The organism is Streptomyces sp. NPDC002602 (genome assembly GCF_042889445.1).
Lineage (GTDB): Bacteria > Actinomycetota > Actinomycetes > Streptomycetales > Streptomycetaceae > Streptomyces.
This window is the reverse complement of record NZ_JBIAQX010000003.1, coordinates 1-92,041: the sequence shown is the minus strand read 5'-3', so window position 1 is coordinate 92,041 and position 92,041 is coordinate 1. Positions and strand designations below refer to the sequence as shown.

The following is a 92,041-nucleotide window of genomic DNA, read 5'->3' as shown; positions in this document are numbered from 1 at the left end:
GCCCGTTTTGCCACTGGCGGTGTTCCAACTCCCCGGCCCCCCGGCCCCCCCCGGCCGCCGGCCCCCCCCGGGGGGCGGGCGGGGGGCCCCGGTCGGCCGGCGGACATGGGACCTGGGACGTCGGACGTCGGACGTCGGCCGGGTGAGGTCAGGCCGGCTTGACGCCGCCCAGTGGAGGGACGGTCGGCGGTTGCTTGCCCGCCGGCGGCCGCGGATTGGGGTGCTCGTACCCGGATTCCCGCTCCGCGCGGGCTTCCTCCTGGTGGCTGTTGCTCCGGGAGCCGAAGTTCCCGTACCCCTGCATCTCGTGGGGCCGCAGCCCGGCGGCCGGGAACTCCACGGGCTCACGCTCCTCGGAGACCTCCAGCACCGCACCGCCGTCGGGCAGGTGGGGCTGGCTCTCGGTGGTGGGTGGCGCGGGCTCGTGCGCGCGAACCCGTTTGCCCAGCATGAAGCCGCCGAGCAGGAAGCCCACGACGATCAGTCCGACGACCAGGAGCCACGCGATGTTCGTGAGGGTCCTGTCCACCGCGAGATAGATCAGGTTCGTGTCCATGTGTACTAGTTTCCCGCATTTGGTCCGAATGCACTCCCGTGGCCGAGGAAACCCACAGGTTCCGGGCGCTCCCAGCGCTCCCAGCGCTCCGGGCGCTCCGGGCGTTCCGCGCGTTCCGGCGTTCCGGGCGGGCCGCGCTCGGGGGCGCGCTCACCCCCGCAGCGGACCGTCGGAATCCCGCAACCCGCCGCGGTCCCTGCCGCCCAGCACCCCGAGGATCTCGGCGCAGATCGCCAACGCCGTCTCCGCCGGGGTCCGCGCCCCGAGATCCAGGCCGATCGGCCCGTGCACCCGCGCCAACTCCGCCTCGCCCACCCCGGCCGCGATCAGCCCCTCACGGCGTCGCGTGGTGGTCCGTCGGGAGCCGAGCGCCCCCACGTACGGGATTCCGAGCGCGAGCGCCGTCCGCAGCGTCGGCACGTCGAACTCCGGCTCGTGACTGAGCAGCACCAGACACGCGGCGTCGCGATGATCAGCCAGGACCTTCGCGGCATCGGCGGCCGACTCCACGACCGTGACCCCCCACTCCAGCAACGCGGCCTGCCGCCCGATGATCTCGGCCAGCTCCCCGGTACCCCCGATCACCACCCGCGGAGCGGACGGGTACGCCTCCACGAGCACCAGCCCCGACCCCCCGTACAGCGCGTCCCGCCCGGGCCGCCGGGTCGCCAACAGCTCCCCGGCCCGCCGCGCGGCGTCATCGGCCGGCAGGTCCGCGGCCCGCACCACCTCGCTCACCGCCCGATCGGCCGCCGCGTTCAACCGCGTCACCAACGCCACCCCGGCCCCCCGCCCCAGCAGCTCCCACCACTCGCCCGGGACCGACACCAGCGGCTGCAACAACACCTCGGCCTGTCCACCGCAGGTCAACCGCGCCTCGACGGCCTCCCCGGTTCCGACGGACAGCTCGCACACCCGCGCGCGCTCCCCGCCCCCCAAGCCGCCTGCCTCGACGACGAGTTCGGCATCGAAGACCCCCCGGTACAGGGCCCCCACACACTCCCCGCCGGCATCCACCAACACCGCCCCGGCAGGATCCCGCGGCCCGAACCCCTGCTCGGTCACGGGCCGCGCCAGATACGCCTCCCGCCCCTCGGCCACCCACCGCCGCGCCGTCTCCACCAACTCACGCATCGCGCTGCCCCATCCTCATCGTCAGAGCCCGCCACAAAGCACCTGGTCACCGGCGCGAGGTGGCCTCATCCCCAACCTACGCACGCCACCCCCTCCACCCCACCCCCCAAAACCCACAGACCCACCCCCCACCCCCTCGTACGGACCACCGGAACCCGCCTCCCAAAGCGCGAGCGATCGCCCACCCCTCCATCAACGGCACCAGGCCATCGAACGGCCAGCACGCGTCACCACCTCCGCCCGCACGGCGACGAGTGATCCCTCCACGCCACCGTGCCTGCCGACCACCAGCCGTACGCCCCCAGGCGCTCGGCGGCTCCACAGACTCGGGGATTCGGGGCGACCCACCCTGGGTCGTGCCTCCTGCCAAGTGCCCCGGCGGGATCCGAACCTGCGCACGCGGTTCCCGTGTTGTGTCAATTCCGCGTTCGGCGCCCAGCCCCTCCGGATGAACTGGTCGTTTCCTCGACATGGTTCGACGGAACCTCGGGAAGACCCTGTGGCCTTGTGCCACCGCGGACGAAGGGAGGGTGGAGTGGGGTGCCCTTTCCGCGGCTCGTCTCGATGTGGACCGCCGTCGGCGGGGTCGGGCCGGTTCGGAGGTAGTACTCATGGGTGTGTTGACGCCGGGATACGATCGACCGCATGACGAGCTCGGAGACCCCGGCGCCGCCGGCCATTCAGGAGGAGTACTTCCTCGACGTGCCTACGGGAATCGAGGTCGAGGCGGAGGACGAAGAGGTCCCCGAGATCGATAGGCCGTGGAATCCGGAGCAGATCAGGGTCAACAGTAAACAGTTCTCCCTCCGAAATGCCCTCGACATGATTGACGACGAGTCGCTGGAACTTGCTCCGGACTTCCAGCGTGGCCGCGTTTGGAAACACGTTCAGAAGTCCCGGCTGATCGAGTCCGTATTGCTGCAGATCCCGTTGCCCGCATTCTATTTCGCGGAGGATGTCGACGGATTCATGCGGGTTGTTGACGGACTTCAGCGTCTCTCGACGATTCACGACTTCGTGCGGGGCGAGGACGGTGCCGAGTTCGCCCTCAAAGGTCTCGAGTACCTGGGTGAGGCCGTAGAGGGAAAGCGTTTCGTCGATCTGCCGGCGCCGTGGAAGCGGCGCATCAATAATGCGCAGATCATGGCCCATGTGATCGATCCGACGACCCCGCCAGATGTCATGTATGACATCTTCAAGCGCATCAATACGGGGGGTACCCCCCTCAATGCGCAGGAGATTCGTCATTGCATGAGCAAGGACCGAAGTCGGGGGATCCTCAAAAAGATGACCTCTTCCGAGGAATTCAATGCGGCCACCAACGGGATGGGTGGGCACGTGCGTATGAACGACCGGGAGATGGCGCTGCGTTTCGCCGCCTTCTGGTTGCACGGGGCGCAGGGATACATCGAGTTCGGGGCGATGGATCCGTTTCTTCAGCGCACCACTGCCATTCTGGACAGTCAACAAGAAGCGGACGATGTCAAGATCGATAAGCTTATGAGTGACTTCCGGAAAGCGATGAAGAACGCGCATGTCGTGTTCGGGGACCAGGCGTTCCGGAAGTGGCCTGAAGGGCCGGATCACATGGGTAAGTATCCGATCAATCGAGCACTCTTCGAGGCGTGGGCGATCACCTTGGCCAATTATGGTACCGGGGATTTGGAGAGGCGAACGGAGTCCATCGTTGGCAGGGCTCGATCGCTGATGACGCGTGACTACCGCTATCTGGAGGCCATCACCTCCTCCACGGGCGATACCAAGCGTGTGATCCATCGCTTCCGTGCCACCGCCGAGGCTGCGGACGCCGGCCAGTGATCACTTCATTGGGCATCCGTCATTTCAAGCGTTTCGCCGATACGACCTTCACGCTCCGTCCCCTCACGGTTCTCACAGGTCTCAACGGCACCGGCAAGAGCACCGTCATCCAGACCCTGCTCCTCGCGCGTCAGCTCGCCGACACCCCTGGTACCCGCGTCGTAAGGCTCAACGGCCCGTACGGCTTGGCCCTTGGTGAGGCACACGAACTGCTGCATCCCGACGCGCCGGGATCGATCATCGGTGTCAGGCTCGAAGGCGACGGCGGGGAGCGCGTGAGTGACCTCGCCTTCGCCGTTCCCGATGAGCAGGCGCTCTATCTGGACGTCGTCCCCTCTGCTGCGCTCCCACCAGTCGAACTGGAGGGCCAGGGATGTGCCTTCACGTACCTGTGCGCCGAACGCCTCGGGCCCAGGGATCAGCTGGATGTCTCCGCGGAACAGCCTGACTTCCTCGGGGTCGGTGTGCGGGGTGAGTACACGGCCCAGGTGCTGGCTCTGCACGAGAGCAGGTCGGTACGGGAGGAGCTGCGGCACCCGGAGACCGAGGCCACCCACGGGGTCACCGTGCTGCGCACTCAGGCTGAGATGTGGGCGTCCGACATCATCCGGCCGATCGAGATCAGCGCGCAGTGGCCCCCGGGTATCACAGCGAGCACGATCCGCTTCAAGGAGCCGGGGCTGCTGAGCGAGGCGATCCGCCCCGCCAACATGGGCTTCGGGTTCTCGTACGCCTTGCCGGTGATCGTGGCGGGCCTGCTGACCCGCCCGGGTGACACTCTGATCGTGGAGAATCCCGAGGCGCACTTGCACCCGGGGGGGCAGTCGCAGTTGGGCCGCTTTCTGGCGCGGGTCGCGGGAGCGGGAGCCCAAGTCATCGTGGAGACCCACAGTGACCATGTGATCAACGGGGTGCGGCTTGCCGTGGCAGAGGACCGGGTCATCGACGCGGAGTCGGCACTGATCCATTTCTTCGGCACGGACGCGGCCGGCTCCGTACCTATCGAGCTCACCGGCAAGGGTGAGCTGACGGACTGGCCGGAGGGGTTCTTCGACCAGATCGAGCGGGATCTGGGGAGGCTGGCGCGTGCCAGGCGCAAAGGGAAGTGAACCGGCTCGGTTTGTGGTTGACGAGTCCTCGTTCAACTTTCGGGGGCTTACCGAGGAACAGCTGACCGACTTCATGGACGAGTTCAGCGACTCCCTTGACGAGCTGACGCAGGGGCATTCAGTTGTTGTCTCGCCTTGGTGGTTCGATGCGGAGTGCGCGGACGGACGCGATCTCCATCACGTGCTGTACGAGGGAGGAACTCCGAAGGCAGGGCGTGACGCGCGGCTGAGAATGGCCAGGTTGATGGACCGCTGCCCGACCTGGTCCCCGGATCTGCCCGGTCTGCCGGACGAGGTGGCCGTGGCGGAAGAGGTGCCGTCCCTCGCCCTGTCGATCGGGTACGCCTGGTGGCATGCGGGGAAGGGACACCACGCCGGGTGTCTCGTTTTCCCCGGATCCGCTCGGTACGGATGGCACCCGGTCTCGGCCATGCACGGGGTTCCGACGGGGTACGTCGAGCGCGACGTGTACTTCCTCGCCGGACCACAGGGGCTCATGGAGTTCTGGAGATCACTGTTCGCACGGGAGGATGTGGGAGAGCACGAGTTCTTCGACTGGGCGAAAATGGTGTTCCCCAGGTTGGTCTTCGCGGATTCGCTCACCTTCCGGAAGTTCGACGGCACTTACGCGCAGATGAGGGACTGGGTTGTCCATGCGCTGACCGTGGTGAACGACCACTTCGCAGACGCCCTGGAAGCGCACTCAGGGATGGCCGCGGACATCAAAGCGGAGCTTGGACGTCACCAGCTCAATCTGTCCCCTGAAAGTCCCAGCACGCGCTCCAAACCGGGCGTCATGAAGCAGCGGGACGTCGAGCACGGCGGGCAAACGTTCCGATGCGAGTGGCACGCCAAGAAGGAACCCCATCGCAACCGTGTGCACTTCAGCCTGCCCGACCCGCGTCTGAGCGATCGCATCCTGATAGGCATCTTCGTGGAACACCTGGATACCTGAGGGCTGTCCCGCAGTCCCTGGTGGATCGGCGGACGGTGTCGGCCCTTGTCTGCCCACGGCCTTCATGTTGGCCCGGAATGGCTACCCGCTGGGCTGCTCGCGCGCCGACGACCGGACCACCCGCAACCCGCTGCCGGGGCACGCCGCCCTCAAGGAGGATGCTGCAGCGGCGGCGCAGGACCTCGGCATGATGCCGAGGTTTCACCCCCGCTGTCGGGAACCGTATGGGAGCCGGTTGAGGTAGCCCGAGCCGTAGCGTCGCTCAGTCCACGGTGCCCTCTCCGTTCCTGAGGATGCATACCCGCGGCGAACGAGCTTTCCACGATGCTCCAACGCGCACCCAGCTCGGCGCGCAGCCCGGAGGCCTGTGGGGCCACCTCGTCGTCTTGCACACCGCTCGCGCTCTCGTGGCCTTCCAATCCCCGGCATTCCATCAGAGCGTGATGGGCCACTTCCGCCAGGAAAATGGCCCACAGAGCGGCGACCGCCCGATAGCGCACGAGGGGATCCTCACCGCGGACCCAGCTGCCAGGTGGGTGTCTTACGACCATGGTTCCGGCCGTCCTCACACACCCGTTCTGACATGATGGGCCGACGTGTGAACGCAGGCAGATTGAGGGGAACAGCGCGCGTGAAGAGCAAGGACTTGGCCGAGGTTCGGCGGGCGCTCTGGAATGCCGCTGACGAGTTGAGAGCCAACTCAAGCTTGTTGCCGAGCGAGGCGCGAGGGCCGATTCTGGGGCTGATCTTTCTCGCCTATGCCGAGCACCGCTTCGAGGCTGTCCGCCCTGAACTGGAGGCCAAGGCCACCGTACGCCGACCAGTCATCCCCGACGACTATCGTGCTCGCTCGGTCCTGTTCATCCCTGAGGAAGCCCGCCTCTCCCACCTGGTGCGACTCCCGGAGGAGGAGAACCTGGGTGAGGCTCTGGACACGGGGATGAGTCTGGTGGAGACCCACAACCCTGAGCTCCTGGGAGTTCTGCCGCGCGGCTACCAGCGGCTCCAGAAGTCCACTCTGACTGAGATGCTTCGTCTGTTCGCCCCGCTGCCGCGGACACTCACCGGGGACGCCTTCGGGCTGATCTATGAGGACTTCCTGTCCAACTTCGCGATGGCGGAGGGTCGGCTGGGGGGCGAGTTCTTCACCCCGTACTCGATCGTCCGCCTGATCGTGGAAGTGATCGAACCGTTCCACGGAAAGGTCTACGACCCAGCCTGCGGGTCGGGCGGCATGTTCGTGCAGTGCGCCAAGTTCGTGGAGCGTCACCAGGGCTCGGCCATCCGAGAACTGTCGGTCTACGGTCAGGAGCAGAAGGAGGTCACGGTCCCTCTGGCCAAGATGAACCTCGCTTTGCACGGGCTGTCGGGCGACATCCGTCTCGGCAATAGCTACTACGAAGACCTCCACCACGCAGTCGGCGCGTTCGACTTCGTCATGGCTAACCCGCCATTTAACGTCGACAAGATCGACAAGGCCAAGCTGGCGGGCGATCCACGGTTCTCGTTCGGCCTGCCCAACACCGACAACGGCAACTATTTGTGGATCCAGCAGTTCCACTCGGCGCTCAATGACCGAGGTCGGGCAGGCTTCGTCATGGCCAACTCCGCTTGCGATGCAGGGCATTCCGAGCGCGAGATCCGCCGCCGGCTCATCGAGTCGGGGTCGGTCGATGTGATGGTGGCCATCGGTACCAACTTCTTTTACACCGTGACCCTCCCGGTGACCCTCTGGTTCCTCGACAAGGCCAAGCGCGGTACGACCCGCCAGGACACCGTCCTTTTCATCGACGCCCGACATCTCTACCGCCAGGTCGGTCGGGCACACCGCGACTTCCTGCCCGAGCACATCGAGCTGCTGGCCAACATTGTCCGCCTCTACCGGGGCGAGGACGTCGAAATCGTCGACGGCAGCGTCGGCGTCCTCGAGGAGCACTTCCCCGACGGCGCCTACATCGACGTCCCCGGTCTCTGCAGGGTTGCCACCCGGGCGGAAATCGAAGCCCAGGGCTGGAGCCTAAACCCAGGCCGCTACACGGGCACTGCTGCAGTCGAGGACGATAGCGAGGACTTCACCGAGAAGCTCGAGGAGCTTTACGAGGAGTTCACCCGCCTCAGTGATGCGGCCGGCGAACTTCGAGTCAGGGTCGATGCTGCCATCACCGGGATCCTGAGCGTATGAACGAGTGGCAAGAAGCGAGCCTCATCGATCTTGGATCCGTTGAGCGTGGAAGATCACGCCACCGCCCTCGTAACGACTCTCGGCTTTTTGGTGAGGAAATGCCGTTCTTTCAGACAGGTGATGTGAAGGCGGCAACTCTCCACATGACATCTGCCGGCCAGTACTATTCCGACTTTGGAGTCGCTCAGAGCCGGGTCTGGGAGCCAGGCGTCACCTGCATCACTATCGCTGCCAACATTGCAGAGTCGGCTGTCCTGGGCCGACGCGGGTGCTTCCCTGACAGCGTCCTGGGCTTCACCCCCGCTCAGCAGCCTGACGATGCCTACTTCGTCAAGTACCTACTTGACGTCCACCGTGAACGGCTCACCAGCGCGGCCCGCGGGACCGCGCAAGACAACCTCTCTCTGGAAAAGCTTCTGGCGCACAAGTTCCCCATGCCTGGGCCGGTGACGCGCTGTCGAATCGCAGGCGTGCTGCGGTCCCTCGACGAGCTGATCGAGAACAACCGTCGGCGGTCGGAGGTGTTGGAGGAGATGGTACGGGCGATTTACCGAGAATGGTTTGTCCACTTCCGGTACCCCGGCCATGGGGATTCCACCCTCGTCCCCTCCCTCCACGGCCCCATCCCTGCAGGCTGGACGTGCGGAACCGTCCAAGACATGGTGGAACTGGTGAAGACGACGGTCGATCCCGGCTCTGTTGATCCAGCCACTCCCGCAGTAGGTCTCGAACACATTCCTCGCCGACACCTCACTCTTGATGCGTGGGATACCGCCGAGGGGCTGGGGAGTCGTAAGTCCGTATTCGCCGCCGGCGACATCCTCTTCGGTAAGATCCGGCCGTACTTCCACAAAGTGAGTGTGGCGCCAATCGATGGGATCTGCTCAACCGACGCCATTGTCCTGCGGCCGCTGGACGATCACTGGGGCCAAGCCGTTATGACAGTGTCAAGTGGCGACTTCGTGGCATATGCGACGCAGACCTCCAACGGCACAAAGATGCCGCGGGCTGACTGGAAGGTGATCAAGGAGTTTCCTGTCACTCTTCCGTCCGCGGAGGTCGCTCAACGATTCAACGCGGTGGCCCGTGATGCCCTCCAGACCGCCGAGCTCCTGATGTTCCAGAGTCGTGAGCTCGCCTCCACACGAGACCTGCTGCTTCCAAAATTGGTGTTGGGTCAAGTCGATGTGTCCTCATTGAATCTTGATGCAGTGGTGGAAGGGGAAGTGGCGTGAATCCTGGGGCGTACTCGGAGGACGGACTGGTCGAACAGCCGGCGTTGGAGACATTGGCTGAGCTCGGCTGGTCGGTGGTAAACGCATGGAGCGAGACGTTCGGTCCGGGGGGGAGTCTGGGCCGTGATTCGATGCACGAGGCCGTGCTTGTTCACCGGCTGCGTGGTGCCCTCAGAGTGCTGAACCCGGAGGTTCCTGACGCTGCGCGGGAGGAGGCGCACGCGGCGATGGTCAAGGATCGGTCGGCGATGGACCGGGTCCGGGCCAATAGGGAGGTGCACGACCTGCTCCGTGACGGCTACAGGGCTGAGTGGCTCGATGACCGGGGTGAACACAAGTTCGCCACGGTCCGTTTCATCGATTTCGCCGACCGGTCGAAGAACGACTGGTTGGCTGCTTCGCAGGTCTGGTTCGCCGGGGATCTGCACCGGCGAAGGAACGACGTGGTGCTGTTCGTCAACGGCATCCCGCTGGTGCTGGCTGAGTTCAAGGCGCCGAACCGGCCGGTCAAGGCCGCGTTCGACGAGAACATCACCGACTACCGTGACACCATCCCGGCGTTGTTTGTCCCCAACGGTTTTGTCATCTGCTCCAACGGGTCGGAAGCCAAGATTGGATCCACCCATGCGCCGTGGGACTTCTTCGGAGATTGGAAGGTCATCGACGCAGACGGCAACCGGGGGGTCGTCGCCTTGGAGACGGTCCTTCGGGGCACGTGTGCCCATGACCGGCTATTGGACCTGATTGAGAACTTCGTCGCCTACGTCGAACGCCCGGGCGGGCTGATGAAGGTGGTGGCCCGCAACCACCAGTTCCACGGCGTGAACGCGGCCATCGAGAACCTGCACCGGGTGCGCGCGGCCGGAGGGAAGCGGCTTGGGGTCTTCTGGCACACCCAGGGGTCCGGTAAGAGCCTTTCCATGTTGTGGTTCACCCAGAAGGTGCTCCGTCGCATCCCGGGTGCGTGGACCTTCGTGATGGTCACCGACCGCACCGAGCTCGACGTGCAGCTCCATGGTGAGTTCGCCGACGCCCGCGCCATCCCCGCCGAAGCCAAAGTCCATGCCTCGTCCGCGACCCACCTGCGGGAGCTACTAGCGGCTGACCATCGCTACATCTTCACGTTGATCCACAAGTTTCGGCTCGACCAGAAGGCCGGCGAGACCACCATGCCGGTTCTCTCGGACCGCTCCGACGTCATCGTGATCACTGACGAGGCCCACCGTAGCCAGTACGACACTCTGGCGTTGAACATGCGCCAGGCCCTCCCGAACGCGGCATTCATGGGATTCACCGGCACCCCGCTGCTCGATGGCGAGGAGCTGACACGCCGGCAGTTCGGCGACTACGTCTCCGTCTACAACTTTCGTGACGCCATTGAGGACGGTGCCACGGTCCCCCTGTACTACGAGAACCGCATTCCCGAACTGCAGCTGGTCAACGAGGACTTCGCTGACGAGCTGGCTGATTTGTTGGAGAAGGCAGAACTCGACGAGGAAGCCGAGGGCCAACTCGCCCGCCGGTTTGGCCGGCAATACACCCTGATAACCCGCCCCGAACGGCTTCGCACGGTCGCGAGGGATCTGGTCCGGCACTTTGTGGGCCGCGGCTTCACCGGCAAAGCCATGTACGTCGGGCTGGACAAGGCTGCCGCGGTCCGCATGTACGACTATGTGCAGGAAGCTTGGGCCGAGCACTTGGCTGAGCTACGGGCCGAGCATGAAGCGCTGCCGGAATTGGAGCGGCCGTGGCTTGCGAGTCGGATCGACCTGATGGAATCGACCGACATGGCCGTGGTGGTCTCCCCGTCCCAGAACGAGATTGCTCATCTGGAGCACCAGGGTCTCGACATAAAGCCTCACCGGTCCCGGATGAACACCGAGGACCTTGCCGAGAAATTCAAAGCTTCGGGCGATCCGCTGCGAATGGTGTTCGTGTGCGCCATGTGGATGACCGGGTTCGACGCCCCGAGCGTTTCGACCATCTACCTCGACCGTCCCATGCGCAACCACACGCTGATGCAGACCATTGCCCGAGCCAACCGGGTGTTCCCCGAGAAGGACAACGGGCTAATCGTCGACTACATCGGCGTTTTCCGGAACCTCGAGAACGCACTGGCGATCTACGGCGCTGCGAATGCGGAGGTCGGCGTTGATTCTCCGATCCAAGACGTCGACGCTCTCGTCGACGCTCTCCAAGAGGCCATCGGCGCTGTCACCGCCTTGTGTGCAGCCAACGGCGTCGACCTGATCGCCTTGCGGGACGCCTCGGGCTTCGCCCACATAGCGCTACGCGATGCCGCGGTCGAGGCGTTGCTGGTCGACGAGGACACTCGGACCGGCTTTCTCGCGGCGGCCCGTCAGGCCCGCAAGATCTTCAAGGCTCTCTTGCCCGCCCCGGCGGCAGCGGCCAACCAGCACACTGTGGCCGCTATTCGGGTGCTGGCCGAACGCATCTCCGATGTGTCCCGGCCGCACCAGGCCGACCTCGGCGACGTGGCCGATGCCGTCGAAGCACTGCTCGACCGCTCAGTGGGAGCTGCGGAGTACGTGATCCGGGCAGCTGCGGAGGGTAGCGAACCCGACGCGTTGATCGACCTGTCTCAGATCGACTTCGACGCCCTCGCAGCCAGCTTCGCAGGCCGCAAGCGAGCCGAGACCGACCGCCTCGCAGCTTTGCTCAATCAGCGGGCCGTCGGCATCGCGAGGAGGAACCCGACCCGCTACGACTTGGTCGAACGCATTGAGGATCTGATCGCTGACTACAACGCCGGCAGCCTCAACATCGACGAGTACCTCAAGCGGCTCATCGAGTTGTCCAAGTCGCTGAGCGAGGAGGAACAGCGGGCGGCCATCGAAGGTCTCACCGAAGAAGAACTCGCAATCTTCGACCTCCTCACCAAGCCTGAGCCGGTCCTCACCGACACCGAGAGGGAGGTCGTCAAGGCCAGCGTCAAGCGCCTCCTCTCGCACGTCCACGAGAAACTGGTTCTCGACTGGCGCCGCAAGTCGGCCACTACCGCCGACGTGCGCACCACGATCCTCGACGTACTCGACGCTGACCTGCCGGTGGACCCATATCCGCCTCAGGTGTTCGACGCCAAGGTACAGGCCGTATTCGACCACATCGCCACCGTCTACGGCGACGACGGCACCAGCCCCTACGATGGCGCCAAGGTCGAGCCCGCAACGACGAGAGTCGGGGTGGCGGCTCTGGCCGCCGGTCTCATCAGCGCCAAGGAGCTCACAGACGAAATTGTGGAGCAGCTTCGTCACGATGCCGAGTTCGTATCCTTGGTCGCAGAGAAACTCGGGCTGACTGGTAAGCCCGAACTACGCAGCGTTGAGGAACTGATCGAGAACGACGAGGACTACGCTGTCGAATTCAAGTCCACCGCACGCTGGGACCTGCGCGAGAACAAGCCGAACAAGGCCATGGAGGACGCCATAGTCAAGACCGTCGCGGGCTTCCTCAACTCCGACGGCGGCACACTCCTCATCGGTGTCGGGCCGGACCGCCAGGTCGTCGGCCTTGCCCACGACTACGCCAAAGTGCAGCCCAAGAACGGTGATGGCTTCGTCAACTGGCTGACCACCCACCTCATCAACGCCCTCGGCCACGCGCCGGTCACCCGCACCCGGGCCAGGATCACCATCCACGAAGCACAGGAAATCTGCCGCGTCGACGTTGCAGCCTCGCCCACGCCGGTGCGGGCAAAAACCAGCAAGACGGATCTTGCCTTCTATGTTCGGATGAACAACTCCACCCGATCGATCCCCGAAGATGAGATCACCGCTTACGTACAACTTCACTGGCCACAAGGACTGACGCATCCGGTGGACGTCTGACAGACGCACGACGCGTTCTTGGTGGGAGACGGCCGACATCTCCCTTTCTCAGGTCACTCCAGCAACGAGCCTCTCTTGTGGCTGCCGTGACGGCCCTGCCGCCAACGGTCGCCGCACAAATGCGGGCGAATACGACTGGAAGACGGTTGATCAAGGTCGCGTGGGGCCGATTTCGTGCATTTCGGAATTTCCGCCAAGACCTTGGGGGAATTCCTTGGTTGGTGCTGCAGCGGAGCTTCCGCAGGAGGCGCCAACCCTTCAGCACGGCCATGGCCTGCTCGCCGACGCAGCGGATCTTGGCGTGGCTGCTGTTGTGCCGTCGCTTCCATCGCTTGAGCCGGCGACCCCGGAAGGGGACTCGGATGTGCCGACCGGCGCCTTGGTGGGCCTTGTCCGCCCAGCACTTCAGGCCCACGGCGGCGAGCGCGTCGACGATGCCATGGCTCCGGGCCGCGGTGAGGTCGTGAGTGGCTCCGGGCAGGGCTGGTGACGCCCAGAGCAGTCGGCCGAACGGGTCGGTGAGGACCTGGACGTTCATGCCGTGCCGTTTGTGTCTTCCCGAGTAGCAGGGGGTGTCGACGGCGATCCGGTCGATCGGCAACAGCGTGCCGTCCAGGATCACGAACGCTTTCGTCCTGGCCGTCTCCATCGCCACGGCCAGGGTCGGCACGAGCGGCCAGGACGTCGATGGCCTCGTGTATGTACCGGTAGACGGTCGCGATGCCGATTCCGAACCCGACGGCAAGCCGGGCGCAGGTGTCGCCGCACCGCAGGTGGGCCAGGGCGAGCAGGGCCTGGCGACCGGCGGGCAGTCGTTCCACCGCGTACCGATCTCCCGTCGCCGAACAGCGAGCCGCTGTGTCAGGTGCCGCAGGCTGCGGCTGGACAGATCAATCGAGGACGGGTAGACAAGCGCGCGAAGCTCCTGGCGGACGCGGGTGATCTTGGTCGAGAACCCGTCTACCAGGAGCTTCGTCGTTCCGTGCAGCCCACACCGACCAACACCACAGCCCCACCGTCAGGTTGAAAAGGGCTCACTGACGAGTGTGACCGTGGAGCTCCTCGATGAGCGCGCGGGCCGGCCGTCTGATGAGGCGCTCCGCAGGGCACTGCGGAACTGGGCATTCGTACTGCCGATCCCGCCTCACCTCGTCGCCGTGCTCCGCGAACACCTGGTCACCTTCGGCACGGCGGACGACGGACGGCTCTTCTACAGCGAGAAAGGCTCGGTCGTCCCGTCCTCGACCTACTACCGGGTGTGGCAGGAGGCGCGACTCCTCGCGCTTCCGCCGGCCGTCGCGTCCTCGCCGCTCGCGAGTCGGTCGTACGACCTCCGTCACTCGGCGCTGTCGACGTGGCTCAACGCGGGGGTTGCCCGACCGAGGTGGCCGAACGCGCCGGCAACAGAGTGGAGGTCTTGCTGACCCGCTACGCGAACTGCCTCGACGGACGACAGGACGTTGCCAACCGGCGTATTGAGGACCTCCTTCGCGAATACGAGTGAGACACCCTGCATCCCATGGGGCCCCGGGCATCTTGTCCGGGGCCTCTCTCGTCTTGGGCCCTACCTGCCGCGATGCTTCGACCGAGAGCGGACGAGGGGGGCTCGTGGAGCTGAAGGTCACGCGCTGGAAGCGGTACGGACATGATCGTCTGTATGCGAATCCGCCGGCCGGAATCGCGGTCGGCTGGGCGGACTTGAGTACGGGGGACATCACCGTCTCAGTCGACGAGTATCGCGACGACGTGATCGCCGCGCCGGCACACCACTTACGGGACTACCCCGAGCCGGTCTTGCCGCAGGAGGCACCTGAAGCTGAAGCCCGCCCGATGCTGCCGCCTCTGACGCCGGCAGACAACCTGTCCACCAACCGTTCCGGAGAATCCCTCCGTGACCTGCTCGCCACATCCGGCCCAGGTCTGATCGAGCGAGTCGTCTCACGGCTTCTGCGGCGTCGCTCGGAGTGGCACTCGTGGCGTCAGGGCCTGGCAGGGGAGAAGCGAGTAGGGGCTGAGCTGGACCGCTTGGCGCGTCGCGGATGGCGGGTCCTGCATTCCATCCCCCTGGCCGACAACGTGGACGTCGATCACTTGTCGATCGGGCCTGGAGGCGTCTTCAGCATTAATGCGAAACACCACCACAACAAGGCCGTATGGGTCGGCGACGATGCCGTGAAGGTCAATCACGGAAAACCGGCGCCCTACGCACGCAAGAGCCGAGCGGAGGCCAAGCGCTTGGTTCGGGTGCTTGAGCACTACTGCGGCTTTCCCGTGGAGGTCGAGCCAGTACGTGTCTTCGTTGGTGTTACCGATCTCAAGGTGGTCGCCGCGCAACTCAGCGTCCGGGTGTACCAGGAGCGCCAAGTAGCGGCACTGGCGCCGCTCTCCGGGGTGCTGACGGCCGAGCAGGTTGAGCAGGTGTACGGCGTCGCTCGCCATCGCCAGGCCTGGAGCAGGGCTTGAGCCGGGCCATTCAGCGGGGCACCGATCATTCCCATGGGTACCGCGAGCAGCCTTCACGGCGCGGCCATCGTCCAGGAGAGGGCGTCTGGACTGAACGCGGACTTCCGTCCTTTCGTGGACCTCACCTGCGGTGATGCAGCAAGATCCGCCCACGCCTCGTCCACAGACCTCGACATACGCCCGCTCCGAGCGGCATACGGCTGCACATACGCGAAGACCCCGGCTTCAGCGTTGCCGCTGATGACGGGGTCTTTGGGCACTTCCTGCGAAGTGCCCCCGGCAGGATTCGAACCTGCGCACACGGCTCCGGAGGCCGTTGCTCTATCCCCTGAGCTACGGGGGCGCGTCGCTTGTGTTGCTGCGACGGGTTGAACACTACCAGCTCTCACCGGGTGATCAGGAACTCGTTTGCCGGGGAGTGGGGAGTGCGTCGCCCGCAGGGGGTGGAAGTGGCGAAAACCCGGACGCGGGGGCTGTGGCGGACCTACTCTCGAGTTGTGTCAGGCGCCTCGGGTCGGGTGCTTGTTGTCGACGACAACAAGGTCATCCGACAGTTGATCAAGGTCAATCTCGAGCTGGAGGGCTTCGAGGTCGTGACCGCGAACGATGGTGCCGAGTGCCTGGACGTCGTGCATCAGGTGTGTCCCGACGTGATCACCCTCGATGTGGTCATGCCCCGGCTTGACGGGTTCGGGGCGGCCGCGCAGTTGCGGGCCGATCCGCGGACGCGGCACCTGCCCGTCGCCATCGTCAGCGCGTGCACCCAGTACGAGGTCGAGGTCGGGATCGCCGCCGGCGTGGACGCGTTCCTCGCCAAGCCCTTCGAGCCCGCCGAGCTGGTGCGCGTCGTGCGCAGGCTGGCCGAGCGCCGGGACCGGCGCGAGCGGAAAGGGGCCCCGGCGGGGAGAGGGCGAGGGTGAGCCCTACGGGGCGGACGGCCCCCATGCCTGACGGCTCGCGGGGGCCCTGTCCTCCTTGTATGTGTTCAGGGGTGTGTTCACATGCCGAAACCCTTCGCATGACCCGGGGGCTTCTCCCCTAGGCTGGGTGACGTGACCCCCGCTGACCTCTCTCGTACCGTCGTGCGCGCCGTGCGCTGCGCCGTCGAGGACGGGGAGCTGCCGGCGGACGCGGTCGTTCCCGAGCGGGTCGTGGTCGAGCGGACCCGTCCCGGTGGGGTGGGGGAGTACGCCACGCCCGTCGCGTTCCAGGTGGCCAGGTCGGCCCGCCGCGCGCCCGGTGAGGTGGCGGCGGTGCTCGCGCGCCGGCTGGAGGTGTCGGACGGGATCGAGTGCGTCGAGGTCACCGGGGCGGGGTTCCTGAACTTCGTGCTGCGCAAGCGTTCCGTCGCCGATCTGGTGCGGGAGATCCACGCCCAAGGGGTCCGGTACGGATGTGCCCCGGTTCCGAACACGAGCCGTGCCCCGGTTCTGAACGTGAACCGTGCCCCGGACCAGGCCCCGGCCCGAGACCTGGCCGCCGGCCCCGCCCCCCGCACCGAACTCCGCGCGCGCGTCGTCCGCGACGCCCTGCTGAGGATCGCGGCCACGCAGGGTCCGACGCTCAGTGCCACCGAACCCGCTCCGAGCACCGCACCCGCACCCGACCCGAGCACCGCACCCGCGCGGAACATCGCCCCCGTCCCCGCCAAGGAAGGGGACGTCGTCGCGCGCCTCGGCGTCGACGCCGCCGCCTGGGCCATGCTCGCCGTCGCGCCCCACGAGAGCCCGGTGTTCACCGAGCGGCTGCTCGCGCAGGACGAGTCCAACGAGTTCTTCCGCGTCCGGTACGCCCACTCCCGCGCCCGCGCGCTGACCCGTAACGCCGCCCGGCTCGGGTTCGAGAGCCTGCCCGGAGAGATGCCCGGAGAGGCGGCCGGAGACGGGACAGAAGACCTGGCGGGAGACGTGGCGGGAGAAGGAGCGGGAGAAGTGGTCGGAGAGGACGCCCTCCCGCGCCTCCTCGCCGAGCACCCCCTCGTTCTGGAGGCCGCCGCGCACCACCGTGCGCCCGAGCGGCTCGTACGGCAGCTCGTCGAGCTGGCCGACGCCCTGCTCGACTTCCAGTACCGGGTGCTGCCCCAAGGTGACGAGAAACCCTCGGCCGCCCACCGCTCCCGGCTGGCACTCGCCGAAGCCGCCGGGACGGTGCTGGCCGGTGGCCTGACCCTGCTCGGCATGGACGCCCCTGAACGCCTGTGACCCGCGAAGAGAGATTTCGATGAGCCGTTCCGCGCACCCCGCCGGCCCCCGCCACGCCGACGTCCTGCCCGAGGGCCACTACGCCCCGCCGCCCGCCGACCTGAACGCGCTCGACGAGAAGGTCTGGGCCCGGACCGTCACGCGCGGCGACGACGGCGTGGTCAGCGTCGGCGGAGTCGAAGTCACCCGTCTCGCCGAGGAGTTCGGGACGCCCGCCTTCTTCCTCGACGAGGCGGACTTCCGCGAACGCTGCCGCGCCTGGGCGCACGCCTTCGGCCCGGACGCGGACGTGTTCTACGCCGGGAAGGCGTTCCTCTCCAAGGCCGTCGTGAAGTGGCTCAAGGAAGAGGGACTCAACCTCGACGTCTGCTCCGGTGGCGAGCTGGCCACGGCGCTCGCCGCCGAGATGCCCGCCGGGCGCATCGCCTTCCACGGCAACAACAAGTCCGTCGCCGAGATCACCCGCGCCATCGAGGCCGGCGTCGGTCGCATCGTCCTCGACTCCTACCAGGAGATCGCCCGCGTCGCGCACATCGCCCGCGAGCTGGGTGTACGGCAGCCGGTGCAGATCCGCGTCACCGTCGGCGTCGAGGCGCACACCCACGAGTTCATCGCCACCGCCCACGAGGACCAGAAGTTCGGCATCGCCGTCGCGGACGGCTCCGCCGCCGAGGCCGTGCGCCGCGCCCTCGGGCACGACAGCCTGGAGCTGCTCGGCGTCCACTCCCACATCGGCTCGCAGATCTTCGACATGGCGGGCTTCGAGGTGTCGGCCAAGCGCGTGGTCAGGCTCCTGGCCGACGTCCGAGACGAGCACGGCGTCGAACTCCCGGAGATCGACCTGGGTGGCGGCCTCGGCATCGCCTACACCTCCGCGGACGACCCGCGCGAGCCCCACGAGATCGCCAAGGCCCTGCACGAGATCGTCGCCCGCGAGTGCGAGTCGGCCGGTCTGCGCGCCCCGCGGATCTCCGTGGAACCCGGACGGGCGATCGTCGGCCCGACGGCCTTCACCCTCTACGAGGTCGGCACGATCAAGCCGCTGGAGGGGCTGCGGACGTACGTGTCCGTCGACGGCGGCATGTCCGACAACATCCGTACCGCCCTCTACGACGCCGAGTACACGGTCAACCTGGTCTCGCGCGTCTCCGACGCCGAACCGATGCTCGTGCGCGTCGTCGGCAAGCACTGCGAGAGCGGCGACATCGTGGTCAAGGACGCGTTCCTGCCGGCCGACCTGGCCCCGGGCGACCTGCTGGCCGTACCGGCCACCGGCGCGTACTGCCGCTCCATGGCCAGCAACTACAACCACTCGCTCCGTCCGCCCGTCGTCGCCGTGCGCGACGGACGGGCACGCGTGATCGTCCGTCGGGAGACGGAGGAGGATCTCCTGAGTCTCGACCTCGGATGATGAAATAGACGTCTCACTCAATGGACCGAGGATGGAAACTGCTGTCCATTGAGTGAGACTGGTTCACACCTGGTGTGCAAACCGCGCTCCGGGTAGCGATGGAAGATCGAAAGGCGTAGGTCGAATGATGCGTACGCGTCCGCTGAAGGTGGCGCTGCTGGGCTGTGGAGTGGTCGGCTCAGAGGTGGCGCGCATCATGACGACGCACGCCGAAGACCTCACGGCCAGGATCGGCGCGCCCGTCGAGCTCGCCGGCGTGGCCGTGCGCCGCCCCTCCAAGGTGCGCGAGGGCGTCGACCCGGCGCTCGTCACCACCGACGCGACCGCCCTCCTCAAACGCGGCGACATCGACGTCGCCATCGAGGTGATCGGCGGCATCGAGCCGGCCCGCGCCCTGATCCACACCGCCTTCGAGCACGGCATCTCCGTGGTCTCGGCGAACAAGGCGCTGCTCGCCCAGGACGGCGCCGCGCTGCACGCCGCCGCCGACACGGCCGGGCTGGACCTGTACTACGAGGCGGCCGTCGCCGGTGCCATCCCGCTGGTCCGCCCGATGCGCGAGTCGCTCGCCGGCGACAAGATCAACCGGGTCATGGGCATCGTCAACGGCACGACGAACTTCATCCTCGACAAGATGGACTCGACGGGCGCCGGCTACCAGGAGGCCCTCGACGAGGCCACCGCCCTCGGCTACGCCGAGGCCGACCCGACCGCCGACGTCGAGGGCTACGACGCCGCCGCCAAGGCCGCGATCCTCGCCGGCATCGCCTTCCACACCCGGGTCCGCCTCGACGACGTGTACCGCGAGGGCATGACCGAGGTCAGCGCGGCCGACTTCGCCTCCGCCAAGCGGATGGGCTGCACCATCAAGCTCCTCGCGATCCTGGAGCGCGCCGCCGACGGCCAGTCCGTCACCGCCCGCGTGCACCCCGCGATGATCCCGCTCAGCCACCCCCTGGCGTCCGTCCGCGAGGCGTACAACGCCGTCTTCGTCGAGGCGGAGGCCGCCGGTCGGCTCATGTTCTACGGGCCCGGCGCGGGCGGTGCCCCCACCGCGTCCGCGGTCCTCGGCGACCTCGTCGCCGTCTGCCGCAACAAGCTCGCCGAGGCAACGGGGCCCGGCGAGTCGGCGTACACCCAACTGCCGGTCAGCACCATGGGCGACGTCGTCACGCGCTACCACATCAGCCTCGATGTGGCGGACAAGCCGGGCGTCCTCGCCCAGGTGGCGACGACGTTCGCGGAGCACGGTGTCTCCATCGACACCGTTCGGCAACAGGGCAAGGACGGCGAGGCCTCCCTCGTCGTCGTCACTCACCGCGCGCACGACGCCGCCCTTTCCGGGACCGTCGAGGCGCTGCGTAAGCTGGACACCGTGCGCGGTGTCGCCAGCATCATGCGTGTTGAAGGGGAGTAAGGACCCATGAGCAGCAATCGCACCCACCAGTGGCGCGGCATCATCGAGGAGTACCGGGACCGCCTGCCGGTCACGGCCACGACTCCGGTGGTCACGCTCCGTGAGGGCGGTACTCCCCTCGTCCCGGCCCAGTTGCTCTCCGAGCGCACGGGCTGTGAGGTCCACCTGAAGGTCGAGGGTGCCAACCCCACCGGGTCCTTCAAGGATCGCGGCATGACGATGGCGATCACCCGGGCCAAGGAGGAGGGCGCCAAGGCCGTCATCTGCGCCTCCACCGGCAACACCTCGGCCTCGGCCGCGGCCTACGCGGTCCGCGCCGGCATGGTCTGCGCCGTCCTCGTGCCGCGCGGCAAGATCGCGCTCGGCAAGATGGGCCAGGCCCTCGTGCACGGCGCCAAGATCCTGCAGGTCGACGGCAACTTCGACGACTGTCTGGACCTGGCCCGCGCGCTGTCCGACAACTACCCGGTGGCGCTGGTCAATTCCGTCAACCCGGTGCGCATCGAGGGTCAGAAGACGGCCGCGTTCGAAATCGTCGACGCCCTCGGCGACGCCCCCGACATCCATGTGCTGCCCGTCGGCAACGCCGGCAACATCACCGCGTACTGGAAGGGCTTCAAGGAGTACAAGGCCGACGGCCTGTCCTCCCGTACGCCCCGCGTGTGGGGCTTCCAGGCCTCCGGTTCCGCGCCCATCGTGCGCGGCGAGGTCGTCAAGGAGCCGCACACCATCGCCACCGCGATCCGGATCGGCAACCCGGCCTCCTGGGACTACGCCCTGCAGGCCCGGGACGAGTCGGGTGGATTCATCGACGAGGTGACGGACCGCCAGATCCTCGCGGCCTACCGCCTGTTGGCCTCCCAGGAGGGTGTCTTCGTCGAGCCCGCCTCGGCCGCCTCGGTGGCCGGCCTGCTCAAGGCCGCCGACCTCGGTCTGGTCGACCCCGGCCAGAAGATCGTCTGTACCGTCACCGGCAACGGCCTGAAGGATCCCGACTGGGCCGTCGCCGGCGCCCCGCAGCCCGTCACCATTCCGGTGGACGCCGAGGCCGCGGCCTCCCGGCTCGGCCTGATCTGACCCCGGGGGCCGACCCCGGTCGGCCCCCTCGCCGAGTCGCCGGATTCCGGAAGCCCCCGGAATCCGGCAACTCGGTCCGTACGGCACAAAAGACAACGGAATTCAGCGGAAGAAGACGACACGCATCGTGCGCCTCCTGTGCGCCCTATGTCGCGAGAGAACCTTCCTTCGATACGCTGTACTTACATCCGCCACCGCGCATATGACTCGGTGCTGCCCCACGGGCCTTCGGGTGTCGTACGTTCTCCAGTACATTCGCAGCGAAGATCCCGCCCAGCACCAGATCTCGCACAGTCACAAGGAGTGTCATCGACCGATGGCAGGTCCAGCGTTCCGCGCCGCCGCAGTACGAGTGCGCGTCCCCGCCAGCAGCGCCAACCTCGGCCCGGGCTTCGACGCCCTGGGTCTGGCCCTGGGGCTCTACGACGACGTGGTCGTCCGGGTCGCCGACTCCGGCCTGAACATCGACATCGCCGGTGAGGGCGCCGACACCCTCCCGCGCGACGAGAGCCACCTCCTCGTGCGTTCCATGCGCACCGCCTTCGACCTGTTGGGCGGACAGCCGCGCGGTCTGGAGGTCGTCTGTGCCAACCGGATCCCGCACGGTCGGGGCCTGGGGTCCTCCTCCGCCGCGATCTGCGCCGGCATCGTCGCCGCCCGCGCGGTGACCATAGGCGGGGAGGCGAAGCTCGACGACGCCGCGCTGCTGGAACTCGCCACCGAGATCGAGGGTCACCCCGACAACGTCGCCGCCTGTCTCCTCGGTGGGTTCACCCTCGCCTGGATGGACGGCGGCAGCGCCAAGGCCATCCGTATGGAGCCCGCCGATTCCATCGTTCCGGTGGTCTTCGTGCCGTCCAAGCCGGTCCTGACCGAGACCGCGCGCGGCCTGCTGCCGCGCACCGTCCCGCACGTGGACGCGGCCGTGAACGCGGGTCGTGCGGGCCTGCTGGTGGAAGCCCTGACCAGGCGTCCCGAGCTGTTGCTGCCCGCCACCGAGGACCGGTTGCACCAGGAATACCGGTCCCCGGCGATGCCCGAGAGCGTGGCACTCGTGGGCCGACTGCGGGCGGACGGAATTCCCGCGGTCATCTCCGGCGCGGGCCCCACGGTCCTTGCGCTGGTCGACAACGGTGCGGCCGACAAGGTCGCGCGGCTCGCGGGCGAGGGGTGGGCCGCGAACCGGCTCGCCCTCGACGCCGCGGGCGCGAGCGTACTTCCGCTGGGCACGCAGGGCGGCTGAGCTTTCCCCGAATGGCCGCGGCCGAAAAGGCGCGGCCGAAAAAGGGAAGGCGGGCCAGTGGCCAGGGCGGGCGGCCGGGCAGGTCGCCCGCGCGGAAGGGCGTTACAGCCGGTGATTGAGAGGGGGAATGTTTGTTGGATCCGGTAGTGTTAGTCTCAAGTGCGCATCCGAAGCCGCCATGGCTCGGTGCTCAGTGTCCCCATTCGGGACCACCTTTCTTCCGGGAGCCTCCCCGACTGCTTTGATCGCCGCCAGCAGTTTCGAGCACGCTCCGGAATCGGCGTGACATTCCCATGCTTTCAGCTCGGGGGTTTCTCGCCGGAACCACCCACGCACGTTTCTCTCCGCCGTATCTCTATCGGCGGACCACCGCCCCGGCCGCGGTCCATGACCCATCAAGTCGTGGTCCGTTGTCGGACAGCACAACCGGTCGCCGAGCCAGACAGGCCGACGTCCGCTCCAGGGAAGGACCCTTCGTGAGCGACACCACCGATCTGATGGGCGCTGCCGACACCAACGTCGACACCAGTGCCCCCGCCGCGGGCGCCGCGCCCAAGCGTCGCCGCTCCGGCACCGGCCTCGACGGCATGGTCCTGGCCGAGCTTCAGCAGGTCGCGTCCGGCCTCGGTATCAGGGGCACCGCGCGCATGCGCAAGAGCCAGTTGATCGAGGTCATCAAGGAGGCGCAGGCGGGCGGCAGCGCCCCCAAGGCCGCCGCCGCGGACACCGCCGAGGCCAAGCCGAAGCGCCGCGCCACCAGCAAGGCCCGCACGGGCGACGTCGCAGCCGAGGCGCCCGTCGAGAAGGCCCCGCAGCAGGCCCAGATCGACATTCCGGGCCAGCCGGCGGGGGGCCCCTCCCGCGCGAGCGAGGCCGAGGACGCCCCGGCCGGTGAGCGTCGCCGCCGTCGCGCCACCGCCCCCTCCGGAAGCCCGGAGTCCGCGGCGCCCGTCGCCGTGCAGGTCGAGCAGAAGACCGAGACCGCCCCCGCCGCGCAGACCGACGTCAAGGCCGAGGCCGCGACCGCCGTCTCCGGTGGACAGGGTCAGGCCCAGGAGGCCGGCGAGGGTCGCGGACGCCGCGACCGTCGCGACCGCGGTGACCGTGCCGAGCGCGGTGACGGCCGGCGCGACCGCCGTGACCGCGGCGCCAAGGCCGACGACCAGGGCCAGGCCGGTCAGGGTCAGGCCGGTCAGACCCAGACGGGTCAGGGCCAGGCGGGTCAGGGCGCTCAGGGCGGAGGCCGCCAGGACCGGGCCGACCGCCAGGACCGCGGCGACCGTCAGCAGCAGGGCGGCCGCGGCCAGGGTCAGAACCAGGGCCAGCAGGGTCGTCAGGACCGTCAGGACAACGGCCCCCAGGACGACTTCGACGGTGAGGACGGCCGTCGCGGCCGTCGTGGCCGCTACCGCGACCGTCGTGGCCGTCGTGGCCGTGACGAGTTCGCGCCGAGCGAGCCGCAGGTCGCCGACGACGACGTCCTGATCCCCGTCGCGGGCATCCTCGACATCCTCGACAACTACGCGTTCATCCGGACCTCGGGCTACCTGCCCGGCCCGAACGACGTGTACGTCTCCCTCGCCCAGGTCCGCAAGGCCGGCCTGCGCAAGGGCGACCACACCACCGGTGCGGTCCGCCAGCCCAAGGACGGCGAGCGCCGCGAGAAGTTCAACGCCCTCGTGCGCCTGGACTCCGTCAACGGCATGGCGCCCGAATCCGGCCGAGGCCGGCCGGAGTTCCAGAAGCTGACGCCCCTGTACCCGCAGGACCGGCTCCGTCTGGAGACCGACCCGGGCGTGCTGACCACCCGCATCATCGACCTCGTGTCGCCGATCGGAAAGGGTCAGCGAGGCCTGATCGTGGCCCCGCCGAAGACCGGCAAGACCATGATCATGCAGGCGATCGCCAACGCGATCACCACGAACAACCCCGAGTGCCACCTGATGGTCGTCCTGGTCGACGAGCGTCCGGAAGAGGTCACCGACATGCAGCGGTCGGTCAAGGGCGAGGTCATCTCCTCGACCTTCGACCGTCCGGCCGAGGACCACACCACCGTCGCCGAGTTGGCCATCGAGCGCGCCAAGCGTCTCGTCGAGCTGGGTCACGACGTGGTCGTCCTGCTGGACTCCATCACCCGTCTGGGCCGCGCGTACAACCTCGCCGCCCCCGCCTCCGGCCGCATCCTGTCCGGTGGTGTCGACTCGACCGCGCTGTACCCGCCGAAGCGCTTCTTCGGTGCCGCGCGCAACATCGAGGACGGCGGCTCGCTGACCATCCTGGCCACCGCGCTGGTCGACACCGGCTCGCGCATGGACGAGGTGATCTTCGAGGAGTTCAAGGGCACCGGCAACATGGAGCTCAAGCTCGACCGCAAGCTCGCCGACAAGCGCATCTTCCCGGCCGTCGACGTCGACCCGTCGGGCACCCGCAAGGAGGAGATCCTCCTCAACGCGGAGGAGCTCGCCATCGTCTGGAAGCTGCGCCGGGTGCTGCACGCCCTCGACTCGCAGCAGGCGATCGAGCTGCTGCTCGACAAGATGAAGCAGACGAAGTCGAACGCCGAGTTCCTGATGCAGATCGCCAAGACGACGCCCGCGGGCAAGAACGACGACTGACCGTCGCCGTAGCCGCACGTCCGACCGAAACCGCCCCCGCCGCACCCCGCGGCGGGGGCGGTTTCGTCGTGTACGGGCACGGCGGGCGTACGCCGGCTCGTACACGCGGCGTACACACGGTCGGCACTCGGTGCGACGTTCGACACACTCCCGTCTCTTCGGCACCCCCCTGCGCGCCGCCCCCTCCCGTCGGGAAACCCCAGGCGAGCGCCCCGCGGCGCGGCGCCGATCCCCGGGCCGGCGGACCGCGAGGGGGCCGGACCACGCCGGCGGGCGTGGAACCCTGTGGGGCGTTAGTCCGTCTGTGTCAGGGGGCAACAGGGGGCAGCAGGGGGAGATCGGCCGACCGGGCCGGGCGCCGTACGCAGGACTGAGGAGACCATGAGCGAGGACAGCACGGGCCGCCGCGCCGCAGGCGGAGGGCATCGACGCAAGCCGCCGCCGCGGCGACGCAAGGCCCTCACCGTCGTCGCCTGGACGGCCGCCGGCGTGGTCGTGTTGGGCGGCGGGGGACTGGGCTACTTCTACTTCAAGTTCAACGGGAACCTGAAGAGCGTCGACATCGACCAGGCCCTCGGCAGCGACCGCCCGCAGAACGTCGACAACGGCTCCATGGACATCCTGGTCCTCGGCTCGGACTCGCGCGGCGGAGCCAACGGCGAGTACGGCCGCGACGACGGCGGCTCGGCCCGCTCCGACACCGCGATGATCGTCCACCTGTACGAGGGCCACAAGAAGGCGAGCGTGGTGTCCATACCGCGCGACACCATCGTGAAGCGCCCCTCCTGCGAGACCTCGGAAGGCAAGACGGACAAGGGCGGCAACCGCTCGCAGTTCAACGAGGCCTTCACGGTCGGCGGGGCCGTCTGCGCGGTCAAGACCGTCGAGAAGATGTCGGGGATCCGCATGGACCACTACATCGAGGTCGACTTCACGGGCTTCAAGAAGATCATCGACAACCTCGGCGGTGTCGAGGTCACCACCAACAAGCCGATCAAGGACGGCGCCAGCCACCTGAACCTTCCGGCCGGCGCCAACAAGCTCAACGGCGAACAGGCCCTCGGCCTCGTCCGGACCCGCAAGAGCGTCGGCGACGGCAGCGACCTGGGACGAATACAACTCCAGCAGGCCTTCATCAAGGCACTGATCAAGCAGGTCAAGAACGTCGGCGTCTTCGACAACCCCAAACGGCTGCTCGACCTCGCGGACTCCGCCACCAAGGCGATCACCACCGACCGGGCGCTCGGCGACGTGAAGTCCCTGATGGGCTTCGCGCAGGGACTCCAGGGCATCGACGGCGCGGACATGCAGATGATCACCCTCCCGGTGGCCGGCGACCCCGTCGACCCCAACCGGGTCGTCCCGCTCACCAAGGAGTCGAAGATGGTCTGGGACTCCCTCCTCGCCGACCGGCCGATTCCGGCCGAGGCCACGGCGGACTCGGCCGGGGACAAGGGCACGGCCGGGTCGATCGTGCAGAGCCCCTGACGCGCGTCACCGCAGGTCAGGGCGGTTCCTCCGGGGGGCGGAATAGATGCCCGCCGCACCCTGTTGAGGAGGGCGTCCTCAGAATTTTGACAGGCGGCCCGGTCCTGGCAGACTGGTCTGTCGGCCCCGGTTCACGCAGCGCGCAATTCGGCTCCTGCGACCCGGCGCCCTCCCGAATCTAGGAGACACCTTGAAGCGCGATGTTCACCCCGAGTACGTCGAGACCCAGGTCAGCTGCACCTGTGGCGCGTCGTTCACGACCCGTAGCACCCTGACCGAGGGCACCATCCGTGCCGAGGTCTGCTCCGAGTGCCACCCGTTCTACACGGGCAAGCAGAAGATCCTCGACACCGGTGGCCGTGTGGCCCGCTTCGAGGCCCGCTTCGGCAAGGCTGCCGGCTCGAAGTAGCGAGCCTCCGGCGCCGGATCCCGGCTGCGCACCGTTTCGCACGGGGGCAGCCGGGCCGGCGCCTTTCTCGTCCCGCAGCCCTTTCTCACTTATCTCCAGGAGCCCCCGATGTTCGAGGCGGTCGAGGAACTGATCGGCGAGCACGCCGATCTGGAAAAGAAGCTCGCCGACCCTTCGGTCCACTCCGATCAGGCCAACGCCCGCAAGCTGAACAAGCGCTACGCGGAGCTCACGCCGATCGTCGCCACCTTCCGCGCGTGGAAGCAGGCGGCCGAGGACATCGAGACGGCCAAGGAGTTCGCGGCGACCGACCCCGACTTCGCCGCCGAGGCCAAGGAACTGACCGCACAGCGCGAAGAGCTCACCGAGAAGCTCCGCCTGCTGCTCGTTCCGCGCGACCCCAGCGACGACAAGGACGTGCTCCTGGAGGTCAAGGCCGGCGCCGGCGGCGACGAGTCCGCCCTCTTCGCGGGCGACCTGCTGCGCATGTACCTGCGCTACGCCGAGCGCGTGGGCTGGAAGACCGAGATCATCGACGCCACCGAATCCGAGCTCGGCGGCTACAAGGACGTACAGGTCTCCGTCCGCACCAAGGGCGGCAACGGCGCCACCGAGCCCGGCCAGGGTGTCTGGGCCCGCCTGAAGTACGAGGGCGGCGTGCACCGCGTCCAGCGCGTGCCGGCCACCGAGTCCCAGGGCCGCATCCACACCTCCGCCGCCGGCGTGCTCGTCACACCGGAAGCCGAGGAGGTCGAGGTCGAGGTCAACATGAACGACCTCCGCATCGACGTGTACCGCTCCTCGGGCCCCGGCGGCCAGTCCGTCAACACCACCGACTCGGCCGTGCGCATCACGCACATCCCGACCGGTGTCGTCGCTTCCTGCCAGAACGAGAAGAGCCAGCTCCAGAACAAGGAGCAGGCCATGCGCATCCTGCGCTCGCGGCTGCTCGCCGCGGCCCAGGAAGCCGCCGAGCAGGAGGCCTCCGACGTGCGCCGCAGCCAGGTGCGCAGCGTGGACCGGTCCGAGAAGATCCGTACGTACAACTACCCGGAAAACCGGATCTCGGACCACCGGACCGGCTTCAAGGCGTACAACTTGGACCAGGTGCTCGACGGCGACCTCGACCCGGTCATCCAGGCCTGCGTCGACACCGACTCCGCGGCCAAGCTCGCGGCCGCTCACTGATCCACGTCCGACCCGCACCACCCCCCCCGTACGACAGCAGCCCGGAGGACCAGCGTGAACTTGCTGCTTGCCGAGGTGGCCCAGGCCACCCAGCGGCTGGCCGCCGCCGGCGTGCCCTCACCGCGCTTCGACGCCGAGGAACTCGCGGCCTTCGTGCACGGCGTCAAACGGGGGGAACTGCACCACGTCAAGGACACCGACTTCGACGCCCGGTACTGGGAGACCATCGCCCGGCGCGAGGCCCGCGAGCCGCTCCAGCACATCACCGGCCGCGCCTTCTTCCGGTACCTGGAGCTCCAGGTCGGCCCCGGGGTCTTCGTGCCCCGGCCCGAGACCGAGTCGGTCGTCGACTGGGCCATACAGGCCGTCCGGGCGATGGACGTCGTCGAACCGCTGATCGTGGACCTGTGCGCCGGATCCGGGGCCATCGCCCTGGCCATGGCCCAGGAGGTGCCGCGCTCGCGCGTGCACGCGGTCGAGCTGTCCGAGGACGCCCTCCAGTGGACCCGCAAGAACGCCGAGGGCTCCCGGGTCACCGTCCACCAGGGCGACGCGCTGAGCGCGCTGCCCGAGCTGGACGGCCAGGTCGACCTGGTGATCTCCAACCCGCCGTACATCCCGCTCACCGAGTGGGAGTACGTCGCCCCCGAGGCCCGCGACCACGACCCCGAGATGGCGCTGTTCTCCGGCGAGGACGGCCTCGACACCATCCGCGGCATCGAGCGCACCGCCCACCGGCTGCTGCGACCCGGCGGGATCGTCGTCATCGAGCACGCCGACACCCAGGGTGGCCAGGTCCCGTGGATCTTCGCCGAGGAGCGGGGTTGGGCCGACGCGGCCGACCACCCCGACCTCAACAACCGCCCGCGCTTCGCGACCGCCCGCAAGGCCCTGCCGTGAGCGCGCCCCTTCCCGCCACCACCCCGCTGCTTCAGGAGGCCCGCTGATGGCCCGGCGATACGACTGCAACGACGCGACGGACCGCAAGACGGGCCTGCGCGAAGCCGCATCCGCCGTGCGCCGCGGCGAGCTCGTCGTGCTGCCCACCGACACCCTGTACGGGATCGGTGCGGACGCCTTCAGCGCCGAGGCGGTCGGTGACCTCCTCGCCGCCAAGGGGCGCGGTCGCAACATGCCCACCCCGGTCCTCATCGGCTCGCCGAACACCCTGCACGGCCTGGTCACGGACTTCTCCGAGCAGGCCTGGGAACTCGTCGACGCCTTCTGGCCGGGCGCGCTGACGCTGGTCGCCAAGCACCAGCCGTCACTGGCCTGGGACCTGGGGGAGACCCGCGGGACCGTGGCCGTGCGGATGCCCCTGCACCCCGTCGCGATCGAGCTGCTGACCGAGGTCGGCCCGATGGCCGTGTCCTCGGCGAACCTGACCGGACACCCGGCCCCCGAGGACTGTGACGCCGCCCGCGAGATGCTGGGCGACTCCGTGTCCGTGTACCTGGACGGCGGGCCGACCCCCGGCATCCAGCCGTCGTCGATCGTCGATGTCACCGGGAAGGTTCCGGTCCTGCTGCGCGAGGGCGCGCTGACCGCGGACCAGCTGCGGGAGGTCGTGCCCGACCTCGAGGTGGCCCCGTGAGCCCTGAGGGGCGTGGCATAGCAGGACACCTCCCGGCCGTGGCCGGGGGCGGATCCTTCCGCATACTCCACGTCAGCACCGGCAACGTGTGCCGCTCGCCGATCACCGAGCGGCTGACGCGGCACGCCCTGTCGCACCGCCTCGGCGGCCCCGTGACCGGCGACCTCATCGTGGAGAGCGCCGGCACCTGGGGCCACGAGGGGGCGCCGATGGAGGCCAACGCCGCCGCGGTCCTCGCCGACTTCGGGGCCGACGCCTCCGGGTTCACCGGACGCGAGCTGCTGGACGAGCACGTCATACGCGCCGACCTGGTGCTCACCGCCACCCGGGACCACCGGGCACAGGTCATCTCCATGGGCCACTCCGCGGGGCTGCGGACCTTCACCCTGAAGGAGTTCACCCGGCTCGTGCGGGCGATAGATCCGGCCACCCTGCCGCCGCTGGACGACGGCATGGCGGAGCGCGCCCGCGCCCTGGTACGGGCCGCCGCCGCGCTGCGCGGCTGGCTGCTGGCCCCCTCGCCGGACGCCGACGAGGTGTACGACCCGTACGGGGCCCCCATCACCTTCTTCCGCTCCATCGGCGACGAGATCAACCAGGCGCTGGACCCCGTTGTCACGGCCCTGACGGGCGTCACCGCAGGGCGCTGAGGGACTCACCCGCGCGCCGGCGCCACAAGGCGCGACGGGCACCGCGGACCTACAGTGGGCGTACCCGGTACACGCCTCTGGAGTCGCGCCATGAGCGTCATCACCCAGCCCACGGACCTGCTGCGGCAGCAGGACCCGCAGATGGCCGACGTGCTCGCCGGAGAGGCGCGACGGCAGGCCGGAACCCTCCAGCTGATCGCCGCCGAGAACTTCACCTCGCCCGCCGTGCTCACCGCCCTCGGATCGGCGCTCGCCAACAAGTACGCCGAGGGATACCCGGGCGCCCGCCACCACGGCGGCTGCGAGTACGCCGACCTGGCCGAGCGGATCGCCGTCGAGCGGGCCCGCGCCCTCTTCGGCGTGGATCACGCCAATGTGCAGCCGCACTCCGGTTCCTCCGCCGTCCTCGCCGCGTACGCCGCGCTGCTGCGCCCCGGTGACACGGTCCTGGCGATGGGGCTCCCGTACGGCGGGCACCTCACACACGGCTCACCCGCGAACTTCTCCGGCCGCTGGTTCGAATTCGTCGGCTACGGGGTGGACGCCGAGACGGGCCTCATCGACTACGAGCAGGTCCACGAACTCGCCCGGCGGCACCGTCCCAAGGCCATCGTCTGTGGCTCGATCTGCTACCCCCGCCACCCCGAGTACGGGGTCTTCCGCCAGATCGCCGACGAGGTCGGGGCCTTCCTGATCGCGGACGCCTCGCACCCGATCGGCCTGGTCGCCGGCGGGGCGGCCCCCAGCCCCGTCCCGTACGCGGACGTGATCTGCGCGACCACGCACAAGGTGCTGCGCGGCCCGCGCGGAGGGATGATCCTGTGCGGCGCCGAGTTCGCGGAACGGGTGGACCGGGCGGTGTTCCCCTTCACCCAGGGCGGCGCCCAGATGCACACCATCGCCGCCAAGGCCGTGGCCTTCGGGGAGGCCGCCGGGCCCGCCTTCACCACGTACGCCCACCGGGTGGTCGCCAACGCCCGGGCGCTCGCGGAGGAGCTGGAGGCCGACGGCTTCCTCGTGACGACCGGCGGCACCGACACCCACCTGATCAGCGTCGACCCGGCCCCCCACGGACTGGACGGCCCGACCGCGCGCGGCCGGCTGGCCGCCGCCGGGATCGTGCTGGACACCTGTGCCCTCCCGTACGGGGAACAGCGCGGGCTCCGCCTCGGCACGGCGGCCGTGACCACGCAGGGCATGGGCGGGGCCGAGATGCGGCGGATCGGAGCGCTGTTCACGGTCGCGCTCCACGGGGAAGCCGCGAAAACCCGTACGGAGGTCGAAGAACTGACGCGCGAATTTCCGCCGTATGGGTACTGACAGGGACAAGTCGGGCGTACCGCAACCGCGGTAGGCCCCCCGCGCGTCCTCGGAGGGGGGTACATCGCAGCTAATGTGTGGGGCTGAGATGGCCGGCGATACATCTGGGGCAGCCCGTGCGTGAATATCTGCTGACGCTGTGCGTCACGGTCGCGGTGACCTACCTGCTGACCGGGCCCGTGCGGAAGTTCGCGATCGCGGCCGGGGCGATGCCGGAGGTGCGCGCGCGTGACGTGCACCGGGAACCGACACCGAGGCTCGGCGGCATCGCCATGTTCGGCGGTCTGTGCGCCGGCCTCCTGGTCGCCGACCACCTGCAGAACCTCAACGCGGTGTTCACCGCATCGAACGAGCCGCGGGCGCTGCTCTCCGGAGCGGCGCTGATCTGGCTGGTGGGCGTCCTCGACGACAAGTTCGAGATCGACGCCCTGATCAAGCTCGGCGCCCAGATGATCGCCGCGGGCGTGATGGTCATCCAGGGTCTGACGATCCTGTGGATCCCGGTTCCCTTCATCGGCACCGTCGCGCTGACCCAGTGGCAGGGCAACCTGCTGACCGTCGCCCTCGTCGTGCTCACCATCAACGCGGTGAACTTCGTGGACGGCCTCGACGGGCTCGCCGCCGGCATGGTCTGCATCACGACCGGCGCCTTCTTCCTCTACGCGTACCGGATCTGGTTCGGCTACGGCATCGAGGCGGCGGCCCCGGCGACCCTCTTCGCCGCGATCCTGATGGGCATGTGCCTCGGCTTCCTGCCGCACAACATGCACCCGGCCCGCATCTTCATGGGCGACTCCGGCTCGATGCTGATCGGCCTGGTGCTGGCCGCCTCGGCGATCTCGATCACCGGGCAGGTGGACCCCGACACCATGGCGCTGTTCGCGGGTGGTGAGCGCAACGCGACCCACGCGATGCTGCCGGTCTTCATTCCGCTGGTCCTGCCGCTGACGATCATCGCGATCCCGATGGCCGACCTGGTGCTGGCCGTCGTCAGGCGCACCTGGAAGGGCCAGTCGCCGTTCGCGGCCGACCGCGGTCACCTGCACCACCGACTGCTGGAACTGGGGCACTCGCACAGCCGCGCGGTGCTCATCATGTACTTCTGGTCCGGCCTGATCGCCTTCGGGGCGGTGGCCTATTCCGTGCACTCCACCTCGATGTGGATCGTGCTCGCCATCGCGGCGCTGAGCGCGCTGGGCCTCGTCCTCCTGCTGCTGCCGCGGTTCACCCCGCGCGCGCCGAGGTGGGCGGAGGGTCTCGTACCGCCGCGCTACCGCCGCCGCGCGACGCCGGTGGCCCGGGCCGCGGGCGCCGGCGCGACGAAGGCCGGGGACGCCTCGCGTGTGCCGTCCGGTGCGGGGACGGAGGGTGAGGCCGCGGAGGTTCGTACGCCGGCCTCGTACGGGCTGCACGGCGCCACCGCGCTGTCCGCGCTGTCGGCGGGCAGGGGCGGGACCGGCACCAAGGAGGCGGGCAGGGGCGGGACCGGCACCAAGGAGCGGGAACGGGCCTGAGACCCGGCGGCCGGCCGTCGTCCCGACCGCGGGGCGGGGGCGGGACGGCGGCACGGTGTGGCGGGACGGCGGTGTGGCCGGGCGTCGGCACGGTGTGGGGCGGCGGTGTGGCCGGGCTTTCAGCGGCCTCCGGGCAGGGACGGGTAGGTGCCCCAGACCGCTCGGAGGGTCTCGCAGATCTCGCCCACCGTGGCACTGGCCGCCAGGGCCGACCGCATCGGGACCATGACGTTCTGGTCGACGCGTGCCGCCCGTTCCAGCCGGATCAGTGCGTCGTCCACCGCGGACTGGACGCGCCAGGCGCGCAGCTTGGCCAGCCGTTCGGTCTGGCGCCGGTGCGCCGCGTGGGCCTCGGGCCCGGGCGTTGCCACGCGGGGAAGGCCGGGCGGGCGGATGTCCGCGGACAGGGCGGTGCTCTGAAAGCGGCGCTCGACGGCTCGGACGGCGCCGCCCAGCCCTTCGATGTCGTCCATCAGGGTGACCGCGGCCGCCTCGATCTCCTGGGAGTCGTCGGCGCGCGGCCACGGTCGGCCGGTGCGGGGCGCCGCCACGCCCCAGGGCGACGGGACGCGTCGGCGGAGCACCGCGCGGCCGGCCCGGTCCGGGCCGAACTGTTCGACCATGGCCCGGGTCCAGATGCGCCGGGCGGCCCGGAACTTCGCCAGGACCGCGGCCTGGTTCCCGCCGTCGGCGAGACAGAGGGCGAGGCGTGGTACGAAGACGCCCGCGGCCGCCGCGGTACGGACGTAGGCAATGCCGTTCGTGAGGGCGAAGGCCACCTCCTGCGCCGGGTCCGCTCCCGCTTCGGCCAGTTGGTGACCGCAGACGGACACGACGTCCCAGCGCGGCAGCCCGGTCCGGCAGTACCGCAGGACGTCCCGTGTCAGGCGCATGGACGGGGCCGGCGGGAAGAGACAGGTTCCGCCGGGGGTGATGAACTCCTTGAGCACATCGTTGCGGACCGAGCCGCGCAGGCGTTCCGCGGGGACGCCCTGCTCCTCCGCGACGAGTTGGTAGAGCAGGATCAGGGGCGCGGCCACGGCGTCCACGGACAGCGTGAGGGAGACCTTGTCCAGGGGGATCCCGCTCAGGAGCACCCGCATGTCGTCGATCGAGTCGAGGGCGACCCCGGTGCGGCCCACCTGGCCGTAGGCCGGCGGCGTGTCGGAGTCGAGCCCCGATTCGGTGGGCCGGTCGACGACCAGGGGCAGGACTCGCGCGCCGCGGGCGACCAGCTCCCTGAGGCGGGTGTTGGCGGCCACCGGGGTGTGGAACCGGGTGGTCCGTTCCGCGGCCGGGGAGATGCCGGACGTCATGGGCTGCTCACGGACGTGATGGGCGGGCGCTTGTGTTCCGGGTCAGGGCGGTGACCTGCCGGGGCACGGCCACTGGTGGGGGCGTCCATGGTGATCGCGGTGAGGACGATGCCCCCGCGGACGAGCCAGCGGCCGGCGAAGGTACTGAGACCGGGCTCGGCGGCGACCAGGGCCGGCGGGAGCACGCGTGCGGAGAAGGTGCGGCCGACCGGGTCGATCCGGATCAGCGCGTCCTCGAATTCCAACGCGAGCGAGGTCTGCGGGAACCACGCCTTGTAGACGCTTTCCTTGGTGCTGAAGAGCAGCTTGTCCCAGTTGATTCCGGGGTGCCGGGCGGTGAGCCGCGTGACCTGGGCGATTTCCTCCGGCAGGGCGATGCTCTCCAGCACGCCGCCGGGGAGCGGCCGGTCGGGCTCGGCGTCGATGCCCAGGGCCGCGACCCGGGAGGCGTCGGCGACCGCCGCCGCGTGGTAGCCGGTCGTGTGGGTGATCGCGCCGCGTACCGCCTCGGGCCAGACGGGAAGCCCGCGGGGTGTGGCGAGCAGGGGCGCGTCCGGGGCGCCGAGGGCATCGAGCGCTTGGTGGGCGCAGTACCGGGCGGTGGCGAATTCGCGTCGGCGGCCCTCGACCGCCTTGGCCACGAGGGTCGCCTCCTGGGGGCGCAGGGTGGAGAACGGCACGTGCTCGAACGCCTCGAAGGCCCGGACGTGGGACGGCAGAACTTCTTCGATCATGATCCTTTTCCTCTTGCCGTTGTCGTCCCGGGATCCGTTCGCGCGCTACCAGGTCCGGGCGGCGGCCACCGCGGTGGCATTGCCCAGGATCTGGACCGGCCGCCCGGGCGGTGTCGCCCGCCGCTCCCACTCCCTCGGGTAGCCGAGGGACACCTCGTGGTGGGGTACGCCGTCGCAGTGGATGGTGCGGGGGATGTGCAGGTGCCCGTAGACCACCGCGGCCGCACGGTACCTGCGGTGCCAGTCGGCGGTCGCGGTCGTGCCGCACCACAGGGCGAACTCGGGGTACCGCAGGACCCTCGTGGGGTCACGGACCAGGGGGAAGTGGTTGACCAGGACGGTGGGCAGGCCCGGCGGCAGCGCGTCGAGACGGTCCCGGGTCAGGGCGAGTCGGGCGCGGCACCACGCTTCCCGGGTCGGGTGGGGATCGGGGTGCAGGAGGAACTCGTCGGTGCAGACCACACCGGCTTCGTCCGCCAGCCGCAGCGCGTGTTCCTTCGAGTAGGCGCCGGGCGGCCGGAAGCTGTAGTCGTAGAGGACGAAGAGCGGGGCGACGACGGCGGGGCCGCCCTCTCCGTTCCACACCGGGTACGGGTCCTCCGGGGTGATGACGTCCAACCGGCGGCAGATGTCGACGAGGTGGCGGTACTTGCTCTCGCCGCGCAGTTGCACCGGGTCGCTCGGGTCGGTCCACAGCTCGTGGTTGCCCGGCACCCAGATCACCTGGGCGAACCTCTCCCGCAGCAGTGACAGGGAGCTTTCGATGTCGGACACGGTCTCCCCGACGTCACCGGCCACGACGAGCCAGTCCGCCGGGGAGTCGGCCCGCAGGTCACGGACGATGTCCCGGTTGCGCTCGTGGCGCACGTGCAGGTCGCTGATGGCCATCAGCCTGCCGTCGTGCGCCGGGGGAAGGGTGGCCCCGGGGAGCATGAGGCGGTGGTTCTCACTCATTTCCTGTTGCCTTCCGGCGCATCGGTTCGACCCGTCGTCGGCAACCGCACCGCTTCAGAGTGATCTGTCCCACTGTCCGGCGAAACCCCTAGTCGGCCCCTAGATGTGTGCGTGAGGGCCGGGCGCCGCCGGCCGGGAGCGGGCGCGCGGGACGCCGGAGACCGCGGTTCGCCGGGCGGATGGCCGCGGAGGCGGCTTGTAGGGGTGGGTGGGTCGGTGATCAGGGGTTGTGACCGCCGGAGGATTCTTCGAAGATCATCCAGGTGCGACGGCGGTGGTGGTGTGGCCGGCGACCGGTGCCACGGACCTTGTGCGACGAAGGGAACCGCCATGACGTCGAGCGACGTTGACAGCAATTTGTGGATTCGTCAGTTCCACCCCGCGCCCGGGGCGAAGGTGCGTCTGGTCTGCCTTCCGCACGCGGGCGGCTCCGCCCCGTACTTCCTTCCCGTGTCCAAGGCGCTCTCGCCCGCCCTCGACGTGGCGGCCGTGCAGTACCCGGGCCGGCAGGACCGTCGTGACGAGCCGGGCATCGAGAACATCGCGGACCTCGCCGACGCGGTGACGGACGCGCTCCTGCCCTGGGCGGACCGGCCGCTGATCATTTTCGGCCACAGCATGGGAGCCACGCTCGCCTTCGAGGTGGCGCTGCGCCTGGAGGGCAAGGACATCGTGCCGCTCGCGGTCTTCGCCTCGGGCCGCCGGGCCCCTTCGCGTCACCGGGACGAGCGGGTCCACCTCCGCTCCGACGACGACCTGATCAGGGAGATCCAGTCGCTGAGCGGCACCCAGGCCGCGGTGCTGGGCGACGAGGAGATCCTGAGGATGGTCCTTCCGGCCATTCGCAGCGACTACAAGGCGGCCGAGACCTACCGCTACGAGACGGGGCCGAAGCTCCGGGCCCCGATTCAGGCGCACTTCGGCGTGGACGACCCCAAGGTCTCGCCGGACGAGGCGCGGGCGTGGGAAGAGCACACGACCGGCACGTTCGAGCTCCAGACCTACCCGGGCGGCCACTTCTACCTCAATCAGCAGTCGGGGCGGGTCATCGACGCCATCGCACGGGTCGCCTCGACGGTCGCCTGAGGCGGGTCGGCCGGGCGCGCGGCCGGTTGCCGCCCTTTGGTAAACGCAAGGCGAATCTTGGTTTCTCCTTCAAGGAAAGCGGATGCCACCTCTGGCGTGATCCTTTCGTTCCTGGCTTGATTCCAGCCATTCTGGCCGTGAATTCGCGGGAGATTGGCCCGAGTCTGCCCCTCGTGGCTGTTTGGCGACCGGCAGCCATTCGGATGTTGGTTGACACTGCATGGATGTTGATGTTGTCTGACATCGGGTTCGAGCAGGCGGTGAGAGATCTCCGGGTCCTCCAGTGCTCGGACCGAGTGTCCGATCACACGGGGGTGAGCCGGACGACTCGACTCCGGGGGTGTCTTTTCATTCATGGTGCTGTTCGGACGGGCTGAAGAAACGAAACAACTGATAGCCATCCATGCTGCGGTTTGTTCGTCCGGAAGATCTGCGACTGTCCTGCTGGAGGCAGCTTCCGGCTGCGGGAGAAGTGAAATCCTCGCAACCTTGACGGACTATACGGAATCTGCCGGATCGGTGGTTCTGCAAACTGCCGCCACTACCCAGGAAACTGAACTCCCGCTGAGTCTGCTCCGGAACATCGTCGACGGAAGCTCTTTGTCTGAGCGACTCGCTCGGCGTTTTCGTGCGCTGAGTGCCGACTTCTCGGCGGAGCAGGGCAAAGGGACGTCCGATCAGCTCCGCCGCGATACGGAGCGCTACGAATTGCAGCGTGAGTTCTGTGCCGCGGTGCGAGAGCTGTCCCAGTCCGCGCCCGTCGTGCTCGCCGTCGACGACGTCCAGTACGGGGACGAGGAATCCCTGAGGCAATTGCTGCACCTGGCCCGGCACTGCCGCACCGCCCCTCTCCTGGTGGTCTTCACACAGCCGCTGGCCGGAGGACGCCAGGACATGGCCTTCGGCGGAGAACTCCTGAGGCAGCCGAACTTCACGCGCGTGCGACTCTCGCGACTGGGGCGCAGCGGTGTCGACGGAGTCCTGTCACAGACCTGGCCCGGACGGCTCGACGCGCCCGCCGTCGACCGCTATTTCGCGCTGAGCGGCGGCAACCCCCTGCTCCTGCGCGCCCTCGTCGAAGACCACCGGGCCCAAGCCGGTCCCCTCGCGAACGGGCCCGCCGAGGAACCACGGGCCGGGCAGGTCTTCCGGGACGCTCTGCTGGCCTGCCTGGAGCGCGGTGGCGAACGCAGCCGTCAGGTGGCCGTCGGCTTGGCCGTCCTGGGCGACTTCGCCAACCGGGAGCTGCTGGCCGACCTGCTCGACCTCGGCGGCGAGCAGCCGGCCGAGAGCCTGCACGCCCTGGAGCAGTCGGGCATCATCGACGGGCACTCCTTCCGCAGCCACATCGCCCGGGACGCCGTCCTGAACGCCCTGGATCCCGAACAGCGCGTCGAACTCCACCTGCGCGCAGCCGGCTTGCTGCACGCCTGCGGGGCCCCGCCGTACGTCACCGCCGAGCAACTGCTCCAGGCCGGACGGACCGACAACGTCTGGGGGGTGGGGGTCCTGCAGGAAGCGGCCGAGCAGGTGCTCCTCGACGACCAGGTCAAGCAGGCGGTCTCCTACCTGGAACTCGCCCACGGCGCCTGTGAGGACCCCAGGCGCCGCATCGAGATCAGGATCAGGCTCGCCCTCATCGCACGGCGCATCAGCGCGGCGGCCGCCGAACTCCATCTCTCCGAGGTGCTGGACAGCCTGCGGGTCTGTCCCATGCCGGCGACGACCGTCAGGTCCTTCGCCGAACTGCTCCTCACCCACGGCTGGCTGGACCAGGCACGCGAGGTCATCGACTGCGCCATGGCGGACGACCCCGGGACCGGGGAGGCGACCGAGGCCGGGGACGAGATCGGCGCCCACTGGGCCGGCGCGCTGGAGCCGGGGTTCTGGCCGCCGGCCGCTCCGGCGGGCAAGGGCCCCGACGGAGAGGAGGGCGTCCACCCGGACATCACACCGGCCCCGACGTGGGCCCGCGGCCGGTCGGCGGCCAGGCGATCGCTCAGGCCCTGGGAGACACAGCGGCTCAGGGAGCCGGACCAGTACATCGCCGGCGCCGAAGGCCTCCTGGAGATCACCCCCCTGACGGATTTCACACTCGACCCGCTGTTCAACGCGATCCAGTCGCTGCTGTACAACGGCGCCGCCGATCGCGTCGTGTACTGGTGCGACACGCTCCTGCGGAACGCGGCCGGCCGGGACACCCCGGGCTGGGAGGCGTCGTTCGCGGCGCTGCGCGCCGAGGCCAACCTCCACAAGGGAGACCTCGTGGCGGCCGAGAAGGGCCTGCGGGCCTGCCTGGCCGCACTGCCCGAGCGGCACCGGTCCGCCTTCGAGGGGACGGCGGTCGCCCACCTCGTGGCGGTCAACATCGCACAGGGCAAGCTCGACGAGGCGGCGCACCACCTCAGCCGCCCGATGGCGCGGTCCCTGCCCGGCACCGCGCACTGGTTGGCCTACCGAAGGGCCCGCGGGCTCTACCACATGGCCAACCACCGCTACCACTCGGCGCTGAGGGACTTCCAGGCCACGGGGCGGCTGGCCGGGCTCTGGGGGGTGGACCGGCCCGGCTTGCTGCCGTGGCGCACGGACGCCGCCGAGGCGATGCTGCGCATGGGCGAGCGCAAGGAGTCGCTGAGGCTCGCCAAGGAACAGTTGGCCATGGTCGCCGACGGCTCCCCCCGTGTCCGGGGCATCTCCCTGCACGCGACGGCACTCGCCACCGAAGAGCGCGCGCACGTGGCACCACTGCTCGACGAGGCCCTCGGTGAACTGCGCAAGGCCGGTGACGGCCTGGGTGCCGCCCGGGTCCTGTTCGACCTCGCCGACGTCCACGAGGAATCCGGCGAGTCCCGTCGGGCCGCCGCCGCCCGCCGTCGGGCGACACGCCTGACGAAGGAATGCGGGGCGAGATCCCTGCTGCACCGCGCCGAGCCGGCGGACCGCGCGGACAGGACCGTCCGTCCCGCCGCCTGCCGCGTCCAGGCCCCGAAGCCGTTGGCGCCGCCGGAGGAGCCGCCCCCCGCGGCAGGCCCGAACGAAGCCGATCCCGCACGCCGTCAGGAACTCAGCGATTCCGAGCGCAAGGTCGCGGCCCTGGCCGCCAACGGCTACACGAACCGCGAGATCTCCCTGAGGCTGTTCATCACGAAGAGCACGGTCGAGCAGCACCTCACCCGCGTGTACAGGAAATTGCGGGTCGCCGGACGGGATGAATTGCCGATGGAACTGGAAACGCCCGTCGAGGTCTGAGGCGCGAGCCAAGGTACATGCCACTGCCCGCCCCCCTGAAGGAAAGGGGGGCGGGCAGTGGCATGTACCCCTTCCGGCCTTCCCGTTCCGGGCCTCTCCGTGCCCGTGTCGGTCAGGGTAGGGGGGTGTCGAAAGGCAAGGGAATACCGGGTCGGCGAGGGGTAGGGGGGCGGTTGAGCGAAGGTAGGGGTTGGGTGCAGGGGCTCGCCTCAGTACAGTCGAATCAATTGGTCCTGTATTCGATTTGAAACAGTTCTCAAGTGGTTTTCGAGTGAGTGTGGGCAACGGGTGGGGATTGTGGCTGGTGGCATAGGCGCGGAACTGTTTGAGCGCGATGAGGAAATGAAAATCCTCATGGACGGGCTGGCGGCGGCCCAGCGACGCGAAGGCGGAGTCGTTCTCATCGGCGGCGGACCAGGGGTCGGAAAGACCGCACTGCTCGACGTGTTCCTGCGGCGGGCGGCCGATGCCGGGGCCCAGGTGTTCAGCGCCTCGGGATCGGTTTCCGTCACCGGGCACGAACTCGCCGTCATCAAGGAGCTGTTCCTGGGGCCGGAGGAGGAAGAGACGGTCCGGGCGGCCACCCGCAGCAGCGAGGGGGTCGCCGAATTCGAGGACCGGCTCTTCGCCGCCATGCACCGGGAGACCCGCCGCCGGCCCGTCGTGATCGCGGTGGACGACGTGCAGCTCGCCGATGCCGCTTCCCTGCGCTGCCTGCTCTACCTGGTCCGCAGGCTTCGTACCGCTCCGGTCATGATGGTGCTCTCCGAGTCGACCGGCCCGCACGCGCTGCCCCCCGCCTTCCACGCCGAGCTGCTGCGCCATCCGCAGGCCCGGCAGTTGCGGCTGCTCCCCCTGTCACGAGACGGCGTCGCCGACGTGATCCAGCACCACGTGGACACCGATGAGACCTCGGAACTGGTCGCGGACTTCCACGCCGTCAGCGGGGGCAACCCGCTGCTCGTGCACGCCCTCCTGGCGGACAGCCGGGACGCGCGCCGCCTCGACCCGCGGCAGCCGTCCAGGGCGGTGGCGAGCACCGCGTTCACCAAGGCGGCGCTCGCCTGGGCCTACCGGGACGAAGCCGAACTCTTCGACGTCACCTGCGGATTCGCCATACTCGGGGAATCGGCCACCCCCGCGCTGGTCGCGTGCCTGGTCGGCCGGGGCGCCGACGCCGTCAAGCAGGTCATGACGGCATTGGACACGGCGGGGCTGCTGGAGGGCGGCGCCTTCCGCGACGACGCCGTGGGCAAGGCGATCCTGGAGCACGCGGACGCCGTGACCAAGGCGAACCTGCGCCGGCGCGCGGCACTGTTGCTCCACGACGACGGCGCCCCCGCGACCGTGGTGGCCCACCACCTGCTCGCCGCCTCGGTGACCGAACCGTGGGCGGGCCGTACCCTGCTCACCGCGGCCGAGAAGGCGATGGAGGAGGGGCGGGAGGAACTGAGCCTCGACTGCCTGCGGTTGGCCGGGCAGAGCGCGAGGACGGAGCGGGAACGGGCCGCGGTCGTCATGGCACGCGTGAAGATCGGATGGCAGATCGACCCCCGGCTGGTGGCGCCGTGGCTGGACGCGCTCGTCGGGGCGTTGGACGAGGGACACCTGAAGGGCGGGGATGCGGCGTGGGTCGTCAAGCACCTGGCCTGGCACGGCCGGTTCGGGGCGGCCGGCGAAGTGCTCGCCGCGCTGTCCGCGAAGCCGTACGCAGGCGACCCGCGGGTGGAGGACGAACTCCTCGTGGTGCGGCACTGGTTGCGGCAGACCTGTCCCGCGGTCGACACCAATGCCCCCGGAACCGCGACCCGCTCGCTTCGGCGTGAACCCCAGCCTCGTCACGTGAGCCCGTCCTCGTACGCCGTCGAACTGCTGGGCACGGTCCTTGCCGAGGGACCCCAAGACCACACCGTGGCCATGGCCGAGGAGATCCTGCGGGGCTGCCGGTACAACGAGACGAACGTCGAAGCGCTCGAAGCGGCGCTCCTGACACTGCTCTACGCGGACCGCCCGGACCGGGCGCTGTTCTGGTGCGACGTACTCCTGCAGCAGGCCGGCGCGCCCGCGACGGGGACCGTCGTCGCGATCCTGTCCGGCGTCCGGGCGGAGGTCGCGCTGCGGCAGGGCATGCTCCCGGCCGCCGAGGGGTTCGCCCGGGGCGCCCTCTCGGCCATCTCACTGCCCGGCTGGGGCGTGGCGATCGGCGCGCCCTTGTCGGCTCTCGTCATGGCCACGACGGTGTCCGGGAAGAGCGGGGTGGCCGGTGCCTGGCTGAACCAGTCGGTGCCAGAGGGCATGTTCGAGACACGCCACGGGCTTCTCTACACCCACGCCCGGGGCCACTACCACCTGGCCGTCGACCGCCCGGCCGCGGCCCTCGAAGACTTCCTGACCTGTGGCGGACTGGCCGCGGAGTGGGGCATGGACACGCCGACGTTCCTGCCGTGGCGGACCTCCGCGGCACAGGCACACCTCGCCCTGGGGAACCCCAGGGAAGCCCGCGCGCTCGTGCGGGAGCAACTGGCCCGACCGGGAGGGAGCACCTCCTGGGCGCGTGGAGTCTCCCTGCGACTGCTGGCGGCGACGAGCGAACTCGACCAGCGCCCCGCCCTGCTCCGGGAGTCCATCAACCTGCTGGAGGCGGGAGGGAGCCAGGTCGAACTCATTCGCGCCCTGGCCGACCGGAGCCAGGCCCTGCACGCCCTCGGCGCACCCGCCAAGGCGCGGATGGTGGCCCGTCACGCCAGGGCCGTCGCCGACAACTGCGGGGCGGACCCGCTGTTCCGTCGGCTGTTCCGCGACGAGGTGCACGAAGGGGACAGCGGTTCCGAAGGAGTGGAGGGCGAGGGCGAGGGTTCGTCGAGCCTCACGGCCGCCGAACGCAGGGTCACCGCCTTGGCGGCGGTCGGCCACTCGAACCGCGAGATCGGACGGAAGCTGTTCATCACCAAGAGCACCGTCGAACAGCACCTCACACGGGTGTACCGCAAGCTCGGCGTGCGCAGCCGGGCCGAACTGAGCGATCTGTTCGTCGGGACGAACATGGGCACCGGGGCCGAGAGGCTGGCCCGGACGTCCTGACCCGCCCGTCCGCCCCACGCCGGGCAGGCGCAGCCGGACGACGGGTTGCCCGGCGGGCCGCCGCAACGGGGCGGGCCGACGGTCGGGTTCCCACAGCCGGCAAACGGTCGGGTTCCCGTCGCCGGCAAGCGGAAGCACCCCCTTGAAACGGCTGACACGCCTTCATGAACGGTCGGGGCTAAGGGGTCGGCTAGTGGTTGAGGCTAGGGGCGCCCCGACCGGATATTCGCAGTGGACTGCGGCCACGTGCCGCTTTGAGCGCGCTTCGCGTAATCCTAGTGACGTAAAGGGAAGCACATGGCGGGTCGGTCCGAGTCAAAGGCCGCTGAACTCCAGGCAGGATCTTCCGAACCCATCGCGGTGATCGGAATCTCGTGCAGGCTGCCGGGAGCCGCGGGCCCGGACGAACTGCTGAGCCTCCTGCGGCGCGGCGGGGACGCGGTCACCGCCGCCCCGCAGGGGCGCCCCTACGCACCGGAGCGGGGCGGCTTCCTGGAGTCCGTCGACACCTTCGACGCGGGGTTCTTCGGGATCTCCCCGCGCGAGGCCGCGGCGATGGACCCGCAGCAGCGGCTCACCCTGGAACTGGGCTGGGAGGCGCTGGAGGACGCGGGCATCGTGCCCGGCCGCCTCCGGGGCAGCCGGGCCGGCGTGTTCGTCGGCGCGATCGCCGACGACTACGCCGCGCTGGTACGGGCCGGGGGCGACGAGGCCGTCACCCCGGAGACCACCACCGGCCTGAGCCGCGCCCTCATCGCCAACCGGGTCTCCTACGCGCTGGGCCTGCGCGGTCCCAGCTTCACCGTGGACTCGGGCCAGTCCTCCTCGCTGGTCGCCGTCCACCTCGCCGCCGAGAGCCTGCGGCGCGGGGAGTGCTCCGTCGCCCTGGCCGGGGGCGTGAACCTGATCCTGGCCGAGGACAGCACGGTCGCCGTCGAGCGGTTCGGGGCGCTGTCCCCCGACGGCCGCTGCCACACCTTCGACGCCCGGGCCAACGGCTACGTGCGCGGCGAGGGCGGCGGCCTCGTCGTCCTCAAGCCCCTGTCCGACGCGATCGCGGACGGCGACGACGTCTACTGCGTGCTGGCCGGCAGCGCCGTGAACAACGACGGCGGGGGCGAAGGCCTCACGGTGCCGGAACGCGGCGCCCAGGAGGCGGTGATCGCGGCCGCGTACGAGCAGGCCGGGATCGCCCCCGGCGACGTCGCGTACGTGGAGTTGCACGGCACCGGTACCCCTGCCGGGGACCCGATCGAGGCGGCCGCCGTGGGCGCCGTGCTCGGCGCGGGGCGTCCGGCCGACCGGCCGCTGCTCGTCGGATCCGTCAAGACCAACATCGGACACCTCGAAGGCGCCGCGGGCATCGCCGGGTTCCTCAAGGGCGTCCTGGCCGCGCACCACCGTGAGATCCCCGCCGGACTCAACTACGAGTCCCCCAACCCGGCCATCCCGATGGACGAGTTGGGCATCCGGGTCAACACCGAGCTGAAGACCTGGGAGACCGGGCGGCTCGTCGTGGGCGTGAGCTCCTTCGGCATGGGCGGCACCAACTGCCACGCCGTACTCACCGAATGGGACGGCGCCCCCGCGCCGTCCGGGTCGGGCATCCGGCCGACCGGAACGCCGTACCCGCTGCTCGTCTCGGGCCGGGACGAGCAGGCGCTGCGGGACCAGGCCCGGAAGCTGGGCGAACACCTCGAAGCCCAGCCCGGCCGGCCGCTCCGGGACGTCGCCCACGCCCTGGCCACCGGCCGGACCGCCTTCGGGCACCGCGCGGTGCTGCTCGCCGCCGGACCGGACGAGGCCACGGCCGCTCTGGGCCGCCTCGCCCACGGCTCGCTGGACCCCGCCGTCGTCCGCGGCTCGGTCTCCAACGGCTCCCTCGCCTTCCTCTTCCCCGGCCAGGGCAGTCAGCGCCCCGGCATGACGGCCGCGCTCCACCAGGCGTCGCCGGAGTACGCCGCGGCGCTGGACGCGGTGTGCGCGGCCATGGACCCCCATCTGCGTCTGCCGTTGCGCGACGTGCTGTTCGCCGAAGAGGGCTCGCCCGAGGCGGCCCTGCTGGACCGTACGGAGTTCACCCAGCCCGCGCTGTTCGCCGTCGAGGTCGCCCTGTTCCGGTTCGCCGAGCACTGCGGCCTCACCCCGCAACTGCTGCTGGGCCACTCCGCCGGTGAACTGGCCGCGGCTCACGTCGCGGGAGTGCTGTCCCTGGAGGACGCGTGCACGCTCGTCGCCGCGCGCGGCCGACTGATGCAGGCACAGCCGTCGCACGGCGCGATGGTGTCCGTCCAGGCGAACGAGGCGGAACTGCTGCCCCTCCTCGGCGACGGCAGCCGGGTCTCTCTGGCGGCCCTCAACGGGCCGCTCTCCTCGGCGATCTCGGGCGATGAGGACGCCGTGCTCGAGGTCGCCGCCCACTGGTCCAAGCTCGGACGCAAGACCAAGCGGCTCCGCGTCAGTCACGCCGCCCATTCCCCGCACATGGACGGGATGCTCGCCGAGTACCGCGCCGTCGTGGCCGGCCTGACCTTCGGGGCCCCGCGCATTCCGGTCGTCTCCAACGAGACGGGCACGCTGCTCACCGCGGAAGAGGCCTGCTCGCCGGACTACTGGGTCCGGCACGTGCGCGGTACCGTCCGCTTCCTCGACGGGGTGCGCTTCCTGGAGGACCAGGGCGCGACCACGATCCTCGAACTCGGCCCCGACGGCGTGCTGTCGGCGATGACCCGGGACTGTCTGCGCGGCGCCGAAGCGGTGTGCGTTCCCCTGCTCCGGGGCAGTGACCGGCAGGAGCCCGAAGCGGCGCTCGCCGCGCTCGCGGCGCTGTACGTCCGCGGGGTCCCGATGGACTGGGCGCGGCTGGCCACCGAGGCCGGCGCCCGCAGGGCGGCACTGCCCACCTACGCGTTCCAGCGCCGGCGCCACTGGCTGGCGGACGGGGCGCAGCGGACCGACGGCGCGGTGCGCACCGCGCCGGGCCGGGGCGCCCGGCCCCTGGAGCCGGCCCCCGAGGCCGCCCCGCGGACCGACGGGACGGAGTCCGGTCCCACGGTGGCGGAGCTGGTGCGGGACGTCACGGCCCTGGTGCTCGGCCACGAGTCCCCGGACGACATCTCGATGAACTCCGCCTTCAAGGAGCTCGGCTTCAGCTCCCTGATGCTGGCCGAGCTCGGCGAACGCCTGACGCAGGCGATCGGCCGCCGCGTTCCGACCACGCTGCTGTTCGACCACCCCACGCCGGACGCCCTCGCCCGGCGGCTGCGGGCGGACGCGCCGCAGCCGGCCGCTTCCGAGGACCGGGCCGTCACCCGGGCCGCGGCCGAGGACCCGATCGTGATCGTCGGCATGAGCTGCCGGTTCCCGGGAGGCATCGACTCGCCCGAGGAACTCTGGCGGTTCGTGTCCGCCGAGGGCGACGCCATCTCGCCGCTGCCCGCCGACCGCGGCTGGGAACTGCCCGCCGGGTTCGCCGGCGAGGGCGGTTTCCTTCCCGACGCGGCCGGCTTCGACGCGGCCTTCTTCGGGATCTCGCCGCGCGAGGCCCTGGCCATGGACCCCCAGCAGCGGCTGCTGCTGGAGACCTCGTGGGAGGCGCTGGAGCGGGCGGGTGCGGACGCGCTGTCCCTGCGGGGCAGCCGTACGGCCGTGTTCGTCGGCGCGAGCCCCTCGGAGTACGGGCCCCGGCTGCACGAGAGTTCGGAATCCGACGGCCACGTCATGACCGGCACGGCGCCGAGCGTGCTGTCCGGCCGCATCGCCTACGTCCTGGGCCTCGAAGGCCCCGCGCTGACCGTGGACACGGCCTGCTCGTCCTCGCTGGTGGCGCTCCACCTCGGAGTGCGGGCCCTGCGCGACGGCGAGTGCGACCTCGCGCTGGTGGGCGGTGTGACCGTGATGGCCACGCCCGGCGCGTTCGTGGAGTTCTCCCGTCAGGGCGGCCTGGCCGGCGACGGCCGGTGCAAGGCCTTCTCGGCCGCGGCCGACGGCACCGGCTGGGGCGAGGGCGTCGGCATGCTCGCCGTCCAGCGGCTTTCCGACGCGGTGCGCGACGGCCGCCAAGTGCTGGCGGTCGTACGCGGCACCGCCGTCAACTCCGACGGCGCGTCCAACGGTCTGACCGCTCCGAACGGCCTCGCGCAGCAGCGCGTCATCCGGCAGGCGCTCGCCGACGCCCGGCTGGCCGCCGCCGACGTGGACGTGGTCGAGGCGCACGGGACGGGCACGAAGCTGGGCGACCCGATCGAGGCACAGGCGCTGCTGGCCACCTACGGCCAGGACCGGGTGCACCCGCTGATGCTCGGCTCCGTCAAGTCCAACATCGGGCACACGCAGGCCGCCGCCGGCATCGCCGGTGTGATCAAGTCCGTACTCGCCATGCAGCACGGCACCCTGCCGCGCACGCTCCACGTGGACGAGCCCTCACCGCACGTGGACTGGACCGCCGGTGCGGTCGAGCTGCTCACCGAGGCGCGGGCCTGGCCCGCGCCGGGCCGCCCCCGCCGGGCCGGTGTGTCCTCCTTCGGCATCAGCGGTACCAACGCGCACGTGATCCTGGAGCAGGCGGCACCCGCGGCGGTGCAGGACGAGCCCGCGGATGAGCCGGCCGGAACCGTCCCGTGGATGCTCTCGGCCCGTTCCGAGGAGGCGCTGCGGGCCCAGGCGCTGCGGCTGGCCGACCACGTCCGGACGCGGGAGCCGCGTCCGGCGGACGTGGGCCTGTCACTGGCCGTCACCCGTGCGGGCCTGGAGCACCGGGCGCTGCTGACGGCCGGGGACCTGGACGGGTTCCTGTCGCGGTTGGCGGCGCTCGCCAAGGGCGAGAGCGCCGCCGGTGTGGTGCGCGCCGTGGCGCGCGAAGGCGGATCGACGGCCTTCCTGTTCACCGGGCAGGGTTCGCAGCGCGCCGGCATGGGGCGTGAGCTGTACGCGGCCCAGCCGGTGTTCGCAGCGGCGTTCGACGAGGTGTGCGGGCAACTGGATCCGCTGCTGGGACGCTCGCTGAAGGACGTCGTGTTCGACGACCCCGAGGCACTGGACCGGACCGAGTGGGCCCAGCCCGCGCTGTTCGCGCTGGAAGTGGCGCTGTTCGACCTGGTCGCGTCCTGGGGCATCGCCCCGGACGTGCTGCTGGGCCACTCGATCGGCGAACTGGCGGCCGCGTACGTCGCCGGCGTGTGGACGCTGCCGGACGCCTGCCGTGTCGTGGCGGCCCGCGGCCGGCTGATGCAGGCGCTTCCCGCGGGCGGCGCGATGGCCGCGGTGCAGGCCGCCGAGGACGAACTGCCCGCGCTGCCGGCGGGTGTGTCCGTCGCCGCCGTCAACGGTCCCCGGTCGCTCGTGCTGTCCGGCGACGAGGACGCGGTGGACGCGCTCGTCCGGGACTTCGCCGGGCAGGGACGGCGTACCAAGCGACTGGTCGTCAGTCACGCCTTCCACTCGGCCCTGATGGACCCGATGCTGGCGGAGTTCGCCGAGGTTCTCGGCTCGGTGGAGTTCCACCGGCCGAAGACCCCCGTCGTCTCCGGGCTGACCGGAACCGTCGCGGGCGACGAACTGCTCACGCCCGCCTACTGGGTGACCCACGCCCGCGAGACCGTCCGCTTCGCCGACGCCGTCACCACGGCGCTGGGCCGGGGGGTGGACAAACTGCTCGAACTCGGCCCCGGCGGGCCGCTCACCGCGATGGCCGAGGAGGTCCTCTCGGACGCGGGCCGCCACGAGGACGTCACCGCCGTACCCGTCCTGCGGGGAGGCGGCGACGAGGCCCGGGCCGCGCTGACCGCGGCCGGCCGCCTGCACGCCGCCGGCGCGTCCGTGGACTGGTCCGCCCTGTTCGCCCCGTACGGGGCCCGGCGGACCGACCTGCCCACCTACGCCTTCCAGCACGAGCGCTACTGGATCGCCCCGGCCCCGGCCGGGGAACCGGCCGCGGCAGGCTCCCTGCGCTACCGCACCGCCTGGGCGCCCGTGCCCGACGGCCCCCGCCCCGGGATCAGCGGGACCTGGGCCCTGGTCGTACCCGCCACCGGGGCCGACGACGCCACGGTGGAAGCCCTGGCGGACGTGCTGCGCGAGCACGGCGCACAACCCGCCGTGGTCGCGGTCGACACGGCCGCACCCGATCGCGCGGAGATCACGGACGCGCTGCGCACCGTGCTCGGCGAAGACGCGGGCGGCGTGGTGTCGCTGCTCGCCCTGGACGGCACACCCGCCTCCGGCGTGGCCGCCACTGCCCTGGTGCTCGGGGCGATGGCCGACCTGGGCGGCGACAGCCGCCTGTGGTGCCTGACCCGCGGCGCCGTGTCCGTGAGCCCCTCCGATGCGCTGGACGCGCCGGAACAGGCACAGATGTGGGGCATGGGCCGGGTCGCGGCCCTGGAACACCCCGAGCGCTGGGGCGGTCTCGCCGACCTGCCCGCCGCTCTGGACGAGCGGGCCCGCACCCGGCTGGGCACCGTCCTGTCCGGCGCCACCGGGGAGGACCAGGTGGCCGTCCGCACCGCGGGCCTCTTCGGGAGGCGGCTGGTACGGCACTCCGGCCGCGAAGGCAACGCCCCCGGCGAGCGCTCGCGCCTCGGCGGCACCGTCCTGGTGACCGGCGGCACCGGCGCGCTCGGCGCGCACCTCGCCCACTGGCTGGCCGAGGAGGGTGCCCGGCACGTGCTGCTGACCAGCAGGCGCGGCCCCGACGCGGAGGGCGCCGGGGAACTGGTCGCACTGCTGCGTGGACGGGGTACCGAGGTGACGGTCGCCGCCTGCGACGTCACCGACCGGGAGGCCCTGGCCGGGCTCGTCTCCGCGATCCCGGACGACCGGCCGCTGACCGCCGTCGTGCACGCCGCCGGCGTCCTGGACGACGGAGTGCTCGACTCGCTCACCCCCGACCGGTTCGCCGCCGTCGCCGGACCCAAGACCGACGGGGCACGGCACCTGCACGAACTCACCCGCGACCTCGACCTGTCCGCCTTCGTGCTGTTCTCCTCCTTCGCGGGCACCGTGGGCCTGGCCGGACAGGGCAACTACGCCGCGGCCAACGCCTACCTGGACGCGCTCGCCGTACACCGCGCCCAACTCGGCCTACCGGCCACCTCGGTGGCCTGGGGCTCCTGGTCCGGCGCCGGCATGGCGGCCGACACGGAGGTCGCGCGACGCCGGCTGGCGCGCACCGGGCTGATCCCCCTCGACCCCGCCCTCGCGCTGACCGAGCTGGGCCGCGTCCTCGACGACGGCGAGAGCGCCGTGACCGTCGCCGACATCGACTGGGAGCGCTTCGCCGGCTCCGGGTCGGGCCGGCACGATCCGCTGTTCGACGGCATCGCCGGGGCCCGCCGGGCCCCGCGGCACGAGGCCGCGCCGGACGGCGCGGCCTCGGCGGGCCGGCTCACCGGCCTGGCCGGGGAGGCACTGCGCCGCGCACTCGCGCAGCTGGTCGCCGCCGAGGCCGCGGCCGTACTGGGCCTGCCGGCCACGGCCAGGATCCAGGAGGACCGGACCTTCCGGAACCTCGGCTTCGACTCGCTGATCGGCGTCGAGTTCCGCAACCGGCTCGCCGCGGCCACCGGCAGGCGGCTGTCGCCCGCCCTGGTCTTCGACCACCCCACTCCGGGCCGCCTCGTCGAGCACCTCGCCGCCGGGATCGAGGGGACGTCCGCCGGAGCCGCGGAACGCGCGCCGGCGGTCCGCGACCACGACGATCCGATCGTGATCGTGGCGGCCGCCTGCCGTTTCCCCGGCGGCGTCAACTCCCCGGAGGACCTGTGGCAACTCGTCCTCGACGGGCGTGACGCCATCGGCCCCTTCCCGACGGACCGCGGCTGGGACCTTCACGGTCTCTACAGCCCCGACCCGGGCCGGACGGGCACCAGCTACGTCCGCGAGGGCGGCTTCCTCCCGGACGTGGCCGGCTTCGACGCCGCTTTCTTCGGGATCTCGCCGCGCGAGGCCCTGGCCATGGACCCGCAGCAGCGGCTCCTGCTGGAGTCCTCCTGGGAGGTCCTGGAGCGCGCCGGGATCGATCCGACGACCCTCGCCGGCAGCCGCACGGGTGTCTTCGTCGGCACCAACGGCCAGGACTACGCCACCCTCCTGGGCTCGGCGGACGTCGAGGGCCACGTGCTGACCGGCACCGCGTCCAGCGTGCTGTCCGGCCGCATCGCGTACACCCTGGGCCTCGAAGGCCCCGCGATGACCGTGGACACCGCCTGTTCCTCGTCCCTGGTGGCGCTGCACCTCGCCGTTCAGGCGCTCAACGCGGGCGAGTGCGACCTCGCGCTGGCCTCCGGCGTGACGGTGATGTCCACCCCCGACATCTTCGTGGAGTTCTCGCGGCAGCGCGGTCTCGCCGTGGACGGGCGCTGCAAGGCGTTCGGCTCGGGCGCGGACGGCACCGGCTGGGGCGAGGGCGTCGGCACCGTACTGGTGTCGCGGCTCTCGGACGCCCGCCGCCGGGGCCACGACGTCCTGGCCGTCGTACGGGGCAGCGCCGTCAACCAGGACGGCGCGTCCAACGGCCTCAGCGCGCCCAACGGGCCCGCACAGCAGCGGGTGATCCGCCAGGCCCTGGCGGAGGCCGGCCTCGCCCCCTCCGACGTGGACGCCGTGGAAGCGCACGGCACGGGTACGGCGCTCGGTGACCCGATCGAGGCGCAGGCACTGCTGGCCACCTACGGACAGGACCGACCCGCCGGTCGGCCGCTCCACCTCGGCTCGGTGAAGTCGAACATCGGACACACCCAGGCCGCCGCCGGCATGGCCGGCGTGCTGAAGCTGCTCCTGGCGATGCGTCACGAACAGCTCCCGCGCACGCTGCACGCCGCCGAACCCACCCCCGAGGTCGACTGGTCCGGGGGCGCCGTCGAGCTGCTCACCGAGACCCGGCCGTGGCCCGCGCAAGGCCGCCCGCGCCGCGCGGCCGTGTCCGCCTTCGGCGTCAGCGGCACCAACGCGCACGTGATCCTGGAACAGGCGCCGCTCGTCACCGAACCCACCGAACCGCCGGACATCCGGCCGTCGGTGCTCGACTCCCGCACGACTCCCTGGGTGTTGAGCGCCAAGTCCGAGGAAGCCCTGCGCGAGCAGGCCGAGCGCCTGCTCGACCGGCTGCCCGACGCGCCCGCGGCGGACATCGGCCGTTCCCTCGTCACGACCAGGGCGACCTGGGACGAGCGGGCGGTGGTGCTCGCCGACGCCGGCGACGGTCACCTGACGGCGCTCGGCGCGCTGGCCCGGGGCGAAGGCGACCCGCGCGTGGTGCGCGGAACCGCCGACACGCGGGGGCGGACCGTCTTCGTGTTCCCGGGCCAGGGAGCCCAGTGGGCCGGCATGGCCGCCGACCTCTGGGAATCCTCGCCGGTGTTCGCGCAGTGGATGGACCGCTGCGCCGAAGCACTCGCCCCGCTGACCGACTGGTCCCTGGCCGAAGTGATCCACGGCGCGGACGGCGCCCCCGGGCTGGACCGGGTGGACGTCGTGCAGCCCGCCTCGTGGGCCGTGGGCGTCTCGCTCGCCGGGCTCTGGCGCTCCTGCGGCGTCGAGCCGGCCGCCGTGGTCGGCCACTCCCAGGGAGAGATCGCCGCGGCCTGTGTGGCGGGCGCGCTCTCGCTGGAGGACGGTGCCGCGCTCGTCACCCTGCGCAGCACACTCATCGCCGGGGAGCTCTCCGGGCACGGCGGCATGGTGTCCGTGGCCCTGCCTCCGGCCGACACGGCCCGGCGCATCGCCCGCTGGGACGGCAGGATCTCCGTCGCGGCGAACAACAGCCGCAGGTCCACCGTCGTGTCCGGCGACCCGGAGGCACTGGCGGAGCTGGTGGCCGGCTGCGAGGCCGACGGCCTGCGAGCCCGCCGCATCCCCGTCGACTACGCCTCCCACTCCGCCCACGTGGAGCGGATCGAGGAGCGGCTGGCGGAACTGACCGCGGGCATCTCACCGTGCGGGGGAGAGATCCCCTTCCACTCGACGACGACGGGCGGCCTGCTCGACACCGCCGAACTGGACGCCGGCTACTGGTACCGCAACCTCCGGCAGCCCGTGCTGTTCGGCCCTGTCGTCGAGGAACTCCTCGCCCAAGGCCACGACGTGTTCGTCGAGGTCAGCCCGCACCCCGTTCTCGTACCCGCCGTACAGGACGCCATCGACGCGGTCGGCGCCACCGCCGCCGCCGTGGGCACCCTGCGCCGGGACCAGGGCGGCCCGGAGCGCTTCGCGGCCTCGCTGGCCGAGGCGTTCGTACGCGGCAACCGGGTCGACTGGACCGCGGTGCTCGGCGCCACCGGCGCCCCCCGCGCCGAACTGCCGACCTACCCCTTCCAGCGCAGCCGGTTCTGGCCCGAAGCCGTCGTCACACCGGCCGGCCCCGACCGGGGCGACGAGGACGCCGCGCTGTGGCAGGCCGTCGAACGCGGCGACCTGCCCGCCGTGGCGGCCGAACTCGACGTCCAGGACGGGGAATCGCTCCAGTCGCTGCTGCCGGCCCTCTCCGGCTGGCGCCGCAGGCGCAAGGACTCGGCCCTGGCGGACAGCCGGCGCTACCGCGTCTCCTGGACGCCGGTGACCCCCGCCGCCCCGCCCGCCCTGTCCGGCGCCTGGCTGCTGGTCACCGGGGACCCGGACGGCGAGGAGTCCCGCTGGGCCCTCGCGTCCCTGGGCGCGCACGTCACCGTCGTGCCGGGGCCCTCGCTCGTCCCGGACGTGCTCCGCGCCCCCGAGGGCACCTCCTGGACCGGCGTGGTGTCCCTGCTGGGCCTCGACGCCCGCCCGCACCCCGAACACCCCGCCGTACCCGCGGGCACCGCCGCAACCCTGACACTGATGTCCGCGCTGCGGGACGCCGGGATCGACGCACCGCTGTGGTGCCTGACCCGGGGCGCCGTCGGCACCGGGCGCTCGGACCAGGTGTCCGCACCCGAACAGGCCCAGCTCTGGGGCATGGGCCGGGTCGCGGGGCTGGAGCGTACCGCCGCATGGGGCGGACTCGTCGATCTGCCGTCCGCGCTCGACGACCGGGCCGCCGGACTGCTGCGCGCCGCGCTCGGCGCGAACGGGGACGAGCAGGAGTACGCGCTGCGCGCCGCCGGACTCCACGTCCGCAGGCTGGTGCGCGCCCCCCTGGACCGCGCCACGCCGAACCGCCGCTGGCGGCCCCGCCCGGACGCCACCGCGGTGGTGACCGGCGGCACCGGCGCCCTGGGCGCCCACGTCGCCCGCTGGCTGGCCCGGGAGGGCGCCGGACACCTGCTGTTGACCAGCCGCAGGGGGATGGCCGCCGACGGTGCGGACGACCTGGTAGCGGAACTGCGCGAGCTGGGGGCCGACGTCACGGTCGCCGCCTGCGACGTCGCCGACCGCGACGAGCTGGCCGCGGCACTGGCCTCGGTCCCGGACGGCTTCCCCGTGACCACCGTCGTGCACGCCGCGGGCGTCAACCGCGTCGCCGCGCTGACCGACACCACCCTCGCCCAGTGGGCGGACGTCGCGTCGGCCAAGGCCGTCGGCGCCCGCCACCTGGACGAGCTGCTGGCCGGCCACGACCTCGACGCCTTCGTCCTGTTCTCCTCCGGCGCCGCGATCTGGGGCAGCGCCGGACAGGCCGCCTACGCGGCCGCCAACGCCCACGTCGACGCGCTCGCGGCGGACCGCCGCCGGCGCGGACTCGTCGCCACCTCGGTGGCCTGGGGCAGCTGGGCCGGCGGCGGCATGGTCGACGACGACCTGGCGCGGGAACTCGCCCGCGCCGGCGTGCGCTCGATGGACCCGGACGGGGCGATCGGCGCGCTCCAGAAGGCGCTCGACCACGACGAGACCGCGCTGACGGTCACCGACATGGACTGGGGACGCTTCGCCGAGACGTACACCGCGGCTCGCCGCCGCCCCCTGCTCGACGACATCCCGGAGGCGGCCCGACCCGCTTCCGCCGAACCGGCCGCCGGTGGTTCCCCGCTGGTGGAGAAGCTCGCGGGGCTGACGGACGGAGAGCGCGACCGCGTTCTGCTGGACCTCGTCAGGTCCGCCGCGGGGCTCGCCCTGGGGCACGCGGGAAGCGAGGCCGTCGCACCGACGAAGCCCTTCAAGGACCTCGGCTTCGACTCGCTGACCGCCGTCGACCTGCGCAACCGGCTCGCGTCGGCCACCGGCGTACGACTGCCCGCCACCCTCGTCTTCGACCACCCGACCCCCGTCGCGGCGGCCGCCCGGCTGCGGACCCTGCTGCTGGGCGACGACCGACCGGCCGAGGCCGCGCCGGCGCCGTCGACGACGGCCGCGTCCCCCGAGGCCGACCCCGTGGTGATCGTCGGAATGGCCTGCCGGTTCCCCGGCGGGGCGAACTCTCCCGAAGGGCTGTGGGACCTGGTCGCCGCCGGCAAGGACGGGATCGGCGGCTTCCCCACCGACCGCAACTGGGACGTTCCCGCCGACGCGGCGTTCTCCCAGACCGGCGGCTTCCTCCCGGACGCGGCCCGGTTCGACGCGGCCTTCTTCGGGATCTCGCCCCGCGAGGCCCTGGCGATGGACCCGCAGCAGCGCCTGCTGCTGGAGACCTCGTGGGAGGCACTGGAGCGGACCGGCGTGGACGCGCTGTCCCTGCGCGGCAGCCGCACCGGCGTCTTCGTCGGCGCCGGGTCGCACGACTACGGAACCCTGCTCGCCTCCATGGAGGGCGGCCAGGACTACGCGCTGACCGGAGCCGTCGGCAGTGTGCTCTCCGGACGGATCGCCTACACCCTGGGCCTGGAGGGCCCGGCCCTGACCGTGGACACGGCCTGCTCCTCCTCGCTGGTGGCGCTCCACCTCGCGGCGCAGTCCCTGCGCAACGGTGAATGCGAGCTGGCCCTCGCGGGCGGCGTGGCCGTCATGGCCACCCCCCACGCCTTCGACGCGTTCGCCCGACAGGGCGGTCTCGCCCCGGACGGGCGCTGCAAGGCCTTCGCGGCGGGGGCGGACGGCACCGGCTGGGGCGAGGGCGTCGGCGTCCTCGTGCTGGCGCGGCTGTCCGAGGCCCGCCGCCGCGGCCACGAGGTACTGGCGGTCGTCCGCGGCTCGGCGGTCAACTCCGACGGCGCGTCGAACGGCCTGAGCGCCCCGAACGGACCCTCGCAGCAGCGGGTGATCCGGCAGGCGCTGGCCGACGCGGGCGTCACCGTCACCGACGTGGACATGGTCGAGGCGCACGGCACCGGTACCTCCCTCGGCGACCCGATCGAGGCGCAGGCGCTGCTCGCGACCTACGGTCAGGGTCGGACCGAGGGCCGGCCGCTGTACCTGGGCTCGGTCAAGTCGAACATCGGCCACACGCAGGCCGCCGCGGGCGTGGCCGGTGTGATCAAGTCGGTGCTGGCCCTGCGGCACGGCCTGCTGCCGACGACCCTGCACGTGGACGAGCCGACCCCGGAGGTGGACTGGTCGTCGGGCGCGGTGGAACTGCTGACGGAGGGCCGGGACTGGCCCCGTACGGACGGTCCCCGCCGGGCGGGGGTGTCGGCGTTCGGCATCAGCGGCACCAACGCGCACGTGATCCTGGAACAGGCACCGGCCACCGCGGAAGAGCCGCGGACCGAGACCTCGCCGCGGACCTCCGGTCCGGTGCCGTGGACCGTCTCGGCCCGCTCCGAGAGCGGTCTGAAGGCCCGGGCCCGGCAACTGGCCGCGTACGTGGGCGCCACGGACCTGCCGGTCGGTGACGTCGGGTACTCCCTGGCGTCGACGCGTGCGGAGCTGGAGCACCGCGCGGTGGTGACGGCCGAGGACCTCGACGGGTTCACCGCCGCCCTGACGGCACTCGCCGACGGCACGTCCGCCGCCGGTGTGGTGCGGGGCACGGCCGGCGAGGGCGGAACGGCGTTCCTCTTCTCCGGCCAGGGCTCGCAGCGCGAGGGGATGGGCCGGGAACTGTACGACGCCTTCCCGGTGTTCGCCTCCGCGTTCGACGAGGTCTGCGCGCAGCTCGACCCGCTGCTCGACCGTCCGGTGAGGGAAGTGGTGTTCACCGACGGCGCCGCACTGGCCGAGACGATGTACACCCAGGCCGGACTGTTCGCCCTGGAGGTGGCCCTGACCGAACTCGTGCGCTCGTGGGGCGTACGGCCGGACGTCCTGGTCGGGCATTCGATCGGTGAGCTCACCGCGGCCTACGTGGCCGGGGTCTGGACGCTGCCGGACGCCTGCCGGATCGTCGCCGCGCGGGGCCGGCTGATGCAGGCGCTGCCCACCGGCGGCGCGATGCTGGCGGTCCAGGTCGCCGAGAGCGAGCTGCCCGACCTGCCCCGGGGCGTGTCCGTCGCCGCGGTGAACGGCCCCCGGTCGGTGGTGCTCTCCGGCGACGAGGAGCCGGTGGCCGCGCTCGCCCGGGACTTCGCCGAAGAGGGCAGGCGCACCAAGCGCCTGACGGTGAGCCACGCCTTCCACTCGGCCCGGATGGAGCCGATGCTGGCCGAGTTCGCCGAGGTGCTGGCAGCGGCGGAGTTCCGGGCGCCGGCCGTGCCCGTCGTGTCGAACCTGACCGGTGCGATCGCGGGCGACGAACTGACCACTCCGGACTACTGGGTCCGCCACGTCCGCGAGGCGGTCCGCTTCGCCGACGGCGTCGCGACCGCACGCGACGCCGGTGCGGGAACGTTCCTGGAGCTGGGCCCACGTGGTGCGCTGACCGCGATGGCCGAGGAGGTCCTCGACCAGGCGGAAGCGGGCGCCGCGGTGTGCGTCCCGGTGCTGCGGGCCGACCGCCCCGAGGCCGCCGCACTGCTCCACGCGCTGGCCGCGGTGTCGGTGACCGGCACCGACGTGGACTGGACGGCCGTGTTCGCCGGACGCGACGTGCGCGCGGTGGAACTGCCGACCTACCCCTTCCAGGGCAAGCACTTCTGGCCGCTTCGCGCCCCGGCCGCCGGGAACCTCGCGGCGGCCGGCATGGCCGAGGCCGGACATCCCCTGCTGACGGCCTGGCTTCCCTCGCCCGAGGGCGACGAGGTGCTGGCCACCGGCCGCCTGTCCCTGGCGACGCACCCGTGGCTCGGCGAGCACACGGTGCTGGGCACCGTGCTCGTACCGGGCACCGCCTTCGTCGACCTCGCCTGCTGGGCGGGCGACCGCCTCGGCTGCGGCGAACTGCGGGAACTGACGCTGGCCGCGCCGCTCGCACTCGCCGAGAACGCCGCGGTGCGACTGCGGCTCGTCCTGGAGGCACCCGACGCCACCGGCTGCCGCCCGGTCGCCGTGTACACACAGCCGGACGGCGAGGACGAGGAACCGGTCTGGACCCGGCACGCCGAGGGCCTGCTCGCCCCGGCCGACAACGCGATCACCCCGCCCGGGGGCCTCGACGTCTGGCCCGTGCCCGGCGCCGAGCCCGTCGACCTGGACGGCTTCTACGCCGGACTCGTCGAAGCCGGCTTCGACTACGGTCCGCTCTTCCAGGGGCTGCGAGCGACCTGGCGGCGCGGCGACGAGGTCTTCGCCGAGGTGAGCCTTCCCGGGGACGGCGCGGACGCCCGGGGCTTCGGTGTCCACCCGGCGCTCCTGGACGCGGCCCTGCACGCCCTGGGGCCGGCCGCCCGGGCCGAGGACGAGCCCGGCTCGGCCAGGCTGCCGTTCACCTGGGGCGGAGTACGGGTCCACGCGGTCGGGGCCGACCTGCTGCGGGTCCGGCTGGTCCGGGCGCAGGACGGCGCCGTCTCGCTGCACGCGGCCGACGCCGCCGGCCACCCGGTCGTGTCCATCGACTCGTTGGTCATGCGACCCGTCTCTCCGGAGCGACTGCGCGGCACCGACACGGCGCCGACGGCCGACGCCCCGCTGTTCGCCACCGGCTGGGTGGCGTCGAGCGGATCCGTCGAGGTCGCGACGTCCTCCGACACGAACCACGTGCTGCTCGGTGCTCCGTCGGGCGGTGCCTGGCGCCATCACCCGGACCTGACCGCCTACGCCGAAGCGCTCGCCGCGGGCACGGAGCGGCCCGCCACCGTGGTCGCCCTCTGCCCGCACGTGGACCCGGACGGCCCCGGCACCCCCGCATCGGCGGGCGCCGCCGCCGAGTGGGCCCTGGCCCTGGTCCAACAGTGGGTGGCGGACGAACGCCTGTCCGACAGCCACCTGGTGGTCGCCACCCGCCACGCCGTCGCCGTCCCGGGCGAGGAGGGCCCCGTCCGGCTTCCCCACGCCACGGTGTCCGGTCTGGTCCGCTCGGCCCAGACCGAGAACCCCGAGCGGATCACCCTGCTGGACCTCGACGACGCCGCACCCGACCCGGTACTGGTCGCCGAGGCGGTACTCGGCGGTGAACCCGAGCTCGCCGTCCGCCGGGGCACGCTGTACGCCCGCCGGCTCACCCGCCCCTCGACGGGCACCGCACTGACGGTGCCGGCCGGTCCCTGGCGGCTGGACAGCACCGGCCGGGGCACGCTGGACAACCTGGCCCTGGTGCCCTGCACGGAGCCCGAGGGCCCGCTCGCCGACGGCATGGTGCGCATCGCGGTCCGAGCGGCCGGCCTGAACTTCCGGGACGTGCTGATCGCCCTGGACATGTATCCGGGCCTCGCGGAGCTGGGAACCGAGTGCGCCGGCGTGGTCCTGGAAACGGGCCCCGGCGTCACCGGCCTGGCCGTGGGCGACCGCGTGATGGGCATGGTCCCGCGGGCCTTCGGGCCCACCGCGGTGGCCGACCGGAGGGTGCTCGTACGGATACCCGAGGGATGGTCCTTCGAGTCCGCCGCCGCCACCCCGATCGCCTTCCTGACGGCCTACTACGGCCTGGTCGACCTGGCCGGCCTCGGCGCCGGCGAGTCCGTGCTCGTCCACGCCGCCGCCGGCGGCGTGGGTACGGCGGCCGTGCAACTGGCCCGTCACCTCGGAGCCGAGGTGTACGGGACCGCGGGCGAACCCAAGTGGGACACCCTGCTCGCCAACGGGCTGGACCGCGCGCACATCGCGTCCTCGAGGACGCTGGACTTCGCGGGCGACTTCCGGGAGGCGACGGACGGCGCCGGGGTGGACGTCGTACTGAACTCGCTCGCGGGCGAGTTCATCGACGCCTCCCTCGGTCTGATGCCGCGCGGCGGTCGCTTCGTGGAGATGGGCAAGACCGACCCCCGGGATCCCGAGCGGATCGCGGCCGACCACCCGGGCGTGCGGTACCGGTCCTTCGACCTGGGCGACGCGGGCCCGGACCGCATCGCGGAGATCCTCACCCACCTCGCCGCCCTGTTCGCCGACGGCACGCTCACCCCGATCCCCGTCACGACCTGGGACATCAGAGACGCCGCGAACGCCTTCCGGGCGCTCAGCCAGGCCACGATCACCGGAAAGGCGGTCCTGACCCTGCCCGCCCTCACCTTCGAAGAGGGCGAGACGGTCCTGATCACCGGAGGCACCGGCACGCTCGGTGTCCTGCTGGCCCGTCACCTCGTCACCACGCACGGCCTGCGCCACGTGACGCTGGCCGGCCGCCGGGGCACGGACACGCCGGCCGTCGAACGACTGCGGGCCGAACTCGCCCCGCTGGGCGCCGGGGTCCGCGTCGCCGCCTGCGACGCCGGTGACGAGGAAGCCCTCGAACGGCTCCTGGACTCGATCACCGCGGAACACCGCCTCGCCGGCGTCGTGCACGCCGCGGGCGTCACCGACGACGGGGTCGTGTCCGCCCTGGACCCGGAACGGCTCAACGCCGTGCTCCGCCCGAAGGTGTCCGGGGCATGGAACCTGCACCGGCTCACCGAGCACCTCGCCCCCCGGATGTTCGCCCTCTTCTCCTCCGCGTCGGCCACGCTCGGTGCGGCGGGCCAGGGCAACTACGCGGCCGCCAACGCGTTCCTGGACGCGCTGGCCGAGTACCGGCACGCGCGGGGCCTGCCGGCCACCAGCCTCGCCTGGGGCCTGTGGGCGGAGGCGAGCGGGATGACCGGAGGCCTCGACGAACGCGACCTCCAGCGGATGAGCCGCTCCGGCGTCGCCCCGCTGGCCACGGAAGAGGGCCTCGCCCTGTTCGACACGGCCGTCCTCGCCGGCAGCCCCGCGCTCGTCCCGGCCAAGCTGGACCTCGCCGCCCTGCGGGCACGCCACGCGGACGGGCGGGTCCCGGCCGTCCTGCGGGAACTCGTACGGGTGCGGCGCCCGGCGGTCGCCGCGGTCGCCGTCGCCCACCCGGGAGCGGCCCCGGCCGGCCCGGCGTCCCTGACGGAACGCCTGGCCCCGCTGTCCCCGGCGGAGCGGCAGCGTCTCGTCCTGGACCTGGTGCGCCGGCACACCGCGGCCGTCCTCGGCCACGGGTCGGCCGACGAAATCGACCCGGACCAGGCGTTCAAGGTCCTCGGGTTCGACTCGCTCACCGCGGTCGAGCTCCGCAACCACCTGCGCACGGCCACCTCCCTGACCGTCCCGGCGACGCTGGTCTTCGACCACCCGACGCCGGCCGCGCTCACCGAGCACCTGCTCGAACTCGCCGCGCCCCCGCGGCACGACCCGGTGCTCCAGGTCATGGGCGAACTCGAACGCCTCGAAGCGGGCGTGGAGACCATCGGCCCGGACCTCGGAGACGGTGCGCACGACGAGGTCGTCAACCGGCTGCGCCGCATCCTGCGAAAGCTGGAGTCCGGAGCGGCCCCGGCCGGTACCGACAGTGGGGACTCCTCGCTGGAAACGGCCACCGCGGCAGAAGTGCTCGCGTTCATCGACAGCGAATTCGGCGATCTCGCCTAAGACCATGGAGCTGATCCCAGTGGCGACTGACGACAAGATCGTCGACTATCTCAAGCGGGTCACCGCAGACCTGAAGCGGACCCGGCAGCGGGTGCAGGAGCTGGAAGCGGGGGCGTCCGAGCCCATCGCCATCGTGTCGATGGCGTGCCGTTTCCCCGGCGGGATCGCCTCCCCCGAGGACCTGTGGGAGTTCGTCCACACGGGCGGCGACGCGATCGGTGCCTTCCCCGCCGACCGCGGCTGGCGCACCGACCATCTGCGCGGCGACTTCCGCCTCGCCGGCGGCTTCCTCACCGACGCCGGTGACTTCGACGCGGGACTGTTCGGCATCTCGCCGCGCGAGGCACTGGCCATGGACCCCCAGCAGCGGCTGCTGCTGGAGACCGCTTGGGAAGCCCTGGAACGGGCCGGCCTCGACCCCACCTCCCGTCGGGGCACCGAGGGCGGTGTCTTCATCGGCATGGCCGACCAGAAGTACGGACCGCGCGACAGCGAACTCCTCGAAGAGGTCAAGGGGCTCGTCCTGACCGGGACGACGAGCAGCGTCGCCTCCGGCCGCATCTCCTACTCGCTCGGCCTGCAGGGGCCCGCGATCACCATCGACACCGCCTGCTCCTCCTCCCTGGTCGCCCTGCACCTCGCGGTCCGCGCCCTGCGTGCGGGGGAGTGCTCCTTCGCGCTCGTCGGCGCCGCCGCCGTGATGGCGGAGCCCAACCTGTTCGCCGAGATGGCCGAGCAGGGCGGCATGGCGGGCGACGGCCGCTGCAAGGCGTTCGCCGCCGCCGCGGACGGCACCGGCTGGGGCGAGGGCGTCGGCATGCTCCTCCTGCAGCCGTTGTCCACCGCACGCGAGCAGGGCCTGCCCGTCCTGGCGACGATCCGCGGCACCGCCGTCAACCAGGACGGCGCCTCCAACGGACTGGCCGCACCCAACGGCCCCGCCCAGCGCCGGGTCATCCGCAAGGCGCTCGCGGACGCCCAGCTCAGCGTCGGCCAAGTCGACGCGGTCGAGGCGCACGGCACCGGCACCCGGCTCGGCGACCCCATCGAGGCCCAGGCCCTGTTGGCCACCTACGGCCAGGACCGGGCCGGCGACGAGCCGCTGTGGCTCGGCTCCGTCAAGTCCAACATCGGCCACACCCAGGCCGCCGCCGGTCTGGCCGGTGTGATCAAGATGGTCGAGGCGATGCGGCACGGGCTGCTGCCGCGCACCCTGCACGTGGACGAACCGACCGCGCAGGCCGACTGGCAGGCGGGCGCCGTCCGGCTGCTGACCGACGAACAGGCCTGGCCGCAGACCGGACGGCCGCGCCGCTCCGCGGTCTCCTCCTTCGGCATCAGCGGGACCAACGCTCACGTGGTCCTCGAACACGACACCGCCATGGACGCGCCCGGAGCGGACGCTCCGGCCGACACCTCGCCCGCCGCCCCCGTCCCGTGGATGGTGTCGGCGGTCGGCGCGGACGGTCTGCGGGCCCAGGCCCGGCGACTGCGGCGCCACGCGCAGGACAGCGCATCGGTGCGGACCCTGGACACCGCGCACTCCCTGGCCACCACCCGAGCGCACCTCACGCACCGCGCCGTGGTCCTCGGCACGGACCGCGAGGAACTGCTCGCCGGACTGGCCGCGCTCGGCGCCGGCGAGGCGCACCCCCGCGTCGTCCGAGGCCGCAGCGCACCGGCCGGCCCGGTGGCCTTCCTCTTCACCGGCCAAGGTTCCCAGCGCGTCGGCGTCGGACGGGAGCTGTACGACACCTTCCCGGTGTTCGCGCGGGCCTTCGACGAAGTGCGCACCCTGCTCGACCCGCAACTGGCCTACCCCCTCGACGACATCCTCGACGGGAGGGTCGAGGACGGCCTGCCCCTGATGCAACAGACGGGATACGCCCTCGCCGCGGTCTTCGCCCTGGAAGTCGCCCTGTTCCGGCTCGTCGAACACGCGGGCGTCGTACCCGACTTCGTGCTCGGCCACTCCACGGGGGAACTCGCCGCCGCCCACTGCGCCGGAGTGCTCTCGCTCGAGGACGCCTGCACCCTCGTCGCCGCCCGCGGCCGGCTCGTGCAGACGCTGCGCACCGACGGCGCGATGGTTGCCCTGGAGATGTCCGAGGAGGAGCTGACCGCTCTCATCGAGGAGACCGGGGTCGGTGACCGGGTGACCCTCGCCGCGGTCAACGGGCCGCGCGCCGTCGTGCTCTCCGGGGACGCCGAGCCCGTGGAGCGGGTACGAGCCCTCAGCGCCGAGCGCGGCCACCAGACGCGCAAACTGCCCATCAGCCACGCCGCGCACTCCGTCCACATGGAACCGATGCTGGAGCGGCTGCGCGCGGTCGCCGAAGGCCTGGAACACCACCAGCCGGGCATCCCGCTGGTGTCCAACCTGACGGGCGCCCCCTTCTCGCCGGAGGAGATGAGCTGGCCCGAGTACTGGGTCCGGCAGATCCGCGAGACGGTGCGCTTCCAGGACGGGGTCCGCTGGCTCGGCGCCCAGGGCGTCACCGCCTGCCTGGAACTGGGCCCGGGCGGCGCCCTCACCGCGATGGCCCGGGACTGCCTCCAGGACGCGGGCCGCGAGATGGCGCTGGTGCCCACCCTTCAGCACCAGCGGTCCGAGCCCGGCACGTTCCTGACCGCCTTGGCGGAACTGCACGTGCACGGTGTGGGGGTGGACTGGGGCGCCATGCTGACGGCCCGCGGCGCCGCCCGCCCGGCCCCGCTGCCCACGTACGCCTTCCAGCGGGAGCGCTACTGGCTGCCCGCCACCCCGGCCGCACCGCGCTCCGCCGCCCCGGCCGACGAGGCGGGCCGGCTGCGGTACGGCGTCGGCTGGGCGCCGCACACCGGCCTCGACGCCGGCGCGACGCCGCACGACCCCTGGCTGGTCGTCGCCCCCGAAGGAGCGGACGGCGCCCGCGTCGCGGAAGCCCTGGGAGAGTCGACGCCGCTGCTGGGATACCGGACCGGCGAGGACCGCGCCGCCCTCGCCGAGCGGCTGCGCGCGGCCCTGCCCGACGGCAGGACCCTCGCGGGCGTCCTCGCGCTGCCCGCGTCGCCGGACACCGCGGCGCTGGAAGCCGCCGTGACCCTGCGGCAGGCCCTGGCTGACGCCGGGGTGAGCGCTCCGCTGTGGTCGGCCACCCGCGCCGCCGTCCGGGTGGACACCGAGGCCGTGCCCGGCGCGGCGCAGGCCCCGCTGTGGGGACTGGGCCGGCTGTCGCACACCGGCGGTGGTGTCGTCGACCTGCCGGCGGACCTGGACGCGCGCTCCCTGCGGCTGCTCGCGGCCGTGCTGGCCGCCCCGGGCGACGCCGACGAACTGGCCGTGCGCCCCGGCGGGGTGTTCGCCAGGAAGCTGCTGCCCGCGCAGCCGCCGAGGCGCAGCCGTGAACGGCGCCCCGCCGGGACCGTCCTGGTCACCGGCGACGTGGCGGGAGCGACGCCGCACCTGCTGGAGATGCTCTCCGAGGGCGGCGAGCACACCGTCGTGCTGGCACACCGCCCCGGTGCGCCGCTCCCGGCCGCCGACCAGGACCACCCGTACACGCTCGTCGAGTGGGACCCCACCACGGGCGAGGACGCCCTGACACCGCTCGGGGTCACCGCCGTGGTGCACCTGAGCGGCATCGACCCGGCCGGCCCGTCCACCCTGGACGACCTCGACCCGGCCGCGCTGGCCCGCGCCGTCGAGGACCGGCTGATCGCCGTGACACGGCTGGAGGAGCTGTTCCGGGACGCCGACCTGGACGCCTTCGTCCTGCTGTCCACCGTCGCCGGCACCTGGGGAGGCAACGAGGACGTCGTGCACACCATCGCGCACGCCGCCCTGGAGTCCCTGGCAGAGCGCCGGGCACTCGGCGGCCGGCACGCCACATGTGTCGGCTGGGGCCCCTGGGAGACACCCGGTCCGGAGGCACCCTCCACCGTCCCCGGGCTGCTGCCGATGCCACCGCGGCTGGCGTTGACGGCCCTGGCGCAGGCCCTGGACGCGGACGAGGCGGTCTGCGCCGTCGTCGACGTGGACTGGGCTCTGTTCCACCCCGTCCTCACCGGCCGGGGCCCCCGGCCGCTGGTCGCCGACCTTCCCGCGGTTCGGGCGCTGCCCGCGCCCATGACCCCCGAGGCGGGCTCCGCCCCCGCCGCCGGCCGGGAACACGACCTCCTGGACCTGGTGCGGGCGCAAGCCGCGGCCGTACTCGGCCACGCCTCCGGCGACGCCGTCGACCCGGTGCGCCCGTTCCGCGACCTGGGCTTCGAATCCCTGGCCGCCGTACGGTTCCGGGACGGCATCGCCGCCGAGACCGGGCTGCGACTGTCCGCCACGCTGGTCTTCGACCACCCCACCCCCGAGGCGGTCGCCGCGTACCTGCGGGCCGAACTCTCCGGCGTACGGCAGGACGAGGAAGAGATCGCGACGGTCGCGCGCCACGACGACCCCGTGGTCATCGTCGGCATGGCCTGCCGCTACCCGGGAGACGTGAACGGTCCCGAGGACCTGTGGGACCTGGTCCACTCCGGCCGCGACGGCGTGGGCGACTTTCCCGCCGACCGCGGCTGGGACCTGCCCGGGCTGCGCCGCTCCGACCTCTCCATGAAGGGCGGATTCCTCTCCGACGCCGCGGACTTCGACGCGTCCTTCTTCGGAATATCGCCGCGCGAGGCGCTCGCGATGGACCCCCAGCAGCGGCTGCTGCTGGAGGTCTCCTGGGAGGCGCTGGAGGGCGCGGGCATCGACCCCGCGGCCCTGCGCGGCAGCCGAACCGGTGTGTTCGCCGGCGCCGCGGGCTCGGACTACGGCCAGGTGCTGGCCGGAGCCCCGGAAGCGGACGGCTACCTCATGACCGGCACCGCGGCCAGCGTCGTGTCCGGCCGCATCGCCTACACCCTCGGCCTGCACGGCCCGGCCGTCACCGTCGACACCGCCTGCTCCTCCTCGCTGGTGGCCCTGCACATGGCCATCGGCGCCCTGCACAAGGGGGAGTGCGACCTGGCCCTGGCCACCGGTGTCTCGGTGATCTCCACCCCCGGCGCGTTCGTCGACTTCGGCCGGCAGAACGGCCTGGCCGCGGACGGCCGCTGCAAGGCCTTCGCCGCCGCCGCCGACGGCACCAACTGGGCCGAGGGCGTGGGCGTCCTCCTCGTGGAGCGCCTCTCCGACGCCCGCCGCAACGGGCACCGCGTCCTCGCCACCGTCCGGGGCAGCGCCATCAACTCCGACGGCGCCTCCAACGGCCTCGCCGCTCCCAGCGGACCGGCGCAGCAGCGGGTGATCCGCCAGGCACTGTCCGCCGCCGGCCTGTCCGCCGCGGACGTCGACACCGTGGAGGCCCACGGAACCGGCACCACGCTCGGCGACCCGATCGAGGCCCAGGCCCTCCTGGCCACCTACGGGCGGGACCGCGAGGAAGACCGCCCGCTGTGGCTGGGATCGCTGAAGTCCAACATCGGGCACAGCGGCGCCGCCGCCGGCGTCGGCGGCGTGATCAAGATGGTGCAGGCGCTGCGTCACGGCGTGCTGCCGCGGACGCTGCACGTCGACGAGCCCACCCCCGAGGTGGACTGGTCGGCGGGCGCGGTGGAACTCCTCACCGAGAACCGCGACTGGCCGGACACCGGCCGCCCCCGCCGTGCGGCCGTGTCCTCCTTCGGCGTCAGCGGTACCAACGCGCACGTCATCCTGGAACAGGGCCCGCGGGAAGAGGAATCGGCGCCCGTCGACCGGCCGGACGCGGGAGCCACCCCCTGGCTGCTCTCCGCCCGTACACCCGAGGCGCTGCGCGCCCAGGCCGCCCTGCTCGCCGAGCGGCTCGCGGATCGGCGGGTACCCGCCGACGCCGTCGGGCACGCGCTGCTCACCTCCCGCTCCGACTTCGAGCACCGCGCCGTGGTCCTGGGCACCGGACACGAGGAGTTCGCCGCCGCACTGCGGGCGACCGCGGCCGGGGAACCCGCCGACGGCACCGTCACCGGTGCGGTACGCGCCACCGGCCGCGGCCCCGTCTTCGTCTTCCCCGGACAGGGCGGGCAGTGGCCGGGCATGGCCGCCGAACTCCTCGACACCGCACCGGCCTTCGCCTCCCGCTGGGCCGAGTGCGAGCGGGCGCTCACCCCGCACACCGGTTTCTCCATCACCGAGACCGTGCGCTCGGGCGCGCCGCTCGACCGGGTCGAGGTCGTCCAGCCCGTGCTGTTCGCGGTCATGGTGTCGCTGGCCGAACTGTGGCGCTCGTACGGAGTCGTACCGGCCGCCGTGGTCGGCCACTCCCAGGGCGAGATCGCCGCGGCCTGCGTGGCCGGCGCGCTGTCCCTGGACGACGCCGCCCGGGTCGTCGCCCTGCGCGCCAAGGCGCTGTGCGCCCTGGCGGGCGACGGCGGCATGGTGTCGGTCGCCGTGTCGCGCGCCGAGATCGAGCGGTGGCTGCCCCGCTGGGAGGGACGCGTGTCCCTCGCGGCCGTCAACGGCCCCTCCGCCATGGTGGTCTCCGGCGAGCCGGACGCCCTCGAGGAACTGATGGCGCACGCCCGCTCCCAGGACGTACGCGTCCGGCGCATCGACGTGGACTACGCCTCCCACTCGGCGCAGGTGCAGCGCATCGAGGACGAGATCATGGCCGCACTCGGCCCGGTCCGCCCCGCCGCCGCACCCGTTCCCTTCTTCTCCACCGTCACCGCCCAGTGGCAGGACACCGCCGCACTCGACGCCGGCTACTGGTACCGCAACCTGCGCGAGCCGGTGCTCCTGGAACCGGCCGTCACCGCGCTGGTCGAGCAGGGCCACCACGTGTTCGTGGAGGTCAGCCCGCACCCGGTGCTCGGCGGAGCACTCGCCGAGACCGCCGAACTGGCCGGCGCCGACCCGGTGGTCACCGGCACGCTGCGCCGCGACGAGGGCGGACTGACCCGCATGCGCACCGCCCTGGCCGAACTGTGGGCCACCGGTGTGTCCGTGGACTGGACCCCCGCCTTCGAAGGCCACCGCGGCACCCCGGTGGAGCTGCCGACCTACCCCTTCCAACGGACCCGCTACTGGCCCTCGCCCCGGGCGGCCGCCCAGGACCCGCAGGACGAGCGGTTCTGGCAGGCGGTCGAGGCGCAGGACCTGCCCGCCCTCGCCGGCACCCTCGGCCTGGCCGACGACCAGCCGCTGCGCGAACTCGTGCCCGCGCTGTCCGCCTGGCGGCAGGGCCGCAAGGACCGGGCACTGATCGAATCCTGGCGCTACCGCATCGAGTGGAAGCGGCTGCCCGAGGCACGCGGTTCCGCCCTGCCCGGTACCTGGCTCCTGGTCGTCCCGGCCGGCGCCGCGGACGACCCGGTGGTCACCGACACCGTGCGGGCCCTGCGCGAGCGGGCCGCCGAACTCCTCGTCCTGGCCGTGGACGCCGACTCCGACGAGAGCGCACTGAGCGCCGCGCTCCGCGGAGTGCTCGGCGAGACCAGCCCCGCCGGAGTCCTCTCGCTGACCGGCACGGACACCTCCGAGCACCCGGTGGAGGCCGTCGTACCCGCGGGACTGGCCCTCAGCCTCGCCCTGCTGCGCGCGCTCGGCGCCACCGGCACCCGGGCCCCGCTGTGGTTCCTGACCAACGGAGCCGTCGCCACCGCCGACGACGCAGGACCCGCCCGCCCGGAGCAGGCCGGACTCTGGGCCCTGGGCCGGGTCGCGGCCCTGGAGTCCCCGCACACCTGGGGCGGTGTCGTCGACCTCCCGGACACCGTCGACGAACGGACGGTCGACCGCCTGGTGGCCGTCCTCACCGGCACGGACCACGAGGACCAGGTCGCACTGCGCGCTTCCGGCACCCACGGCCGCCGGATCGTCCGCGCCGTACCCGCCCCCGCCGCCCCCGGCGCGGGCTGGAAGCCGCGCGGCACCGTCCTGGTGACCGGCGGCACCGGCGCCCTCGGCGGACGGGTCGCCCGCTGGCTGGCCCGCGAAGGCGCGGAACACATCGTCCTCACCAGCCGCAGCGGAGCCCGCGCACCCGGCGCCGACCGACTGGTCGCCGAGCTGACCGCGGCCGGTGCCAGGGCCTCCCTGATCTCCTGTGACCTCGGCGACCCGGCCCAGGTGGCCGAGATGGTCGCCCAGGCACAGCGCGAAGGGGACCGCATCGGGGCCGTGGTGCACACGGCGGGCGCCGGCGGCCTCGGGCCGCTGGCCGACGCCGGGGTCGAGGACCTCGCCGAGGCGCTCGCCGCCAAGGTCACCGGCATCGCCAACCTGGAGGCGGCGCTGGATCCCGCCCAGCTCGACGCGGTCGTCTACTTCTCCTCCATCAGCGCCTCCTGGGGCGCGGGAGACCACGGCGTCTACGCGGCGGCGAACGGAGTGCTCGACGCGCGCGCCGAAGCACGCCGCGCGGCCGGGGTGCCCACCCTGTCCATCGCCTGGGCCCCCTGGGCCGGCGGCGGCATGGCCGACGACCCGGTGTTCGAGACGCTCTCCCGCAAGGGGCTGCCGCTCATCGACCCGGACCTGGCGGTCTCCGCCCTGGCCGAGGTCCTCGCCGAGGGCGAATCGTCCGTGCTGATGGTCGATGTGGACTGGGCGCGGTTCGTCCCGCAGTTCACCTTCGAACGCGCCAGCCGACTGCTGGACGAACTGCCGGAGGCCCGACCCGAACCGGCTGCCGAACAAGACGCCCCGGACGACGGCACCCCGCTCGCCCGCCGACTGGCCGGACTCGCCGGCCCCCAGCGCGTCGCCGCCCTGCGCGACCTGGTGCGCGAGCACGTCGCAGCGGTCCTCGGGCACGACGACGCACACTCCGTCGACCCCGCCCGCGCGCTCAAGGAGCTCGGCTTCGACTCGCTGACCGCGGTCGAGCTGCGCAACCGGCTGAGCACCGTCACCGGGCTGAAGTTGCCCGCCACCATGGTGTTCGACCACCCCAACGCGATCGAGCTGGCCGGTTTCCTGGACAAGCGGATGGGTGGCGACACCGCCGCACCCGGCGCCCCGACCACCACCGTCGTGCGGGTCGACCAGGACGATCCGATCGCCATCGTCTCGATGGCCTGCCGCTACCCCGGCGGGATCGCCTCCGCCGAGGACCTGTGGAAGGCCGTACGCGACGAGGCCGACCTGATCACACCGTTCCCCACCGACCGCGGCTGGCCCCTGGACCGGCTCATGGACCCCGACCCCGACCGGTCCGGCGCCAGCTACGTCGACCAGGGCGGATTCCTGGCCGGCGCGGCCGACTTCGATCCCGGCTTCTTCGGCATCTCGCCCCGTGAGGCGCAGGCCATGGACCCGCAGCACCGGCTCCTCCTGGAGTCCTCCTGGGAGGTCCTGGAGCGCGCCGGCATCGACCCGAAGTCGCTGCAGGGCAGCCGCACCGGCGTGTACGTGGGCCTGACCGACCAGGCCTACGGCACCCGCCTGCGCGGTTCCACCGACGGCATGGAGGGCTTCCTGGTCAGCGCCTCGGCCAACGTCGCCTCGGGCCGGATCTCGTACTCCCTCGGATTCGAGGGCCCCGCGCTCACCGTCGACACCGCCTGCTCCTCCTCGCTGGTCGCGCTGCACCTGGCGGCGCAGGCACTGCGCAACGGCGAATGCGACCTGGCGATGGCGGGCGGGGCCACCGTGATGCCCGACCCGACCTCGTTCGTCGCGTTCAGCCGGCAGCGCGGACTGGCCGCCAACGGCCGCTGCAAGCCGTTCGCGGCCGCCGCCGACGGGTTCTCCCTCGGCGAGGGCGCCGGCGTGCTGCTCGTGGAACGCCTCTCCGACGCCCGCCGCAACGGCCACCCGGTCCTGGCGGTGATCCGCGGCTCGGCGGTCAACCAGGACGGCGCCTCCAACGGCCTCACCGCGCCCAACGGTCCCGCCCAGCAGCGGGTCATCCGGCAGGCACTGGTCAACGCCGACCTGCCGTCCTCGGCGGTCGACGCGATCGAGGCCCACGGCACCGGCACCACCCTCGGCGACCCCATCGAGGCCCAGGCCCTGCTGGCCACCTACGGCCAGGACCGGCCCGAGGGCCGGCCGCTCTACCTCGGCTCGGTGAAGTCCAACATCGGACACAGCCAGGCCGCCGCCGGCGTGGCCGGGGTGATCAAGATGGTCGAGGCGATGCGGCACGGAGTGCTCCCGCGCAGCCTGCACGTGGACGCCCCCAGCCCGCACGTGGACTGGACGGCCGGTGCGGTGGAACTGCTCGCCGAGGCCCGGGACTGGCCCGAGACCGGCGAGCCGCGCCGGGCGGGCGTCTCCGCGTTCGGCATCAGCGGCACCAACGCCCACGTGATCCTGGAGCAGGCACCGGACGGCGCCCCCGCCGTCACCTCCGACCCGCGGACCACGGAGCCGGGCACGCCCGTCCCCGTCGTCATCACCGCCCGGTCCCGCGAGGCCCTCGGCGAGCAGGCCAACCGCCTGGCCGAACGCCTCGGTCAGGACCCGGCCGGCGTCGCCGACCTCGCCTACTCGCTGGCCACCACCCGTACGGTCCTCGACCACGCCGCGGTCATCGTCGCCGCGGACGGGGACGAACTGCGCGGAGCCCTCGCCGACCTGTCCTCCGGGGCGACCGCCGAGGAACGCGCCGACGGAGGGCTCGCCTTCCTGTTCACCGGGCAGGGAGCCCAGCGCGCCGGCATGGGTCGCGAGCTGTACCGGGCCTTCCCGCACTTCGCCGAAGCCTTCGACGAGGTGTGCGCGGAGCTGGACCGACACCTGCCCCGCCCGCTGCGCACGGTCGTGTTCGCCGAGCCCGGCTCGCCCGAGGCCGCCCTGCTCGACCAGACCCTTTACACCCAGACCGCCCTGTTCGCCGTCGAAACGGCCCTGTTCCGGCTGCTCTCGCACTGGGGCGTCCGCCCCGACGCGCTGCTCGGCCACTCCATCGGCGAACTCGTCGCCGCACACGCCGCCGGCGTGTGGTCGACCGCCGACGCGGCCCGGGTGGTCACCGCCCGCGCCCGGCTGATGCAGGCACTGCCCGAGGGAGGGGCGATGCTGTCCGTCGCCGCCACCGAAGCGCAGGTGTCCGAACTCCTCGGCGCATCCGCGGAACCGGCCGTCGCCGCCGTCAACGGCCCCGCGTCCGTGGTGCTCTCCGGCACCGAGACCGCCGTCACCGAGGCGGACACCCGGCTCGCCGGCGCGGGGCTGCGCACCAAGCGGCTCACCGTGAGCCACGCCTTCCACTCGCCCCTGATGGAGCCGATGCTCGCCGAGTACGAGCGCGAACTGGCACAGGTGACCTTCGGGGAGCCCGTCCTGCCCGTCATCTCCAACCTCACCGGCCGGGCGGCCACCCCCGACGAGCTGCGCGACCCCGCCTACTGGGTGCGCCAGGTCCGGCACGCGGTCCGCTTCGCCGACGGGGTGCGCACCCTGCTCGACGAGGGCGTGAGCACCTTCCTGGAGCTCGGCCCCGACGGTGTGCTGACCGCCATGGCCCAGGAGTCGGCGGCCGGTACGGCCGCCGGAATCGCCACCCAGCGCAGGGAGCGGGACCAGGTACGGACCCTGCTCACCGCGCTGGGCAGACTCCAGGTCCGCACCGGTCGCGTCGACTGGACCGCGTTCTTCGCGGGCACCGGCGCACGCCGGGTGGAACTGCCCACCTACGCCTTCCAGCACCGGCGCTACTGGCTCGACGCGCCGACCGGCGGGGCCGACGCCCTGGCCGGCGCCGGACTGGCCGGGACCGGGCACCCGCTGCTCACCGCGGCCGTACCGCTGCCCCAGACGGGAGGGTTCCTCTTCAGCGGAGCCGTGCCCCGGGACGCCGCCCGCCGGACCCTTCCCGGCGGCGAGGTCCTCGACCTGGTGCTGTGGGCGGGCGACCGGCTCGGTTGCGACCGGATCGCCGGCCTCGACCTGAGCACCGCCGTCGCCCGTCCGGGTGCGCCGCTGCAGCTCGCGGTGGCCGGCCCCGACGAGGACGGCACGCGCGCCTTCACCATCCACACCGGACCCGCCGACGACTCGCGGGAGGCGTGGGAGCGCATCGCCACCGGCGTGCTCGGCGGCGAAACCGCCCGGACCGAGCCCGATCCGGCGGTGTGGCCGCCGGCCGACGCCGAGCCGACCGCCCAGGACGCCGTGTGGCGCCGCGAGGGCGAGCTGTTCGCCGAACTGGCGCTGACCGACGAGGAGGCGGCCGACGCCGACCGGTTCGGGCTGCACCCGACGCTCCTGGCCGCCGTGACGGAACTCGTCGGCGAACTGGCCGGAACACCCGTCCACTTCGACGGCGTGTCCCGCCACGCCACCGGCGCCACCGCGCTCCGCGCCAGGCTGACCCGGACCGGCCCCGAGGCCGTCACCGTCCGGCTGACCGACCCCGAGGGCGAGCCCGTCCTCACGGTCGACAGGATCGTCGTACGGGAGGGCACCGCGACCGAGGCTCCGGCCGGCGCCCCGGGCACGGAATCGCTCTACCGGCTGACGTGGACGCCCGCCCCGCAGGCGGACACCGGTCAGGGCGCCCCCGTGTGGGCGGTGGTGGGCGACGACCCGCACGCCCTGGCCAAGGCCCTCGCCAACACCCAGGGCGCAGAGGTGCGGACCTACCCCGACGTCGCCGAGCTCGGGGAGGCCGCCCACCGCGGCGACGGCCCCGACCTGGTGGTCCTCACCGTCGAGACCGCCCCCGGCGAGCTGCTGGAGTCCGTACGGCACACCACCCACCGCACGCTGGCCCTGGCCGGGGACGTCCTGGCGGACGCCCGACTGACGGGAGCCCGCACGGTGTTCGTCACCAAGCGGGCGGTGGCCGCCGGTGACGGCGGCCCCGTGGACCCGGCGCAGGCGGCGGCCCGAGGGCTGCTGCTCTCGGCGCAGGCCGAACACCCGGAGCGGTTCGTGCTCGCCGACCTGGGGGACCGGGACGACGACGCCGACCTCCTCGCCACGGCCGTGGCGAACGCGACGGTCGAGGGCGAGCCGCAGCTCGCGATCCGCGGCGGGGACGTGTTCGTGCCCCGGCTGGCCCCGGTCACCGAACGCCGGCCGGACACCCACGCCGCGCCCGCGGACGGCCACGGCACCGTGCTGGTCACCGGCGCGACCGGCGGCATCGGCACCGAGATCGTCCGACACCTGGCCGCCGAGCACGGCGTACGCCGGCTCCTGCTGCTCAGCAGGAAGGGGCCCCAGGACCCGCGTGCCGCCGAACTGGGCCGCGAGCTGGCCGAGTCGGGCGCCCGGGCGACCTTCGTCGCCTGTGACACCGCGGACCGCGCGGCCCTGGCCGCCGTACTCGCGGACGTTCCGCGAGAACACCCCGTCACCGCGGTCGTGCACATCGCCGGCGTCGTCGACGACGGAGTACTGACCACGCTGACACCCGAGCGGGTGGACACCGTGCTGAGGCCCAAGGCCGACGCCGCGCTCCACCTCCACGAGCTGACCGCGGAGCTGGGACTGTCCCACTTCGTGCTCTTCTCCTCCGGCGTAGGCACCCTCGGCGGCGCCGGACAGGCCAACTACGCGGCGGCCAACGCGTTCCTGGACGCGCTCGCCCACCGCCGCCGCGAGGCCGGCCTCCCGGCGACCTCGCTGGCGTGGGGCCTGTGGGAGACCACCTCCGGCATGTCGGCGAACCTGTCCGACGGCGACCGACGCCGCATGGCACAGGCGGGCGTGCTGGCCTTCAGCCCCGAGCAGGGACTCGCCCTGTTCGACCGGGCGTGGGACTCCGACGCGACCACCCTGGTGCCGATGCGCCTGGACCTGGCCGTCCTGCGCAGGAAGGCGGGAGACGCGACCCTGCCGGCCGCCTTCCGCGGCCTCGTCCGGGCGCCGCTGCGCCGGGCCTCCGGAGCCGCCGCCGCGGCGCCCGCGCAGACCCTCGCCCAGCAGTTGGCCGGTCAGTCCGAGAGCGGCCGGCAGAGCCTGCTGCTGGAGCTGATCCAGCGACAGGTGGCGAGCGTCCTCGACTACGGGGCCGACGTCCCGCTCGACCCCAGGCGCCCCTTCCGGGAGCTCGGATTCGACTCCCTGACCGCCGTGGAACTGCGCAACGGGCTGATCGCGGCGACCGGCGTCCAGCTCTCCGCCGCACTGGTCTTCGACTACCCGACCGCGAACGCGCTCGCCGAGCACCTGCAGAGCAAGATCCTGCGGTCGGTCGCCGGGGCCCCGCTGCCGGTACTGACCCAGCTCGACCACCTCGAGGCCGCACTCGCGGCCTCACCCCCGGACAACGGCATCCGCGAACAGATAGCCACCCGGCTGCGCGGCCTGGCCGCCGCCTGGAACGGCCGCGAGGACGACACGTCCGAGGGCGACATCACCAGCAAGCTCGATTCCGCGACGGATGAAGAGCTCTTCGACTTCATCAACGCGGAATTCGGAAAGGACTGAGCCGGATGACCAACGAGCAGCAGCTCCGTGACTACCTCAAGAGGGTCAGCGCGGACTTGCACCGCACCCGGCAGCGACTCGCCGACGTGGAGGCGCGGGGCAGCGAGCCCATCGCCATCGTCGGAATGGCCTGCCGCTACCCCGGCGGGGTGAGCTCGCCCGAGGACCTGTGGCGGCTGGTGACCGAGGAGACCGACGCGGTCGGCCCGTTCCCCACCGACCGGGGCTGGGACCTGGACGGCCTCTACCACCCCGACCCCGACCACCCCGGCACCTGCCACGTCCGCGAAGGCGGCTTCGTCCAGGACATCGCGGGCTTCGACGCCGCCTTCTTCGGGATCTCCCCGCGTGAGGCGCAGGCCATGGACCCCCAGCAGCGCCTGCTGCTGGAGACCTCCTGGGAAGCCCTGGAACGGGCCGGCCTCGACATCCACGCGCTGCGCGGCAGCCGCACGGGGGTCTTCGCCGGACTGAACCAGCAGGACTACGGCACCCTGCTGGCCGCCTCACCGGACGGAATGGACACCTACGGCTCCACCGGCACCTCCAACAGCGTGCTGTCCGGCCGCATCTCGTACGTCCTGGGCCTGGAGGGCCCGGCGGTCACCGTGGACACCGCCTGCTCCTCCTCGCTGGTGACCCTGCACCTCGCCGCACAGGCGCTGCGCAACGGCGAGTGCGACCTCGCCCTGGCCGGCGGTGCCACGACGCTGTCCACCTCCGCGGTCCACATCGCCCTGTCCCAGCAGCGGGCACTCGCCCCCGACGGCAGGTCCAAGGCGTTCGCCGCGGCGGCCGACGGCGCCGGCTGGAGCGAGGGCGTCGGCGTCCTCGCGGTGGAGCGGCTCTCCGATGCCCTGCGCAACGGGCACCCGGTCCTCGCGGTGCTGCGCGGTTCCGCCGTCAACCAGGACGGCGCCTCCAACGGCCTGACCGCCCCCCACGGCCCCTCGCAGCAGCGGGTCATCCGCCAGGCACTGGCCGACGCGGGCGTGTCGCCCGCCGAGGTGGACGTGGTCGAGGCCCACGGCACCGGCACCAGCCTCGGCGACCCCATCGAGGCGGACGCGCTGCTGTCCACCTACGGCCAGGCCAGGACGCCCGACCGGCCGCTGTGGCTGGGTTCGCTGAAGTCGAACATCGGTCACAGCGGCGCCGCGGCCGGAGTCGGCGGCGTCATCAAGATGGTGCAGGCGCTGCGGCACGGACTGCTGCCCAGGACCCTGCACGTCGACGAGCCGACGCCCAACGTCGACTGGTCCTCGGGCGCCGTCGAGCTGCTCACCGAGGCGCGCCCGTGGCCCGTGTCCGACGCGCCCCGCCGGGCAGCCGTGTCGTCCTTCGGGATCAGCGGCACCAACGCGCACGTCATCCTCGAACAGGCCCCCGAGCCGTCGGCCGAAAGCGACGCCCCGGACGACGCGGCCCCCTCCCGCGCCCTGCCGCTGCTGCCGTGGGTGCTGTCCGCGCGCGGCGAGCCCGCCCTGCGCGGGCAGGCCCGCGCACTGCGCGACCACCTGCTGGCCCACCCGGAGCCGTCCGACGCCGACGTGGCGTTCTCGCTGGCCGCCAACCGTACCGGCCTGGAGCACCGGGCCGCGGTCCTGGCAGCCGACCGCGACGGCCTGCTGGAGGCCCTGGACGCGCTCGCCGAGGGCCGGCCCGCCGAAGGAGTCCTGCACGGCACCCCGGTCGAGGGGAAGACCGTGTTCGTGTTCCCCGGTCAGGGCTCGCAGTGGATCGGAATGGGCCGCGAACTCCTGGACACCTCGCCGGTGTTCGCCGCCAAGGCGGCCGAATGCGCCCAAGCGATCGAGGAGTTCGCGGACTGGCGGGTCCTCGACGTTCTGCGCGACGAACCCGGCGCGCCCTCCATGGACCGCATCGAGATCGTCCAGCCCGTGCTCTTCACCGTCATGGTGTCGTTGGCGGCGCTGTGGCGCTCCCTCGGAGTCGAACCGGACGCCGTGGTCGGCAGCTCCCAGGGCGAGGTCGCCGCCGCGCACGTCGCCGGCGGACTGTCCCTCCAGGACGCGGCCCGCGTGATCGTCCTGCGCAGCCGGCTGCTGGCCGAGACCCTGGTCGGCAAGGGCGCGGTGGCATCGGTGGCCCTCTCCGCCGACGAGGTGCAGGACCGGCTGGATCGCTGGGAGGGCAGGCTGTCCGTCTCCGGCATCAACGGCCCCCGCATGGTCGCCGTCGCAGGTGACGACGCCGCACTGTCCGAGTTCGTCGCCGAGTGCGTCGCCGAACGCATCCGCGCCAGGATCGTTCCGGCCACCGTGCCGACTCACTGCGCGCTCGCGGACCCGCTGCGCGACCGCCTGCTGGAGCTGCTGGCCGACGTACGCCCGCACACCGGAGACGTCCCCCTCTACTCCACGGTCACCGGCGCCCTGCTGGACACCGCCACCATGAACGCGGACTACTGGTACGAGAACACGCGGCAGCCGGTGCTCTTCGAGCCGGTCGTCCGCACCCTGCTCGCCGAGGGCCACCGGGCCTTCATCGAGTCCAGTGCGCACCCGGTGCTGGCCCTGGGCGTCGAGCAGATCATCGACGCCTCCGGCACGGCCGGTGTGATGGTGGAGACCCTGCGCCGCGACCAGGGCGGGCTCGGCCGGATGCTGACCTCGCTCGCCGCGGCCCACCTCGGCGGCATCCGTGTGGACTGGCCGTCCGTGTTCGCGGGCACCGGTGCCCGCACCGTGGAACTGCCCACCTACGCCTTCCAGCGCACCCGCTACTGGACCGAGGTCGGCGACCGCACCGGCGACGTCGGTTCGGTCGGCCTCGTGCCGGTGAAGCACCCGCTGCTCGGCGCACTGGTGCGGATGGCCGACGGCGACGGCGCCGTGCTGACCGGACGGCTGTCGCTGCACGCACAACCCTGGCTCGCCGCACACGGCGTGTCCGACCGGGTGATCTTCCCCGGTACGGGCTTCGTGGAACTGGCCGTGCTCGCCGGCGACCAGGTCGGCTGCGGCCGGATCGAGGAACTGACCCTGCACACCCCGCTCGTGGTGCCCTCCTCGGGCGCGATCGTGGTGCAGGCCCACGTGGAGGCCGCCGACGAGACCGGCGCCCGCGTCCTCGGCGTGTACTCCCGCCCCGAGGACGCCCTCGCCGACGTCGTCTGGACCCGGCACGCCTCCGGCCTGCTCGTCACGGAGACCGGCACCCGGGCCGCGGCCGACGCCCTGACCGGCAACTGGCCGCCCGAGGGCGCCGAACCCGTCGACATCACCGGCATGTACGACCGCATGGCCGAGGCCGGCTACCAGTACGGCCCCGAGTTCCGCGGCCTGAGCCAGGTCTGGCACCTGGACGGTGAGGTCTACGCCGAGGTCGCGCTGCCGGCCGACCAGCGCACGCAGGCCGAACGCTTCGGCCTGCACCCCGCGCTCTTCGACTCGGCCCTGCACGCCATGTTCACCTGGGGCGGCGACGACGGCGGGGGAGTCGGGATGCCGTTCTCCTGGAGCGGCGTCCAGCTCCACGCGACCGGCTGCTCGCGTCTGCGCGTACGCCTGTCCCGGAGGGGCGAGGACCAGTTCACCCTGTTCCTCGCCGACGAGACCGGGGAGCCGGTCGCCTCCGTCGACACCCTTGTCGTACGCCGGATGACCGAGGCCGCGCTGCGTGCCGTCCGCTCCGACGTGCTGTACCAGCTCGACTGGAGGAACGTCCGCGCCGAGGAGCCGGCACCCCGCTGCGCCGTTCTCGGCACCGACCCCCTGGGGATCGCCGACGCGTTGCCCGGCACCCCGGTCCTGTCCGGGATCGAGGAGATCGTCGCGCAGGTCGCCGACGACGCCCCGGACACCGTGTTGTGGCCGGTCCGCGGCGACGGCACCCACGAGGGCATCGGCGCACCCGTGGTCGAGGCGCTCGCCCTCCTCCAGGCCTGGATCGCCGACGAACGCCTCGACGGCACCCGGCTCGTCGTGGTGACCGGCGGCGCCGTGGCCACCACGGCCGGCGAGGGCGTGGACGACCTCGCCGCCGCCGGCATCTGGGGCCTGGTGCGCTCGGCACAGAACGAGCACCCCGGCCGCTTCGGCCTGATCGACCTCGACACGACCGCGGAGTCCCTCGCCCGGCTCGGCGCGGCGCTCGCCACCCGCGAGGAACAGCTCGCCCTCCGCGAGGGCGCGATACGCACCCCCGGCCTGTCCCGCTGGGACCCGGGCACGAGCATCCTGCCCCCGACCGGCGTGCCCGCCTGGCGCATCGAGAACACGAGGCCCGGCACCATCGAGGGACTCGAAGCGGTCCCGTACCCGCAGGCGCTCGAACCCCTCGGGCCGCGGCAGGTACGGATCGCGGTCCGAGCCGCCGGCATCAACTTCAAAGACGTGGTGGTCGCCCTCGACCTGGTCCCCGGACTGTCCGGACTGGGCGGCGAAGTGTCCGGCGTGATCACCGACACGGGCGCCGAGGTCACCCACCACCGGGTCGGCGACCGGGTCTTCGGCCTGTCCACCGAGGTCTTCGGCCCGGTGACCGTCGCCGACGAGCGCACCGTGTACCGGATGCCCGAGGGCTGGTCCTTCGAGGAGGCCGCCTCCGTCTCCGTCACCTACATGACCGCCTACTACGGGCTCGTCGACCTCGGCGGACTCCGGCCGGGACAGTCCGTCCTCATCCATGCCGCCGCCGGCGGCGTCGGCAGTGCCGCCGTCCAACTGGCCCGCCACCTCGGCGCGGAGGTCTACGCCACGGCGAGCCCCGGCAAGTGGCAGACACTGCGCGACCAGGGCCTGGACACCGCGCACCTCGCCAACTCCCGCACCCTGGACTTCGAGCAGTGGTTCATGGAGACCAGCGACGGCCGGGGCATGGACGTCGTCCTGGACTGCCTGGCGGGCGAGTTCGTCGACGCGGGCCTTCGGCTGCTGCCGCGCGGCGGACGCTTCCTGGAGATGGGCAAGACCGACAAGCGCGACCCCGCACTGGTCGCCGAAGCCCACGCGGGCGTCGCCTACCAGGCGTACGACCTGCCGGAGGCCGGGCTCGACCGCATCCACGAGATGCTGGAGATCCTCGTCGGACTGTTCGAGAGCGGCACCCTGCTGCCCCCGAAACTCAACCTCTGGGACATCCGCAACGCCCGTACCGCCTTCCGGGCCCTGAGCCAGGCCTCCCTCGTCGGCAAGGCCGTGCTCACCATCCCCGGCGCCCCCTGGCCCACCGAAGGCACCGTCCTGATCACCGGCGGCACCGGGACGCTGGGCGGACTGCTCGCCCGCCACCTGGTCGCCGAGCACGGCGTGACCAGCCTGCTGCTGACGAGCCGTCGCGGCCCGGACGCCCCCGGCGCACGGGAACTCGCCGAGGAACTGACCGCCGCCGGAGCCCGGGTGACCGTCGCCGCCTGCGACGTCGCCGAGCGGGACGAACTGGCCGCGCTCCTCGCCGGCATCCCGGCGGACCGGCCGCTCACCGCGGTACTGCACACCGCCGCGGCCCTGGACGACGGTCTCGTCGAATCCCTGACCGCCGAGCGGACCGCGGCCGTACTGCGGCCCAAGGTGAGCGGCGCGCTCAACCTCCACGCACTGACCAAGGACCTCGACCTCAGCGCCTTCGTGCTGTTCTCGTCCATGGCGGGCACCATGGGCGCCCCCGGCCAGGGCAACTACGCCGCCGCCAACGTGATCCTCGACGCGTTGGCCGCCCACCGGCAGGCCCAGGGCCTGCCCGGACTCTCCCTCGCCTGGGGCTTCTGGCAGCAGCGCAGCGAGATGTCCGGCCACCTCGACGAGCGCGACATGGAGCGGATGAGCCGCGGCGGCGTCGTGCCCATGACCTCGCAGGAGGGCCTGGCGGTGTTCGACATCGCCTGCCGTACCGACCGGGCCCAACTGGCCCCCATCAAGCTCAACCCGGCGGCGCTCGCCGGGACCTCCGGCCGGGTGCCCCCCGTCATGCGGCCCCTGGTGCCCGCACCCGCCCGCCGGGCCGGTCGCCGGTCGGCGGAGACCGAGGGCGGATCGCTGCGCGAACGGCTCGTCCCGCTCACCGGCACCGAACGGATGAGGATCCTCCTCCAACTGGTCCGGTCCCACGTCGCGACCGTGCTCGGACACTCCGACGCGGACACGGTCGGCTCGGCCACGCAGTTCCGCGAGCTGGGCTTCGACTCGCTGACCGCCGTGGAGTTCCGCAACCGGCTGACCAACGTCGTCGGCTTCCGGCTGCCCGTCACCGTGGTCTTCGACCACCCCACCCCGGCCGAACTGGCCGACTACCTCGCCGCGGAACTCCTCGGCGACCTGGACGAACCCGCCGCCCGGGCGGCCCCGGCGGCCGGGACCGGCGCCCCGCACGCCCGCACGGACGACGAGCCCCTCGTGATCGTCGGCATGGCCTGCCGTTACCCCGGCGGCGTCACCACCCCCGAGCAACTGTGGGACCTCGTCCGCGACGAGCGCGACGCCATCGCCGGCTTCCCGGCCGACCGCGGATGGAGCACCGAGGCACCCGCCGACGGCTCCGTACCGCAGCAGGGCGGATTCCTGGAGCGCGTCGCGGAGTTCGACGCCGCGTTCTTCGGGATCTCCCCGCGCGAGGCACTGACCATGGACCCCCAGCAGCGCCTGCTGCTGGAAACGTCCTGGGAGGCTCTGGAGCGTGCCGGAATCGCCCCGGACACGCTGCGCGGCAGCCGTACCGGTGTCTTCGTCGGCGCGGCCTCCTCCGGCTACACGAGCCTGTTCCGCCGCGGCTCGCAGGCCCTCGCCGGATACGGCGTGACCGGCACGGCCACCAGCGTGGTCTCCGGCCGGGTGTCCTACGTACTGGGCCTGGAGGGGCCCGCGATCACCGTGGACACGGCCTGCTCCTCCTCCCTCGTCGCCCTGCACACCGCCGCCCAGTCCCTGCGCGACGGCGACTGCGACCTCGCCCTCGCCGGCGGCGTCGCGGTGATGACCAGCCCGTTCCTCTTCGACGACTTCGCCAAGCAGGGCGGACTGTCGCCCGACGGACGCTGCAAGGCCTTCGCCGACGGAGCCGACGGCACCGGCTGGGCCGAGGGCGCCGGCATGGTGCTCGTCGAGCGGCTCTCCGACGCCCGCCGCAACGGGCACCCGGTCCTCGCGGTGCTGCGCGGTTCCGCCGTCAACCAGGACGGTGCCTCCAACGGCCTGACCGCCCCCAGCGGCCCCTCCCAGCAGCGGGTCATCCGGCACGCCCTGGAGCGGGCCGGGCTCACCGCGGCGGACGTCGACGTGGTCGAGGCACACGGCACCGGCACCACCCTCGGCGACCCGATCGAGGCCCAGGCCATCCTCGCCACGTACGGCCGGGAACGCCCCGGTGACCAGCCGCTCCTGCTCGGCTCGCTGAAGTCCAACATCGGGCACAGCCAGGCCGCCTCCGGCATCGGCGGCATCATCAAGACGGTGCAGGCGCTGCGGCACGGGCTGCTGCCCAAGACCCTCCACATCGACGAACCGAGCACGAACGTCGACTGGACCTCGGGCTCCGTGGAACTGCTGACCGAGACCCGCACGTGGCCGGAGACCGGACGCCCCCGCCGGGCCGGTGTCTCCTCCTTCGGCGTGAGCGGCACCAACGCCCACGTCATCCTCGAACAGGCCGTCGAGCCCGAGGCCGCCCCGGTGGAGCCGGCCGCACCGCCGGCGGTCACCCCGCTCCTGCTGTCCGCGCACGACGAGGACGCCCTGCGTGCCCAGGCCGACCGGCTGGTCACCTGGCTCCGGGACGGACACGAGGACCCCACCGTGGACATCGCCCATTCCCTGGCGACCCGGCGCGCCTCCCTCGAGTTCCGGGCGGCGGTCATGACCACCGGCCGCGAGGACGCGCTGTCCGCACTCGCCGCGTTCGCCGCCGGCGAGACCCCGCCGGAACTGCTCCGCGGTACCGCGGGAGAGGGCGCCCTCGCCGTCCTGTTCCCCGGCCAGGGCTCCCAGCGGCCGGGCATGGGACAGGACCTGTACGAGGCCTTCCCCGCGTTCGCCCGCGCCTTCGACGAGGTCTGCGCGCACGTCGACCCGCTGCTCGGCAGGCCGCTGCGCGACACCGTGTTCGGCGGCGACCAGGCGGAACTCGACCGGACGGCGGTCACCCAGCCCGCGCTCTTCGCCCTGGAAGTGGCCCTGTTCCGGCTCCTGGAGTCCTGGGGCGTGGTTCCCGACTACCTCCTCGGCCACTCCGTCGGCGAGATCAGCGCCGCCCACGTGGCGGGAGTCCTGAGCCTCGCGGACGCCTCCCGGCTCGTCACCGCCCGGGGCCGCCTCATGCAGGCGCTCCCCGCCGGCGGCGCGATGCTGGCGGTACAGGCCGACGAGCGGGAGGCCGCCGCGGCCATCACCGCGGTACTGGGCGACCAGGCGGACACCGTGGACATCGCCGCCGTCAACGGCCCCCGCTCGGTGGTGCTCTCCGGCGCGGCCGAGGCCGTCAAGGCGCTCACGGCACACTTCACCGCCGAGGGCCGGCGGATCCGTGCCCTGAGCGTGAGCCATGCCTTCCACTCGCCGCTCATGGAGCCGATGCTCGACGAGTTCGCCGAGCTGGTCGACGGCCTGACCTTCGCCCCGCCGCGGATCCCCGTCGTCTCCAACCTCACCGGAGCCGTACTCGGCGCCGACGAGATCGCGGACCCCCGCTACTGGGTGCGGCACGCCCGGCACACCGTCCGCTTCGCCGACGGCATCGCGGCCCTGGCCGGAGCCGGCGTCACCGGCCTCCTGGAACTCGGGCCGGACGCCACCCTCACCACGATGGCGGAGGACTGCCCCGGCCTCCCCGAGGACGGAGTGCGCGCCTCGCTGCTGCGCCGCGACCGGCCCGAGCCGCAGACGCTCCTGACGGCCCTGGCCACGGCCCACGTGCACGGCGTCACCGTCGACTGGAACGCCGTCTTCGAAGGGACCCGCGCCCACCGGGCCGACCTGCCGACCTACGCCTTCCAGCGGACGGCGTACTGGCCGTCCGAATCCACCACCGAACGCGGCGACCTGTCCTCGGCCGGCCTGGAGACCACCGGGCACCCCCTGCTGGGCGCCATGGTCAGCTCGGCGGCCGGCGGCGACGTCCTGTTCACCGGCGAGATCTCCCTCGCCGCCCAGCCGTGGCTGGCCGACCACCGGATCCTGGACTCCGCCCTCTTCCCCGGCACCGGCTTCCTCGAACTCGCCCTGTGGGCGGGCGACCGGCAGGGCGCCGGGCACGTCGAGGAACTCGTCGTCCACAGCCCCCTGATCCTGCCCGAGCACGGCAGCGTCACCCTCCAGGTCGCCCTCGGCGAGACCACCGACGAGGGACACCGTCCGGTCGCCGTCTACTCCCGCCCCACCGGCGGCGCGGCATGGACCAGGCACGCGGAAGGCCACCTCGCCGACCGCCCGGAGGTCCACGAGACGGAACGGCTCTCCGTCTGGCCCCCCGAAGGAGCCCAGCCGCTCGAACTGGACGGCTTCTACCCCGCCCTGGCCGCCTCGGGGACCTCCTACGGCCCCGTCTTCCAGGGCCTGACCGCCGCCTGGCGGCTGGACGGCGACGTCTACGCCGAGGTCACCCTGCCCCCGCAGGCGACCGACGACGCCCAGGCGTTCGGCGCGCATCCCGCGCTCCTGGACGCCGCCCTGCACACCCTCGCGTTCCTGCCTTCCGCGCAGGATTCCAACGGCCCCTTCCTGCCGTTCTCCTGGCGCGACGTGGTCGCCCACCACCAGGGATCCGGCACCTGCCGGGTCAGGCTCACGGCCGGTGAGGGCACCGACGAGGTGACGGCGGACCTGTGGACCGGCGACGGCACCCCCCTGGCGACCGTCGGCGGACTCGGCCTGCGCACGGTCTCCCGCAGCCAGTTGGGCACCGCCGCCACGTCCTCCCTCTACCGGGCGGACTGGATCCCCGCACCGGCCGACGACACGATCGGCGCGCCGGCCCTGCACTGGGCCGTGGTGGGAGGGAAGCCCGCCGACGCCGACCACTACCCGGACCTCGCCGCCCTGCGGCAGGCCCTCGCGGACGGCGCCCCGGTGCCGGACAACGTCCTGATCGCCTGCGCCTCCCCGGCCGCGGCCGCCGACGCCGCCACCGCCCGCACCGCCGTTCACACCGCGCTCGACCTCGTCCGCACCTGGACCGAGGAGGAACTGTTCGACAAGTCCACCCTGGTGCTGTGCACCCGGGGCGCGGTGGAGGCACTGCCCGACGAAGGGGTCCGCGACCTCGCGCACAGCCCGGTGTGGGGCCTGGCCCGCAGTGCCCAGCTCGAACATCCGGGACGGCTGATCCTGGTCGACCTCGACCCCGACAGCACCCTCACGGACCTCGCCCAGGCGCAGGCCCTCACCAGGGTCGACACCACCGAGGCGGCGCAGTTCGCGGTCCGTGACGGTGCGGTCCTCGTCCCGAGGGTGGTCCGACACACCGTCGACACCTCGCACCACGTCGACCGGTGGCCGGCCGAGGGCACCACCCTGATCACCGGTGCCACCGGCATGATCGGCGCACTGCTGGCCAGGCACCTCGTCCGCGAGCACGGCGTCCGACACCTCGTGCTCACCTCCCGCAGCGGTCCGGCCGCGCCGGGAGCGGTCGACCTCCAGCGCGAACTGACACAGGAGGGAGCCCACGTACGGGTGGTCGCCTGCGACGCCGCCGACCGGGACGCCCTGGCCACCGTCCTCGGCACGATCCCGGCGAGCGAACCCCTGGCAGGGGTGGTGCACGCGGCGGGTGTCGTGGACGACGGTCTGCTCGGCTCGCTCACCGGCGACCAGGTCGACAGGGTCCTGACCCCCAAGATCGATGCCGCGGTGAACCTGCACGACCTCACCGCCTCCTTCGACCTGCGGGCCTTCGCGGTCTGTTCCTCCCTCGCGGGCGCACTGGGTGGCGGCGGGCAGGCCGCCTACGCCGCGGCCAACGCCTACCTGGACGCCCTGTGCAGGCAGCGGCGGGCCGACGGCCTGCCCGCGCTGGCGCTGGCATGGGGCCCCTGGGAGAGCAGCGGCGGCATGACCGCCCAGCTCGAAGCGGCCGACCTGCGGCGCATCGCCCGGGCGGGCATGACACCGCTCACCCCGGCCGAGGGCATGGAGCTGTTCGACGCGGCCCACGCCACCGGGGAACCCGCCCTGCTGCCGTTCCACTTCGAGCCCGCCGGGCTGTCGTCGGCCGACCGCGCCGCCCTGCCGGAGGCGCTGAGGGCCCTGGTCCCGCGGCCGCGCCGCCACACAGGGGCACCCGCCGCGGGTCCCTCGGGTCTGCGCGAACGCCTGGGACGGCTGCCCCAGGACGACCGCGTCACCGCCCTGGAGAGTCTCGTACGCACCGAGGTGGCCTCCGTCATCGCCCTGCCGTCGGCGGACGCGGTGCCGGTCACCAAGGCGTTCAAGAGCCTCGGTTTCGACTCCCTCATGGCGGTCGACCTCCGCAACCGGCTCACCGCCGTCACCGGCGTACGGCTCTCGGCGACCCTCGTCTTCGACCACCCCAACACGCGGGCGCTCGCCGCACACCTGCTGGCCGGCCTGGAACTGGAGGCCGTCACCGACGCGGACCCGGCCCTGCTGGCCCTGAAGGGCCTGGAGAGCGCCGTCCGTTCCCTCAAGCCCGGGGACGGCGACAGGGGAACCATGGCGACCCGCCTGCGGGTCCTGCTGGCGACGCTGGAAGAAGGCGCCGGGAACGGGGAAGAGGCCGACGAGATCGACCTCGACTCGGTGAGCGCGGCAGAGCTCGTCTCCCTCCTCGGCGACGAGTTCGGCCTCTCCTGACGGCCTGACGGCCTCACGGCCAGGGGTTCACGACCACGGGCACCCCCAGGAAATAGGGGTGCTCGTGGTCCTTGTCTGGGGCCGGTGTGCGCCGTCCGGCCCCATAGCCTGAAAAAAGCCGTGCCCGGCGCGTTGACGAAACATTCAAGTGGGAGTTGAACATGGACAGTTCCATCACGGAGGTCGTCGACGCGCTGCGGGCCTCGCTGCTGGAGAACGAGCGTCTCCGGCAGCAGAACCAGCGGCTGACCGCCGCGCCCGTGGAGCCGATCGCGATCGTCGGCATCGGCTGCCGGTATCCCGGCGGTGTACGGGACACCGACGGCCTGTGGGAACTGCTCGTCGACGGCCGTGACGCCATGTCCGGCTTCCCCACCGACCGGGACTGGGAGCGCTGGGACGTACCCACCGCCCGTACCGGTGCGTTCCTCCACGACGCGGGCCACTTCGACCCCGCCTTCTTCCGCATCTCGCCGCGCGAGGCCATGGCGATGGACCCGCAGCAGCGGCTGCTGCTGGAGACCTCGTGGGAGGCGATCGAGCGCGCCGGGATCGACCCGACCACCCTCAAGGGCAGCCGCACCGGTGTGTTCATCGGCGGCGCGCCCCAGGAGTACGGCGCGCTGGTGATGAACTCGCCGCAGGCCACCGGAGGGTACGCGATCACGTCGGTACCGGGCAGCGTGCTCTCCGGCCGACTCTCCTACGTGCTGGGTCTGGAAGGGCCCGCGGTGACGGTCGACACGGCGTGCTCGTCGTCCCTGGTGGCCCTCCACCTCGCCGTTCAGTCGCTGCGCAGCGGCGAATGCGACCTGGCTCTGGCCGGCGGCGTCATGGTGATGATCACCCCCTCCATCTTCGCCGAGTTCGCGGCGGCCGGCGGTTCGGCCTCCGACGGCCGCTGCAAGGCGTTCGCCGCCGGAGCGGACGGCACCGGCTGGGGCGAGGGTGCCGGTGTGCTCGCGGTCCAGCGCCTCTCGGACGCCCGCCGGGACGGAAACCCGGTCCTCGCCGTCATCCGGGGATCGGCCGTCAACCAGGACGGTGCCTCGAACGGCCTGAGCGCCCCGAACGGCCCGTCTCAGCAGCGGGTGATCCGCCAGGCCCTCGCCAACGCCGGGGTGTCCGCGGCCGACGTGGACATGGTCGAGGCGCACGGCACGGGCACGACGCTCGGTGACCCCATCGAAGCGGAAGCACTGCTCGCCACCTACGGTCAGGACCGCCCCGCCGACCGGCCCCTGTGGCTCGGAACGCTGAAGTCCAACATCGGACACACCCAGGCCGCGGCCGGTGTCTCCGGCGTCATCAAGGCCGTCCTGTCCCTCCAGCGCGCGGTGATGCCCAAGACCCTGCACGTCCACGAGCGGACGTCGCAGGTGGACTGGGCGTCCGGTGCGGTCGAACTGTTGACCGAGAACCGGGAGTGGCCGGCGGCGGAGCGGCCGCGGCGTGCGGGTGTCTCGTCGTTCGGGATCAGCGGGACGAACGCGCACCTGATCCTCGAGGAGGCCCCGGCCGAGGACATCGCGAGGGGAACCGAGGAGGAGGGCACGCCGGCCGCGACCGGCGTGATGCCCGTCCTGCTGTCCGCGGTGACGGCCGGTGCGCTGCGCGCTCAGGCGGAGCGGCTGCGGGAGCACCTGGCGGCCCGTCCCGATGTGACGGTCGGCGGACTGGCGAGCGCCCTGGCCACGACGCGTACGGCGTTCGAGCACCGTGCGGTCGTACTGGCCGAGGAGACCGGAGAGCTGGTGGCCGCTCTCGATGAGGTGGCCCTCGGCGAATCGTCCGCGAGCGTCGTACACGGGACCGCCGGCCAGGCCCGGGGCGCCGTGCTGTTCACCGGGCAGGGATCGCAGCGCCCGGGGATGGGGCGCGAGCTGTACGAAGCGTTCCCGGTGTTCGCCCGTGCGCTGGACGACGTGTGCGCGCGACTGGACCCCCTGCTGGGGCGGTCGCTGCGCGAGGTGATGTGGGCGGAGAAGGGCACGGAGACCGCACGGCTGCTCGACCAGACGCAGTTCACGCAAGCGGGGACGTTCGCCCTCGGGGTGGCGCTCTTCCGACTGCTCGAGGACTGGGGAATACGTCCGCGCATGCTGGCCGGCCACTCGGTCGGCGAACTGACCGCCGCTCATGTGTCCGGGATGCTGTCGCTCGAGGACGCGTGCGCCCTGGTCGCCGCGCGAGGCCGGCTGATGCAGGCACTGCCGGAAGGCGGAGCGATGGTGTCGGTCGTGGCCACCGAGGCAGAGGTACGGCCCCTGCTCGCCGGGCAGGAGGGACGCGTGGGTGTCGCCGCGGTGAACGGCCCCTCCTCCGTGGTGGTCTCCGGTGAGCTGGACGCGGTCACCGCGATCGCCGATCACTTCGCCGCACTGGGACGCAGGACCCGGCGGCTACCGGTCAGCCACGCGTTCCATTCCCCGTTGATGGAGCCGATGATCGCGGAGCTGCGCCAGGTCGCACAGACGCTGTCGTTCGGGCCCGCGACCATCCAGGTGGTCTCCAGTGTGACCGGCGCCCCCGTGGCTCCCGGGCAGTGGGCCGACCCGGAGTACTGGGCCGGCCAGGTGCGGGAACCGGTCCGCTTCCACGACGTGGTGACCACGCTGGACGCCGAAGGCATCACCGTGTTCCTGGAACTCGGCGCCGACGGTGCCCTGACGTCGATGGTCAACGAGACCCTGGCGTCCGCGGGCGACGGCCAGGCCGTCGCCGCCCCGGCCCTGCGACGTGAGCGGCCGGAAGTACGCACCTTGACCACGATGCTCGCCCACGCGTACACCGCCGGCTTGCCGGTGGACTGGTCCGCCTTCTTCGCCGGGCGGTCGGCCCGGCGGGTGGATCTGCCGACGTACGCGTTCCAAAACGAGCGGTACTGGCTCGACGGCGCGTTGACGGCCGACGCGGAAGGTGTGATGGATCCGGCTGATGCGGCGTTCTGGGACGCGGTGGAGCGTGGGGATCTGGATGGTCTTGTCGGGGTTCTGGATGTGTCCGGGGCTTCGGTGGATGACGCGGTGGCTGGTGCGCGGTCGTGGTTGCCGTTGTTGTCGGCGTGGCGTCGGGGTCGTCGGGATGCGTCGACGTTGGATGCGTGGCGGTATCGGACGGTGTGGCGTTCGGTGTCGGTTCCGGTGTCGGGTGGGTTGGCCGGGTCGTGGTTGGTGGTTTCTTCGGCTGCCGAGGACGGGCCTGCGGATCAGGTTCGGGAGGCGTTGGTCGCGGCGGGTGCCGAGGTGACGTCGGTGGTCGTGGGTGCCGGTTGTGGCCGGTCGGAGATCGCGGCGTTGTTGGCGGAGTCGTCTGGTGTTGCCGGTGTGGTGTCGTTGTTGGGTTGGGGTGGTGAGTCGGCGGTGGCGTCGACGGTTGCTCTGGTTCAGGGGCATGCGGATGCTGGTGTGGGGGCG

Annotated in this window: 34 protein-coding genes, 1 tRNA gene and 2 pseudogenes; 30 read left to right on the top strand and 7 right to left on the bottom strand. The window is 71.9% G+C overall.

What is annotated here, in order from left to right; genetic code table 11:
* Window positions 1–148: 148 nt before the first annotated feature.
* Both ACFYW3_RS09700 and ACFYW3_RS09695 read right to left on the bottom strand, forming a co-directional pair.
* The gene (locus ACFYW3_RS09700) at window positions 149–556 is read right to left on the bottom strand and encodes a DUF6479 family protein (protein ID WP_351749262.1); all 408 of its coding nucleotides are present in this window, start codon (window positions 554–556) and stop codon (window positions 149–151) included.
* Window positions 557–706: 150 nt separating this feature from the next.
* Entirely contained in the window at window positions 707–1,690 is a 984-nt protein-coding gene (locus ACFYW3_RS09695; protein WP_389386009.1) for an XdhC family protein, read from the bottom strand.
* Window positions 1,691–2,335: 645 nt separating this feature from the next.
* Here ACFYW3_RS09695 and ACFYW3_RS09690 point away from each other — a divergent pair.
* From ACFYW3_RS09690 to ACFYW3_RS09665, 6 genes are all read left to right on the top strand, one after another.
* A complete protein-coding gene (locus ACFYW3_RS09690) occupies window positions 2,336–3,508 on the top strand; it encodes a DUF262 domain-containing protein (protein WP_389386008.1) in 1,173 nt (390 codons plus the stop codon).
* Window positions 3,505–4,617 carry a DUF3696 domain-containing protein gene (locus ACFYW3_RS09685; RefSeq protein WP_351749268.1) on the top strand — a complete coding sequence of 371 codons (1,113 nt, stop codon included), beginning with the start codon at window positions 3,505–3,507 and terminating at the stop codon, window positions 4,615–4,617. The genes ACFYW3_RS09690 and ACFYW3_RS09685 overlap by 4 nt, the downstream gene beginning before the upstream one ends.
* Window positions 4,595–5,572, top strand: coding sequence for a hypothetical protein (locus ACFYW3_RS09680; protein ID WP_389386276.1), 978 nt, complete (start codon window positions 4,595–4,597; stop codon window positions 5,570–5,572). Before ACFYW3_RS09685 ends, ACFYW3_RS09680 begins: the two co-directional genes overlap by 23 nt.
* Window positions 5,573–6,203: 631 nt before the next feature.
* Window positions 6,204–7,754 carry a class I SAM-dependent DNA methyltransferase gene (locus tag ACFYW3_RS09675; RefSeq protein ID WP_351749272.1) on the top strand — a complete coding sequence of 517 codons (1,551 nt, stop codon included), beginning with the start codon at window positions 6,204–6,206 and terminating at the stop codon, window positions 7,752–7,754.
* Complete coding sequence (locus tag ACFYW3_RS09670; protein ID WP_389386007.1) at window positions 7,751–8,989, top strand: restriction endonuclease subunit S; 1,239 nt, start codon at window positions 7,751–7,753, stop codon at window positions 8,987–8,989. The genes ACFYW3_RS09675 and ACFYW3_RS09670 overlap by 4 nt, the downstream gene beginning before the upstream one ends.
* Window positions 8,986–12,837: an HsdR family type I site-specific deoxyribonuclease gene (locus tag ACFYW3_RS09665; RefSeq protein ID WP_389386006.1), complete on the top strand. Its 3,852-nt coding sequence runs from the start codon at window positions 8,986–8,988 to the stop codon at window positions 12,835–12,837. Before ACFYW3_RS09670 ends, ACFYW3_RS09665 begins: the two co-directional genes overlap by 4 nt.
* 214 nt (window positions 12,838–13,051) lie before the next feature.
* On the opposite strand, the pseudogene ACFYW3_RS09660 reads toward ACFYW3_RS09665, so the two are convergent.
* A pseudogene (locus ACFYW3_RS09660) lies at window positions 13,052–13,780 on the bottom strand (transposase family protein); the annotation flags it as partial.
* Between the two features lie 187 nt (window positions 13,781–13,967).
* On the opposite strand from ACFYW3_RS09660, the pseudogene ACFYW3_RS09655 reads away from it, so the two are divergent.
* Window positions 13,968–14,341, top strand: a pseudogene (locus ACFYW3_RS09655) (site-specific integrase); the annotation flags it as partial.
* 104 nt (window positions 14,342–14,445) lie between these two features.
* Entirely contained in the window at window positions 14,446–15,300 is an 855-nt protein-coding gene (locus ACFYW3_RS09650; RefSeq protein WP_389386005.1) for a nuclease-related domain-containing protein, read from the top strand.
* A gap of 271 nt (window positions 15,301–15,571) precedes the next feature.
* On the opposite strand, the gene ACFYW3_RS09645 is transcribed toward ACFYW3_RS09650, so the two are convergent.
* Window positions 15,572–15,643: transfer RNA gene (locus tag ACFYW3_RS09645), tRNA-Arg, on the bottom strand.
* An 82-nt stretch (window positions 15,644–15,725) separates the two neighbouring features.
* Here ACFYW3_RS09645 and ACFYW3_RS09640 point away from each other — a divergent pair.
* From ACFYW3_RS09640 to ACFYW3_RS09570, 15 genes are all read left to right on the top strand, one after another.
* Window positions 15,726–16,220: a response regulator gene (locus tag ACFYW3_RS09640; RefSeq protein WP_351749280.1), complete on the top strand. Its 495-nt coding sequence runs from the start codon at window positions 15,726–15,728 to the stop codon at window positions 16,218–16,220.
* 132 nt (window positions 16,221–16,352) lie between these two features.
* Complete coding sequence (nrtL, locus tag ACFYW3_RS09635; protein ID WP_389386004.1) at window positions 16,353–17,501, top strand: ArgS-related anticodon-binding protein NrtL; 1,149 nt, start codon at window positions 16,353–16,355, stop codon at window positions 17,499–17,501.
* A gap of 19 nt (window positions 17,502–17,520) precedes the next feature.
* Window positions 17,521–18,912: a diaminopimelate decarboxylase gene (gene lysA, locus ACFYW3_RS09630; protein ID WP_389386003.1), complete on the top strand. Its 1,392-nt coding sequence runs from the start codon at window positions 17,521–17,523 to the stop codon at window positions 18,910–18,912.
* A gap of 124 nt (window positions 18,913–19,036) precedes the next feature.
* The gene (locus tag ACFYW3_RS09625) at window positions 19,037–20,329 is read left to right on the top strand and encodes a homoserine dehydrogenase (protein ID WP_351749286.1); all 1,293 of its coding nucleotides are present in this window, start codon (window positions 19,037–19,039) and stop codon (window positions 20,327–20,329) included.
* Between the two features lie 6 nt (window positions 20,330–20,335).
* The gene (gene thrC / locus ACFYW3_RS09620) at window positions 20,336–21,406 is read left to right on the top strand and encodes a threonine synthase (RefSeq protein WP_389386002.1); all 1,071 of its coding nucleotides are present in this window, start codon (window positions 20,336–20,338) and stop codon (window positions 21,404–21,406) included.
* A 316-nt stretch (window positions 21,407–21,722) separates the two neighbouring features.
* Window positions 21,723–22,649: a homoserine kinase gene (thrB, locus tag ACFYW3_RS09615; protein ID WP_053677412.1), complete on the top strand. Its 927-nt coding sequence runs from the start codon at window positions 21,723–21,725 to the stop codon at window positions 22,647–22,649.
* A gap of 476 nt (window positions 22,650–23,125) precedes the next feature.
* Window positions 23,126–25,264 carry a transcription termination factor Rho gene (rho, locus tag ACFYW3_RS09610; protein ID WP_351749290.1) on the top strand — a complete coding sequence of 713 codons (2,139 nt, stop codon included), beginning with the start codon at window positions 23,126–23,128 and terminating at the stop codon, window positions 25,262–25,264.
* A 381-nt stretch (window positions 25,265–25,645) separates the two neighbouring features.
* Window positions 25,646–26,752: an LCP family protein gene (locus ACFYW3_RS09605; protein WP_351749292.1), complete on the top strand. Its 1,107-nt coding sequence runs from the start codon at window positions 25,646–25,648 to the stop codon at window positions 26,750–26,752.
* Between the two features lie 190 nt (window positions 26,753–26,942).
* Entirely contained in the window at window positions 26,943–27,161 is a 219-nt protein-coding gene (rpmE, locus tag ACFYW3_RS09600; RefSeq protein WP_030153765.1) for a 50S ribosomal protein L31, read from the top strand.
* 108 nt (window positions 27,162–27,269) lie between these two features.
* Complete coding sequence (gene prfA, locus ACFYW3_RS09595; protein WP_351385456.1) at window positions 27,270–28,349, top strand: peptide chain release factor 1; 1,080 nt, start codon at window positions 27,270–27,272, stop codon at window positions 28,347–28,349.
* A gap of 54 nt (window positions 28,350–28,403) precedes the next feature.
* Window positions 28,404–29,249: a peptide chain release factor N(5)-glutamine methyltransferase gene (gene prmC, locus ACFYW3_RS09590; RefSeq protein ID WP_053677424.1), complete on the top strand. Its 846-nt coding sequence runs from the start codon at window positions 28,404–28,406 to the stop codon at window positions 29,247–29,249.
* Window positions 29,250–29,295: 46 nt separating this feature from the next.
* Window positions 29,296–29,943, top strand: a complete 648-nt coding sequence (locus ACFYW3_RS09585; RefSeq protein WP_053677425.1) for an L-threonylcarbamoyladenylate synthase — start codon at window positions 29,296–29,298, stop codon at window positions 29,941–29,943.
* Complete coding sequence (locus ACFYW3_RS09580; RefSeq protein ID WP_053677427.1) at window positions 29,940–30,593, top strand: low molecular weight phosphatase family protein; 654 nt, start codon at window positions 29,940–29,942, stop codon at window positions 30,591–30,593. The genes ACFYW3_RS09585 and ACFYW3_RS09580 overlap by 4 nt, the downstream gene beginning before the upstream one ends.
* A gap of 90 nt (window positions 30,594–30,683) precedes the next feature.
* Window positions 30,684–31,913, top strand: a complete 1,230-nt coding sequence (gene glyA, locus ACFYW3_RS09575) for a serine hydroxymethyltransferase (RefSeq protein WP_389386001.1) — start codon at window positions 30,684–30,686, stop codon at window positions 31,911–31,913.
* A gap of 116 nt (window positions 31,914–32,029) precedes the next feature.
* Window positions 32,030–33,427, top strand: a complete 1,398-nt coding sequence (locus tag ACFYW3_RS09570) for an MraY family glycosyltransferase (RefSeq protein WP_351749297.1) — start codon at window positions 32,030–32,032, stop codon at window positions 33,425–33,427.
* Window positions 33,428–33,546: 119 nt separating this feature from the next.
* Here ACFYW3_RS09570 and ACFYW3_RS09565 read toward each other — a convergent pair whose 3' ends face one another.
* From ACFYW3_RS09565 to ACFYW3_RS09555, 3 genes are read right to left on the bottom strand one after another with little or no spacing between them, the layout of a single operon-like run.
* The gene (locus ACFYW3_RS09565) at window positions 33,547–34,743 is read right to left on the bottom strand and encodes a methylmalonyl-CoA mutase family protein (RefSeq protein WP_389386000.1); all 1,197 of its coding nucleotides are present in this window, start codon (window positions 34,741–34,743) and stop codon (window positions 33,547–33,549) included.
* Window positions 34,740–35,477 carry a 4'-phosphopantetheinyl transferase gene (locus ACFYW3_RS09560; RefSeq protein WP_389385999.1) on the bottom strand — a complete coding sequence of 246 codons (738 nt, stop codon included), beginning with the start codon at window positions 35,475–35,477 and terminating at the stop codon, window positions 34,740–34,742. Before ACFYW3_RS09560 ends, ACFYW3_RS09565 begins: the two co-directional genes overlap by 4 nt.
* A gap of 45 nt (window positions 35,478–35,522) precedes the next feature.
* Window positions 35,523–36,431 (bottom strand): metallophosphoesterase, encoded by a 909-nt coding sequence (locus ACFYW3_RS09555; RefSeq protein ID WP_351749301.1) that lies wholly within the window; start codon window positions 36,429–36,431, stop codon window positions 35,523–35,525.
* A 330-nt stretch (window positions 36,432–36,761) separates the two neighbouring features.
* Here ACFYW3_RS09555 and ACFYW3_RS09550 point away from each other — a divergent pair, with 330 nt between their 5' ends.
* The 7 genes from ACFYW3_RS09550 to ACFYW3_RS09520 form a co-directional block, all read left to right on the top strand.
* The gene (locus ACFYW3_RS09550; protein WP_389385998.1) at window positions 36,762–37,517 is read left to right on the top strand and encodes a thioesterase II family protein; all 756 of its coding nucleotides are present in this window, start codon (window positions 36,762–36,764) and stop codon (window positions 37,515–37,517) included.
* Between the two features lie 354 nt (window positions 37,518–37,871).
* Entirely contained in the window at window positions 37,872–40,766 is a 2,895-nt protein-coding gene (locus ACFYW3_RS09545) for a LuxR C-terminal-related transcriptional regulator (RefSeq protein WP_389385997.1), read from the top strand.
* A gap of 288 nt (window positions 40,767–41,054) precedes the next feature.
* Complete coding sequence (locus ACFYW3_RS09540; RefSeq protein WP_389385996.1) at window positions 41,055–43,847, top strand: AAA family ATPase; 2,793 nt, start codon at window positions 41,055–41,057, stop codon at window positions 43,845–43,847.
* A 360-nt stretch (window positions 43,848–44,207) separates the two neighbouring features.
* Window positions 44,208–62,534, top strand: coding sequence for a type I polyketide synthase (locus ACFYW3_RS09535; RefSeq protein ID WP_389385995.1), 18,327 nt, complete (start codon window positions 44,208–44,210; stop codon window positions 62,532–62,534).
* Between the two features lie 19 nt (window positions 62,535–62,553).
* Window positions 62,554–76,860, top strand: coding sequence for a type I polyketide synthase (locus ACFYW3_RS09530; RefSeq protein WP_389385994.1), 14,307 nt, complete (start codon window positions 62,554–62,556; stop codon window positions 76,858–76,860).
* Between the two features lie 5 nt (window positions 76,861–76,865).
* A complete protein-coding gene (locus ACFYW3_RS09525; protein ID WP_389385993.1) occupies window positions 76,866–88,625 on the top strand; it encodes an SDR family NAD(P)-dependent oxidoreductase in 11,760 nt (3,919 codons plus the stop codon).
* A 161-nt stretch (window positions 88,626–88,786) separates the two neighbouring features.
* On the top strand, window positions 88,787–92,041 hold a 3,255-nt coding region (locus tag ACFYW3_RS09520), incomplete at its 3' end, for a type I polyketide synthase (protein WP_389385992.1).

What these genes read in the sequence shown, in the direction of transcription:
- ACFYW3_RS09555 (WP_351749301.1), bottom strand. Translation starts at nt 36,431, where the DNA reads ATGAGTGAGAACCACCGCCTCATGCTCCCCGGGGCCACCCTTCCCCCG.
- prfA (WP_351385456.1), top strand. Translation starts at nt 27,270, where the DNA reads ATGTTCGAGGCGGTCGAGGAACTGATCGGCGAGCACGCCGATCTGGAA.
- glyA (WP_389386001.1), top strand. Translation starts at nt 30,684, where the DNA reads ATGAGCGTCATCACCCAGCCCACGGACCTGCTGCGGCAGCAGGACCCG.
- ACFYW3_RS09700 (WP_351749262.1), bottom strand. Translation starts at nt 556, where the DNA reads ATGGACACGAACCTGATCTATCTCGCGGTGGACAGGACCCTCACGAAC.
- ACFYW3_RS09695 (WP_389386009.1), bottom strand. Translation starts at nt 1,690, where the DNA reads ATGCGTGAGTTGGTGGAGACGGCGCGGCGGTGGGTGGCCGAGGGGCGG.
- ACFYW3_RS09585 (WP_053677425.1), top strand. Translation starts at nt 29,296, where the DNA reads ATGGCCCGGCGATACGACTGCAACGACGCGACGGACCGCAAGACGGGC.
- ACFYW3_RS09545 (WP_389385997.1), top strand. Translation starts at nt 37,872, where the DNA reads ATGGTGCTGTTCGGACGGGCTGAAGAAACGAAACAACTGATAGCCATC.
- ACFYW3_RS09560 (WP_389385999.1), bottom strand. Translation starts at nt 35,477, where the DNA reads ATGATCGAAGAAGTTCTGCCGTCCCACGTCCGGGCCTTCGAGGCGTTC.
- lysA (WP_389386003.1), top strand. Translation starts at nt 17,521, where the DNA reads ATGAGCCGTTCCGCGCACCCCGCCGGCCCCCGCCACGCCGACGTCCTG.
- ACFYW3_RS09525 (WP_389385993.1), top strand. Translation starts at nt 76,866, where the DNA reads ATGACCAACGAGCAGCAGCTCCGTGACTACCTCAAGAGGGTCAGCGCG.
- thrC (WP_389386002.1), top strand. Translation starts at nt 20,336, where the DNA reads ATGAGCAGCAATCGCACCCACCAGTGGCGCGGCATCATCGAGGAGTAC.
- ACFYW3_RS09670 (WP_389386007.1), top strand. Translation starts at nt 7,751, where the DNA reads ATGAACGAGTGGCAAGAAGCGAGCCTCATCGATCTTGGATCCGTTGAG.
- thrB (WP_053677412.1), top strand. Translation starts at nt 21,723, where the DNA reads ATGGCAGGTCCAGCGTTCCGCGCCGCCGCAGTACGAGTGCGCGTCCCC.
- ACFYW3_RS09605 (WP_351749292.1), top strand. Translation starts at nt 25,646, where the DNA reads ATGAGCGAGGACAGCACGGGCCGCCGCGCCGCAGGCGGAGGGCATCGA.
- ACFYW3_RS09690 (WP_389386008.1), top strand. Translation starts at nt 2,336, where the DNA reads ATGACGAGCTCGGAGACCCCGGCGCCGCCGGCCATTCAGGAGGAGTAC.
- ACFYW3_RS09550 (WP_389385998.1), top strand. Translation starts at nt 36,762, where the DNA reads ATGACGTCGAGCGACGTTGACAGCAATTTGTGGATTCGTCAGTTCCAC.
- ACFYW3_RS09565 (WP_389386000.1), bottom strand. Translation starts at nt 34,743, where the DNA reads ATGACGTCCGGCATCTCCCCGGCCGCGGAACGGACCACCCGGTTCCAC.
- ACFYW3_RS09625 (WP_351749286.1), top strand. Translation starts at nt 19,037, where the DNA reads ATGATGCGTACGCGTCCGCTGAAGGTGGCGCTGCTGGGCTGTGGAGTG.